Raw genomic sequence first — 115,343 nt, forward strand, 5'->3', positions numbered from 1 at the left:
AGTAAATACCTTCAGCTTCTTTTTCACCTATTTCAATATTGATCTGCTGTTGTAAGTTATTGTTTTCTTCGTTTGCCATATTAAAATGTTAGTTATATTAAAAAAGCCCTTAAACGGGCTTTTTTTTGCTCCGAAGGCAGGACTTGAACCTGCGACCCTCTGATTAACAGTCAGATGCTCTAACCAACTGAGCTACTTCGGAATGAAAATTTTACAGAATACAAATATATTTAAATCATAAAATAAAATCAATGAAAATCGGGGGAATTTCCACTATTTTAATGAATATTTTTAGTTAATTTTACACACTTCATTAAAATTATAGAATATGGTAAAAACTTTAGGAAAACTGCATCATGTTGAAATTTACGTTTCAAACCTGAACCGTTCTGCAGAGTTTTGGGGGTGGTTTTTAGGAAAGCTTGGTTATGAGATCTATTCTGAGTGGAATTCAGGTATCAGTTTTATTCTTGAAGATACTTACATTTGTTTCGTGCAAACAGAAACGAAATATTTTGATGAACCATATCACAGATGCAGAACCGGGCTTAACCACCTTGCATTTCATGCAGATTCCAAAGATCAAGTTGATGAATTAACAACTGAACTGAGAAGCAAAGGAATTAAAATACTATATGAAGAAAAACATCCTTATGCAGGGGGTAATGATTATTACGCAGTATTTTTTGAAGATCCTGACAGGATAAAGGTCGAATTTGTTGCGCCTTAGAAATTTTTAATAATTTTTGTAATACAAATTAATCATTCCAAAACCGGCAAATGCAATATTTGCTAGCCATGCTGTGAGAAGCGGGTCGAGATCGCCGTTATATCCGAAAGACTGGGAAATTTTTATGAATCCAAGATAAATAAAGCTGACCAGTATACTTATACCGAACTGCAATGCAAGCCCGCGCCTGCGCTTTGAACCTGTGGAAATAGATATACCGAATATCACTATGATGAGGCTTGCAAAAGAAAACGAGATCTTCGAATAAAAATCCACCATCTGCCTGTCTGTATCCTGTCCGCCTTTTTTAAGGCTTACAATAAACTCTTCAAGCTCACCGTAATTCATCTCATCAGGCTTTAACTGTTTACGTGTTATTTGGCTGGGAACCAGGTTTAGTTTGTTGATACCTGTGATATTTGAAATAGTGATTTCCGGGTAAATTGTCAGAACTTCATTTTCGCCGCTGAAGTCTCTTTCTGCGGCATTTATCATGAGCCATTTGCTGCCGTCCCATTTCATTTGCTCAGCATCAATTCGCTTTACAAGCTGAGTTAATGTATCTGGATCGTAAAGCTGCACGGAAACCCTTAAGGCAGTCATATCAGTTTCGCGGAACTGGTCTATAAGTATCAGCTGGTTTTTGGAATCCTGGAAATACAGCTTATTAAGTCCGACTGTATTTTTATTTTTTCCAAGATAGTTTCGTTCAATAAAAAATTTTTTCTTGTTCGCTTCCGGTACAACCCAGTTGTTGAAATATAAAGAAACTGATGTTACCAGCATTCCCATTGCCAAAAAAGGCATCATAAACCTTACAAGGCTGATGCCCGCATTTTTTACTGCAACAGTTTCATTAAAGTTAACCATTCTGCCCGCTGTAAAAAGCGTAGCAAGCAGTACAGCAATTGGTGTTATGAGCCTGATTATTTCAGGAATGAAATACAGGTAGTAGTTAAGTATCATCCCGAAATTCAGCTTATTGTCGATGAATTTATCCAGATTTTCGAAAAGGTCGACAAGAATAAAAATGAGAATAAAACACAAAAGGGCAAACAGGAAATTCTTTACAAACTGAAAAATTATATACCTGTCAATTTGTTTGATCAACCTGTTTGCCCGGATATGATATGTTTAAAATTATTTTTTCTTTGTTGTTTTGCTTGATGAAGGCTTATCCAGATAGATATTGGCTGCAACATATATCGTGCCCCAGTTAATATCTTTTTTCTGGCTTCTAACTTCACGCCTGGTTGAGCTCAGAACCGGTCCGTAGATAGTGGAATAAAAAGTTCCTTCTTCATCATTTAAAGATCCGTTTGACTTACCCCATTCAATACCATCAGCTATTCCGCTATTGGTATTTTTAAGCAGCAGGTTGCCAAGGTCATATTTTACTCCAAGCGCAACACCAAACTGTTTGTTGATCTTGAATTCAATACCGGCATCAAAATTTACACCGATCCTGAATTCTGAAAAGCTGGTTGTAACACTATCAACCCTGTTCTCAGTTCTGGAAAGTTTACCGTTCATCAGGTTAAATGACATGTTTGCGCCGAAATAGGGGCTTACCATTTTGGTGAATGATGTTGGAGCCAGCTCTATACCGAGACCAAATGAAAAAGAATTGAAAGTGTAAGAATAGTTAACGCTGGTTAATACAGTATCTACCTGGTTGTTAATGTTTATTACTTCAACGCCAATGTTACCTGATTTTGACGGTTCAAATGTATTGAAAGTATTGAAAGCGGCAAATAAAACGCCGCGTGTAATTGCGTATTTATCAAAATTAAATTTACCTTTACCAAAAATTGTAATACCGGTTTTTAAGCCGTAATTATTTCTCATGAAATTAGTATCAATACCAAGTACTGTAGAGCTTCCAAGTGAATAATTTTGGTAATATGTTCCTTTTGCAGTCGAGCCCATTGGTTCGATAATACCGATACCAACCTGTAAAATAGTTTTATCGAATTGTGAATATGAAACAGAAGTGAAAATTAAAACAAGTAATAAGTATTTCAGTATTTTCATAAATTTAATATTAATTAATTGTATTATTATTTACCTTCCAAAATAAAACGCCATACCGCCGTAGAGGTGCAGGTATTGTATATTCTTTGAGGGGTAAGAAGAACCGTTATAATCATGAGCGGCATCACCCAGATTATACTTTGTGCCAAAATCTTCCTGGAATGATTTACCGACCAGGTTTGCAAACGCATATTTTGCTCCAAGCACAAACCCGATATTATGATGAACTACAAAATCAACTCCTGCGCCAAACTGCAATCCTAAACGGATCGTTGAATTCATTGTGAAATCTTTAGTTTCAGTTGGGAAAATAATAGTAAGCTTGCCGCCAATTACGTTTACCATAGCTTCAGCCCCTATGAAAGGGTTAATTTTTGATTTTGCAGTGGCAAAGTTATATTCGCTGCCAAGCACAATTGCCAGGTGGCTCTGGGTCAGAGATATATCTGCAGCACCGGAGTTATCATTATAAACTTGCGAATTGCTGAACACATTAAAACCAATGCCTCCCGTCACTTGCAGGGGGCTTTTTCTTTTTACCGGGAATTTAACATAAATTCCGTAACTTATGCCGGATTTCATGAAATATGTATTTGTATCAGGGTTACCGTTGCCGGTCCATGTATCAAATGTATTGCCAAATTCACCTTTTAAATCACCTAAAGGAGCGGAATAACCGCCATAAAATATAACTGTTCCTGTGGGCTGAGAAATGGATCTTTGACCGAAAAAACAAACCATAATTATTATTGCTGACAAAATATATTTCATTTATCTGTTGGTATTTTTACTTAAGCTATTCGGAAGTGTTCCCTTATTAACAAATATTTACAAATTTAGGTTTTATATTTATAAAAAAATATCTAAAAAATTGTGTAAATAATAAAAAAGAGCTTATTTCATCATACTAATATATTGAAATAAGCTCTAAAAAACTGAAAATAATTGTAAATTTATTATTTTAAAACCTGCCCGAAGTAAAAGGATAGTCCAGCATAAAATTGAATGTAAACCAAAGTTTTAGCCCTGTTATTAGAGCTTTCTTCATCATTTATACCAATTTCACGAAGTGAACCTGTACCTGTTTCTTCATCGTCTGTTAATGTATTTGTAGAAGTAGTTGTAATATCGGTTTTTTTCCCGATCAGATTGGTTAAAGCGTACTTAACGCCGATGACAGCACCGATACTTTTGTTAAGCTTTATATCAACGCCTGCATTTGCAATTATACCAAAACGGGATTCACTTTTTCTTTGTAAATTATATGTAGTATCACCTGAAGCTTCAATTTTTCCGCTGTAAAAGTTCATAGCAAGGTCAAGCCCTGCAAAAGGGTTTATTTTTTTCTTTGGAAAAAAGCTGTATTCTGCCCCGAGGGAAATAGTAAATATATTAACTTTATTTTTATAAGTTAATGTTGCACCGCTTCGGGGATAATCTTTTGACCCTGAAAACGAATTGTAATTAAAGCCTGCGGTTAATCTGGCTTTACCTAAAGTATCAACAGCATACTTCCCTATAGCGCCGATATTAAATCCGCTTTTTGTAAGCAGTGTGCTCGACTTATCAAAATTAAGCATTTCAGTACCTAAAGTATCAGGGAAATCACCTTTCAGATCTGCAGCAGGCAGAGTGTATCCTCCATACACTGTCAGATTCATTTTAGTTTGAGCGAAATCAGAAACTGTTGAAATTAAAAAGAGGGCTGAGAGAAGTATTAATCTGAATATCATAATTAGCTGAAATTAAATTACAAATTTTATTTCTGTAAGTTAAATTTAACAATTTAAAAGCCTTTTTACAATTGTATAATTACAAATAATTAATACAAAAAAAGCCGGGGATAGAGCCCGGCTAAAACTGTAAAGCTGTTTTTTAATTATTTGCTTTTTTTCTGCTGGTTAAAATAAAATGTTATGCCAAGATATATCTGGAAATACATAATATTTTTTGCTTTGATCGAGCCGTTTTCCTTATCATTCAGGTTATACTCACCTGCAGAAGATGAAGCCAAGTATTCTTTGCCTATTAAATTTGCAAAGTGATATTTAGCTCCGAAAACCGCGCCGATGCTTTTATTAAATGCTACATCAACACCTCCGCCAACAGCTAAGCCAAACCTTGAAGCTGATTTCAGTGTGTAAGATACGGTACCAATATCATTATGATCTGCAGTTGATGCTGCAGTAACGGTTTCTTCGGTTTTGCCGCTGAAGAAATTTCCTGTTAGGTCTAAACCTATGAAAGGAGCAGTTTTTTCGCGGGGTGTAAATGAATATTCTGCACCCAGATTAGCGGATATAATGCTCATGCTGGTATGGAAATCAACTGTGTTGGTATGAGAGTAGGTTTCATTTCCAGTGAATTTATTATAGCTGCCGCCAAAAGTTAGTCTTATCTTTCCCTTTTTATCAACGGCATATTTACCGGCGAGCCCGAGATTAAAACCGGTTTTTACAAAATATGATTCGCCGGATCCACTGTTAACGGAATCAATAGTGCCTTTGAGCTGCGGAAGCGGTAGGTTATAGCCTCCGGTTACTGCAATAACAAACCTGGGCTGTGAATACAGACTGCCTGCTATAGTTAATATAAGTACTGCCGTTAATACAAATGCTTTTTTCATTTATTATAATATAAGTTAGAAATACCAGTTTTTTCCTTTGTGATTTTTATAAAATACCGAAAATCAGCTTTCGCTCAGCTTATAGCCTGCATTAACTATTGCCAGTTTTACCTGCTCAAGTGTGACTTTTTTATCATCATACTTAACTGTTACTGTTTTGTTAACATGATCAGCTTTTACAGACTTTATACCTTCGAGCTTCATTATCTCATTGGTAACTGTTTCTTCGCAGCCTGAGCAGTGCATACCGAAAGTTGGAATTACCTTCGTCCTGATCTTTTCTGCAGCATTGTTTCCTGCAAAAGCAGTAATTGATAAAAACAGGGCTAATAAAATTGTTGCTATTTTCATAGTATTGCAAAAATCATTAAAATTATACAAATAAAAAAGGGAGTCTGTTTAGACTCCCTTATAAACAATTTTGTTAATTACTTATTTTTTTCTTGCTTTTGGATGATTAAATGAGAATGTTACACCAGCATAAATCTGTAAATATGATAGATTTTTTGATTTTGTTACTGATGTTTCTTTATCGATGAGTGTATATTCATTATTTACTGTTGAGGTAACTGAATCTTTACCAATCAGGTTAGCCATGTTGTATTTTACACCAACAACTGCACCAATGCTTTTGTTGAATGTAAAATCAAGACCGCCGCCAACACCGATACCGAATCTTGAAGCTGATTTCATTGTTGCTTCAGTTTCTGTTCCGCCAGTAGGCATTGTTTTGTAATTACCACTGAAGAAATTACCTGTAAATTCAGCGCCTAAGAATGGATTGGTTTTGCCTTTAGGCATAAATGAATATTCAACACCTAAGCCTATAGCAATAATGTTAACTTTTGTAATAAATGAACCGCCAGTTACAGAAATATCACCTGATGAAAATGAGTTATATGCACCGCTTAATGTGATACCAACATTTCTTTTTTTACCAAGATAGTATTTTACATCAGCGCCAGCATTAAAACCGCTTTTCTGCAACATTGAATTTGTATCTGCCGGATATTCACCTTTTAAATCAGGTAATGGTAAATTATAACCACCGGTTACATGAACTTTTACCTGCGGCTGTGAAAAAGTTGTACTGTTATTTAAACTTAAAAAAGCTGCTAAAATTACAAATAATGCAACTAATTTTTTCAATTTATTATTCTCCTTTAAATATTTTTAAATGTGAATCGTTTTCTTAGTTTGTTATGTTATGTTATTACAGGCAATCCTTGTTTTTTTTAATCCGGTGGCTAGGCAGGCCCATAAGTTTGCCCTATTTCGTCTCCTTTTTAAAATTAAACCTGTAATCAATAACGTAAATATAAACAAGTTTTATTTCAGATTGTTCCCTAAAATTTGTATATACTTGTAAATATAGCTATAAATTACTTGATTTTCAAGTACTTAAGGCGCATTGAATTCAGCAAAACTGTTACTACATCACTCATTGCCATTATCATTGATGCCATTACGGGAGATACTGTTATTCCAATTCCAGCAAAAACACCTGCTGCTACCGGAATTGCAGCAGCATTATAAAAAAATGCCCAAAATATGTTCTGTTTGATAACAGAGATGGTTTTCCGGGAAATTTTAAATAAAGCCAGTATGTTTTCCAGGTCACCTTTTACCAGAATAACATCTGCAGATTGTATTGCGATATCCTGCCCGGTGCCGATAGCAATTCCAAGATCACTTTTCGATAGGGCGGGGGCGTCGTTAATGCCGTCACCGATCATAGCTACTTTTGCGCCTTTATTCTGAAGCTCACTTACATATTCCTGTTTTTTATCAGGCAATACCTGAGATTTAAATTCGGTTATGCCAAGCTGACCGGCAATTTCACCGGCAGTTACGGAACTGTCACCGGTTATCATTGCTATTTTATAATCATCCGCTTTCAGCTTACTTAAAACTTCGGCTGCATTATCCTTAATTTTGTCACTTAAAGAAATTTCACCAATTAATATATCATTTTCATACAGGAATATATTTTGCGATGAAGACTTTTCTGCGCCGGCAAGCTTTTCTTTTTCAGAAAGATTAGCTCCTCCGATCTTATATTTATTTCCGTTGATCATTCCGGTTACACCTATACCAGATGTAATTGAAAAATCAGTTACAGGGAGAAGATCATTGTGATCTTTTTTATATTCTGCTGTTATCGCTTTGGCTATAGGGTGTTCCGAGAAATTTTCGATAGATGCCGCTATTTTGAGTATTTCTTCCGCCTGCCTGTTTTGATGAGGAATAATCTGTTTAACATCAAATTTACCCAGGGTTAGTGTTCCGGTTTTATCAAACAGAATGGTATCGATCCTGTTCACATTTTCTATAGCTTCGGCGTTATTAAAAAGTATTTTGTTCTCTGCAGCTTTACCAACCCCCAGAACAATTGCAATTGGTGTTGCAAGTCCTAAAGCACAAGGACAGGCAATAATAAGCACAGCCACTGATTTGAGCAGTGAATAACTTAAAGACTGCCCGATATAACTGAACCACACAAAAAATGTAACAACGGCGATAACAATTACTATTGGAACAAAAATCTGAGAAACCCTGTCAGCTATTCGCTGGATTTTAGGCTTTGAACGCTGGGCATCTTTTACCATTAAAATGATCTTAGAGAGCAATGAATCGTTAACAGCCTTTTCAGCGGTAATTTTAAGATAGCTGTTCTGGTTTAAAGTGCCGCCAAGAACTGTATCGCCGGTTTTTTTATCCAGGGGTAAAGATTCTCCGGTCATCATTGATTCATCTATACTTGATGTGCCTTCAATGATCTTTCCGTCAACAGGTATTCTTTCTCCCGGCTTAACTAAAACAATATCTCCAACCTTAACTTTTTTAACAGGTATTTCAAGCTCTTCATTATTCCTGAGAACAACAGCTTTTTTAGCCTGCAGCTCTGTTAAAGCTTTTATGGCGTAATGTGTCTTATTTTTCAGATTGAATTCAAGATAATTACCAAGGAGAATAAATGTAATTATCATCGCAGCAGATTCAAAATAAACTGTATGATGATGTTCTCCGGAAATTTCAGGGAGGAGCAGGATAACAATACTGTAAAAATATGCTGAAAGTGTGCCGATAGCAATAAGTGAATCCATACCGGCTGAACGAGCACGGATATCAGCTAAAAATCCTTTCATGAATTTTGAGCCGCACCAGAAAACCACTATAGTAGAAAGCGGCAGCGCAGCCCAATTGGCAATATCAGCTGAAATGAATGAAAGAAAATCCAGATGATCCTTCATTCCGAGCAGTACTATTATTACAGAAAGAGTGATAGAAGTGAATATTTTTTTTCTGAATAGCGACCGCGCTTTGAGTTTTTCTTCTTCGGCTGCGGTTTCTTCTTCATCTGATTGCTGCTCAATAGCTTTATAGCCCAGCTTATCAATTTCACTTTTGATAAATGCGAGATCAGGACCTCCGTTATTAACGGCAAAGCTGGCAGTTTCACTGCCGAGATCCACTTTAGCAAACCTGATGCCATCGAGCTTATTAAGCCTGCGTTCAATTTTCATTGCGCAGGAAGGGCAATCCATGCCTTCTATATCAAGCTCAATTAACCTGCAGTCTTTATCAATTATGTCTGATTCTTTTTCTATTGTATCTTTCACACTTAATTATGAATTCGAATTGTTCGTTTAAATTAGATCTTTGAAATCAGTTTCTGTGCACTACCTGTCCTGAAGCCTGTTTATTCGGAACGATAATCATTTCAGCTATTACTACATTTTCGGGTCTGCTTGCGGCATAAATAACCGCATCTGCAATATCAGCAGGTGTTAATGGCTCTATACCGGTATAAACACTTTTAGCTTTATTAACATTTCCCCTGAACCGAACAATGCTGAACTCAGTTTCAGCAAGTCCCGGGTCAATGGTTGTTACCCTGATATTTGTATCAACCAGGTCGAGCCGCATACCGCTGGTAAGCGCATTAACTGCATGTTTAGTTGCGCAGTAAACATTGCCTTTTGGATAAACTTCATGGCCTGCTATTGAGCCTATATTGATCACATGACCCCGGTTATTTTTAACCATAAGCGGAATAACAGCCCTTGAAACATACAGCAATCCTTTGACATTTGTGTCTATCATTTCATCCCAATCCTTAAGGCTGCCTTCATGCAGCTTATCAAGGCCACGGCTTAAACCGGCATTGTTCACCAGGATATCGATATTTTTCCATTTTGCAGGAAGCGCTTTTACTGCTTTATTTACTTCTGCTTTTTTTCTAACATCCAGGGTTAATATATACACATTTGTATTGTAATTTTTCTTAATTAAAGAGGCAAGCTCTTTCAATTTTTGAGTTCTGCGTGCTGCAATTATCAGCTTTGAACCTTTTTTAGCAAATTCTATGGCTGTTTGCCATCCAAAGCCGCTTGCTGCGCCGGTAATAAATACTGTTTTATCCTTTAATTTCATCATCCTTAAAAATACTTATTAATTTAATTTGATTTCATTCATTTATTTATTCTATAAAAATATACTAATATGCTCAATTTAGAAGCTTTTCTATGGTTTTTATATTAGATATTCACAAAATTTTCCAAGTAAGTATTAATACTTAATTTTAACTAAAAATTTAATTATATTAGTGAACTGTTATATTCAATCCTATGATTTAAATCATTAATATTTATGAGCAGTATCATTCACTGAAATTTACTTAATAATTATATTTACATTAAGAAAAATCATTTCAGAGAGGATTTTCATTTGGAACAGATGATGATTTCGGAGCTTGTCAGGCAAAAGGATAAACTGCGTGAAAAGATCCGCAAGAATACCGGTTTGCAGTATAACCAGATCGAAAAAATTCTGGGCGATGTAGATATATGCCTTGGTTCCATGATGAAGCATATGAAAGACGGCAAAAGCGCCCATGAAAAGTTCTTTGCAGATATTATTCTGAATTCAATTGACGCTATAATTGGCCTGGATAATAATTACAGGGTATTTCTCTGGAATAACGGTGCTGAAAGCCTGTTCGGTTATAAGAAAGAAGAAGTAATGGGCAGGGAATTTGATTTCCTGATCCCGGAAAATCTGCTTGCAAAAGGTGAAAAGAAATTTTTAATTGATGAAGTAAGCCGGAATGGTTTTTTAGCGAACTATGAAAGTGAACGTATTACTAAAACCGGGGAAATTGTTAATGTCAGTATTTCGAGATTCGCAATTTACGATGAAAATAATTCCAATACCATTGGTTCGGTTGGGATACTGCGTGATATTACGACCGTTAAAATGCTGCAAAAAGAGCTTCGTGAAAAAGAAAACCTGGCTCTTATCGGGGAGGTTGTTTCCAGTATAGCACACAGCTTATCGAATCCGCTGAATATTATTTCAGGTAATGCTGATTATTTGCTGCTCAATAAAAAAAGCGGTGAGCCTGACTATGAAGAGCTAAAGACCATAGTTGATGAAACTACAAGGATCACAAAATCACTGAGAGGATTGCTGAATTTTTCGAGACCGCTTACTGTTGAAAAATCCAAAACCGGCATTAATGAGCTTGTTGAAGAGGTAATTTCCAAAACCAAATACGCATTAGGCAGTAAAGATATTACGGTTAAAAAATCGCTTGATAAAGATATTCCCTTAATTCCCGCTGATAAAGCACAGATAGAAGAAGTAATAACCAATCTTGTGATAAATTCAATTCAGGCTTTCAGTGAAAAAGGGGAAATTACAATAAAAACAAAATTGAACCAAACATTCGTATCAATAGAAGTGAGCGATAACGGACCCGGAATACCGAAGGAGAACCAGGAAAAGGTCTTCAGGCCGTTTTATTCATCCAAAGGATACGGCAAAGGCACAGGTTTGGGGCTTTCAATAGTAAAAAGAATAATAACTGAACATAATGGAACGGTAAAACTGCGCTCTCAAACCGGTAAAGGAACAGTCTTTACAATAACTTTGCCGTTAAAATAAAAATTAAACTCCTGTATTAAAGAAAAAGCCATCAGTTAACCTGATGGCTTTTTTATTTACAATAGTAAAATAAAAAACCTGCGGTATTACCGCAGGTTTGGGTCAATCAAAAACAAAGAACAATTGAAACTATAATTTTATTTTACCAGTATCATTTTTCTTGTTTCGTAATTACCGCCGGCGTTTATTTTCATGAAATAAATTCCGCTGTTTACCTTAGACCCGCTGTTATTTAATGCATGCCAGGTAAATTTATGATCTCCGGGTTTGAGTATATTATTGAACATTGAGCAGATCTCAGCGCCGTTTACATCGTAGATCTTTATATCTACATTTGTTTCTTTGATCAAAGAGATGTTAATGCTGGTAGAAGGATTAAAGGGATTCGGGTAATTTTCACTAATACTGTAATCTGCGGGTGAAATGTTAGGTTCAATTCCAACTGTGCTGCGCACAATTATTCTTTTGCTGAGCGCATTATTCCAGGCGTCGCCGCCGGTATTGCTTTGTGAATTGCCTGCTAAACCAACTGCCCATATTGTATCTGTACCACCGGTGCCCGGAGCAGTATAATTGAATGAAACAGTAACAGAGCCGTTTGTCATTGGTATATTATTATTATGAGTAAGCTCACCATTTGAAATACGCAAACCTGAAGTTACAACACCTAATGCACCAAGCCTGGTTGCGACATCAAGACCCATACCAGTTTTACCGGCATTGGATATGGTTATACTGTATTGCTGGGTTTGTCCTGTGTTTACCGTATCAGGTCCTGTGATAGTTACTGTTACGCCTGTGTTAATTGAACCGTGGCAAGAGCAGCCTGATGTGCTGGTTTTTAATGTTCTTCCTGTTCTTCCGTCTATATCGCCGTATAATAAAACTGATGATGCAATAAAAATAATAATAAAAGCTGCAAAAAATTTTTTACTTAATAAAATGCTTTTCATAGTCTTTACCCCTTTCGAAAAGATAAATAAATTAGAAATATTTATCCTCTGATATCCATTACAAAATTAAATAATTTTTAAAGGCTTTACTATGATTTGGCTTAGGTAAAATACTGAAAATATAAGATATTAGTCGCTGATAATTTGCTAACAGCAACAATATATCTTCTTATAAAATTTCTAGCCATAACAGGGTATAAAATATCTGCTATTGTAAATAAAAACCCCCGCTTCATCAGCGGGGGTTTTTCAAGTCATCCGGGATCTTTATCTCAATTAACTATTTTTCAACAAACCAGATGCTCAAAGTAAGAGACCTGTATTTGCAAGGATTATTTAAGTAATACCATTTTCTTAATTGCAGTATTATTACCTGCAACTATTCTGTAGAAATATACACCGCTTGCAACTTTTGAGTTCATATCATTTGTTGCATCCCAGTCAACTTCATATGTACCTGCGGTGAATTTATCTTTGGTAACAACTTTTACAACACGGCCAAGTATATCAAATATAGCAATAGTTACATCTGATTCTTTTGGCAGCGAGAATTTGAACTTTGTTGTGGGGTTAAACGGGTTCGGATAATTCTGCGTGAGTTCAAATCTCTGCGGAACTTCATTTGAAAGATTTACTATACCTACTATTGCATTTCTTGATGCAACCAAAGCATCGATACAGTATTTAGCATTATGCATACCATATTCACTTCCGTCTCTGATAGAGAGGTAATTGAGGTATGCTTTTTTCATATTAAGATGATTTGGATTAAGTGTATCAGCTGCTATTAACTGCCATGCTACTGAATCAACACCGTACGGTGGTAATGCCATAGCCAGTTTTGTTAAACTGCCGGCTACTTCACCACGCCATGGCTCTATATTTCCGTCACCGTCATAATCTGCGTCAGATATAAAGTCATCAAATTTGGTTTTTCCAAAGTGACAGCTCTGGCAGGCTTTCATATGATCATAGTTAGTAGCTTCGTTATGCAGGAATAATGCATGTCCGCCGACTTTATCTCTGTTAGCTGAAGCTGTATCTGTTGGAGCCATATGGCAGGTAACGCAGGCATTCTGTAAAAATGTGAAATGCTGAGTTGACCTGTATGGTGCGCCGCCAAATGTAGCTAAGTTCTGTCCTAAGTAGATATCAGCCTGTGAATTATGATGCGGTCCCCAGTTACCGCTGGTAATTCTAGTGTTAGCATATGTCATTGTATTTCTTCTGGATTTATGGCAATCCATACAAGTTGCGCCGTTTCCAACATTCGTATAATGATAACCGTTTGCAAGTGTATCACTGCCTGCAGGTCTTGATCTTAAGTATGCATTATTACTGTTACCGTGCGGGTCATGGCAGGTTGCGCATGATACCATTTCATGGCTTGCAACGGTTTTACCGTTGGTATTTGTTCCGATACCTTTGGTAAAGTTTACATAACCCTGTCCATCATGACATCTGATACAGTTATCGAGATTATTCGTTCCGTTATTATTCTGGGCGAATGAATTGCTCCATATAACACTTGAGTGTTTTGCATTTTTCCACTGTGTGAATATCGGTGCTTGTGGCGGTGAATCATGGCACTGTCCGCAAACACCTGCGTTAACAGACTTCATGATCTTATTTGTATCTCCGCCGCCGAATACGTGTTCACTTCCGGGTCCGTGGCAGCTTTCGCATCCAACACCTGCAAAAGGCGCGAGAGTGGGGAAGCGGTTTTTAATTGTATCCCAGTTACCGGGTTTTGGAGGAGCATACGATGACCAGTTCCATCCCAGATCAACTGCTTTATCATCAAAACCATTGTTGCTTGCAACTATGTTATGATCATAACCCATTGTATGGCATTTGAAGCAGCTTGGACCGAAACCTGAATTCAATGTTGATATCCCTGTTTTGAATGATGTTGCATGTCCTGTAACTTTCCACCTGTTAAAAATATCAGTGAAAGTAGGCTGGCCGTTATGGCAGCTCATACAGTTGGGGAATGCAGCGGGAATGTTATCAAATCCGCCGGTACCAACGTAAGTTGCAGCGTATAATGTTACTGTTGTATCTTTTGAACCTGTTGATGTAACAACAGAAACCTGTACCTGGTATGTACCGGTTAAGTCAGCTTTAAATTTCTGCCAGGTCGGTAAGCCTGTTAATCCTGCAAGTGATGCAGCAGAACCTGATGGTTTTACCAGCATTGTCCATGTAGCGCTTTGGATAGCAGCAGTATCGCCGAAATTCCATGCTCTTAAATAAACATATGTACCTTTGGCAACAGATCTTAATCCGCTGGCAACAGTTGAATCTTGAGTGTAAGCAGAATTCGTAGCAAGCATTTGAGGAGTTACATATTCTGTAACTATTTTAACCCTCGGAGCTCCAATTACCAATCCGGCGCATAGAACCATAAAAAGTAAGAAAGTCCCTGTCCGTTTCATTATAATTCCTCCTGATTTATTGGTGTTTAACATTTTTGTTTTATATACAGTTGACTATTATATCATCAAATAGCGTGCCAAAAAAAGTGCCGATAAATTACATATTTTTGATTGGTTTTTTATGATGTGGGGTTTATTTACACACACTTTTGAAAATTTTGCTGAAAATGAGGTTATTTATGATTAACATCAATATGAAATATGATTTTTATCATAATTTGATATGACAAACATATTTATATTTGTATGTATAGTAACACAATAATCAAATATGATGAGTAACGAAGATATAAAAATACTGGTAGTAGATGATGAGGTTAATTCCACAATACTTTTAAAAAAAGTACTGGAAAAAAAAGGGTATGATGCTTTAACCGAAAATGATTCAAAAGCCGCAATGCAGCTGGTGGAAAATGGCGATTTTGATATTATTATATCAGATCTGCAGATGCCGGATGTAAGCGGGTTAGACCTGCTGCGCGCTAAAAAAGATGATACCCTGTTCATAATGATCACCGGATTCGGCTCAATTGACTCCGCAGTCGAAGCAATGAAGCTTGGAGCGTTTGATTATATCGGCAAGCCGTTTAACCTTGATGAATTTATACTGAAATTCGATAAGGCTGTAGAAAATATCAGGCTTAATTCACAGGTTGAAACATTACGCTCTCAGCTGGATGAAAATTCATCATTCAGCAGCATAATCGGCAAAAGCAGAAAGATGCTTCATGTGTTTGATATGATAAAAAATGTTGCAAGAACAGATGCCAATGTGCTGATTGAAGGTCAAAGCGGAACAGGTAAGGAGCTTGTTGCCAAAGCAATACATTATAACAGCAGCCGTGCAGCAGGACCGTTTATAGCAATCAACTGTTCTGCAATTCCGGATAATCTTCTTGAGAGTGAACTTTTCGGTCATACAAAAGGAGCTTATACCGGTGCGGTTGAAGCTCAAAAAGGCGTTTTTGAGCTTGCTCACGGGGGAACCCTGCTGCTTGATGAAATTGCGGAAATGCCTTTTAACCTGCAGTCAAAACTTCTCAGGGTGATTGAAACATGGGAAATTAAACCTCTTGGAAGTGATAAGGTAAAAAAAGTTGATGTAAGGCTCTTAAGCGCTACAAACCGTGTGATCAAAGAAATGATCGATGAAAAGAAATTCCGCGAGGATCTGTTTTACAGGATCGCTACAGTATCAATTTCTCTTCCATCATTAAATGAAAGAAAAGATGATATCCCTATTTTAGCAGATCATTTTATCAAAAAGATATCAGCTAAAATGAATAAGAATGCCGCTTTAAAAGGCGATGCCATTGAGGTCTTAACAAATCATAACTGGCCGGGAAATGTAAGGGAGCTTGAAAATGTAATTGAGCGCGCTGTAATTTCCAGTGATACAGATATGCTTGGCAGACATAATTTTAAATTCCTGGTTTCAAACGGTAATGAAATCGAAAATATTACTCCCGGGGGAAACCTAGAATTGAAAGACCTGGAAAAAGTTCACATCCGTAAAGTGCTTGAAGAGAACGGCTGGAACAAGCTGCAGGCAGCAAAGATATTAGGCATAGACCGCAAAACCCTTTACAAGAAGATAAAAGAGTATGAACTGGAGTGATGTATAATGTCAAACGTGAAATGTGAATCGTCAAACGTGAAGTGATAAATGGGAAACCATTACCGTTGTTGATTTTGACACCAACAACAAAATTCATTCTTCTGCCGTCATTGGTTGTTGAAAGACGCATTAACCCGGTATGCTTTTCGTGGAGTGCACTGACTATGTCAGTGCATACATCAACTCAGTTGATGCACTCCAACGAGAAGCTTTTTATGCAGCCGAATCCTTTTACTTTCTCAGATCAACACCATACATTACCCATGCTTTCATGCTTAAGAGCATATCTTTCCATCCGGCATTGTTCATTAGTGAACTGTTGATGCCTGCTTCATCATCTTTCCAGCCTTCTTCAGTAACAACTACTCTTGTTTTACCGTCAACTGTTTCAAATTCAAATGTACAGTTCAGGTCATAATCAACTTTATAAGCAGGCCACGTAAAAGATACTTTTTTATTTTCTTCGAATTCAGTAACTGTAATATCTGTTTTATGCTCACCCCATGACCACGTTATTTTATCTCCAACAGCTTTTATTGGTGCACTTGCCGCAGTTACAAAGTAACTGCTTAGGATCTCATTATCCGTAAAAGCTTTAAATACTTCTTCAATAGGTTTTGCTATCCTGACTGCTACTGTGAACTTGATCTTTTCCATTTTTGGTTTCTCCATTTTATTTTTGAAATCTATTAAATAGCTGCTCCATCCCGCTTCGTATTTTTTTACCCAGCGTTCGTAAATTTCTCTTATGGGAAGCGGGTTAATGTAATTCCACCTGTTTTTCCCTTCCCGTTTAATAATTATCAGGTTAGCTTTATGCAGAATATTGAGATGTTTCATTACACCATACCGGGTGAGTTTTTTAAAATGTTTGCACAGCTCACCGGTGGTTCTTTCCTTTTCTCTCAGCAGGTCCAGGATCTTCCTGCGTGTTTTATCAGATAAAGCTTTCCAGACAATTTCCATATATTTATATGTGACTATTTAGTCACATATAAATATAATATACCAACAATGAATTGTCAAGGTTAAAGTGGTAAGAAAATTTATTCAAAAAATGGAGATAATTCGGAAAATTTTATCCCCATCAATTCCCCTAAAAATCTGCATTTTTTGTAGAATTTTTCCACAATAAAATGTAAATAATACTAAAATTGGCTGGAAATCAACAAATTTGTGGCACGTTATTTGTATGATATATAGACAAGGTATATAAATATATGAATAATTTTAATGTACATATACTAAGCTTAAAATCGGAGATATGCTCGCTTATCAGGAAAACGCTTGATTCGGAGCATTATAAGATCACCTGTACCAGCGGTGAAATGATAAATGAAAGTTTTATTGATCGTTTTAACAATGAGGTAAACTGCCTAATTTTGGATAAAGATATTGACCCTAAATTAAGCAAACAAATTAAACTGAAATTCAGCGAGATACCAATAATCTGCCTTCCTTCACTTGGTTCAGATATCAGTGAATCGGTTAATGTAAAATATATGTCAGAACCATTTAAGCTGAGCGAGCTGAAAAAAGCAGTTGAGGAAATAGCGGAAAGGGTACAGTAAATTTTATAAATGAACAGCTATCTGAAAAATATATTTAAAATTTTCCTGCCAGTTATACTTATCAGCGGGTTGTTGATATTTGCGGACAGCTATTCAGGCTTAAAAAAATCCAGTACAGATGTTTGCCTTTCATGCCATGAAGATAAAGAACTAACCATGGAAAAGAACGGGAAGAAAATATCCCTGTTCGTAAACGGTGAAGGCTATAAAAAATCAGTTCATAACGTTGCAGAATGTGAAGATTGCCATGAGAATTATAACCCTGATGAGCTTCCTCATTCAAAAAATCCGGCTGAGGTTAACTGTATCAGCTGCCATAAAGAAGCGAAAAATATTGAAACTAATGTTCACGCCAAAGTTAAGTGTTATGACTGCCATACAAAACATGATATAAAGCCGGCAAAAGAATTTGCCAATGAACAGACTAAATCATGCTTAAGCTGCCACAAACAGAAGAACATACAGCATTACTCTGAAAGTATTCATGCAAAGAACAATGTAACATGTGAAAGCTGTCACGGCGGAGGACATACTGTTAAGAAAATCGCCAAACATGAAGTTACCGCAACATGCGGAAAGTGTCATGGCGACCATGAAAAGAATTTTAAGAACAGCATTCACATGACTGTTTTGAACAAAGGCAACCAGAATGCGCCAACCTGTACTGACTGCCATGGTTCACATAAGATAATACGCGGCAAAATATCGGTGGAATCACAGGCATGCTTAGAGTGCCATCTTGATGAGAAAAAATTCCCGGGCGAAGAAAAAGGCTCAGCGAAATTCGTTCAGCATTACAAAACCAGCATTCATGCAGCAGTTGAAAAAGACGGATTGCTTGAAGCTGCCGGTTGTGTTGACTGCCACGGAAACCATATGATACAGGAGCCTAATAATCCGAAAGCTTCCACAAACCGGGCTAAGCTGATGGAAACCTGCGGAAAGTGCCACAAAGAAACAGTTGAGCATTTCAAAAAATCAAAACACGGGCAGGAACTTTTAAAAGGAAGCGATAAAGCCCCCACATGTACTGATTGCCACGGTGAGCATGATATACAGTCAACACTGCTTTCCAACGATTTTTCGAAGATAAATCTAACAGATAAATGTTTAAGCTGCCATAAGGATGGCAAGATACCGCATAAGAATTATAAAGGCGAAGAAGAGTTAATAACCGGATACCAGAACAGTATTCATTACCTGGCGTTAAAGGATGGAAATTTTGATGCACCGACCTGTTACCAGTGCCATGGTGCACATGAAATGGAAAGCGCAAATGATCCCAACAGCAGGATAAGCAAGAAAAATATAGCTAAAACATGCGGTCAGTCTGGATGTCATACAAACCAGCTTGCGGATTTTAACGGAAGCATTCATGAAATAGGGGTAAGCAAAGATAATAAAGACGCTCCAACCTGTAATAACTGCCATGGAAATCACGGAATTATTACAAAGAATGTTGATAACAAGCTTCAGAAATCCAGGGATATTATTACGCTCTGTTCAAACTGCCACAGCTCTGTTGAGCTTGTTGAAAGAAATGACCTTCCAACACAGGTATCAGAGACATTCAGTGAAAGCTTTCACGGGCTGGCTATCAGGGGCGGAGGTAAGGAAGCTGCGAACTGCGAAAGCTGCCATGGTAATCATAACGTAAGGCCTTCAACTGATTCTTTATCAACAATTCATAAAAAGTATTTGCCGCAAACTTGTGGTAAATGTCATCCCGGAGCAACCGAGGTATTGTTTAGTAAAAAGATACATTTGACAAATCTTGAAGAAGATTCACCTGCTGTGTTCTGGATCACAAGAATTTACATGTTCATGATATTCGGATTGATAGGTTTTATGGTGTTCCATAATATTCTTGACTACAGAAGAAAATGGCAGCACAGGAAACAGCACGGGAAAAAGAAAAAATGAGCGGGAAAGATAAAATAAAGGTACAGGAAAGTTTTGAAGATATAAAATATCTCAGAATGAGCTTTAATGAAAGGGTTCAGCATTTCCTTTTATTTACAAGCTTTATTACTCTGATCCTAACCGGTTTCGGACTTAAATTTCCTGAAGCCTTCTGGGTAAAATGGATAGTATATATAATTGGCGATAATGCATTTGAAGCAAGGGGAATAGTTCACAGAATAGCATCCCTGGTAATGATAGGTGCATCTGTTTATCATTTATACTATATATTATTTGTTCCGCGCGGTAAACAGCTGGTCAGGGACTTTCTGCCATGCAAACAGGACCTTATAGATTTTAAGGATTCCATGCTTTACCTGATAGGGAGATCTGATGTAAAGCCAAGGCTCGGAAGGTTCAGCTACATAGAAAAAATGGAATACTGGGCTGTAGTGTGGGGTACTGTGATAATGAGCGCAACGGGTTTTATACTGTGGTTCGAAAATACATTTTTAAAGATAGTAGGCACCGAAGGAATGGAAGTTTCTACTGCTATTCATTATTACGAAGCTATACTTGCTTCGCTGGCAATTCTTGTTTGGCATTTTTACTTTATATTTATAAACCCGGATGTTGCACCAATGAATAAAGCCTGGTCAAAAGGGTATTTAACCCGTGAACAGATGGAGCATGAACATCCTTTAGAGCTTGAAGAGCTTGAAAGAAAAGCTGCTGACGAAAAAGCCGCAGCAGAAGCAGAAAAAGCTGCAGCGGAAGCTGAAAAAGAAAAAAAAGCAATTAAAGCAAACGAAGAAAAAGAGAACAAAGCGGAAGAAAATAATTCTGATTCAAAAAAATAAAATTACTAATCGCAGTAAAATCTGAAATTATGAGTGAAGAAACTAAAGCAGAAACACCATCAGAAAAGCCGAAAGAGCTAAAGCAAGTCAGGTTCTTTAAAAAGGTGAGAGGATTAAAAAGATTTTTCCTGTTTACCGGTATTTACCTCGGATTATTCCTGATACTTTTGGCAGGTTCTGCTGAATATACTTCCCGGCCGGCTTTTTGCCCGACCTGTCATTACATGGAGTCATTCTATCAAAGCTGGCGAACCTCAGCTCATAACAAAGTAGATTGCGTAGAATGTCATTTTGAACCGGGAATTTCAGGAACTGTTCGCGGTAAGCTGAACGGATTAGTGCAGATAGTGAGCTATGTATCACAATCATACAAAAAGCGCAAACCATGGGCAGAAATTCCGGATAACACATGCGCGCGTTCCGGCTGCCATGAAATGCAGAATATAAAAGATTCAACTTACAATTTTAAGGGTGTTCAGTTCAGCCATAAGAATCACCTGCAGGAACAGCGCAGGGGCAAAACACTTAAATGTACAAGCTGTCACTCACAGGTTGTGCAGGGTTCTCACATTGAAGTTACTGAAGCAACCTGTTTTACCTGTCACTTCAAGAAATCAGATGATCCGGAGCATAAATATGATAAGCTTGCTGACTGCAATACATGCCACAGCTGGGAAAATAAATCAAAAGAAGAAATGGCAAGCTTCAGGTATGACCATACATCAGTCCGGGATAACAAGTTTGCATGTTTGGATTGCCATTCAAACACAGTTTCAGGCAAAGGTGATGTTGGCAAGGAAAGGTGCTTCCAGTGTCATTTTGAAACCGAACGGCTTGAAAAGATGACAGATATTAAGCTGATGCATGAAACACACATCAAAAAGCACAGCATGAAATGTTTTACATGTCATAACCAGATAGACCATAAAGTTCAGAAGATGGATCCGACTGCACCGCCGGACTGCCAGAGCTGCCACACCAATGCTCACACACAAATGGTGAGTTTATACACAGGTGAGAACGGATTTAATGTGGAAAAATCACCCAGCGCAATGTTCATGAACGGTATCAACTGCCGCGGCTGTCATGTATTCCATGAAATGGACAGGATGGATATAAACACATCCAAATCAGGAGGTAAAGCCTGTGAAAAATGCCACGGCAAAGGTTATGATAAGCTTATAGAACAATGGAAAGCCGGAACAGTAAAAAGAGTGGCATCAATTAATTCGATCTATAAAAATGTGATGCCGATAATTTCAAAAAGCACAAGCGATAAAAAGCCGCAGGCTGAAGAAATGATGAGACAGGCTGAACATAATATTAAGATAGTAGAAATAGGAAAAAGCGTTCATAATATCCAGTTTGCTGATAAGCTGTTGATAGGCGCTTATGGTTTGATGAAAAATGCTCTTTCAACAATAGGGGCAGCAAATTCATTGCCGGTATTTACATCAGCTTCAGAATTTATACCGAATGAATGCTACAGCTGCCACTCAGGAATACAGGAAATAAATGTGAAGAAGTTCGATATGAATTTTTCACATAACAAGCATATAATAGATAATAAAATATCATGTAATAAGTGTCACTCAAATGAACAGAAGCACGGGACTACTATTATCACCGAACAGGGCTGTAATAACTGTCATCACTCAGCCAGCAAAACCAATGAAAGCTGTGTAAAATGTCATAAATTCCAGGAACAGGTATATAACGGAAATGTATTCGGAAAGAACCAGCCTGATTTTATGAAAACTGCGGGTGCAGGCTGCGGTGACTGTCACTTAAATGCTGATAAAGTTGTAAAACCCGATAAAATGATATGCTTAAAATGCCACGAAGCCGGTTATGACGACCAAATGGGAGAGTGGAAAGCGGATGTTAAGAAAATTTCTGCTGAGCTTGGAGAGCTAATTCAGAAAGCAAAAACTATGGAGCTGGGCAATGAAGAAAAAGCTGAAGTCGAAGATGCTAAAAAGATCCTGAACCAGATAACATCACATCCGAGCATTTACGTGCATAATTATGACCTGATAACCACAGTACTTAATGAAAAGAAAAAGAAGCTTAAGAACTTCGTTAAATAAAGAAATTTAAAAAATAAATAATTAAATTAACATAAATAAATCATTAACAATTAATTGTTGAAGAGGTAAATAAAATGAGAACAAAAATTTCAATAGCGGTATTGGCAGTTATTGTATTTGCTGCATACAGCTTTACATTTTTTGAGTATGCGCATAAAGCAGCAGCCGGAAAATATGTAGGCGTACAGACCTGTGTTGGCGCATGCCATAAAACAGATGCCCAGGGAAAACAGCTTGATATCTGGCAGAACAGCAAACACTCTAATGCTTTTAAAGTGCTGCAGACCCCTGAAGCTGACAAAATTGCAAAAGATAAAGGATTCACAACACCGGCAGCAGAAACCCCGGCTTGCTTAAAGTGCCATGTATTGGGCAAAGATATTGATCCAACAGAGCTTGAATCAACATTCAGCAAAGAAGACGGCGTTCAGTGTGAAACATGCCACGGTGCAGGTTCAGAATATAAAAAGCTTTCTATAATGAAAGATAAGGAAAAATCAAAAGAGAACGGTTTGATAGTTCACGATGATAAAGCAGCATTCTGCACAGGCTGTCATAATTCAGAAAGCCCGACATTCAAGAGCTTTAATTATGATGAAATGTGGCCGAAAATTCAGCACAGCAAACCTCAGTAAGCTGCTTAAAACGTATAATTAAAAGATAAATTACAGGAAAGATACAGAACGTTTCTATAAATAAAATATAAAATGAAACCTAAACTATTGCCGCTGATAGTCATTTTGATACTTGGAGGCAGTATCTATGCGCAATCAGTAAATTTCAGGTTCAATAATTATTTTTATGCATGGCAAAGGATAGACAGCCTTTCCAATGAGTCAAGCGCAAAAACAACCCACTTTCGCGGTTACCAGAATTATCTTCTGGAAGTAAAGGGCACGCAGTGGAGCTTTAACACTTTAGCCCAGACCGAAGAGGATATAATTGCCAAATCAGGAAGAGGATTTGCATACAGGTTTTATAACGCGTATGTAAAAGGATCGAACCTTTTTGGCGTGCTTGATGTAAAGCTTGGAAGGCAAAGCATCTTTGCCGGCACAGGCCGGGGAACACTTGACGGATTAAACCTGAAAGTTAAAGCCGGAAAGTTCAAAGAGTACCAGTTCACATTGTATGGAGGCGCCCTCGCTCCGTACACTTATGAATTCAATAATTACCCCGAGATAAAGAATAATTACCATTTCGGGGGAATGTTCAGCTATTACGGTGTTAAAGACCTGATGGCTTCAGTAAGCTATTCGCACAAAAAACGCACTCCTGAATCTTACACAACTTTCAGGGCTGACAGCGTTTACAATCTTGTAGAAAGGACCATTACATTTGAAGGTCCCGCCGAACAGCTAATTGGCCTAGATCTTAATTACACATACCTGGCTAAGCATAACTTCTTTGCAAAAGCTTATTTTGATCTGACCCAGAAAAAGCTTTACCGGGCAGAAGCTAATGTAAGGATACAGATAAACAATGAGCTTAGAGGCTTTATAGAATATATGTACAGGGAACCGCACTATAATTATAACAGTATTTTCTGGGTATTTAACTATAACCAGAACCAGGAAATAGCAGGCGGACTTGATTATACTTTAAAGAACGGGATAAACATTTACGGAAGAGCCGGTGTGGTATTATATAAAAAGAGTGAAATTAACCAAAGCAGTCCCGGTGAAACCAAGAATAATTCAATTAAAATTCAGGCAGGTTTCTCGCATCCGAACTACGGATTGAATTTTACAAGGTATATGGGTTATTCGGGTGAATCAGACGGAGTCTCTGCATATATCCAGAAAGATATATATAAAGATAAAGTATCCGGTTCAGCATCGGTTAATTATTCAAATTATAAGCTGGGTGACTACGAAGTGGATAAAGTAAACGCTTTCAGCGGTCAGCTTGGTATTACATACAGACCCATGCCGCAATTTTCTGTGGATGTGCAGGGGCAGTTCTTAATTAACAGGATCTATAAATCTGACGCAAGATGCCTGGTAGGTTTCAGCTACTGGCTGTTTAAGAAATTATAAGGAAAAAGTGAAATGAAAATAACTAAACTATATATATTTCTTATTGCAGGGCTTTTAATATTTTTAAGCTCAACAGCATATCTTGTTAAAGATTCCAAAAGCCTGAATAAGAATTCAGTATCAAAAGTATTTGCAGATTCAAAAAACGAAGCTGTAAGATATGATAACAGCAAAATCATCAAGTTCGATCATAAGCTGCATGTAAAAGATGCAGGCGTAAAATGTGAAGATTGCCATGCAGGCGCAGTTAACAGTATTTCTTCCAAAGATAACCTGAACCCGAAGAAAGAAAACTGCTCAGGCTGCCACGATGTGAAAGATGAGAAGACATGTAACCTCTGTCATTACGAGGGAGTTTACAAAAAGCTTAAAACAAATAAAACCGAGCTGATTTTTTCTCATAAGCAGCATATAGATACAGAAAAGAAACAGTGTATTGATTGCCACCAGGGACTTGATAACGTAAAATATTCAAAAGAAGTCACAGCTTCGGGAATGCCTTCAATGGAAAGCTGCTACAGCTGCCACAATACTCAAAAGGCTTCAAATAATTGTGAAAGCTGCCACAGCAATCTGACAAACTTAACGCCGGCAAATCACCGCAGTCCTAATTTTTTGAATGAACATAAGCTCAGCGATATTTCCAGCGGAAAGAACAACTGTATGATGTGCCACAGCGATAATCTTTGCCAGGCTTGTCATTCACCGGTTGGTTTCAATGGAAATAATACCAAACAGGGATTCTATGCGCCGTATTATACAAAAGAAACCGGTGTAAGAACTGACAGAACAGCGCTGCAAAAGCTTACAACAGCTCACTCATTGAATTATAAATTCATGCACGGACTTGACGCCAACCAGAAAAGCTTTGAATGCAAAACATGCCATGAACAAAGTACATTCTGTGCTGAGTGTCACCAGAACGGCGGGGAGCTGGTATCCGGTTTTGCACCCACATCGCACCAGGTTGCAGGATTTACCACATTCGGCGTAAATACCGGAGGCGGGCTGCATTCAGACCTGGCTAAAAAAGATATCGAGTCATGCGCATCATGCCATGATGTAGAAGGCAGAGACCCGGTATGCGTTAAATGCCATTTTGATAATGATGGTGTGAAGGGTACAAATCCGAAAACACATGAATCAGGATTTATGAGAGATGAAAAGGGCATTTGGCACGATACTGAAGGGGCTAACTGCTACAGCTGTCATACAGATGCGAATGCAAAACCTAACGGTATTGCAGGCAGGGGATTCTGCGGCTACTGTCATGAAAGCACGGGTTCTGATAAGTTCAAGTTAAGATAAAAGTTACAAAAAATATAAATTTCACCTGAAATGAAAAAGATAATATTGTTTTACGGATTATTCATTACTTTTCTTGCATCCGTATTATTATACCAGGGATGCAGTGAGCTTGATAATAGCGTAACACTTGCCCCGGAAATAAGAACGCACGGGGAAGGATGGAGTAATCCGGGTTCCGGTAATTTTCACGGAAGCTATATAGCTTCCACTAAATGGAACCTTGGGCAATGCAAAACCTGCCATGGGGGCGACTATTCCGGCGGAACTTCAGGCTCTACCTGTTTAGGCTGCCATACAGGCAGCGGCGGACCTGAAAACTGCAGGCTATGCCATGGCAACAGCGATCATGCAAATCCGCCCAGCGCGCTTAACGGTGATACTTCTGTGAGCTCTATTGGTGTAGGTGTTCATATGAGCCACAGGTATTCTGTTTACGGCGCTGCACTAAGCTGTGAAGACTGCCACAGGGATATTAACGGTTTTGATGACCCGAATCATATCGGACCGGATGCAGATGGTATTGCTGAAATAGTATTTGGCACAAGGGCCTACGATACTTTAGGCGGACCGATCAGACCGGACCCGACATGGAACAGAAGCACTGCAACATGTTCCAATGTTTACTGCCACGGTACATTTAAAGAAGGCAATGTAAATGCAGTTGGTGTGTGGACAAATCCGGGAAGTGTTGTATGCGGAACTTGTCACGGGGATCCTAACACAGGGAATCCGACGCCGCAGGTAAACGGTGTAATTACACCGCCGCACTATTCATTTATGAATAGTACAACCTGTTATATTTGTCATAGTTCCGTGATGAATCCTTCGGGACAGATAATTGATAAGGAACTTCATATTAACGGAGAAGTAAATTATTAAGTAAGTTGAATTATGTCACCCTTTGTTTATTTCAAAGGGTGACAATAATTTTTCTTACAACTGAACTTGCATTCATCACAGGTGCAAATTCACAGGCTGTACCAGTTGAATGCATAACTTGCTATAATCTCAAAATAAAAACGGGGTGATTCCTGATTAGGAGTCACCCTGTTTAATTATAGTTCAGTTTATTGAATGTATATTTTAGTTTTGATAAGGTTTATCATTAGATTAATAAATATAATTTACCTCCTCCATGAATTGTTAGGGCAATTGTTGTTTCTGTAGTTATTATTAGGGCAATCTCCATTATAGTATCTGCCGTTACCTTTTCCGTTTCCTCTTCCTTTACCTTTGCCGTCACACTTTCCGCAGCAGTTGTTATTATTTGAATTCTTGGCAAGTATGATTTTGTCAAAATCTTCTTTTGCCAAAACCAGCGGCGAATATTCAACACCGTTAGCACTTAAATTCCTTACAAAAGCCCTGAGATGGTTTTCAGAGCCAAATCTTAAATAATCATAGGTCTCTTTTATATCTTTATTTTCTGTAATTTTAAGCTGTTTATCAAGATCTGCAATATCGGTTTCTTCAATCAATGCACCGGCTTTTAATGCATCAACCAGTGATAAATTACCCTGTTCAATAAGTTTTGTGTAAAGTGATTTCAGCTCTGAATTAGTAAAACTACCGGTTTCATCTGAAATTACCGGGTCATCAATGCTGTATTTTGCCAGCAGGTCTTTCATAAGGTCCATATGAGTTTGTTCAGCCTGCTTTATATTCCTGAAAGGTTTTATGCTGTATTTAGAATACATCATTGTATAAACATCACGGGCCAGCTTTTCTTCCTCACGCATATACTTTATACTTTCGCGCTCATCATCTGTAACTGAAGAGCCGTTAAATACTGCAGGAATAACTTTATTTATTGTATTTGGTTCTGCGGAAAAAAAGCTTAAGGCTGCGGATATGGATGAGATGAGTGCAAGAGCCATGATAATAATTATCTTATTTTTCATGACTTTGTATTTTGTTGTTGAATGTTTTAAATCACTCTTATACAAAAATAATACAGAAATTCCGGAATCATACCGGTTTAATTGTAAATGATTGTAACATAAGAGATCTTATTATTTAAAAATAATGTCGAAATTAATAGTTGAAATAAAAAAGGAGATATCATTTCTGATATCTCCTGAATAATTCCTTATTTGTTTATTTAACTAAACTTCCTCTTCTTCTTCTTTGTGCTGATGTTTTTTACTGTGATGAGCTTTGCCGTTCCCGTTAGTGTGGCTGCCGTTTGAATTCAAATGCTCCGCTTTGCGTGTTTCAGATTTTATTCTTCTGTGCCTGGCTAATAGTGAGAGGTAAAATCCTAATACCATCACAATAGTACCGCCCCATACAAGGTTAATAAACGGCTTAACGCTTGCTGTTAATATCAGGGTTTCAGGGGCGCCCTGTTCTTCCTGCATCTTGTGGCTATCAATAACCGCAATATCTACAGTGGATTCAGTTTCGACGCTCATTTTTGTGAAGTAGAAAGTATAATGATCATTGCCGGGAAGCTGTACCGGTATAGGATTGCTGCCGTTCTGTGACATTTCCTGTTCTGCAATTATCTTTTCAGTTTTACCGTTCACAGTTACTTCCAGCTCAGCTCCCATTATATTCATCTTGCCGGCTTCCATTTCTTCACGGTTGAATTTAGAGCGGTCAAAATCAACGAACCTGATCTTCATCCCGTTGATTTCTTTTTCTTCACCTTTTTTGAATGAGTGAATATCATTCGGTGTGAACTGGCCGGGCTCTTCGAGAGCCATTGGCGAGAGATACAGATCTTTGGTAACTAAATTGGCAATATCCGGATTTTTCATAATGCCTTCTGAGTATTCACTGTAATACATTACCGGCTGAAGCAGAAATGCATTATCATCTTTCTGCACTATAACATTAAAATGATATTTTTCTTTGTCACCCGGAATTTCTGTAGCTCCTTTATAGGTCAATACATATCCATCAAGCACCTGTTTTGGCTCTCCCAGCGGAAGAGAGACGTTCTCTTCAACTGAATACCTTGCTGAACCAATAACACCTAGGAATAAAAGCATCAAGCCCATATGCGCAATATATGCGCCGGCTTTGGTTTTGTTCTTTTTAAATATTGTATATGCAATTTCTCCGTTAATAAACACTGCGAAAAATGAAGCTGCGGCAAGCAGCGCCATGAGGAAATCTCTAACCCCAAGAATTACAAGAGTAATTGTTACAGCCGCTGTAAAACCAAGCGGTAAATATAAACTTTTAAAGAAGGATTTTTCATCAGAATGTTTCCATCTGAGTAAGATACTGATACCGTTTATTGCCGCTATCAGAATTGCGAGTGGGAGGTTCATTCTGTTGTAAAAATCAGGTTCAACAGTACCTTTACTGATTATCGGCCAGCTTGTACCTACTGCAATAACAAGCGCTGTAGCGCATATTGTGATCGCGCCTACAAATAAAGCTGACTCTCTTGAAAGCAGGTTGACCTGTCCTTCGGATTTTTCTGTTTTTAAGCTTTTAAACCTGAAGCCAATAAGTGCTAGTCCGCCGCCTGCGAATAAGCCCAGAAATACGATAAGGAATAAATATACTTCCTGACCCGGGTCAACAAATGAATGTACTGAGGCATCTCCTAAAACTCCGCTTCTGGTTAAGAATGTGGAATAGAGTACCATTCCAAATGCCAGAACACATAGAATAAGGCTTGTTCTTTTATATTTGCCGACTTTTTCTTCGGCTACCATAGTATGAATTGCGCCTATAATTAACAGCCAGGGAACAAAAGATGAATTCTCAACAGGATCCCATGCCCAGTAACCGCCCCAGCCTAAAACACCGTATGCCCAGTAACCGCCAAGCATAATGCCCAGCCCAAGTATCATACCGCCGAAAAGCGTCCATGGAAGAGCAAGCTTCATCCATTTATCATAGCGGTTCTTTATGAGTGCAGCTATTGCGAAGCTGAATGGTATTGCCAGTGAAGTGAATCCCAAAAACAGTATCGGCGGATGAATTGACATCCAGAAATTCTGCAGCAGGGGATTTAAGCCTCTGCCATCTTCCGGTATAAAACCGACCTGAACATCGGCAGGGAAAGATTGCCATACAAATAAATAAGGTGATTTTATTATCATAATAAACAGCAGAAAAGCTGAAACCAGAGTGAATGTACCCATTGTAAGAGGCTCGTATTTATCATTGGGCATATTGTCCTGCAGCTTCTCTGAATCTCTGTTTGCCAGGTATGGAAGCAGGAACACTCCCAAAATCGCCATTAGGAACGCCCACAAATGGAAGCTGCCTTCCTGTCCGGCATAGAATGTTGCTATCAGCAGGTTCCATGGCAGGTCACGGGAAGAATAATTCCAGACGTATGTGTACTGGAACTGGTGCGTCATAATAAGATAGAGCAGGAACGCAGTTGATGAAATTGTTAAAACGGCAGAAACATGAAACAGCATCCTTGCCTGTTTAATGTATTTTGCAGTGCCTCCTGCGGAAAGGAAGTAAAGAATTGATGATAATAAGGCACCTGCAAATGCACCGTAGATTAAATATGGTCCCATTGTGTTATAATTTTGTTTGAATCATTAAATTGTGAAAATTAATTTTCTTTTTGTAATTTGTTTACTTTACTGCCTAAATTTTTGAGGTAAAGAAAAATTCCAGCCCAAATGATGAGGATTATCGCAAGTAACCCGTAAAACTGGTAAGTATTTAAAAAATTATATAATCCGTCCATAAAAAATAAAATTTAACATTAAAAATTTTTAATTTGGTATCGGCATTCCCATAGACTGGTAAATATCTTCGATCTGCTTTTTGTTTTCCATAGCTTCAGCATTTTTGGGGTCTATTTCAAGCACCTTGTTATAACGCTGCAGAGCCGGTTTATATTTTTTCTTGGGCGAAAGATTTGCTTCGAACATCAGGTAATTAGCCGCACCCATTTGTTTTGTTATATATTCTTTCTTATCCGCATCCGATTTTGACTTCAAATATTTCGCTTCAGCATCATCGGCAGCTTTCATCATTTCTACAGCTTTAGTATCACCCTGGGTATCGTTTTGCGAATCAGTGTTATTTTTACCAAGATTTCTGTGTATTGAATCATCAGGCATTTGATTTTTATCAACCTGCTGCTGCTGATTCTGCTGTGGTTTCTGGTTGTTCAGTAGCTCCTTAGGTACCTCTTTGGTGCAGGAAGCTAAAAGAACTGTCATTAAAGCAAAAGCTGATAATTTTATTATTGTATGGAACATTTTAAAATAAGTTAATTTGAAATTTTTATAATATAATGTAATTAAAAACTTTTAAAAATGCTTAAATAATGCAAAAATTCTCAAAATTATCCAAAACTGTGGATAAAAATCATATACAAACATAATATATAGTGGAGTTAACTAAAATGATTTAAATCATATAATGAATTTATAACAGGAATGATTTTTCAGAGAAAATTTACTGATAAACAGTTATGTATTTGTAAACAATTTTTCAGCATATTAGTTCAGAAAATATTTAGCATTGTAAACACTCAAAAATCAGTTTATTTTGCTGTGAAATAGTTATTTAAAAAGATTACCCTTGAGCAATTTCATCCATCCGCAGGAGCATATACATAATCTTTTTCTTAAGATATAAAATGTATTATGCACACCCATGAAAAAAAGACCATTTTACTGGTCGAAGATGAAGCCATAATTTCCCTTTCAACTTCTAAAATATTGAAAAATAACGGTTATGAAGTTTTTGTATCACACAAAGGTGAAAAAGCTGTCAGTAAAATTAAGGAAGAGCCATCTATAGACCTTGTGTTAATGGATATAAACCTGGGCAACGGTATTGACGGAGTTGAAGCAGCCAGCAAAATTCTGAAAATAAAAAATCTGCCTATTATTTTCCTTACATCACATTCAGAAAAACAAATAGTAGATAAAGTAAAATCGATAACAAGCTATGGGTATGTAATAAAAAGCTCTGGTGAGTTTGTATTGCTTGAATCAATTTCCATGGCTTTAAAATTATTTGAAGTTAACAACAGCCTGCTGGATGATATTAAGAAAAGAGAACAAACTGAACTTAAGCTGAAGCACAGCGAAAAAAGGCTTTCTACTGTATTTCATTCCAGCCCGGCAGGAATTTGTATCAACAATATTACTGATGGATTGTTTGTTGATGTAAATGAGGCATTCTGTATTATGACAGGGTACTCAAAGGATGAATTGCTTGGCAACGACCCTATAGTACTAAACCTGTGGTATAATAACGAAGATTCGCGTTTTACTGAAGAATTGATCATAAAAAAAGGAAAAATTTCCAATGTTGAAGTAAGGTTCAGAAAAAAGAACGGTTCAACAGGACATGCAATGATATCCTGTGAAGTAATTGAGCTTGATTCTTTAACCTGTATTTTAACACTGGTAAATGATATTTCTGAAATTAAAAATTATTCTCTTGCGCTGACTGCGAGCCAAACAAAATTTAAAAGTTTTTTTGATAATGTAGAAAGTATCGTTTGGATCAAAGACCTGGAAGGCAGATTTATAGATATTAATTTATATACTGAAAAAGTACTTAAATTAAAAAGAGCAGAAGTAATAGGCAAAACAGTTATTGAGCTGTTCCCCCAATACAATGCTGATCTTTATACAGAAAACGATAAGCTGGTAATTGATACCGGCAAACTGCAGGTATTTGAAGAGAATGCTAAAATCAATAACCGGGATCATATATTCATTTCAGCCAAATTTCCGTTATATGACTCCGAAGGTAATTTCAGCTCTATCGGGGCAATCTGTACAGATATAACAAATATCAAAAATATAGAAAATGAAAAAGATGCTTTTTTTAAAGCAATTCCTGATCTTATGTTCAAATTGAATAAAGAGGGGGTTCTGCTTGATTACAAGTGTGCCGATAGTTCGGAGCTTTATATTTCACCGGAAGGTTTTCTCGGGAGAAATCTCCGAGATGTAATGCCGGAGAATATATCAAACAAGGCAATTTCATTAATAAAAAAAGCGGCTAGCGATAACACAATTGAAACTTTTGAATTTTCACTGGAAATTAACGGAAAAATAAAAACATATGAAGACAGGTTAGTGCCGGTAAATAATGATACTATACTTTCTATCGTAAGGGATATCACAGAAAAGAAACAGACAGAGTATGACTTAAGGCACAGGGAAGCAATACTTTCAGTCATTACAGATTTTGCAGAAAGAATCCTGATAGGCGGAACAAATGAAAGCAATATGAATCTTGTACTTGCAGAGCTTGGAAAAATTTTCAGCTTAAGCAGAACATATATTTTCAGAAAAGAAAAAGAAACCGAAAGCAGTATTTGTTTTAAACAGATCTATGAATGGTGTGATTCTGGTATTTTCAGCTCTTCATCAGTTCTTGATACTGATAATTTTGAAATTGATAAAACTTCTGATTTTTACAAAAAGCTTCACCGGTTCAATAAAGAAGGATATTTAACGGGCTACCTTGAGGAGATGGAAAGTGATTTTGAAAAATATATAATGAATGTTCAGGACCTGCGTTCTTATCTTTTCATAGCGATATTTGTTAAAGGTAAATTATGGGGCATGATAGGTTTTGATGAATGCAGGTATGACAGGAAGTGGCAGGAGTTTGAAGTCCAGACCCTGCAAACCGCCGGTAAGATAATTGGAGGGGCTTTGAATAAGGAGCTTACAGAAATTGAGCTTGCAAACAGCAGGGAATTGTATTACAAATTAATAGATTCAGCGCCGGATTCGGTTTCTGTAACTGATCTCAATGGCACTCTGATTTTTTCTTCAAAAAAAGCTATGGAGCTATTCGGTTATTCTGCCCAGGAAAGTACTGACGGAATGAGTGTCTTTGGCTTTGTTTCCGAAAATTACAGAAACATGGCTATGCAAAAATTCGGAAATATTATTAACACAGGAAAACCTGATTCAGAGACATTTAAATTAAGAAAAAAAGACGGAAGTGAATTTACAGCAGAATTGACTGCAAGCAGATATGATGATGCCGGCGGAAATCCCAAAGGCCTGATAATAATTACACGCGATATTACCGAAAAGCTAAAAACGCAGCAGCAAATGGCGGAAGACCTGGTGAGGAGAAAGCTGCTTATAGATGAATCAGGCGACGGAATTGTTGTGCTTGATGAAAATGGAAAAGTTTTTGAATCAAATAAGAAATTCGCAGAAATGCTTGGTTTCAGTCATAATGAAATTATGTCGAAATTTGTTTGGGACTGGGATAAGAATTTTACGACAGATGAAATAAAAAATATGATTCAAAATGTCAATGAATCAGGTGAGCATTTCGAAACCATTCATACCAGAAAAGACGGCAGCTTAATAAACGTAGAGCTTAGCAATAACGGTGCGGTTGTTAACGGAAAAAAATTGGTATTTTGTGTATGCAGGGATATAACCAGGAGAAAAGCTATTCAGCAAAAAATTATAGAAAATGAAATAAAGTTTTCGAAAATTTTTAATAATTCGCCTATAGGCATCAGTATTATCAGGGTAAAGGATATGAAATACGCTGATGTGAATGAAGCCTTAATAATGCTTTCAGGTTTCAGCAGGGAAGAATTTATAGGTAAAACTCCTTTTGAACTGAACTTATATAATGAAACGATAAATGAGGCTATTCTTGCTGCAATGAAAAATGATAAGCTGAGAGGTGCGGAATTCGAACTGAGACGAAAGAATGGTTCTCCGCTGAATGTTATAATGCTGCGGGAAATAATTGAGCTGGATAGTGAAGAATATTACATTACAATTATTAACGATATCACAGAGATTAAGAAAATCGAAAAGAAAGTGAGAGAAAGTGAGGAAAAATTCAGCAAAATTTTCCATTCCAGCCCTGTAGGTATAGCAATTACCAAAGCATCTACAGGGGAGTTTATTGATGTAAATAAAGCGCTGCTTGATATCACGCAATTAAAATATGAAGATATTATTGGCAAGTCAACTCTTGATTTTAAATTATTTACAGCAGGACAAAGGGAAGAATTGGTAAGTACTATATTAAGAAATGATAAAAAAACTTATACTGAAATAGATTATACAGGACAGGACGGTACAAAATATAACGCAGCGTTTTTTATGGATAAATTTGAGCTCGATGGCGAGCTTTATATACTAACTTCGGTATTTGATATAACTGAAAAAATAACCCAGGAAATTGCAATTAAAAAATCCCTGAAAGATAAAGAGATTCTTTTAAAAGAGCTTCAGCACAGGGTAAAAAATAATTTAACGGTTATTTCCAGCCTGTTAAATCTGGAATTAGGAAATCTTAAGGATTCTCATACCCGCAATATATTCCAGAACTCAATATCACGGATCAATTCTCTTTCAGCAATTTATGAGCAGCTTTACGCTACAGACGATATAAGCAGGATCGATCTTAATATTTACCTTTCCAGGCTGATCGAATCACTTGATAAAACGTATAAAATAAACGAGAATGTTATTCTGGTAACCAGCTTCGAAACGGGTACTTCAATTGATCTGAAAAGAGCGGTGCTTATTGGGTTAATTTTTAATGAACTTCTTACGAATTCCCTTAAATATGCTTTCCCGTTTAATAAAAAGGGAACAATAAACTCCGGGTACTGTATTAATAACGGGTTAGTGAATTTATATGTTAAAGATAACGGGGCGGGTTTACCGGAAAATTTTGATGTGAATAAAACTGAAAGCTTAGGTCTTAAGCTAGTAAAAATGCTGACTGAACAAATTGACGGTACCTTTAAAATTGAAAGAAATAACGGAACTTACGTAGAAATTGAGTTTAAGATATAAGTTATTTAATATAGAGCATTTTCAGTGATTTTGTAAATTGCCCGGAGCGGAACCTGCAGAAATATATACCTGAACTATATGCTGCAAAATTAATTCTTATTGAATAACTTCCAGCTTCCAGAACACTTTTTACAGGAATGATTATAATCTGGCCCACTGAATTGAATATTTCTATTACAGTATATCCTTTAACCGGAATACTGAATGTAAGCTGTGTTTACAGGCTAATAAAACATACAGAGAGCAATGATGCTTATATGACCAAATTGTTTTGTAAGAGTTGATTTCAATTGAAATAACAGAAGATCGAAACTGGATTTGAAAGAAAATTACGTAAATAATGAGGGAAATAAAATAATACCAAGTGGAATTAATAAATTATTAATATTGTTTTAAATGTAAAAATAACCACGATTTATTAAATTTAACTTTGTAAAAATGAAAAATATACTTGTACCGTTTGATTTTTCAAAAACCGCAGAATATGCATTAAATTTGGCAGTATCATTAGCCGAAAAACAAAATACAAATATTAACCTTTTATACATTGTAATAGATCCGTTTACAATTAAATCTTCAGGTTTAAAGTCACAAGATTACCGCAGCTTAAATATTCGGAAATTTCTGGATGCGATAAAAAAGGAATCATTTTCAAATTTGAAAAAAGTAATTGAAAAATTAAATAATAAAAGGGTTAAAATTACACCTTATATTTTTGTAGATTCCAATGTTTATAAAGGAATTTTAAACTTTATTGATACTAAAAAGACTGGGCTGATAGTGATGGGTACTCATGGAGTTTCTGATTTGAAGAAAAGATACCTTGGAACAAACTCTGAGCGTATATTTAGATTGACCCAAAAGCCAGTTTTGATTGTTAGGGAAGAGGTTAAACAGTATAATTTCAGAAAAATTGTATTCGCGACCGATCTTGAGCATAAAGCTCGGAAGGTTATTAATCAAGCCTGGGAACAGTTAAAACATTTTAACGCTAAAATTGACATCCTCAGAATTAATACCCCGCAAGATTCTATCAGAAGTACTTATGCAATAGGACAGATGCGTAATTTATCAAAAAAGTACAATGCAGAATTTGATTTTATTATTAAAGATTCAATAACTCCGGAAGCTGGAATTAGTGAATATTGCAGAAAATCAAAAGCTGATCTTCTCGTGATTGGAGTTCACAGGAAAAAAGGGTTTAAAAGGCTGTTTACTGACAGGATCTCAGAATCAATTACAAGAACTTCGAATATACCCGTTTTAACAGTGGATATTTGATCTGTAATCGAATCTGAATACCTGGAAAAAATAAAAACCCCGCTAAAAAGCGGGGTTTTTACTACCTTAAAACAGCTTATTCTTATTTAATAAGAACCATTTTTTTGCTGTCGGTAAATTCACCTGTTGTTATTTTGTAAATATATACACCGCTTGAAAGTGATGAAGCATCAAACGGAACAACGTGTGTACCTGCGTTTGTAAATGAATTTACAAGTGATGCAACTTCTTTACCCAGCACATCATATACCTTTAATGTTACTACGCCTGATTTCGGCAGAGCGAAAGTTATATTTGTTGTCGGGTTGAACGGGTTCGGATAGTTCTGTTCAAGCATATATACAGAAGGAATCTGTGTTGAAGGTTCATTGACTGCAACCGGAACGCCTGTCATTTTTGCGATTGTTCCTGATGCACCGCATGACCAGCCTGTCATACAGCCGCTTCCATCTGTAACTAATGAAATATCATTCTGAGTACCGGTATGAGTATGAACCTGGGTCCATGTTGTACCGTTATCTGTGCTTCTGAATATGCCTGTTCCGCGGGTATACCAGAAATCATTTCCTGAACCCTGTATGCCTGATATATTTCCGGTTCCGGATGCGGGCAGTAATGCATATGAAGTGCCGCCATCGGTTGATTTAACCATTGTAGCGCCGCCTCCAAGTCCTGTTGTTGTATTGTTAAACCTTATACCAAGAACCTGTCCTGCCAGGCCTGTGGTAGCAACACTTGTCCAGTTTAAACCTGAATTTGTCGATTTCCATATTGTTCCCTGGCCTGAACCAAACCACATGTTAGGCAGTGATACCTGTACACAGTTGTTTCTGCCGTCACCGGTGCCTGCGATAGTTGCAAGTGAAGTCCAGTTATTGCCGCCATCGGTAGTTTGAAGCAGCAGCCAGTTTCCTGCTAATGGGTCTCCGAACGCATACCCGTTTGTTGCTGAAACCATTTTGATAGCGTTTATGAATCCACCGGCTACAGTATAAACCTGTGTCCAGTTGGTTCCCCCATTGGTAGTTTTATAAATAAATGTAGCGCCGGGTGAAGTGGTTACCCATGCTGTGTTAGCATCAAGTGCTTCTACATTGTAAATATCGCCGGTTATAACTCCGGGGTTCGGGTTACCATTTGTCCATGTAGTTCCCCCATCAGTTGTTCTGCGAACAGTACCAGCTGCGCCAACAGCCCAGCCTATCAAATTGCTTACAGTTTTTACAGAATATAATAATGATGTAGTTCCTGATGTTTGGTTTGCCCAGGTGTAGCTGCATGTTACTGAAGCAGGGGCAACATTAATACCCATATGCGGTGTAGTTCCGCTCTGCTGTCCCCATACAAACGGGCAGGCTGATGTAGTTAATGAGGTATTTCTTCTGAATCCTGTTAATGTTGTTGTACCTGTACTGAAACCGGTAGCGCCGGCTGCTGAGCACTGCTGAATATCAACTATTAAACTTTGTGAATTATCATAAGGAAATGGTGTATCCAGTGTTATAGTCATCCATTCGTTTGCATTGCCTCCAAGCTGAACAGATGCTCTTGTGTACACAGTTGTCATAGCTCCTGCATACCACTGGCTGGCTGCAAAGGTAGTTAAGCCTGCAGCCTGTCCCATTTTAATAACTACATTTGTATATGTATAAGGTCCAAGTGTAGCAGCAAGTCTGAATGATACGCTTGTAATATTTCCGTTTGGTGCCGGAGTAGGCTGATTAAAATCGCCCGGTAAGAATAATACCTGAATTTGTTTTCCGCCGGCTATATTCCATGGAAATGAGTTTGTTGAGCCTGTTGTGTTGTAATTATAATATTGAGGCTGGGTAAATAAATTGGCGGTAAGAGCCAAAAGCAAAACAAAGAATGCAGCAGCATTCCTGAAGAAATGAGGACATCTTGTTTTCATAGCTTATTTTATTTTTAGTTTAGGGATATAACCCCTGAAATTAGAAATTATGAATCTGAATTTCCTAAAAAAAATGGATATTGATGGATGAAAGCAACTACTCTTAAAGGGTAAAACCCAAATATCATTGCTATGAATAAATGTGTTTTATACTATTAACTTGGTAAAAAAGGATTAAATAATCAAGGATTTAATCAGTAAAATGATTTTTATCGCTGAGAGTTAAAAAATGGAAAACCCCGCTTATAGCGGGGTTTTGTATAATTTTTGTATAAGAATCAGTTCATATTTTCAAGAACTTTGGCAGGGAACCAGCCATTTTGAAGTGATGTAACAAATATTTTTGATGAAACTATTTTTACCGGAACCATTGGCACAAATGTCTGGTACCACGGCATCTTTTCAACGAGCATTGCTCTTACGTTTGCTTCCTCTTCCTCCGGCAGAATTTCAACTACAGCTTTACCCTGAAGGAAATCTTTTGTAGCATCATTTTGTGAAATTGAATATGCAACATTCTTATTCTGCGCAATATTGGCAAAGCTTTTACCGCCTTTTTCTACCAGCAGGTAGATATCCAGCCCTTTGCTTACATAGTAAGCGCCAAGTATCCATGGTGAGTAATCTGTGCCGGTTGTAGCCAGCATTATTGCATTGTTGCCTTCAAGGATCTCTTGGATCTTTGCTTCTACTTCATTGTTAAGTGTTTCAACCATTGGTTTTGCTCCTATATATATTAATTTTTCAGATGGATAGAATGCAAATATATGGATTTTAAAAACTAACCTCAATTATTTAAATAGTAAATAACTGCAAAATTAATATATAAAGAAGAATTATTCCGATTATTTAACTAATATCATTTTACGGGTATCAGTATATTTTCCTGATATCAATTGATAAAAATAAATACCACTTGAAATCTCTTTTCCGTCAATCACTAAAGTATGAGACCCTTTACTCAAAAACCCAGAAAAACAATGTTTAATTAATGACCCTTTAATATCGTATATAATTATAGAAGTTACTGCAGGTTCAATAAGAGAGAATTTAACTGTAGTTTGCGGATTAAATGGATTAGGATAGTTCTGTTCTAATTTAAAACTCACTGGTTCATTTTCAGTTGAATTAATCCCAGTAGGATCAGGCGGGTAAATATATTTATATCCGCGATAGGTATTTACTCCCGGAGGATACGAAGCATCAAACACTACAGTTCCCCCGGGTGTAACTTCTGTTAGAGTATTATAGCTGCCTCCCCATGCAATTAAAGTATTTCCATTAGGCAGCCGCTGAACATTTCCACCCCAAGGAGCAATTGCCTGGGGATATCTTTGAAACTGCCAGACCAAATCAGCTGTCAGGTTCACTTCATTTATGTTATATTCAACTGCCCGGGCAAAATCAGGTGATCTGAATGTACCATTATCAAAAAAAGTAATATTGCCATTGCTTATTCTCCTGATATCATGCTGATGCCTGAACTGCATTGAGTCATTATAAATAGTGAACATATTGTTTTTACCGCCGAATCTCCACATGATATTTCCGGTGGAGCGGTTTATTTTAGTAATTTCATCAAGATGCCTGGAAGATATCAATATGTTATTATCGTTATCAATTTCAATTGCATTCCCGTGTACGTAATCAATTACAGAATCCAGCAGGTTTTCTCTTACAGCATCAGTTATCTGCATATGATCCCAGCTTCTCCACTGGAAAAGTACATTGTTCTGAAGGTCTACTTCCTGAATGATCAAGCCAATTACAGTCGCATTAGGATTACCTCCGCGAACAATTTGACTCATATCAACATGCTGCGGATCGTAAGCCATCAGGTAAGCATTGCCATTCGGCTGAATTTGGATATCGTGCATATCTGTTGTATACCCATTTCCACTGGTATACGTATGAACAAAATTATAATTACGGTCCATTTCAATAAATCGCGGAGGGTTACTTGCAAAATATGTTAAATTACCATTAGGATGCATTTTAAAATCATATGTAAAAACTGAATACTGCTGATACCAAAATGAACTTCCGTTATTATTAATAATTGAATTGTATGAGTAACCGGCTAAAGGTGCCAGAAAAAATTTGCCCGGGTAAGGATTATTGTTAACAGAAATTATCAATTCCGGCGGTGCTGCCTGCATAACCTGGGTATTTAAAATCATTCCTGTTTCCCTTTCCATAGTTTTTACAGGATCGCAAATAATTTTTTTATCAGCTATTTTAAAAGAATAACTGTAAGTTTCAGTCCCGGTCTTATTTCTTTTACTCAAATATGCAGTTAATTCAATGTTTACTTTTTCTCCGGGTAAAAATGGATTATTTGGCTTAAAAATTATTTTTTTGTTTGTTTCTGTAATTAAAATTGAGCCATTATAAATTCCGCCTATAGAGCCTTCTACTTTGATACATTTAAGTATTTCGTCAATATTTGTAACTAGTAAAGGATCTTTATAGCCAATTGAAATATTATTTTCAGGCTGAACCATAATACTTCCTTTTACAGGGTCAGTATAAATTATCTCGTTTGGAAACAACTTTACTGCAATAAGCAAATATAGTAGAATGAATTTCATATAGTATTTTTAAATTTTATTTTCACTTCAAATTAGTGAATTTATAATTTTTTTTACAAGGATTTTTAATTTATAAAAAGTAATTGATTTCATTAATCTAAGCTATTACAATAACATCGTTTTATCAGTTAGAGTGATGTAGGAATTTATGTACATTTATGTAAGAAAAATTTAATTTTTAAAACTAACTATTCAACATTTATCATGTTAATTCTTGATGAAAATCATATTATTACCTATAACCCTTATATTATATTTACCAAATTTTAAATTCCGAATATTTTTGATTTTTAAGGAGGGTATTATGAACAGGTTAAATCACCTGGATTATTACCGCCTGCCGTGGAATCTTTCTGATAATATCATTTCATGGCTGGAGCCGACCGCAAAATGCAATCTTGCCTGTCTTGGCTGTTACCGCAAAAATGAAGTGAACAGCCATAAAACTTTACATGAAATTAAGGAAGAGCTGAATGTTTTTAAACATTACAGGAAATCCGACAGTATTTCAATTGCAGGCGGTGAACCGCTGCTGCATCCGCAGATAGTTGATATAGTGAAGATGATTGCAGAGCTTGGCTATAAGCCAATAGTAAACACAAACGGGATAGCGTTAACCCCCGAGCTGCTGCATGAGCTGAAGCTTGCCGGAGTATATGGATTTACTTTTCATATAGATAGTAAACAAAACCGTCCCGGCTGGAAAAATGCTGATGAAGTTGAGCTCAACGAACTGCGTTATAAGTACGCAAAAATGCTTGCAGCCGAAGGCGGAATTTCATGTTCATTCAATTCAACAATTTACGAAGATACGCTTATTGATATTCCGGATATGCTTAAATGGGCGCATAAAAATATTGATATAGTTAATGTAATGGTATTTATCATTTACCGAGCAGTTGATAACAGGGATGTTGACTGGTATCTCGGGCCAAAGAAGATAGACATGAGCTCTCTGGTTTATAATGAAGATGTACCTGACAGAGTTGATATTATGGCTGATGAAGTTGTTGAGGTTATTCGTAAATCGTATCCTGATTTTGATCCATGCGCATATCTTAACGGTTCAGAAAAGGCTGATTCTTTTAAATGGCTGTTAAGCGGAAGGCTTGGAAATAAGAAAAGAATTTTCGGGTATATGGGCAGCAAGGCAATGGAAATTGTGCAGACAGCATATCACCTGATGTACGGGAAATATCTATCTTATACCCGTCCCCAAATGAACAAAAAGGGGAGATCGATGCTGCTAATGGGATTGTTCGATAAAAAACTGAGAAAAACATTTTTTAAATACATCAAAAATCCATTCAGAATATTCAGTAAGCTTTATTACCAGTCAATAATGATAATCCAGCCGGTGGATTTCCTGGAGGACGGCAGGCAAAGCATGTGTGACGGTTGTCCTGATATGACTGTTTGGAACGGTCAGCTGGTCTATTCATGCAGAATGGAAGAACAATTGAAGTACGGATATAATATCAGGACATATCCGAAAGATCTGGCCCGGAAACTTGAAGCCAGCACTGTAAAATAACTTTTTATATTATTTTTTCAAGAGCTGTGTAACCCCGTAATACAGCTTGTCGCCTTCTTCCTTTAAAGAGCGGGAAGTATTGGTTTCTTTTTCTGATCTATCCTGAATAAGCTTTTGTATGAATTCTATCCGCTTATTCATCCAGGCAGTTGCTCTTTTTCTAAGCTCAAGAACCGAAGGATCTTTTTCCTTGGCATTATAGCTTAAGGCATTAAGTCTTTCTGAAATTGACCTCATATCATCCAGATATTTCTTTTTGGAATCGTTTGAAGCTGAATATGCATTGGCATAAGCAGACTGGAAATTTTTTATCAGCGATCTTTGCTGCTGAGAGAATTTTTTTGTGATATCAATATCAGTTTCTGTTTCAACCTTAACTTTATCCTGTGTTTTTTCTTCTCCTTTGGACCCGGTCTCTTCTTCTCTGACTATCAACGTATCAGTTTTCGGGATTAGTGTGCTTAATTTCCGCTTGTTTATCTTATCGAGCATAAGCTGAGATTCATGGTAAAACTCATCATCGCCAGCGACCCTTACAAGCTGAACTTCAGCAGCGCTGAAGAGGCTGTCATTAAATGACTGCAATCCCTGTAAATATGCTATTTTTGACTGTGCAAGCCTGAAATCCCTTTCGCCGGCATCAATTTTCTGAAACTCAGAAATAGCTTCAACATATTTTTTTTCAGAAAGCAGCTCCATTCCTTTTTCATAATGCCCGGTTTTACTGCAGCCTGTAAAAAAAGAAATTGCTAATACTGAAAAAATAATTATTGATAGATCTTTATTTAGATTCATATCCTAATTTTAATTATTTAAAAATATTACCACTTACTAATTAACATTATAAAGGATTCAAAGGTTTTGACTAATAATTTAAAGATCACAAAAATAATTATCATTAACAATTATGATATTAATCGCAGGCATTTTTTGAACATTTTATTATGGATTGAATGAGCAAATGCTGAAAATTAATTTGCAATCGTTCACAAAATGATTTTTATATACTGATCCATATGATCATGTGAAAGTATGATTAAATGAGCTGCTTTATTTTCCCTTCAGAATATTTATTCATCCGTCAAATTACCACTATCCGCGAAATTTTATTTCCCGAAAGAATTCCGCGCTGTAATCTTATTATATATTTCACACCGGAACATTTTAATAATAAAAAATATAACAGACGTCACTTTTTTATTTTTTCTTTTCTAATAAACTCTATCTGAAAAATTAAACAACCAAAAAAATGGCAAAAAAACTGCAAACAATTACTGTTTTATTCAGTTTAATACTGCTTGTTGGTTTCGGGTTATATCAATCAAAAGAGCCTGAGCCGCAGAATACAAATGCAGTAAGCATACCTGCTTCAATGGAAGTACTTAAATACCAGGCACCTTCCAATCATGACAGGGTACCATCAGGATTAACACCGCCGTTATGGTCAGAAAGCTTTGACGGGACTACATTCCCGCCGACAGGCTGGCTGAACCTGCAGGAAAGCGGAACAGGATTGTGGACAAGAGCCACTACAAGCGCTCACCCGACCGGTTTTACCCCGCACAGCGGAGCCGGAATGGCAGAATTTGTAAGCTGGACTTATTCCACAGGCACCATTGCTACACTTGTTTCATCAGTATTCAGCTTAACCTCAGGTCAGGCAAAGCTTGGTTTCTGGATGCTTAGAGATGATGGCTACAATACGACTGCTGATAAAGTTGATTTTATGATCAATACTGCACCTAATTCCACAGGCGCAACTCTTCTGCTTTCAATTAACAGGGCAAGAGGACTTGCCCCGGTTGAAACGGGTCCGAACGGATGGTATTACTATGAATTTACCATTCCCGCATCATTTAATACAGCAACGAACTATATTATAATGAAAGCTACAAGCCAGTATGGCAATGATATGTATGTTGATGATGTAGCAGTTACACCGCTTCTGGCACATGATGTTGGTACAATTTCAGTTGATGTGAACACACCGCAGCTTCCGGGAACAATTGCACCCAAAGCAACAGTGAAGAACTTCGGTTCAAGTGCTGAGACATTTCCTGTAACAATGTCAATCACACCGGGTTCTTATACATCAACAATTAATGTTACATCACTGGCAGCCGGTACAACAAGCCAGGTAACATTTGCAAACTGGACACCTGCTGTAGGAACTTATTCTGTAAAAGTTATTACACAATCATCAGGTGATCTTGACAGGTCAAATGATACATTAATAAAATCTGTTACTATTACTGCCGCAACCTGGACTTCAGGAAATGTTATTACAGCAGGTTCATATTTAGGCAGCGGTGTTGGGTACAACAAACCAGGCAATGATACTGCATGGCTGTTTGCATTAGGCGGAAACGCTCCAAACACAACTGCTTTGTATAAGTATAATGTAAAAACAAATACGTGGAGCTCAGGTGCCCCGCTGCCGCTTGCAAGAGTGGTGTTAGGTACAGCAATTGTTAAAGATACATTATATGCAATTGCCGGCAGCAACGGAACAACCTACAGTAACACACTTTATAAGTACAATATTAACGCCAACACCTGGTCAACAGGCACAGTACTTCCGGTTGCAACACTAGGATGGTGCAAAGCTGCCGGTTACCAGGATAGCTTGATATACGTTGCAGCAGGTAACGATGGAACTAACCCGGTTGCTACAATACACGTTTATAATGCAATTTCAGGAACGTGGAGAACCGGAACACCTATGCCTGGTGCATGCTTTGGCGGAGGATTTGCTATAACAGGCAATACAATGGTTTATTCAGGCGGAATTCAGGGCGCAGTTCCGGGCTCGGTTACTTACGAAGGCGCTATCAGCCAGTCAGACAGAAGCACTATTACATGGACAACGGGTGCGGTGAATCCGATTGGTACAGTTTGGAAAACCGATATGGCACCGTGGTTCGCAAGTGAAGTCATAATGACAACCGGAACCACTTCAGCATCATCAACAACCTGGTGGATTCCTGATACACCGAATAAATGTTATTCATATAATCCTGCAACAAATACATGGAGCGTTAAACCCAATTTAACTACACCGGTACTTGGCGCATATTTAGGAAGTGTAAGTTCAGGTCAATATGGATATAAGTTAATAGTAGCATCAGGATACAATGGTACTGCCGCTGTTACAAATACACAGGTATATACTGAAGATTTCACACCTGTAAATAATGGTAATCCAAATGTTCCTGATAATTATTTACTCGGACAGAATTATCCGAACCCGTTCAACCCTGTTACAACAATTAATTATGACATAAAAACAAACGGGTTTGTTTCAATAAAGATATACACTATACTTGGCGAAGAAGTTGCAACAGTTGTTGACGCTTTTAAAACAGCAGGCAGCTATTCAGTCGATTTCAACGCATCAGCACTTTCAAGCGGTGTTTATATTTACAGGATAAATACCGGCAGCTTTACAGATGCAAAAAAGATGGTTCTCGTTAAATAGTTAATTACATCTTTTTTAATTCAATAGGGCAGCCAATTGAAAAATTGGCTGCCTTTTTTATTATTTTTCAAATTAACCCTGTTTTTATATATATACCTTAAATTATGATTTGTAAAATTTCTGAATTTTGCTTAAATTTGTAGATAATCAGATTTTGGAGCCGTAGTTCAGTTTGGTTAGAACGCCTGACTGTCACTCAGGAGGTCGCGAGTTCGAGTCTCGTCGGTTCCGCAAAACAATAAAAACCGTCAATTTTGGCGGTTTTTTTGCGTATATTATTTGTTGATTGATGCATTTAAATATTTAAAATTCAAATTTTTGATTTATGCAGTTTCTTATAATTAAACGACCCAGAGAAAATTTCATTGAAACAATGACAGAGGCGGAATCTGAAATAATGAGCAGACATTTTGAGTATCTTAAACAAAAATTAAAAGAAGGAAAGCTGGTTATGGCGGGTCCTGTTACAACGGGTGAATTTGGGTTATCTGTGGTTGAAACCGAAAGCGAAGAAGAAGCCCGTGATATCATGAATAACGATCCCGCAGTTATTGCCGGAATTATGAAACCTGAAATTTTCCCTTACAGGGTGAGCCTGCTAAGGGGAAGAGATGATTGATATTCACCACTGCTACTTTGCCATAGCCGAAATCCCTATCAGCTTTTCAAGAACTTTAATATCAATATCAGCAAGCTTGTTTATGTATAGACAGCCCGCACCGGTTTTATGCTTGCCAAGCTTCTTAAGCTCACCTGAATATTTTTTCATATCAATTATAAGATGAAGAGACAGATTAGCTTTTCTGGGTGAGAATCCCATTTTAAACCACTCAACTTCGCGGCCTGTTGCGGGACTCTTGTATATTTTCTTACCGAAACCTATCATTGATCTTCCCCATATCTTTGGCTTTTCCTTAGTAGCTTTTTTCATCAGCTTTAAAAGAACTAAACTGTCTTTTCGCTGCTCCTCACTTTTTAAAGAATTAATAAAATCCTCGACGCTTAACTCAGTTTGTTTGGTCTTTATTTCGGCGAGCTTTCCCATAATATTATTTTTTATTTATTTTTTAGTTTATATTTTTCGGGCATTCAAATGTTATTATCAATATTACTGATCTCTATCTTTACATTCTCATCGGTATAAAATAAATATAAATTTTCCCCTGAAAATTCATTTTTCAGAAACTTTATTGTGGAAAGCTCTTTATAAGGCAGGCTTATCTTTTGGAGAGATAAAGTATCTATCAAAAATCCGCCGCCTTCGGCGGGTATAAATACAAATTTGCCGTCCGGCGAATCCATTACATAATTATCCAGATTTTCGTTCAGCCTGTTCCAGCTTCCAAAGTATTTTTCTGTTACATCAACATTATTAACAAATAAATCTGCTACCCAAAGCATTCTGCCGTTATTAGGCTCATCTGTACCGGTAATAATAAGTTTTATATCGTGAAATTCAGAAGAATAAATCTTAAGCATTCTCAGCTGAATATAGAAGAATTCTTTTCGTTGCCGCGTTTAAAATTGCCTGTTACTTTTGCAAGGATCAATTGTGTTTGTTTGCCTTCTGAATTTTCAAGTCTTTTTAATAGTTTAAGCGCTTCAGCTCCTTTTAGGAGCATAACAGGCTTATTATTCCAGTATATCTGAACTTTGTTATCCTTTAGCTCTTTGTAATCAAAGGGCTCTTCATCAAGCATATTACGTTGATCTATTGGAGGCATATCAATATCTATAAATAATTTACATTTTATTGTTTTAAAAATTTTTTTTATTTCTTCTTTTTCTTTGGGTTATAATTCTTCTCATACATCTCTATCCAGTCTTTAACACTCATCTTTTTCATCAGTTCACCGATCAGCTTGTAGGGGATATCATCCAGCTTCTTGAATCGTACGCAGCTTTTGCCCATATCAAGTTTCTGTTTGCTGTGCTTGGGATACTCACTGACAAACCATTTTAACAATCTCGGGTCAGCGTAAACACCCATGTGGTAAAAATTAATAGAATCCTTTTGCGAAGCTATGCCCGCAAACGGAAGCGGCTCACTGGGTTTGCAGTGGTAACCTGCGGGGTAGATCTTATGCGGAACCACGTAACCAAGCCCGCCATAGCTGATTGCCGCTTCAAATCCTTTTGGCAGATTCTTAACAATTACATTATGCAGCTTATTAAAAGCTTCATGCCTTTCTTCAGGCACGTTAGCCAATATTTCCTTAACTGTTTTTCCCGGTGCTTTCATATTTAGATTTTTAGTTATATATATTCTTTGTTTCTTTTTCACCTTTGTTGGTCTTGTAAACATCTCCCCCTTACTAAGGGGGAGTGTCCGCCTCAGGCGGACGAGGGGGTCATATCAGCCGGCTCATAATATAGTATCACCCCGCCAAAATCAAACTGCTTTGTTTTTGTGAGCTTTAGGGTGATCTTATCCGTTATATTCTTAAACAGCGGCAAGCCGCTGCCTGCAATTACGGGGTGAATGCATAGCTGGTACTCATCAATTAAGCCTAGCTGTGTAAACTGCCATATTAAGCTTGGACTAGATACATAAATATCTTTACCCGGCTGCTGCTTAAGCTCATTTACTTCTTCGGCAAGTCCGCGGGCGGCAAGCCTTGCGCTTGCCCAGTCAACACTATTCAGCGTACGCGAAAAAACCAGCTTAGGGACCCTATCAATTGCCGCGGCAAAATCATCCATATGCTTTTCACCTGTGGGATTCTTTAATATATCCCTCCAGTACTCCATAAGCTGGTATGTAGTTCTGCCATAGAGTATAACTCCCGCTTCATCCAGCAAACGGGCATAGTGGTAATGTATCTCATCAGCCGGTATGCCAGAAGTATGGTCGCAATATCCGTCAAGTGTCATATTGAATGCGGCGATTACTTTTCTCATGATTGCTGTTTAATTTTTAGTCCTGTGTTTAATTGTATTAGTATCCGGCAATGAGGGCAAATATACTAATTAGGGTAATATTTTTGTAGTCATTAGGTTGAAAGTTTGGTCAACAAAAAAGCACCTGAATTTTCATCCAGGTGCTTTTTTTCACTTACTCAATTATTATATCTTACTTCACATCAAATCTGTCATTATTCATTACCTTTGCCCATGCTGCGGCAAAGTCATTAACGAATTTTTCCTTTGCGTCATCGCTTGCGTAGACTTCAGCGAGAGCGCGAAGCTCGCTGTTTGAGCCGAAGATAAGATCAGCCCTTGTGGCTGTCCATTTCAGCTCGCCGGTTTTACGGTCCTTGCCTTCAAATATTTCGTTTGTTTCATCGGTAGCTTTCCATACCGTTGTCATATCAAGCAGGTTAGTAAAGAAATCATTGGTAAGCTGCTCAGCGCGTTTGGTAAACACACCGTGTTTGCTGCCATCCCAGTTTGTGCCCATAGCGCGCATACCGCCAACAAGCGCGGTCATTTCAGGGGCAGTTAAGTTCAGCAATTGAGCCTTATCTACCAGCAATTCTTCTGTTGAAACTGTGAACTTCGTCCTTAAGTAATTACGGAAGCCATCAGCAGCAGGCTCAAGGAATTTAAATGAATCAACATCAGTCTCTTCCTGTGAAGCGTCCATTCTGCCGGGGGTGAAATCAACCTTAACACTGTAGCCCGCATCTTTAGCTGCCTTTTCAACAGCAGCAGTTCCTGCAAGCACAATCATATCGGCAAGTGAAACCTTTTTGCCGCCTTTTTGCGAAGCGTTAAATTCTTTCTGCAATCCTTCAAGCACATCAAGCACTTTTTTAAGCTGAGCGGGATTGTTTACAGCCCAATCCTTCTGCGGTGCCAATCTGATACGCGCACCGTTGGCGCCGCCGCGCTTATCTGAGCCGCGGAAGGTTGATGCCGATGCCCATGCTGTAAGCACAAGCTGCGATACTGAAAGTCCTGAAGCTAATATTTTTGCCTTAAGCGCTGCAATATCATTTTCATCTATTAATACATGGTCACAAGCGGGGATAGGATCCTGCCAGATGAGAACTTCTTCCGGTACTTCGGGTCCTAAATAACGCGCGCGCGGACCCATATCGCGGTGAGTAAGCTTGAACCAAGCGCGTGCAAATGCATCTGCGAACTGATCCGGATTTTCCATAAAGCGGCGTGAGATCTTTTCATATTCAGGATCAAACCTTAATGCAAGATCGGTGGTAAGCATTCTGGGTTCCTGGCGTTTATCGGGGTCAAATGCATCGGGAACTGTGTTCGCACCCATTCCGCCTTTTGGCTTCCATTGGTTCGCACCGGCGGGACTCTTAGTTAGCTCCCACTCATACCCGAAGAGATTCCAGAAGAAATTATTGCTCCATTTTGTGGGAGTTGTTGTCCAAGTTACTTCAAGTCCGCTGGTAATAGTATCACATCCTATGCCTGTGTTAAAATCACATTTCCAGCCCAGTCCCTGCTCGGTGATATCGCCTGCTTCAGGCTCAACGCCAACATGAGTTGCCTCGCCTGCGCCGTGGGTTTTGCCAAATGTATGTCCGCCTGCAATAAGCGCAACGGTTTCTTCATCGTTCATGGCCATGCGCGCGAAAGTTTCGCGGATATCTTTTGCTGCAGCAACGGGGTCGGGGTTACCGTTGGGACCCTCAGGGTTAACATAGATCAAACCCATCTGTACAGCGGCTAAAGGATTTTCAAGATCGCGCTCGCCTGAATAGCGTTTATCGCCTTCAAGCCATTTGGCTTCACTGCCCCAGTAAACATCCTGGTCGGGTTCCCATACATCTTCTCTGCCGCCGGCAAAACCGAAGGTTTTGAATCCCATTGATTCCAGCGCAACGTTGCCTGTTAATATCATCAGGTCAGCCCATGAAATTTTCTGTCCGTATTTCTGTTTAACAGGCCAAAGCAGCCTGCGCGCTTTATCAAGATTGGCGTTATCAGGCCAGCTGTTAAGCGGTGCAAAACGCTGCTGTCCCTGCCCGGCTCCGCCGCGGCCATCACCCACGCGGTATGTGCCTGCTGAGTGCCATGCCATTCTGATAAACAGGGGACCGTAATGACCGAAATCTGCCGGCCACCAGTCCTGTGAATCTGTCATAAGCTTTTTCAGGTCCTCTTTTATTGCCTGGTAATCAAGGCTCTTAAAAGCTTCGGGGTAGTTGAAATCCTTACCCATTGGGTCAGAGAGCTCTGAGTGCTGGCGCAGAATATTCAGCTTTAGCTGGTTTGGCCACCAGTCGCTGTTTTTGGTTCCGCCGCCGGCGAAACCATGCCCTGCAACAGGGCATTTGCCGTTTCCATTATTGTTACTCATAATATAGAATAGATTATAGTTTAGAGATATTAGTTCTGAGAAAAATTGTACAAAACGGCAAACGTATGCCGTAAATTATACAGGCTAAAATGTTAGTGAAATATGATTAAAATTAATTGATTAAATAAAAATATTAAAGGTAAAAATTATAACGGGTTACCGGTGATTATTGTTTCAGATGAGGATATATAGGAAAATAAAAACCACTAATTACACAAATTACCCGAATTGGTACTAATTTTTGGCGGAGTCTTTTACTGGAGACTTTGCGATATCAGGGAATACTCTGTGAGGCGTTTTTTGCCGAAGCAGTCTTATAAAAACGTGTTTAATAACGATTCCCAAACCGGAGTTTGGGAATCAGAAGTAAATTAATTTACTTCAACCGAACAAGCTTACCTTTTCGTTTAACTATATTTTTGTAATCCCATTGAATATCGCGCGCTTTTTTCAGCCATCGTTTAAGATGAGTAACCTTAATTTCATCAGGGGATGTGTACCTGATCTCAGCAGCTTTAAATGAGCCTTCATTTTTTAATATGGGCTCTTCAAATGACTGGCCGCTCCAGAATAAAAGCCTGACGCTGTCTTTCAGCTTGTGGTAACCAACCACGGGATTTCCTCCTATGAACCAAACCGGATGTGCATGCCAGATTTTACTTTCCGTGTCTTTTAGATTTTTATCGATTTGAGCAGCGAGTAAATTACAGATCTTTTTATCTGTGGATTTTTGTAAGTTATTGTAAGCCTTAATATCTTTATTTATCATGGTATTTGCATTGATTTATCCGGCATTATCATATGCTTTTTTAAGCCATTCAAAAACTTCTTTATCAATATCCTTGATATCAGATATATTGATCTTATGGCTGCACATTGAGCTTGTGCTTTTAATTTCTTCAAGCTTTCCTTTTGCAGGCTGACCTTTAAGGTTTATTCCGACTTCAAATCTGGTTTTAGTGGCCGGTTGAAGAATTGCAAACTGTTTTTTACGCCGCAGGCTGACGTAGGCATTCTTAGGAGCAATTTCAATATCTTTCCCGAATTTATTTATCTGTTCCATCAGTTTTTCGTAAACCGGAATAAAATGCTCTTTGCCTTTGTATTGGGCATCGATAAGTGAATCCTTATTTTCGGCAGAGCCTGCATCTGATCCTTTTGATTTGTGAGCAATAAGATTAGCATAACCATGTGTCAACTTATGCTTCTCTTTTAGGAATTTGATCATTTCACCGTGTTTTTCAATTTTTTCTTTCTGGACTATTTTCACCCATTCATCCAGGGATCTGCCGGTATTCTTTTGCAGATTTTCTATCATTGTTAATGTTGCTTTATCTACATCCATAGACTATTACTTAAATTGGTTAGTAATTCTGACAATTTACCAACTAATATTTATTAAATAAATATATTGATAATTCTTTATGAAAAATTTTAATAAATCTTTAAAAATATTTTAAATTTTGGGAACTATTACCATAGATATGTGTTACAACACATAACAATAAACTAATTTTTGTTCAACTAATCATTATAACCATGAAAAAAATCTCTCAAATTATTGTTTTATTGGCATTTGTTTTCACAGTTAACCTCTCAGCGCAGACGGTTTGGAAGCAGGATCCAAATCATTCTAAGCTCGGATTCACAGTTACGCATCTTTCCATTGCGGATGTTACAGGATATTTCACAAAGTTTGATGTCAATGTAACATCAAGCCAGGCTGATTTCAGTGATGCGGTTATTGAACTAACCGCGGATATCAATTCAGTTAATACCGGTATAGAAGCGCGCGATAATCATTTAAGAACCGCTGATTTTTTTGATGCATCTACATATCCGACAATGACTTTCAAAAGCACATCGATAGAAAAAACAGGGGATAAACAGTACAAGCTGAAAGGAAACCTGACAATGCACGGAGTTACAAAGGAAATTACCGTTGATCTTATTCACCGCGGAACAATTCAGAACCCGATGGCGAACAATGCTGATGTTGCCGGGCTGCAGATATTAGGCACACTTAAAAGATCTGATTTTAACATCGGCCCCAACTTCCCTGAATTTGCAATAAGCGATGAAGTAAGGATAAAAGCTGATGGCGAGTTTTCAAAAAAATAAGCCGTTGCCGAACAAATAAGTATAAAACTATAAGATATTCAAATAACCCGCTTTACAGCGGGTTTTTTTATTGACTTAAATCAAATGTATTTACCTGAATGTTAGTTATTTTTGTATATAAATAAATACAAATTATATGAGTGAACTTAACAAAAATTCTGAAAAGATAAATTTATTTTCAACTGCACAATACCAGCAAGGGGCAGTAGTAAGCAAAGTATTGCTTAAGAAAAGATCAGGCAACATAACGCTGTTTGCATTTGATAAAGGCGAAGGTCTAAGCGAACATACAGCGCCTTTTGACGCTTATGTTCATGTATTAGATGGCGAAGTGGAAGTGATAATTTCAGGTAACCAAAATATTCTTCAGGCTGGTGATGCGATAATTATGCCGGCAGGGGAACCGCATTCGCTAAAAGCTATCACGGCATTTAAAATGGTGCTTGTTATGATTAAATCAGAATGATAAAAAAATTTAACTACGAATTTCACAAATTTCCCGAATTTGATTAGTTAGTTTTGGAGTCAATTAAAATAGTAGTTGGAAAAACGGGATTCCACAATTAAACTAATAATGAGGTAAATAAAAAAACCTGTATTTTATACAGGTTTTTTTGTTGTAAAGTATATGATGAATGCTATGCTGTTTAGTTCTGTGATGCGTTATTTTCATTGCTTTCAGTTTTTTTCTTAGGCGGCAATGCAAGTAATATTCCCGATGCAAACCCGTAGCCTGTTGTAATATACCAGTTAGAGCTCAGCGGGCAGCCGTTTGAACATCCTACATAATAGTAATATGCATATCCAATCAATGCGCCAGATAGCGCGTATAAACCGAGCTTTAAATATTTATTTTTTATCATAATTTCCTGCAATTTAATATTTCACCGGTAAAGATCCAAAGTGTTAATTCACTTTCAGGACTTCGCTAATAGCCTGAACAAAGCTTTCCTTCGGCAGTGCGCCCATAGTCATTTGGGGCTTACCATCCATAGGTATGAATAATATTGAAGGAATGCTGCGAATGCCGAATACCTGTGCGAGCTCCTGCTCTTCTTCGGTATCTACTTTATATATCTGTACCTTACCGTCATATTCCTTTGATAACTCTTCTAAAACAGGTGCAACCATTTTGCAAGGACCGCACCAGTCAGCATAAAAATCTATTATTACGGGCTTATCACCTGTGAATTTCCATTCTTTTTCTGTTTCGTAGTTAAATACCTTTTGTTTGAATTCTGCTGCTGTTAAATGTACCATTTTAGTGCTTCCTTTTTTATTATTTTCTGTATTGTTATTTCTGCTTCCGGTTGTGTTACTATTATTAACATTATTATTTGGTGATTGTTCCGTTTTTACCGGTTTTTGCTGCAAATTGCTGTTATTATAAACTGAACTGTTATCTTTTTTTCCGCATGAAACCAGCAGGGCAGCGAAGATTCCGCTTAAAACTAAAAGACTGATAATATTTTTTCTTATTTTCATAATAGAATCGGTTAAATTCCTGATCTTTTATAGTTGCTAATAGCAACTTAATACAAAAAGTTCCCAAAGTCAAGCCAGCAGAATAAGGATAGTAAGTTGCCATAGGCAACAAAATGACAAAAATCATATTTTATGGTGAAGTAAATCATATTTTATCGCCGTTAACTGTTGTTATTTTTGTATAGTTGCTAATGGCAATTAAATGAAAAATAATAAAAGATCGAAAATTATGAAGAAAATTACAGGTTTATTACTTTTATCCGTCATACTTATATCAGGAATTTACTCGCAAAACGGCACAAGGCTCATTGGTTTTGATGCCAAAACAACAGGCAGGGGAGGCGTATCAACCGGTTTTTTTGATAACACAAGCCTTCTTATGACAAATCCCGCAGGTATTTCTTTTCTAAAAGAAAACATGCTGGAAGCGGATTTTTCTATGATGATGCCGAAGCTGAAGTTTACAAATACAATTAATACCGCTGAAGGAAATTCCAACACTTACCCGCTTCCTTCATTGGGCGTTACTTTTACTCCAAAAAAATCGAAATTAACTCTAGGGCTTGGTTTCTTCACGAACGGAGGTATGGGTTCAGATTTTAAATTAAATCACCAGTTATTCAAAGACCAGGCAGGGAATTATGTGCAGCAGGAATATTATTCCAAATACGCAGTAATGCAGGGCGGACCCTCTGTATCATATAAATTGAGCAAAAATTTCTCAGCAGGTATATCAGCTCATATGTATTACAGCATGATGGATTTCCGTATGCCTTACAGCCTTTCACCTAACGAGCTTAAAGGTGTTGTTAATCCACAAACCGGTATGACATTCGGTCAGATGTTCTCTGCTCCGCAGAGCCAGGGCGGACTTGGTTACAGCGAAGTAACCGCTTACGCAAAAATGAGCGATCTGACAGCGATAGGGTTCGGCGGTAAAATTGGACTCGCATATAAAGTAAACGATATGTTCTCGCTCGGTTTAAGCTATACACTTCCGGTCGATCTTACTTACAAGAACGGCAAAGCTGATATGGATATGACTTACCAGATGAATGATGCATTCGGAAGGGTTGTAACAGGATATATGACCAATTACCCCGGTATAACACAGCAGCAGGCAATGGATTCAGCAATGAACGCTTTTTCACAGATGGGAATTGATCTTTCACTGGGTGCAAAAGCAACATATGATCTTGAGAACAAGCTTTCAATGCCTCAGCAGATATCGTTCGGATTTTCCTATGCAGCCCCGAACAAAAAATTCCGCTTTGGTATGGACTTTGAATGGCTTAACTGGAAAAAAGCATTTGAGAAAATGGAGCTAAGCATGACAGGCGGCCAGAATGCTAATATCAACAGAATGATGGGCAATACGGGTTCATTTTCACTTAACTTCCCGCTGGAATGGAAGGATTCATACATTATCCACGCAGGCGGAGAATATGATATATCCAAAATGTTCACAATGCGTTTAGGCTATACATACGGCACCAACCCGGTTCCTGAATCAACAGTGTTCCCGGTTTTCCCGGCAATTGTAGAAAACCATATAATGGCAGGCGGAACACTTAACTTTTCACCTAAGTTCGCTGTGAACTTTGCATATGAAATGGCTCTGAAAAAAGAGCTTACAGCTTCAAATCCGAGTACAGTGGCATCTGAATACAGCAGCAGCACTTCATCGCTTGAAACAATGCTGTTCCATTTATCACTGACCTGGAAGTATTAAAAAAAAGAAGCATTAGCGAACGGAAAATTATCAGAGTATTAATTGATCAGTTAAATTTCACTTTGAATATATTATGACAAAATTTAAAACTACAGGCTATTTATTAATATATTTCGGACTGGCTTTGATATTGCTGGTAACGGCAAGCTCATGCAATAAAGATTCCCGTTCAGATTATAACCCGGTTCCAAAAAAGGTAAATCCCCTTGAGGGCCGGGTAATTCCTCATTTGGATCACAGCGCATATTTTAAGGATTCAATTGATTCCCCCCAAAAAGTGACACGCAGATGCCTTGAGTGCCATCCCAACAGCGGAAGCGAAGTTATGAAAACCGCTCACTGGACCTGGATCAGCGGTGATGTTGAAAGGAACGGAAAAAATATTCCGCTTGGAAAAAAGAACCAGGTTAATAATTTCTGCATCAGCGTTGTAGGTAACTGGGGTTCATGCGTTACCTGCCATGCGGGATATGGGTGGAGTGATGCAAATTATGATTTCACCAAAGAAGAAAATGTTGACTGTTTGGTATGCCATGACGGCTCAGGTACATATTCAAAAACAAAGCTTGGCATGCCGAATAAAAATGTTGATCTGCGATTGGTTGCAGGAAGCGTTCACCGTCCAACACGCGAAAACTGCGGTATATGCCATTTCAGCGGCGGCGGCGGTATGGGTGTAAAACACGGCGACCTTGATGAATCACTTTTAAACGCAAATAAAGAGCTTGATTTCCATATGGGCAAGCTAAACTTCCAGTGTGTTGATTGCCATACTACCCAAAACCATGTGATATCAGGCAAAGTAAATACAACATATACAGAAAAAACCAATGCATCACGTTTCAACTGTGAAAAATGCCATACAGAGCAGCCGCATAAAGACCCAAGGCTGAATAAACATACTGCAAGGGTTGCATGCCAGACTTGCCATATACCGGAGTTTGCAAAAAAGCTGCCAACAAAGATGATATGGGACTGGTCAAAAGCGGGTGACTCAACCAGGGTAGATAGTCCGCATGAATATCTTAAAATTAAAGGTGAATTTGTGTATGAAGAGGGCGTAATACCTACTTATACATGGTTCAACGGAAAAATGGACAGGTACGTAATTGGTGATAAGCTGGATGGAGAAGAAGAGCATAATATGAATCACCCATTGGGATCACGTGAAGATAAAAATGCCAAGATATGGCCGTTCAAAGTTCACCACGCAACACAGCCTTATGATGAAGTTAATAATATTATAATCCCCCCGATTACCAGCGGAGAAGGCGGCTACTGGACAAAATTTGACTGGGCATATGCAATTTCAACGGGAGCCAAATTAAACAATCTGCCATACAGCGGAAAGTACGGTTTTACAAAAACAAAAATGTACTGGCCTATCACACATATGGTAACGACTGGTAAGAACGCATTAACCTGTACAGATTGCCATTCCAAAGGCGGCCGTTTGAACTGGGCAGAGCTTGGATATAAAAATGACCCGCTTCAGGGACCCGGTAAATAAACTTTTCAATTTATTACAGCTATGAAAAATAAACCAAAGCCATATAAAAATCCATATTTTGCAGGCGCAATTTTGGGTGTGGTATTATTCAGCGCTTATGCTTTAACGCACAGCGGCCTGGGCGCATCAGGTGCGATAAGCCGCATACATGTTGCCATTACAAAATTATTTTCACAGGCACATGTTGATATGGTAAGCACGTTCGCTTTAATGGGAGCGGGTGATACAAATGCGCTTGACCATCCAAGTGTATTTCTTTTAATAGGCACATTTGCCGGTGGAATGATATCCGCGCTGATAAACGGCAGGTTTAAGCCTGAAATTTTCAAAGGCCCGCAGATCTCCAACTTGCAGCGCCTTATCTTCGCTCTGATAGGCGGCATTATAATGGGCTACGGCGCAAGATTTGCACGCGGCTGCACTTCAGGGCAGGCACTCTCAGGCGGCGCAGTACTATCGCTGGGCAGCTGGGCTTTTATGTTCAGTGTTTTTATAGGCGGCTATGCCGTAGCTTACTTTGTCCGCAGGCTGTGGACTGAACCAAATAAATCAATATAACAAAGATAATCATGTTACCAATAGATGTAATTGCTTTACTGGGAAAATTCTGGGGATACGCCGTTTTTGTTCTGATAGGCATAGGGTTTGGTGTATCACTTGAGCTTGCCGGATTCGGAGATTCAAGGCGGCTTGCGGCACAGTTCTATTTAAAGGATATGACAGTACTGAAAACTATGTTTACCGGAATTGTTGTTGCTGCAGTTTTAATTTTTATGTCTTCAGCAATCGGTATTCTTGATTTTTCCCAAATATCAGTAACCCAGACATTTTTATGGCCGGGTATTGTTGGGGGATTAATCATGGGTGTTGGATTTATAGTTGGTGGTTACTGCCCGGGCACATCAGTAGTTTCAGCAGCCAGCCTTAAGATAGATGGAATGTTTTTCCTGACGGGAACTATACTTGGTGCAGGAATTTTCGGTGAGTCACTTCCTGCATTCAGTGATTTCTGGAACTCTTCTTTTACCGAAAGATACCTGCTTTCTGACTGGCTTGGATGGTCAATAGGCGCAACTTTGTTTGCTGTTGTTCTGATGGCAATAATGATGTTTTACGGCGCAGAAAAAACAGAAGAATTTTTCAGGAATAAAAACTCCGGAAAGAAATGGTCATGGAAAATTTCAAAACGCTCCTATACTGCCGGCGCTGCTGCCATGGTTGCTGCAGCAGCAATTATATGGCTGATAGGCCAGCCTGACCCTGTGAGAAAATGGAGCCTGATGGAAGGCAAATACGGTAGCCAGCTTGCATCACGAGATGTCTTTATTCACCCGCTGGAATATGTAAAAACGTATAATGAAGCTGCTATAAAGCTGGTTACGCTAGATCTTCGTACACCGGAGGAATTCGGTAAATTCCACCTTTCTGGAGCTGAGAGTGTTAAGCCTGAAGATATGCTGAAACCAGATTTTATAGCTCCATTGGCGCAACTTCCGGCGCAGGGTGTAGTTGTGCTGATTGCAGATGAAGATTCCGTTTCAGTGCAGGCATGGAAGTATTTGAAGGTTCAGGGTGTGAACAATGTTTACATCCTCGAAAACGGGTTAAGGGACTGGAATAAATTATTTGACGGAAAATCCATTTCAGGAAAATCAATAAACATTTCATCACCTCCGGCAGAAGTCCTAAAGCTTTTTCCGAAGGATGCATATACACCAAAAATCAAGATCAGCACTAAAAAACGTTCAGGCGGACTTTGCAGCTAAACAAAAAAATTATTGATACTATGAAAATTTTATTTACGTTACTAAATTAACTCTTTTACCGGTAATTTTCAGCTTAGCTGCAAATTACACTTTTGGGCAGAATAATAATGGCAGCACATTTACCAATAATGAATGTATGCAATGCCACCAGAAGAATATATCCGCTGATCTTTATAATAAGTCCGTTCACAGTTCCTTAATGTGTACAGCATGCCATCAAAAGGATGAAACAAAACCCGTTGATAAGCTTACAGCCGGTAAAAATACATGTATTGTATCGTTTAAGCCTTCAAACTGTACAAGCTGCCACAGCTCTGTTGCAAAGGAGCACGAAACAAGCGTGCATAATTCCGCAAGGCTGCCTGTAACATGTTCCAAATGCCATTCCGATATTCATAAGATAACTTCGATAAAGAATAATAAGATCGCATCTTCAAAACTTTGCAGCAGCTGCCATGAAAATGAATCGGTTTTTTTCAAATCGGTACACTTCATAGCGTTAGAAAGCGGAAGCAAAGATGCTCCCGGCTGCACTGACTGCCACAATAAACATGCAATCAGCCGAATTGATAATGTTTCGCAGGGCAGGACTTTCCACACGCAGACTTGCATGAAATGCCATGCAGATGCAGAAATGATGAAACGCAGCAATGTTACAACCATTGCCCCGAAATCTTATTTTGAAAGCTACCACGGAAAAAATATCAGGCTCGGCTACCCTGAAAAAGTTGCCGGATGCGCTGATTGCCACAGCTCTCACAGCATACTTCCGGCAAATGATTCAAACTCGACAGTTAATGCAGTTAATTTAACCAATACCTGCAAACAGTGTCATGTTAATGCCGGTGACGGTTTTTCAAAATTCATTGCTCATGCTGATACAGGTAACAGTGAAAAATATCCTTTGCTGTACTGGGTAACAATATTTATGAACTCACTGCTCGCCGGCACATTTCTTTTCTTCTGGGTTCATTCATTACTTTGGGTTATAAGGGGCTATATAGAAAAGAAACGAAACAGGAACGCGGAAGATTTTTCAGGCGGGAATGATATTGCAGATCGCAGAATAAAACATAAAGTTTACAGGCGTTTCAGGCCGGTTCACATTACTTTGCACCTGTTTGTAGTAACAAGCTTTCTTGCTCTTGCCTTAACAGGTTTGCCTTTAAAGTTCAATTATACCGGCTGGGGTAAAACACTTATGGATTACCTGGGAGGTATAAGCAGTGCAGGGATAATTCACAGGATTGCAGCTATTGTTACTTTCGTGTATTTCTTTGTAACACTGTTTATGAGCATACGCTTTTTGTTCTCAAAAAAGCATTCCAAAGCTTCGTTTTTAAAGAGACTTTTCGGACCAGATTCACTTTTTATTAACCGAAAAGATATCAATGATATAAAAGCAATGTTCCGCTGGTTCTTCTTCCGCGGTCCCAAGCCATCATTTGAACGATGGACATACTGGGAAAAATTTGACTTCCTGGCAGTGTTCTGGGGCGTTGCAATTATCGGCTCAAGCGGTTTAGTTCTCTGGTTCCCTGAATTTTTCAGCTCGTTTTTGCCCGGCTGGATATTTAACCTTGCAACAATAATACACTCAGATGAAGCTCTGCTTGCTGTTGGATTCATTTTTACGGTACACTTTTTTAATACACATTTGAGAGTGGAAAAATTTCCAATGGATTTTGTGATATTCAACGGCCAGGTTACAGAAAGGGAAATGGTACATGAAAGAGGAGAGCAGTGGAAACGGTATAATGAAGAGAAAACCGCAGAAAAATATGAAGTTAAAAAACCAACACCGCTGTATCTTGATATTGCATTAAGGGTATTCGGGCTATTGGCTGTGTTAACCGGTACTGTTCTGGCAGTACTGATATTTTATTCTATATTAGGGCAGGGTTTCCACTGATAAATAAGGCAGTGTTAAGATTATTAAGGGATGAGATTATTGAAAATGTAAATAATTTTAGTTAAGTTGCCTGTAACAACATATAAATATATGAATAAAGGTATTGTAGAGCTGATATTTGAGCTTAAATTCACCTGCCAGGCAAAGGAAGAAAGTATCCGTGAAGAGCTTAAGCTTTCTCCTTCTGAGTATCGCGGGCTGCTCTCGATAAATCCGGGAGAAGTTAAATCATGCATGCAGATGTCAAACATGATGGGTCTTTCAAAATCACGCGGAAGCAGAGTAATTGATAAGCTGATTGAGCACGGTTATTTAACTGAAGCTAAAGGTGAAGATGATAAAAGGATATATAATGTAAAGCTTACTTCTAAAGGCCAAAACGCAATAAAACGTATCAACGCTGTTATGAGCGAATGCGAAAGAGCCATCTTAAAGAACGTCCCTGCTGATGAGCTTCATAATTTTACAAAAACACTTCATAAGATCTCTGAAATAATTACGCCAAACTGATTAGCCTGTTATAAAACAGCAGTAATATATGTCGGAGTGATTTTATAATATAGTTGCTAATGACAACTAAATTTATTATATTTGTATTATAAGTATCAGGAATTAATCTGAATAAATTTAATAAAGGTAATAAATATGAAAATGGAAATTTTTTTTGAAGACGGGAAAAAAGTAAATGCCCGTTATAACGGAATAACTATTAAAACCGATCAGCCCGTTGAAGCCGGCGGAAAAGGTTCTGCCCCGGCGCCATTTGACCTGTTCCTTGCTTCAATTGGTACCTGCGCAGGAATTTATGTAAAATCATTCTGCAGCCAGCGCGGAATCCCCACTGAGGATATCCGGATTATTCAGTCTATGGAATATGATTTTGAGAAAGGGCTCATTGGTAAAATTAAGCTGGATATCGAGCTTCCTGAATCTTTCCCCGTTAAATATAAAGATGCAGTTATAAATGTTGCTAATTTATGCGCAGTTAAAAAACATTTATTGAATCCCCCCGAAATTGAAGTTAAAGCAAATATTAGCGAATTAGTTTAATAAGATAATAAAACCAAAATAACCGCCGGTAAAGGGCGGTTTTTTTATAACTCTTTTAAGTTAGTAATTGAATTATAAATTAAGTTTTAAATTTAAAAATAATGTGTTATAATTACTAAATTTAACAATACATTAATAAATCAAAAGCCATGAAGAAACTATTTACAGCTTTAACTATCCTATTATTGTTTACTTCATTTATTTATTCGTCAGGTACTGTATATATGCTTGCTGATTTTGAGAACACATCATTTCCGCCGGCAGGATGGACAGTAGCGAACACATCGAATTATAATTTTATCAGGACAACATACGCAAGCGGCTATGGCAGCGGGCTTTCTTGCGCAATGGCAGATTTTTATGATTACCAGTCCGGAAATTTTGACCTGATATCAAGAACTTTTCCTGCAACTACTTCAGGAGATTCACTGTTATTTGATCATGCATACACATGCGGCGCAGCTGAAAATGACAGGCTGGATATATATTATTCAACCAATAATGGTTCAACATGGACACTGCTTATAAGTTACCTTGGCGGAAATGCTGGACCTTTAAAAACGGCTAACCCTACATATGATCTGTTTGTGCCAACAGCAGGGCAATGGGCAACAAAAAGAAACGCTTTGCCGGTGGGTACCAACAAAGTTAAGTTTACAGGTGTTACAGCTTACGGAAATAACCTGTACCTGGATAATATAAGGGTTGGCGTTCCGTATTCAAATGATGCCGGATTAAGCAGCATAATAAGTCCAAAATGGGGAATCACCCCGCAGAATGCGGCACCGCAGGTTTCAGTAAGGAATTACGGAAGCACAACCCAGTCATTTAGCGTTACTATAACAATTAATCCCGGCGGTTATACAAATACACAAAGTGTTACAAATCTTGCAGCCGGACAGGTTCAGACAGTAAATTTTACGGGGTTTAATTTTGCTTCAGTCGGTAATTACACAATGACGTGTTATACAACACTGGGATCAGACCAGAATACTTCAAATGATACGATTTCAAATACACTTGTAGTTACTACGGCGCCAAGAAATGTAGTACTGGAGTTCTGCACAGGCACATGGTGCCAGTGGTGTCCCTGCGGCGATGATGAAGCTCACCATCTTTCAGTTACATATCCAAACAGCGTAATATTGGCATATCACGGTTCGGGATCTGATCCTTGGAAGAACTTTAACGGCAACGGAATAATCGGTCTATTGGGATTTGCAGGTTATCCTTCAGGACTGGTAGACAGGCGTTTAGGAGCAAATAACGGCTGGGGCTCAATGTTCACAGATTCAGAAAACCGTTTGGCGCAAAATCCCGGAGCAACAGTAAATATTACCGTAACAAGCTCTAATTATAATGTTGGTACAAGGCAGCTTACAGTAAATGCAACAGCAACCGCTTTAACAACTTTAAGCGGACAGTATAAGGTTAATTATGTTATCAAAGAAAATAACCTGGTGTGGCCGCAGACGGGCAACAGTTACTGCGCGGGAAATTCTACAGCAGTGCATTATGATGTTGTAAGGAATATGATAAACAATGCAAACGGTGAGAATGTAAATACCGGTACATGGAACCAGAACCAGGTTTATCCTTTAACATTTACAACCACACTCGATGCAGCATGGATCCCTGGTAACTGTGAATTTGATATATTTATCTATAAAGATAACGGCTCATTAAATGTATCAGAGGTTCAGCAGGGAATTTCTTCAACATTTACTGTAACCGGTATAAATCAGCAGGGGACAAATATTCCCGATAAATATGAGCTTTCGCAGAATTACCCCAACCCGTTCAATCCTGTTACCAATGTGCATTTTTCAATTCCCAAAAGTACTCATGCTACTTTCAAGGTTTATAATGCCGTTGGACAGTTAATGGGAACCTATCTTGATGCATTTGTAAATGCCGGAATGTATAATGCTGATATAGACGCTTCTAACTTTGCAAGCGGCGTATATTATTATACGTTAAGCACACCTGATTTTACACAAACAAAGAAGATGATTCTGGTGAAATAATATAAGAATTGTGCTAAACTTAAAGCCTCTGAATTAGTTTTTAGAGGCTTTTTTATTTATACTATTTACATTTAATTTGATATATATGTATGTTATTATTGCCATTCAATTAAATTAAACAGTTTGAAGAGAATATTTTTTATATTACTGTTACTTTTAACAGTATCCGGTTTATGCCAGGATAATGCTAGAATAATGACCTATAATCTGCTGAACTACCCGGATATAGATTCAGCGATCAGGAATCCCTATTTCAGAACAGTAATTAAAACTTCGAATCCCGATATACTGGTTGTACAGGAAATGACAAGCGCCTCTGGAATGAGCGGTTTTTTGAATAATGTTATGAATGCGTACGGCAGTGTATATTCGATGGGAACCTTCATTGACGGCACTGATACTGATAACGGTATTTTTTACCGGACTTCAAAGTTCCGTTTCATCAGCAATACCCGCATCAGAACTGCATTACGCGATATAAATGAGTTCAGGATAGTTCATATCAGTTACCCTGCGGATACACTTCGAATATTCTCTGTTCACCTGAAATCCAGCAGCGGAGTTACAAATGAAAATCTCAGAGCTGCTGAAGTTGACAGCCTTCGGAAATTTACTGCTTCAATTCTAGCAAATTCATTTTACATGGTTGCAGGTGATTTTAATATTTATGGGGATTATGAACCTGCATATATAAAACTGAAACAGGTGACCAGCGGAAACGGACATTTTATGGATGCTGTTAATATGACCGGTTCATGGAACCAATTCGTTTACAGGCAGAATCATACACAGTCACCACGCACCAGGGGATTTGGCGGCGGCTCTACAGGAGGAATGGATGACCGCTTCGATATGATATTGATGTCACCAGGTATTTTTAATGCGGGCAGGATAGCTTATGTGCCCGGCACTATGACCGCTTACGGCAACGACGGTAATCATTACAACGATTCCATAAACCGAAGGCCCAATACTGCTGTGGCTGATTCAGTAGCCGATGCTATTCATTATTCCAGTGATCATATTCCTGTTTACGCAACATTCACTTTTGGCAACGTAATAGGTATATCAGGCAACCAGGGCACAATCCCTGAAAATTTTTCTCTCGGTCAGAATTATCCGAATCCATTTAACCCAGCCACAAAAATAAACTATCAAATTCCCCTTTTAAAAGGGGTGTCCGCCGGAAGCGGACAGGGTGTGTTGGTTAAACTGACTATCTATGATCTTCTCGGCAGGGAAGCAGCAACTCTTGTTAACGCGCAGCTCCAGCCCGGCAGTTACGAAGCTGTTTGGAATGCAGCGAACCAGCCAAGCGGTGTTTACTTATATACATTAACTGCAGGGGAATTCAGAGAAACCAAAAAGATGATATTATTGAAATAAAACAGTCAAAAATAAAAAAGCAAAAAGCAAAAATGTGTTTTTTATCGTTTCAAATTTAACATCATTTTTGCTTTTTTACTTTTGCTTTTTCAGTTATTTATAATATTCATAAACATACTTTACCAGCTTATCTTTTTTATCATTTATATCATACCTGATAATTTCGGTTAATATACCCTTATCGTTATAAGTAAATGTACTGTGATTTTCTTTTTCACTCTCGCCCCTGTACTTGATCTCTTGCTTAAGCTGTGAGCCTTCATATACATAAACATACTTTCCGTTAATTTCGCCAAACCTGTTATACCATATCTTTTCCTTCACATTGCCGTTTTCATCATAGCTCATGCTAAGCCTGCCGGTTATACTTCCGCCCGGCTCTACACCTGCTGATTCTATCAGCCTGCCGGAGCCGTCATAGCTGTATGTTTCCATACTTACAGGCTTATCATTTTCATTATACTTTGTATATGAAATTTTCCTGCCTGCTGCATCATATTTGTATGATTCCTTTTCTATCATATTTCCTGAAGTATTGTAAACTTCGCGTTTGGTAAGATTGCCGGATTTATCATAACTGAACTTAACTTCATTTATGAACTTACTTACGTACTCATGCTCTTTTCTGTTGGGTCCCTGGTATGCAAGCAGCTCTTTTTGTGTAGCCATGCTTAACTGGCTCCACCAGTAACGGGGACTCGAAGGGTCGTTTTGATCTCCAATTACAATATACTGGTTCTGTTCTTCAGGATCTGTAATATTAACTATAATAGTATAACTCTCAAGCCTGGGCTCGATTGCAAGCTCATCCTGTACTCTGCCGAAGAGCTCGTTTTCCATCACACTTGCTAAAATTGTAAAATATACTCCAACCCTTACTGAATTATAATAAGCTTCATGAAGCTCGCTTTTTAGCTGCCCGTTCTTTTTATTATACTTATAGCTTATCATTTCAATAATATCATTTTTGGAATTGTAACGGTTTGTCTGAACTATCCTGTCATTTTTGCCGTATTGATAAAATTCCTTAACTGTAAGATCAGTGAACACATGGTATTTGGAATATTCAGTCATATTGCCTCTGTCATCATAAGCAAAATAAAAGGATTTATACCCGCTATCGGCAAGAACTCCATCAAGCTCTTTTGAATAACGGTATTCAATGACACTTTTTGATTTTATCCTGTTTTGTGAAATTACTGATCTTTCAGAATTTTTAAGCAGTATATCATTTTGGGGCTGTGCATTCAATGAAATGCCCAGGGTTAAGATCAAAACCGCAAAGCTGAACTTAAATAGTGAGTTTATCATAATATTAGTATAACCAATTTTGTTCGGATATGTTCCAGACAGCATAAGTTTAAACGAATAATCCAAATAAATCAAGTATTGTTTTAATATTTATTATAGGGTTTAAAGGTAGTTTAAAGATTGTATAAAAAAAACAGGTTCCGGGAATGATTAAAAAATCCCGAAACCTGCATAAAATAATTATTTACTTTACAAGCAGCATTCTTTTGGTTTGAATAAAATTACCTGAGCTTAAAGTATAAAAATATACACCTGCAGCTTTGCTGCTGAGATCAATATTTACAGAATAATTTCCCGCTTTCAGCTGCTGCATTACGGGTGCTGAAATTTCATTTCCCAAAATATCGTAAACTTTTAATTCAGTATAAGCGCCGGCAGGGAGTGAAAAATCTATTATTGTTCCGGGATTGAACGGGTTGGGATAGTTCTGGCTGAGACTGTAATTTACAGGCGTTTCATTGTTCAGAATATTAATACCGGTAACTGAAGATATCAGCTTGCTGATAACTCCGCCGTATCCAACAGCCCAGCCTGTCTGGCACCCGGTTTGCCCGTCGGGGAAATCCATGTGGACCAATGTTTGTGCGGCAGTATGCTCCAGCTGCCATGAGCTACCTGAATTGGTTGAGCTGTAAATTCCAGTTCCGCGAATGAACCAGAAGTTTTCACCTTCTCCCTGTATTGCTTCGATATTACCAGCACCGGGAGCGGGGAGAGCGGTGTAATTCATACCTCCATTGGTTGATTTGGACATTGTTGTACTTGCAGAGATACCAATACCGTTTTGATTGTAATGCAGTGCAAGAATATAGATACCTGTTACATTAGCTTCATGGGAAGTAAAATTTAAGCCGCTGTTGGTTGAGCGGTAAACTGTTGTTATGCTGGTGCCCCACCAAATATTTGGCAGTGATACCTGGAAGCTGTTTGGAAGGCATGTTTCAATGTTACTTAATCTTTGCGGCGCATTCGGTGAAAGTGACCAGTTTACTCCTCCGTTGGTTGTGGTAAGCATTTGCCAGATGTTTGAAACCGGGTCACCGAAAGCAAACCCGTTCTGGGCATCGGTCATTTTTAACCCGAAAAATACTGTTTGTGCTGCATGCACATTAACCCAGTTCATACCGCCGTTTGTAGTTCTGTATATAAAGCTGTTGCCGCCTGTTGTTGTGGAAATTATAGCGGTATTTCCATCAATCGCATCTATGCAGTTTACCATACCGTTTACCACACCTGTATTGGGATTTGCATTTACCCATGTATTGCCGCCATCAGTTGTTCGGCGCACAATTGCGCTTGCGCCGCCTACCCATGCTATCATATTATTAACAGCTTTTACGCATATTAGCTGGTTAGAAACTCCCGAGCTTTGTACCTGCCAGGAGTAATTGCAGTTCTGGCTATATGTTTCGGCTGTTACAAGCAGCAGAATTGCTGCTAAAAGAAATGAAATAAACGGATGAAGTTTTTTCATGGCTTGATGGTTTATGGTTGCCTTAATTTGATAATTACAGCGGAAAAATTCAAGGGGAAAGGAACCAAAATGTAGTTACTATTATAAACTACAACATAGTTTTTATGTAATATTGCAGTGGAAATTATCAGGATTTATTTTTATATCAAATTCACTCCCACTCCAGCAAATCATAAAACTTCATTGCATACCCGGCTATTAAATTAGCTTTATCAAGGCCGTTTATCATTTTCCGCGCTGAGCGCCAATTGGCTTTATTGCTTCCCAAAGGGAAAAACTGCTCAAGCCTGTAACCGGTGAACCATCCTTCAAGTATTCCACGGAAAGTTACAGCCAGATCGCATGCTGCATCTCTGATAATCATATCAGGCTCCCGGAATAACCTCTCATCCTTATAAATCTTCAGTGATGCCAGCCTGTAGTTAAAATCATGCGTCAGCTGAACCACCCTGCCTCTGCCATAATATGCAGTGCCTGATCTGCCGTTAGGGAAAATTGTCTTCAAAGCAGCGGGATTATTCTTTCTGTAATAATTATAAAGTGCCGTTATCCTTTTGCTTTCCGGTTTTATCCAGTAGCCTTCGGATACAGGCGCAAATGTATCATTGGATTCATGCATGGCAGTTGCTAAAATATATGCCAGCCATCTCAGACTTTTCATGTTTTCATCCAAAGCAAATGCATCTGTTATGATAAATATATTATTCTTCCTTGCTTCAGTCAGTTTTTTCCCGAAATGCCTGTGGTAATTATTTATAAAGTGTTCTTTGTTGATCCGGCTCATATGCTAAAACCCCCGTCTGAGAATTTATAAAATGATGTTTCCAGTACAATTGTTGTAAAATAAATATCCGCCTTTGGGCTTAAATGAAGTTATAGATATGTTCATGTAAGTTAATTTGGTGTGTGCCTGTTTTAAATAAAAACAGGGGTCCAAAATATAATTACTGCTGTAATTTAATATTTGTAAGGACTGTGAGATCTTTCTGCTAAAGAAAGATTTTTCGGCAGCCCAAAGGCAGAATATATACATTGTCACTCTGAGCGGAATCGAAGAGTGACACAGCTTTTACGCAGCTTTATCACGCGCAGCTGCAGCAAATTTTATCCCTGATGCAACTACTAGCAAACCTGAAATTCCTCTTATCCATACTTCGGCACTATCGGGCAGAAAATTTATTATTGTGGGAGCTTGGTTAATTGCCAGAGCTAATGTCATAATGCCACCCCAGAGGGTTGTTCTCCAGTTAGCTCCGAATATTTCTTCCATTATTTTTATCATAAGTGTTTTTTATAAAATTAGAATATTATTAATTAGTTTAATTTATTTTTCATTATTTTAAATTTGTTATCAGGTTAATAATGCTTCTGATAGTTTCAACCACACCTGAGATCCAGCTTAAAAATCCAATTGGATCTTTTATCTTTTCAAATTCCTTTACATGTTTTTCGATCCTTTCTTTGTATTTTTCAGCCTGTTTCAGCCAGTAAATAAAACGGTCCTCAGCATATACAGGCGTAAGCCCGGCAGGCAGGGGAAGCTCGCCTTTAGTTACCCGCTGCCAGTAGCTTTTTTTCTTCTCAGCCCTGGCTAAGCCAAGTACATCTGTTTCCCTGTGAATGTTTATTGATACCGCTGATGTTGTTAATTCCATTTTAACCTCCTTTAAATTTATATTTCGCTCTTTACTTATTAATAAAGCTGTCAGTTTTAAGCAGTTCTCTTAGTTTTGCGTCACGGTGAATTTCATACCCGTTCTTAAAGCTCTTTTCGAGGGCGTAATCCGCGGCATGGAGCTTATACTCAACAAGCGTAAGCCGCTTTAAAATCCTGCGAAGCTGCTGCAGGATCATTCCCGCCGAAAGCAGCAGCAGCCATTTCAGAATTTCAGCTACGTAAGTGTTATTAAAAATTTCCATTTTATTTCCTTATTTGAATTTAAATTAATTATCATCAGTAACGATTAACAATTGCTGTTTCACATTCTGCGCTTTCTGCAGTCCCGCGTTTCTGCTTTGCGGGATCACCTTTGATATTTAACGTTTCACGTTTCACATTTCACGTTTGACGTATATCATCTCACCAGCATATAAGTTATCTGCGGCTTCGTTACAGCAATGTTTATTAAACCTGAATTCAGCACGCCTTTAACCTGTAAATAATATTTTGTGCCGGGCAAAGGATTGAAAAGAGTAAATGTCCTGCTTTTAACATGTGATTCAGGGTAATACCTTGTGCCGTCGTAAAATTCCCTGAATTCTTCAAGATATGATGCGGGAATATCCACACTCAGCTCATTAACCATTCGCATTGTGATCGAATCCCTGGCAAAAATACCTGCCACTTCAGTGTAGGGGAATATCACATTGCAGTTATATGTAATATGATACAATCCCCGGATCGGCAGAGTTATTGTATCACAATCATTCCACAATGCATCTGCAAAGATCTCAAACGGCGTTTCATCATAGGTCATATCAGCATGATTCATAACAGTAAAGCTATCCTTTGCGGAAATTACTCCTGTTTCACTTACAGATGTATAATACCACTTCCAGTCAGGGTAGGGCAGTGGATTATTCCAGAAAGGCTTTCTGAGGCTTAATGTTCTGTATTTGCTGAGCGGTTCACCAAGTGAAAACCAGGTAGAATCCTTAAGCCCCGTAAAAATTTTAGCGGCAATGCTGTCCTGGTTCAATACTGCTGAATTCAGGTTCAGCCCGGTTACGGGTGACCAGGTAAATTGGGCGGGATTCATTTCAAACAGCTGGCCGTTCCCGCGTTTTGCAATTCTGAATGTCCCCAAAGTTCCAGGAGTGTTGAAGTAAAGCCTGTTCTCGCTTTCGCTGTAATAAACAAATTCACGCTTAAGGTATAATGAATCACCGGCGCTTCTGAAAAGCATTCCTGTTCCGGGTATCTGTGAGAGATCGCTGTACCAGGGAGAGGAATTTATGATATATGGCCTATAAAATGTGTTGGTAGTTCCGCTTCCGCTGTAAAGCCAGTTGCCTGTTGATGATGCGCTCCAGTTCCCTGTGGTGTTTTTGCTTCCTGTAATAGTTTGTGTAGTGCCAAGAGTTACATAATTGCTGTTTAGGTAACTAAAAATATTGCCTGTTAGTACGCTATCGAACCAGGTTTGTTCAATTCCCCCAAGCCACAGCTTAACATAACGGAATTCACTGAATCCTTTGGCAACGTAGTTGCCTGCTGTGCCAATTTCATTTACGGTAATACCGCTTATCTTATCCGCAGGGTAGTTATGCGGGTATTTTGTAAATTCTATATTACCAGCTTCGCCGGTTAACGGCGTGCCTGATGATGTGACAAGCCTTATCGGCAGGGATGTAAATTGAGCAGATAGCGGTATCTGCACAAGCATAATAATTGTAAGAATTAAAAGTAATTTTTTCATAAAGAGTGATTTAGTTGATAGTTTAAGTTTATAGTTGATAGTTGATAGTTTACAGTTGATAGTTTATAATTGATAGTTTAAAGTTTAAAGATGATAGTTCACGGTTTATAGGTGTAATTATTAATTATTATTCTCCACCTTCAATTGGTAAGATCGTACCGCCGCCCGGATTTTCATATTGCGGGGGGAACCATTTAAGATCGGGCTCAAGCCTTGCTGAGCGGAATATCAGCACCGGCAGCCTGTGCGACCGGGCAAAGGCTCCGCCTTTGTTCAGTCCAAGCTCAAGGGTTTCATTTGCAAGAATCACTTCAAACTCCCGCCACGGCGCATCATCACGCGGCTGAAGGATTATCTTCCATCCAGCTTTTGCCGCATCAAATATTTTTTTGAAGCTTTCATACAAAGTTCTGCCTGTTATCCAGCGGTTATAATTAAGCGTAAAAGTTATCATGTAGCCTATTATTCGTTGGGCGTTGATTATCTGCGGTTGAGCGGGATCAAGGCTTATCAGCTCATGGGATATCTTTTTTACTTCATAAGTTTCAGTTAATCCCTGTGAATTTGTAAGCGGCAAAGTTAATGTGATCTCAGTTTCAAGCTCCGGGTCCGCTGATACCAGCTTAACAACAGGCCGGCCGCAGCCGTTTATTATACTCATATTATTTTATATATAGGGTTTGTTAAAAGATTTATTTTAATTGAAAATTTTTAAGGTTATAGTTATTTTTGCGTTAACTAATTTATTACTTTATGAAATTTTTAATCATTTGTTTTACAGTTTCTTTCATTTATCTCTTCGGCTGCGGCAGCGATTCCACTACAAATAACGGTAATACAGGTAATGGCGAAACTGTGATCTTTTCAATGGATAGCTTGAGTATATATTTGAATAGTAGTATTGTTATTAATGATACATTATTTGATATATTAAATTCACCTTCAATAAAAATTGATTTTAATTGCCAAACCAATGCTGATTCCGTTAACAGTTTTGCATTATTTAGGATAATCGCTGGTGATAGCAATATAGTTTATAAAGATACTTCAAATAACAATATCTCTTCTTTGAATAATAATCATACAATTTATATATCAGCTTCAAATACATTTACACTTTCAATTTTAATTCAATTAAACCGAACTAATAATTTGCAATATTTCATGAAACTAAAGAATATTAAAGTAATTAAAATTTAGAGATTTCAATTTCCATTATATTATTTTCTAAATCCAGATTATAAATAGACGTAATCATATAGACTTGATTATTTTTTAAACTTATTGTCTTCCATAATTTTATAATATCATGATTATTTAATTTAATCCTTAATATATATATTGACCGTGAATGATAATTATACATCGAATAGTTTAAAATTGAATTTTCTTGTACAGCAACAAAATCGTAAAGGTCAGGAGCACCATTATGATATCTTGCACAATTTATTATCCTTGAATAAGCTAACCCTCCATTTAAGGCTTCAACTAAAGGAAATAATTTTCCAATCGGTATACTCGGTGTAAACTCATACCCATACAACTTCAATCCAAAATCTTTAAAATCAATATCCTTCATAACGGTTTTTTCTGTAACCTGGTTTGAATTAATGTAACTGAGCCGTTTACCGCTGAAGGTTAATGCGCAGGTGGGGAAAAGCGTTTCGCCATCACCGTGATTAGTATCACTCTGGTATACAGTATCTTTGTTAAAGAATATTCCGTCACTGTATTCGCCTTCGGGCAGTACAAAGCTTCTGTATTTCAGAAACAGCCATTCAAGCCTGGGAGCGCCTATTGATTCACTTATCTCAATGATCTCAGGCTCTACCGCTTCCTGCCCGGCAAGATCAGTAATAAAAAAAATGTTAAAAATGAATTCCGGTTCATTCAGTTCTTCAGTTCCGGGATTTATGAACATCTCAAAATTGAATCCCAACCCTTTGGCAAGTTCTTTAAAGGTTTCCCAGCGGCTGATATTATCCTGCCCTGTGATAAAATTCCTGTAATCACCGAGTGCGTAACACCACTGTATATTGCTGTATAATTCCCTAAGCCGCTCAAGATAAGTTTTTTGCGGCAGGCTTATAGTTACCGTTCCCGATGTAAGTCCCTCAAAATGCCTTAGGATATATTCTTCAAATGTAAGCTGCTCGCCGTTCGCAAAGTTTATAGTTGAATTAGCCGCTGCTTCGCAGCGTTTTGCCCACTCCATTAATATATCTTTGCACGTCAGCTTAACAAACCAGCGGTTTTGAGAGTACGTATAATCAGCCTGCACGTGTGACTGCTGTGATATACCGCAAAAGCTTTGCTGCCCGAACTGCAGTATAACAAGAAAGTAAAAATCACGCTCTTCCCCAAGAAAAAATTCCCTGATATTTTTACCTGCATTTGATCTTTCCTGCTGAAGCAGGGAAATATTCAGGTCAAAATCACCAGCCCTGAATGTCCCGGCTTCCGCCGGGTCTTCAGTTTCAAACCTGAATACCGGCAAACCATCTGTTGGAATATGTTCGAGCTTTAAGGAATCAATAAATTCCCTTTGAGCAAAGTAATTGCTGCCGCGGAATTTTTTTATATATACAGGCATTACAGGTCAATTCCTCCTCTAAGGCTCCGCGTTCTTACTTCAACATCGAATGCTTTTGTAAAGGTAACCGGATTTTTGATAATTACCTGGTTTATCATTTGGGGTGATTGCGGATGTAACTGCATCGATTGTGAGTTAACCCTACCTGAAGTACTGCCCAAAAGTGTCCCTATACCTGTTCCGGCAGCAGCGCCTAACGGACCCCCAAATATTCCTCCGATAACTCCAAGCAATCCGCCGAAGATTCCGCTTCCAGTACCTGAACCGGTTATTGAACCTAATAATTGAACAATAAGCTGAACGGTTTTTGCAAAACCGGAATCCATTACACCCATATTGGACATCATATTTTTTGTAAATCCCAGCATTTGTTCAAAATAACCCGTTATCTCATATACAGCATTAATCGGCTTATCGTTCACGGATAAAAACTTTCCAACGGAAATATTTTCATGATTAACAGGGTTTAAGCTTCCTGAAAATTTCCGGTTAAGGTCATTTATAAACCTGTTCAATCCTGAAGTAAGTTCATTTATTTCAGCTGATGTAAATTGCATTTTAATTTTTGTTAGTTTTCCTGTTTTAGTTTTAAGAAGAAAAGATTCTTAGCCTGCTCAAGCTCTTCAAATTTTAACGTATGCCAGAAATCAATTTCCCGCAGCTTTGCTGCTTTGCCCGGCGAAAGCCCGTAATATTTTGCAAGTGACCATATCATAAAATTATATAATTGTTCATCAGGTATTTCAAATTTTTCAGGCAAAGGAATTAATAATTCGTTTTGAAGCTTAAAGCTGTTTAAAAAATTATCTATTTCCCGTTTAGAGCCGGCAAGATCAAAAAAAAACTGCTGATCACCTTCCTTATAAATTCAAGGGCATCCCCGGCTTTAAGTTCTTCAGCCGTAAAATTTACCCTATCATCCGCCTCTGCAGGCAATAGCATCCTGTTAAACAGCTCAGCTATAAACACTGAATCAGTAATTATTTCATACAGGGCAAGTGCTTCCATATCTGATACATACTGCCTCAGTGTTTTAAATTGGGGAGTTTGAAGCTTCGCTTCAGCTTGATTATATCTTTCCTGAAGCTTGTTTTTTGCAGTTATATCAGTAGTTTTATTTTCATCCATTTCATCAATCGCTTCATTGATGATATTTAATTCATTTTCTGCTTCGTCAAGTGCTGTTGTATCAATATTGCATGTATATTTATGATGAAGCTCCCTGTATTTTATTAAAAGGGGAGAGGTTCTGTGAAGCAGGTCAAGATCAAAGTTCCTAAGCCTGTATTTCTTCCCGTTAAATTCAAAAATATTTTTCATATATGTAAATTTTTCAATTACTAAGTTTATTCATTGTTTTTTTTTAATCCGAAATCAACAATTCAAATTCTGATATTCCAAATCCTGCAGTCTGTAACCTGTCACTTTTAACCTACACCTCTGTTTCCACTATTACATGCTCCTGCTCAGGTGGAATAGTAACCGGTCCTGTTGTCCTGATGTTAACTCCCAGAGCTGCTTCTATTGCTGTTATATCAGCCGGTGAAATTATCACCGGTAAAGGCTGAATAACAGAAACTGATTCATATTTCATTGCTTTTGTACCGCCGGGAGTTTTAAAGCTCATTTGCGGTGTAACATCTGCAATCTTAAATATTTCCTGGTGCTTGCCGCCTTTGATGCCTTCGTATTTAATTTCAAGGTGAAGTTTACCTCTTGTGCCAAACGCCAGGTAATCTGCCAGCAGCTTTGATGTTTCCATCAGCACTCCGGTTGTTTTGCCTTCATACTCTTCATCCTGACCGTATGTTCTGCCGTCTTCAGCTTTGAATTTTTCTGTTTTGGTTTCAATATCAACTGCCGATTCGAATATTAATCCGCAGTTCAACGCGTTTACTCCGTTTGTAATTGTTCCGGGCAGGCCCAGCTCTTCATCATATTCAATTATTACAAGCTGGTTACCGCCTTTATCCCTTAATGCTCTTGACATGATTTTTTATAGTTAAAGTTTATAGTATTAATAATTATTTATTCATTTTCTTCAATCATCACTCATTGTTCATTGCTAATTGCTCATTGATCATTGCACATTGCCAAACACCTGCAAATCAAATACTGCCACTGGTAATAAATACTCGCCGCCTTTGTATGCTTTTTCTAGTCCGCTGAGTGATAAATTATGAATATTAGCAATTGTTATTCCGTCTGAAGTATGCTCAAGTCCGGATGCTGTATCATCAATTAAAATTCCGCAGAGCCTATAGAGCTTATCATCAATTATTTTCTGGTAAAATTCACCCGGTTTTTTATAAAGCCTGAAATGAAATTCGATATTAACTTTCACATTTATTTCTTCGGATTCATTATCTGTGAAAGTTACTTCCCGGAGTTTGATGAAATATGAGTTATCTTTAAGGTTCAGCGGCAGCATATCAGTATCAAAGTTTAAGCTTGATTCCGCCAGCTTTTCTGCTTCAGAAAGTGTTTCGTTTAATAAAGATATCTTACCGGTTACCCAGCTTTTTATTACATTATAAAGCATGTTTTTATTTTAAAATTCTGATATTTGTTACAGTATTGAATTCATTACTGCTTAAGCTTCCGCTGCCGTCTCTATCTGCCCAGATACGTATCCTGTTCAGCAGAGTTTCATATTCACCCCTGAAATATTTCATCTTCAGGTGGTAAGAGTCATTTTCTTCAGTGAAACGGTCAAGCAGGATAAGCTCAAGCCATTTGTACATAACCAGCCTTTCGATACCTGTATCACATAAAAATGCATCATAATCAATTGAACCGCCGGTTACTGATACATTAAGCCTGTAAAATAAATAAGAGGATCTCAGTAAAAAAGTAATTGTGCCGATGCTTTCAGCTTTCCTGGTATCAAGCTCTTTCCACAGAGTTTTATCATTGCTTCCAAGCAGAGTAAATGTTTTCAATCCGCCGGGTGTAAAAGATCTTACATCAAGTACATATCTCAGCCTGGCTGCTTCATCTTCGCTTTCGGTTTCTGAAGAATGGTCAGCTGTTTCTGTAATTCCTGAATGCCTTATATATTGCCTTGGCATAATTTCCGCCGGCTTAAAACCCCGGTTGATCAGCTCAGTTCTTACTTCGCTTATTGCCTGCTGTTTTTGCGGTGAGTAGTCAGCTTCTTCAGCCCAAAGGTACCGGGAAAGCTCAGGTATTATACTTTTAAGGTCAGCTTCAGTTATATATTCTTCCAGGGGCATATTGTTTAAGAGTTTTAATTATTGTTTAAGAGTTTATTTATTTTTTATTTGTTCTTTCAAATTGTGGTGCTGCTGAAGAAAAGAATTTTTTCCTGAAATCAGCTATCTGCCTGGTGTTAAGAACTACCACCCCCGCAATAACAAGCTGGTAAAGCTGCACATCACTCAGACCTTCGAATTTACCGGAAACAGTTCTTTGACCATTCACAAGAACAAAGCCTTCTTCTTTGATGATATTGATCCTTTCATTCCTGCGGTTAAAACCTTCACCGAATAAATGAGATACCACCATAAAATTATCACCATCTATCAGCGCGCTGTAACCGTTTGGCGAATTCAGTATCACCGGGTTAATTTCATAAATTTCTGTTTTGTTTGGGTTATCGCTCATAAGAATTTTAAAGTTTTATGTATTTTATTCCCTGCCCCTGTTTGAGAGGGCAGGGAACATAAGTTAATTGAAGTAAGAGTAAAACAGCATCATATTTGCAAGAGTAATATTACTGTGTCTTCAGTTCCGCTATCCTGATAAGCTTATCGGGTGCGACCTTCTGCCAGTTACTGCCGGTTGCAAGCTGGGCAAGTGTTGGATTTTCAGGCGCAGCGTCTTCCCATGCAACGCCGGGGGTGTGAACCATACAGGATATCCTTGTGATGATCTCATCAGTACCGCCAGCCTGTTTTGCATCACGCGTTAGTTCAAGATGTATTCCGCCGGTTTTAATGACGTTCCTGTTCGACATTGCGCTTCCCGGCCTGTTGCGGAGCTTATACACCATTGAACCTCTTCCGCCCAGGAATGTTGAATATACACCTGCAGTTGCAGTAAGGTCATCATCTGCAAAAGGCATTAAACCGAGTATTTGTCCGGGGTTGCCGGTAATAAATGTATTGCTGCCAACCGGTCCGGCAGGAAATGTGATAAGATTATTTGTTACTGCATCACCGTGAACTTTAGAATGCATAAGTATAAGGTTAAGCATCCTGTGCCAGTCTCCCAGCTTGTATTTAGCTGCAAGCACACCGGCATTTGTAATTGCAGCGCCTGAATAAGTATTGCCTGTTGAGTGGCTTGAAGCAAGGGCAGTGGCAAAGTTTCCTTTTAATACATTTATTGCGCGTTTTTGCAAAGCGTAAGCCCAGTACTCGCCAATATGAACTGCAATTTCTTCTATCATATCGCTGCCTCTTCCTGCAACGGTATTAACTAGCTCCTGCGCGCCCCAGCCTTTTTCCAGCTCCATCCAGGCAAATCGGTCTTTGTAAGCTGAAAGCTTGTTGATAGTTGTTGTAGATGAAGTTGTTATCTGGTCAGGGTCGCTTGTATCGGTGTTCCATTGCGGCAGGTTGCCGAATGTACCCGTCTGGTTCGGGTCAACAACTTCATCAGGCGCTTCCGTTAAAAATCCTGAGCCGAAAAAGCTTAACGCTTTGGTAAATGTTCCGCGCAGTGTGGCTTTAAATGTCTCACTCTGGAATTTACCCGCCAGGTCATCCAATGTTAATGATGCCATAGTTTTTCTTTCTGTTTAATTAAGTTTGTAAAAGTGTTGGTTTGTTAGGTGAATCGTTTTTAGCTATGTGGTTAATGAATTAATCGGTTATTAGGTTAATAAGTTAAAAGGTTAAACGGTTAAATGGCTCATCATTGCTCATTGTTCATTGTTAATTGTTAATTGTATGTTGTTAATCATTAAAACCAAATTTTTCCCTGTAGAGCTTTTTCCAAAGTTCCGGTCTTCGTTTTCTCAATTCTTCCTTTTCGTTATAGGTAAGCTCATCCCATTTTCCTGTAAAATTATCTCCTGTGCCTGCGCCGGGCCTTGCTGAATCGCTTCCGGCGGGCGGCTTTGCCGCGTTTAATTTCACATATTCTCTTAAGCCTTCAATTGTTGGTATCAGCTCAGCAATTTTTTTATGTTCATCAGGAAGCTGCCCGTAATATTCCTTTTTAACTTCACTTTCAAGCAAAGTAAATTTATTTTCTGTCTCAGCTTTTTGTTCCGTAAGGTTTTGTATGCTGCCTTCAAGCTCTTTTATTTTATTTTCAAATTCTGCTGAAGTTTCTTTTAGTTTCGAGAATTCACCTGATTCTTTCACAAGTTTTTCATGCTCAGCTTTTGTGATCGTAACATTTTCTTCTTCTGCGCCGCTGATGCCGGATGAACCTTCACCGGGGTAATAAAGTATTTTCATTTGTATTGATGTTTAATATTATTATTTAATTACTGTATGATCTGTTTTTGCGAATATTTAAGATCGCTTTTGCTTCCTCTTCGCTTATTTCAAGCTCTTCGGAGGTAATATCAATTTTATCTTTGTATCCGTATTCCAAAGCCATATCATAACGTTTCTTTTTGTCATCAGGTGTTTCAAACAGGTTGGATTCTGTAAAGCTTATTTCAAAATCTTTATCTTCCGGCAGTGCCTGTGATGGATTGTATGTGTTCCACACCATTCTGATAACTTCAAGCAGCTCTTTCATAAAGTGATACAGTATGGTTTTATATTCTTCACGGCGTTCTATAAGCTCAAGCTCATCAATTTTCTTCGCAGCGCCTGATTCAGCGGTAATTTCAGTTGATACAGAATTACCGCTTATGCCTTCGCTGTTCAAAACAAGCTTGTTATGCCAGTCAATATTATCCCTTACTGATGTATAATCTGCCTTTGCAATGATGCTTTCTATTTTCGGTTCCCTGTCATCTTCTTTCACATTATTTATCTGTTTGAAATCACCTGCTTTAAAGCTTTCGCCATCAGAAAAATTTGTGTTTATTCCCAGGTAGATCTGGTGCAGGGTTTTAAGCTCGGTTTCGTTAAGGTCTGTTAGCCTTATATCAAGGTTCTTCTGGTGAAGAAAAACATTCCAGTTTGGTTCGCCAAAGTAATCATCTCCTTCCTCAATTCTCAAAGCTGCAAAAGGCAGTGCAGATCTTCCCGAACCAGATTTTTTGTAAGGATTAACCATATCATTATTGCCGTTTGCCGGGATGATATTATCACCTTTTACAAGGTAATGGCTGCTTTCACTCCAAACAGACCAGTAAATTTCGCCGTGTTCATCAGCTTTTCTTACCGCAATTTTGGTTTTTTCAAGGTAGTCGTTGCCCGTTTCAACAGTATAGTTGTTCGGGGTTATAATATCTATTCTTAATTTATTTAATGCTGAATCCCAGATAACATTGGCTTCTACAACATTAAAATATACAGCTTTCCTGAATGCTTCCCTGACTTTTTGAGCAAACCTGCACTTTTCCAGCAGGCTGCTGAATAATTTTTGTTTTTCGCTGCTTAAGCCTGAAAGTGATAATATGGGGTCTTTTGTAAAGATACCGCTTGTTGTTCTGTTGATAATTTTTCTTATGATATTAAGATGCCTGAACTTCAGGTCTTTAAGGGTTTCTTCTGAAAAAGGATTGTTTAATGTTGCTTCTCTTAAATATGAACATATAGCTTCATAGTCATTATTATAAAATGCGGCAAATTCTTCATAAAGTGAAAGCCTGTGAATTTCACTTTTCCTGATGCTGCCTGCAAAAGCCTTGTTAAGTTCGTTAAAAATATTTCCTGTTAAGAGCATAATTGTTTTTAGTTAAAGTTTCAGATCGTTCTAAATGTACCTGTTACAGGTTTGCCGCGTATTGGATATTCATAATCATTGTAATAATCTACTGCCCTGCATAAATGTGTTCTCACGGGATCTCTGTCATCAAGCTCTCTTCCGTTATCTTTCCAGGAGCAGTATTCCCAGTCTTTAACCAGCCCGGGGCAGTTAAGCGGATCGATATACTGTCTTATCTCTCCCATTGAATTGCATAGCTGCGCATTTGTTGCACCAATTGAATCACGTATTGAAAGGCAGGGCTTTATTCGTTTTTCAATTCCTGTTTTGCTGCTGAAATAAGTTTCAATGATCTCCCAGTCATTATAGCTTGAATTGGAAGTATGTTTCCTGCCTGCATAATCACCGTAAAAAATTATTTGTTTAGGATATCCGCCTTTTAAGCTCTGGAAGAAATCTTTATCCAGTATCCTGCACATTGTAATTGTATTAGTAAATTGAAAGCTTAGCTCTTTATGCCAGCAGGTTATTTCTGCACTGCCCTGTTTGATCTTTTGACCTATAACCCAGCTCATTGGCTTATCACCAGCGTTGAAATCACATGCAACTATAATAGGTAAGTGAGGAAATATCTCCGTTTGTTTATTGTTTTTTTCTGTGTAACTGTAATACGGGCGCTGAACCGCTGTTTCAAATGATGCTTTGTATTCACGATCGTAATCAGGCTTCGCCAGGTTTGATCTTGCTTCTTCTATCTGTTCAGTACTTAGAATATCTTCACTAGTCCAGTGGTATGAATTCCACCCTCTTTTTTTATGTTTTCCTTTTAAGAAATCGTCAAAGAAATGATTTTTCCCGAACGGCCTGCCTTCTTTAATACACCATCCCCTTGTATCATTTATCATCGGTTCTATCGATTCATTATAAACCCCAGGGCTGCAATCCTGGTATTCTGATATCACAATTCCGTGCATTAACTGCCCCTGTACCCGTTTAAATTCCTTTAATCCAATTACCCTTAGGATACATCCGTTATTAAAATAAATTTTCAAAGCTGTTTCGCTTATCTTCATTACCAGATTGCTCTGGGCAAGCTTTTTAAGGTCATCCCAGAAGATCTCCTTAGCCTGTTGCCTGGTTGGAGCTCCGGCAAAATACATTTTGCGTTTGTTATATGGTTCCATGCATTCATTTATAATGTATCTCTTTGCAAATCTTTCTGTTTTGAATGACCTTCTACCGGCTGCTATTATATAATTCCTGTACCTGTTTGTCTTAAGGTCTTCAAGCAGTTTTTGCTGAACAGGGTGATTCATAGCCCTGTTATTAATTTCAAACCACCTATCGGAAAGCTCAAAGTCATTACCGGAATTAAATGATTGCATTTTCATTTTATATATTCGCTTTAGCCTTAGCTGAAAATTCTTTATGTTTTACAAGGAATTCTTCATAAGATAGGTTGTTTTCCTGTGTTTCCGGGTTTTTGCTCCATCTCTCAGGTCTTCTGTTGTTAAGTATATATACTGCCGCGGTATTATCCGGTGGAATATATTTTTTAACATGTCTTACTTCCTTCAGCTTTAGTTCTGGTATGCTATTTTCAGGTATATCTTCAGAATATACAGGCACGTAGACCTCTGTAATTTCTGTAGTATCATACCCTCTTGCCTTCCTTACAAGCGCTTTTTCTATCTCAATGCAGCATGTAAGCTCTGCATTTAAAAATCTTTTAGAAAAATCTGCAGATCTAATAGCAAGTTTTTTTAATGCTCCCTTTGCCAGCATTAAATACTCTTCAGCTTTTTCCATAGTGAGCCCCACGGAAGCAAGTTCGATTGCCGAATTTTTGATATCACTGCCTGAATCTTTTGAGCTTGGTTTTTTCTTCATAAGGAAACAAGTTTTAAAATCTCTAAACTATTTTAAGGAAAATATTGTTATATTTGCATAGCATTCAAACAACGTTACAAATATATATGCAATTAGCACATATGTCAAGAGCAATATATGGTAACAGCATATTTATTTTCATAAATAATTGATAAACATAGAATAAAAATGAAGAAAAAAAGTAAAAAAGACCGTTCGCTTACCCGCAGAATTAATGATAAGCTTTTCCCTATGCTTTCGGCAAAGGGTATCAATTCCATTTATGCGCTTGCGCTAAGCATTAATGAAAATGCAGGCTCTTTGAGCAAGATCAAAAGAGGACTGAGCGACTGGACCATAGACCAGCTTGAAAAAATCAGGGTAATTCACGGAATAACAGTGGATTCCATGTTCGGCGCTGAATCCAAAAGCAGGGCAGATGGTGAAAGCAAAAATGTTAAGTTCCGCCGTGTGCCTGTTCTTGGTTATGCGGAGTGCGGCTCGCCTTCGGCAACCTGGCTTGATAATGCTGTAAAAATCACTGATCTCTCTGATACAGGCTCTATGGTAAATCCATTCATACTTATCGCCAAAGGCGATTCCATGAAGCCTTATATTAACCCGGGCGATAAGCTGCTCTGCAGTGAGCATACTGAAAAGATAAAAGATAACACTGCTGTTGTTGCTGTATTCAAGTCGACCCCCGATACTTTTGAAGCCAATGCCAAGCTTATTAGCTGGGATAGAAAGAAAAAGCTGATAACGCTCTACAGCATTAATACAAAATATCCGCCTACGAACCATTTGGAAAGTGAATTTGTTAAGATATACAAGCTTAACAGGATAATAAGGGAAGTAAAGTAGGTAATATCATTCAAAAATTAATAATAGTATCGGCACTCATTGTGCTGCTGAGCGGTGTTTTATCATATTCGCAAACAGTTTGCGGATTGGATCTTTCTGACCCGAATGATACAACAGGTTTTAATTTCAATAACTCACTTGATGCTATCGGAACAGAATTTTATCTTAAAAATGACCCCGGGTTGTTTGACCGTGTATTATTAAACAAAGGCCTTGGTTATATCTGCACTGTTAACTATCCAAACGCAAACCGCTTTAATGAAATATACGATTGTGTTTTTAAAGAATTCGGTTACGAAGATCTGGTAAAAGATAATATCCCTCAATCAGCAGTGCAGGATGATTTGATCGAGATATCTTTACTCATCGCCGATGGTAAAGCTGAGATATTGAGATATTGGTACGGCAAAAAATTCAATATCAAACTGCAATACTCTCAAAAAAACCTGGAACTATACATATCATATTTTTAAATATATGTTAAATATAGATTAAACCCATATTTTTGGTTAACTAAAAATATGATTTTTGACGTAATTATGGCTTTATTTTAATGTTTATACCTTATATTATTGATGTAAATAATTACTGGATTTGAACTGAAAAGACAGTATTTAAAAGTAATTAAAATTTATGAAACCCCAGTTTGAACATCCTGTTTGTGATGAATGCCGCTCGAGGCTTGGAAACGTTTTTTGCGCTCTTACAACTGCTCAGGTATCCGAAATGGATTCCGAAAAGAACTGCAGTATATATAAAAAAGGACAGATAATTTTTAATGAAGGCAATAAGCCAGCAGGCGTTTATTGCGTGAACAAAGGTAAAATTAAAATTTACCAGACAGGTGAAGAAGGCAAAGAACAGATCTTAAGGCTGGCTAAAGAAGGCGATGTGCTAGGATACCGTTCACTTATCAGCGGCGAAGCTTATTCAGGTACAGCGGCTGTGATGGAAGATGCTACTGTTTGTTTTATTCCCAAAAGAACTTTCTTTGATTTTCTCCATACCAACTCAGATCTTTCAACTCAAATGATGCAGCTGCTTTCCCATGATCTGAAGGAAGCTGAAAGCAGGCTTACCGGACTTGCACAAAAACCAGTTCGCGAAAGAATGGCAGAAGCGCTTTTAATGCTGCTTGAATTTTACAGCACAGATAAAGACGGTGCTATTAATGCCGTTATTTCAAGGGAAGATATTGCTAATATCGTTGGTACTGCAACAGAAACCACTATCAGAATACTTTCTGATTTTAAGGGTGAAAAGCTTATTGACCTGATAGGAAAACGAATTAAAATTATTAATCACCAGGGACTTGTTAAAACTGCTCATATTTACGATTAAAAGATTCTTTTAAACTAAATTACTGTAATAACATAGTTTACTCCTAACCTTAACTATTCAAATCATATTTTCCGGCTACATTTATCATATTTTTATATGACTCAAATCATTGTAAAATGCATTGAAAACAAGCTAATTTTGTTATGAAATTGATAATTATAACAAAATGGCTACAAACACCGGTTTAGAAGAAATAATAAAAAATTACGGAGAACTTACACAGTTCATTTTTCATAAGAATGATGTGCTGTTTAAAGAAAATGATCAGCCTGCAGGATTATATTGCATTGAATCCGGCAGCGTCAAGATCTTTAAAGATGAACCCGCAGACCAGGAAAGAATTCTGCACCTTGCTACCGCAGGAGAAATTTTAGGGCTGCATTCAGTTGTAAATAATCATATTTACACAAACTCTGCTACGGCAATCAGTGAAACACGGGCAAGTTTTATTACGGCGCAGGATTTCATGAATTTGATAAATTCAAACAACACTTACAAGCTTCTTGTTATGAAAAGCCTGTGTTCAAGGATCGATTCAATGGAAGATCACATAGTAAGAATCAGCGAAAAAATGTCAGATGAACGCTTTGCAGATACTCTGCTGGTTCTGATAGATAAATACGGAATTAATAAAACCAAAGATCTGAATATTCATCTTTCAATTGATGAACTTGCCAGCTACACATGTACTTCAAAAAGCTACATGAAAAAGATAATTACAGAATTTACTCACCGCGGATTAATTACGTTCTCATCAGGAAATATTAAAATTCTTAATCTTCCGCTTTTACGAAGCACAGCATTATTAAATACTAAAGCTGTGATTCACTGAGTTTCATTTTATCAATTTTTTCTTTCTTTAAAAAACCGTGTATTAAAATACACGGTTTTTTTTGTGAACCACAATGATACAGTTATGGTTATATTTAATGGATAGTGTTTTTGAATGTTAATTGGTGTATGTATTTATTAATTTATATTTTAAAATTTCCAATCTATGAAAACACGAAAATTTACAGAAGAGGAAGCAAGATGGGCGGGTGACCAGCTTGGAATGAACTGGGATATCTTTGACCTTGAGCAGTTCAGAATGGGGCTTGAAGTTGAGCTTGAACACGGTTCTATTGACCCGGTTACCAATGTTACAAGTGACGACCTGACTGTTACTGCGAAGATTGCCCTGGCGCATTTGAAGGAAATTCCAGATTATTATACCCGCTTAGCCAAAATGGAAGCTGAGGCCGAACAGGAACTAAAAAATTTGAATAAATGATATTTTATAAAATATTTATAAAATTATGAAAAAAATTCTCGTACCTACCGATTTTTCTGAACCATCATATTACGGACTGGATACTGCCGCTGAAATTGCCAAAAAAACCCGCGCTGAGATCCATATATTCAATGCATGCGAAGTATCCAATTATTACTATGCAGCTGACCCGCTTGTGATCTCTCCTCCTGCTTCTATTATGATCGAAGGTATCAATGATAACCTGAAAAAAGCCGCAAATAAAAAGTTATCTGCCATTCGGGCAAGAAAATCCCTGGCAGGATTGAAAGTTACAACAAGCTGCGAAGTTACTTCAAATGTTCATAATTCAATAATTGAATACGGCAATAAAATAAAGACCGATATTGTGGTAATGGGCTCTCACGGTGCAGGCAACATTACTGAAGTTATTCTGGGCAGTACTGCGGAACGTGTCGTAAGATTTTCATTAAAGCCGGTACTGGTTATACCTGTTAAGCCTTCTAAAGGACTTTTTAAGCGTATTGTGTTTGCATCTGATTTCTCTGAAGAAGCATACGGAATGTTTCCGTTTGTAAAAGATATAGCGAAAATATCTTCTGCTGAGATCCACCTTCTTAAAATTAATACAATGGACCAGTTTTCAAAAACCAGGGATGATATGGAGCTAATAAATAAATTTAGCAAAAAGTTTGGCGGCAAATATATAACCGCATTGTACAATGATTATATGAAGGAAGAAGGTATCCTTAACTACACACGTGAAGTAAAAGCAGATCTTATTGCCATTGGCACTCATGGTAAAAAAGGTCTTAGAAGGTTTTTTTCAGAAGATGTATCTGAAGGAATAGTCAGGCTTTCACATATTCCTATACTGATAGTAAACTTAAAAAAATTCAAAAAATAATTTAACATTGTTCAACTGAAGATTTATGTTTCTTCATCAATTTGTCAAAACCCGTAAATTAAGATAATTTACGGGTTTTTTTTATATGATATATATCATATTGAAAATTGAGCAACATCATAGGAAACACATGCATTTAAATGCTATTTTTGAATAGAAAGAACAAGGATGCCTCAGGATAAGTGCATTCATTGAGTTGCATCATAGTTATTTACAGAAAAATTGCTGCATCCCTGTTCGGTTTAAATCATATTTATTCAGCAAAACAGCATAATAATGTCAGTAATAATAACAGATGATTGTATAAACTGCAGCGCTTGTGAAACCGAGTGCCCTGAACATGCAATTATGCCAAGGCTGAATAACCATTCTGAATTGTTCGGTAAAAGACCCAAATACCTGAATAATTTATATATGGCTAAATATTACCAGTCTTTTGATCATTATTATATTATTCCCGGAAAGTGCAGCGAGTGCAGTAATATTTACAGAGAGCCCAGGTGCAATTCTGTTTGTCCGGTTTCCTGCTGTATCACCCGGTCAGAACGGGAATTGCAGGAACACAGCGGAATAAAAATTAAAATTAATTCCTTAACCATATCAAAAATCAGTCTGAACTGACATGAAAAATAACCAAACATACAGTCTTAACGGAAAAAAATCTGAAAGTCCAACGATATTCTTTGAAAATGAATATAACAGGATGAATGAAATGTCAGCATCGCTTGATGAATTATACTGGGATATTGAAAAAGAAGGCATAAATACTCATGTAATTCGCTCGATCAATGAAACGGTGAATTTATTTTACGATGAGCTTAGCAATCTTTTTAGGCTTGAAGAGGACTATTTGTATAAAGAGCTGATAAAAATACTGCCTGAACGCTCGTTAGCGGAATCATTAATGAATGAGAATTCTAATATACTGCTTCTTTTTGAAGCATTAAAAAATATTTTTTCTGAAAATGATGAGATCAGAAAAGAAAAAGATCTGCTGCAGGCAGAAATGATCGCACTGGCTGACCTTTTGCAGCGGGATTCAGAAAAAAAGAAAAAGCTTTTGCTGCATGAAATTAATTCAGTTTTGCCAAAACAGAAACTGGATGAAATGAGGGAAAAAATCAAAGAAGGGAATTATATTCACGCTTAAAATTCAGCGGAACAATTATAATTTTTGCCGGGTATAATTAATGAATAATTAGAAAGTTTTTTAAAGAGAAAATATCATGATACAGGTTGTTAAATTTAGCAGCCTAAAGTTTTTAAAGCATCCAATGCTGAGGTAAAGGATGCTTTTTTATTTTTTTTATTCCATTTAATTATATACCATAAAGGAGGGCGTTATTATGGGCGCTATATTTGCTTTAAACAGTCTTCCTTCAAGCTTTACTGATGAGCTTAAGCTGCCTTACCGTAAATACCTGAAGAAAGGACTGATATATTCTATAATTCTTCATATCTGTGTAGTTGCTGCATACGGAGGTGTGCACTATTATACCAAGTATAAGCAGGATCAGGAATTGAAAAATATTCAGCAAAGGATAATTAATGTTTCTTTAACTGATCTTGAGCCGCCGCCATCGGCTTTAGATGAAGAAGTACCGCCGCCAAAAGTCGAGGAAATTACTACACCTGCAAAGGACCTTGAGGCTTTAACCCCAGAACCGGTGGCAAAAGAAAGAGCTGATGTGCAGACGATCAAGACTCAGCAGCAGCTTGAAGAAATTAAAACTCCCGTTTCTAATGTTGGCGATACAGGTAAATTTTCTTTTTCAGGAACCGTAAAAATAGAAGAAAGAAAAATTGAAGAGAAAATTACCAAAAAGGATGTTAACATAGAAGAAAAGGAAAAAACCGTTTACCAGTCTTTTGAAGTTGAAAAAGCGCCTGAGTGTGTAAACCTTCAGCAGGTGAGAGGTTCTATGGTTTACCCGCCGCTGGCTATTGAAGCAGGAATTGAAGGCAAAGTGACTGTTAAAGTCCTTGTAAACGGTGATGGCAGTGTCATAAAGGTTGGAAGTGTCAATGGCCCGGAAATTTTCAGGGATGAAGTTACCTCCAAAGCTATGAGCCTGCAGTTCACACCCGGTCTACAAAACGGAAAGCCGGTCAAAGTCTGGGTTACTGTTCCCTTTGTATTTAAGCTGAACTAGAAAAAACCTATTTTTTTTTGCTATTTTATTGCTTTTAGTTTATCCGGTAATTAAGTAAAGACGTCCCCCATGGACGTCTTTTATTTATTTACTTTCCTGCAATATCGACTCTAAATTTCACCTTAGAAGGGGGACGAACTCTTTTGGTTTTTGTATATCCGCTTGTCATACCGGCGAAAGCGGGTATCTAAAATAATATTTTCAATAGTGCTTTTTACAGCGGATACGGAAGCAATATAGTCGATATAATAAAAAAAAAGACGACCTTCACGATCGTTTTTTATAAATACAAATTATAATCCATATAAACACAAAGCGGAGTCCCCTCCGCCTTGTTTGAATGGCTCAATGCCACCTTCATCCATCCTTACCGAGGAGCAGCCCTCAATAAGTACCGTTACAAAGATAATATTTGCAGTTATCCCTAAAAATGACGGTCATCAAGCTAAAATATGATTTTTATCGTTTTACACCTTTTCACCGCTCTTGTGTTGATTTAAACGTATTGGTATATTAGTGTAAATATTATGATAAAATGCAGTATTTTCCGGATCAATTTTTAATATTTAAGCAAAACCGCTTTTTAAAATTAACATTTAATAATATATTTTATATATTATTATTGATAATTTACTCGTTTTTTTCTTATTTGCTCTTAAAAATTACCCTTCAGTACATTCCATACAATACAGATGTTGCTTTTCTGAGGATTAAACAGGATGTTATCGATATTCCTTTCTACAAGCTTGCATTTTTTACTCATGTATATACGGCAATGTTAGTTTTACCTGCCGGATTCACACAATTTTCTGTATATATCAGGCGAAGCTACCCTCAGGTTCATAAATATACCGGTTGGTTATACGCTGCTGTTTTAATACTGCTTGCAGGTCCATCAGGACTCTATATGGGTATTTATGCAAACGGCGGCTTGATCTCACAGGTATCTTTTGTGTTGCTTGCAATATTATGGATAGTATTCACAATTATAGCTGTAGTTAAAGCAATTCAGGGTGATTATAAAGCTCACCGTGAATTTTTGATCCGCTCATTTGCTCTTACACTTTCCGCTATAACACTCAGGGCATGGAAATACCTCCTCGTTTTCCTGTTTGAACCCAGACCAATGGATGTTTACCAGGTTGTAGCCTGGCTTGGCTGGATACCAAATCTGATTATTGCTGAATTGATAATACGAAAAATCATAAAACTAAAACGTAAATAACCAATGAAATTAATAACTTTAATATTGCTTTTATTTATCATGTCTTCCTGCGGTAAAAAACAGGATGTAAATAATGAGCAGAAAAATAACACCACTTCAGGCAATACATCTGAACAGCAAAAAACCACTTCTACAGAAAACAAGACTGAACAAAAGTCCGGTAAATTACCGGTGATCGGTTCTTACACCGGCGGCTTTGCTGCAAAGGAATTTGATGATACAAAAGATTATGTTTATGAGAACCGTATCACAATATTTATAGATTCACTTTCAGGTGATACAATGTACGGAAGAAGCGTAGTGGCAGGCAACAGCCGCCCGTTTAAAGGAAAGTTTACCAAAGAAGGCGAAAATTATAAAGCTGAAGTAATTGAACCCGGTGACGATAAGTATGACGGTAAGTTTAGCTTTACAACTGTTATTGACTCCAAAAACACCAATGAAATATACTTAAAAGGAACATGGTCAGCGAATGATAAAAAATTGCCGGTAAGGGTCAGGGAATATAATCTTGAAAAAAAGGATTTTGCTTATGACCCGCAGCACAACCTGCCTGAAAATATTCAGTGGGCTGAGCTGTATGGCTCTGACCCGAAATTTCCTGATAGAATTGAATCTTTAACTTCAGAAGTGACCAAGTATAACGGCTCTGTTTCAGAGCTGAAAAAAGAAGACCTGCAGAATCTGTATAAAGGTGACCTCGAAATTATAAGAAATGCAATCTATGCGCGCCATGGATATTCCTTTAAGAACCGCAGGGTTAGATTCATTTTTGACAGGTTCGTGCCCTGGTACATGCCGGTTTCAACTGATGTACGCAATGAGCTTACTGAGCTTGAAAAGAAAAATATTGACCTGATAAAACGCTTCGAAGAACATGCTGAAAAATATTACGATGAATACGGAAGATAAATGCAAATAACAATTATCAATTAATAATTTTAATAAATAAATTTGCGAGGGGCGAAAGCGACTAAGCAATCTCATCAAAATAATTTAAAATGAAAAAACTAATAATAATACCATTTATTGCTCTGGCATTTATAGGAGCGATCTGCTCTAAAAGCGAGAATTCAAACACTGATAACGATATTAAAAAAAAGGAGCTTGAACTCAAAGAAAAAGAGCTTCAGCTTAAGGAAAAAGAGCTTGAAATGAAGAAGCGCTCGGAAGGCTCATCAAATGCTACCGATGTGACGGGTGATAACTCATCTGCGGGTAATTCCAGCATCTATCCACAAGCCTCAGAGAGGCTGCTTACAGCCGATGACCTCAGCAATCTGACCGGATGGGAGCTTAAAATAATGCGCAATGAAATTTTTGCACGGCACGGCTATATCTTTAAAAAAGAAGAAATGCGGAATTATTTTATGTATGAAAAATGGTACGTTCCCAGGTTTGAAAATGTTGATGGTATGCTGAGTGATGTTGAAAAGAAGAATATCGAGCTTATTAAACGATATGAAAGCCGACTAGGTAATAACGATTACAGCAGGTAACATTTCTAAAATTCCCCCTTGCAAAGGGGGAGGATGAGTTCAATTAGCAGTGAGGTAAAGATAATTCAATTGCTGCTCGAATGCTTTAATCAACAATGGGGATTTTTGAGATGAACATCTTCAATGGCATATAACTTCGGTATCCGGCTTATGCTCAAGCTTCGGACTAATATAAGGAATTCCTAAATTTAACCCGCGAAGGATAAATATTATTGCAAGTACAACTGAAAATGCAGGAAGCAGTTTTGTCAGTTTCCGTCTTATACCGATATTAACAGCGCTTCCTATAAGTGATGTGCCCAGCATTACAGGCAAAGTGCCAAGCCCGAACATCGTCATAAATAACATTCCGTTCAGAGTGTTCCCGACGGCAATTGTGCCGGTTATTCCGATATAAACAAAACCGCATGGTAACAAACCGTTAAGCATCCCGATTACAAGCATAGAAGCCATTGTGTGGCTTTTCAGCATTCTGCCGAAATACATCTTAAGTATTCCTACAGGTTTGTAAATCCCAAGCCTGTTTGATAACTTAATTCTGTATGAAAGGGGAGTAAGTACAGTAATTATTATCAGGATACCCAAAGAAATGGATATTATTTGCTGCAAGCCAAACATTTCTAGTCTTGAGCCAAGCAGACCGAAAAGAAGGCCAAGCATTGAGTAAGTTATAATTCTGCCGAAATTATAAATTAGCCTTGAAATGAACGGGTTATTGGTTTTAGGCAATGCTATTGCAATTGGACCGCACATCCCGATACAATGGAAGCTTCCAAGCAAACCTACCAAAAAACCTGTTAATAATTCCATATCTATTATTTTTCAATTTAGTTTCCCAAACTCATGTTTGGGAAACTAAATAGAGTTACTGTATCATAATTTTTTCTTCACTGAAATAATCCTTACCGCTCATAGCCCAGTTTACCTGAACTTTCCATAAACCTTTAGGCAGTTTTTCAGTGCTCAATACCTGCTTATTATCAGCAGCCGGCTCAACATTCAATTTAAAATCTTCTTTAGCGTCAGAAGGTTTATAAAATGATATCTCGCCGGTTAATTTATCATTTGTTTGCGGATATGTTATAACTAAAACAGTCCCGTTATATTCAAACTTTACTTTTTCTGCCAGTGAGTTTGTATTGTTTATCTTATCTATCTGTTCCTGGTATTTCAGCTCTTTTTCATAATAATTTGATGTTACCAGGTCAATATTTTTTGTCATGGATTTGTAAACAAGTATTCCTATGCCAATCACAAAAACCACAAATACTGCAATTATTCCTTTTCCCCAGTTCATATTATTATTTATCCTTTCAATTCTGTTTTTGCGGAGCGGGTCCTAAAAAGTTAATTTTTACCAGCGCGAATCTTTCATTTTCTCTGTAAAGCCCTATTTCAAGAGGTATGTTCATGGTTGTCAGCTTTTCTTTCGGTAACAGAACAAGAAACTTCGTTTCTGATACGTCATTGGAGCCTACTTTTATATCATTACCTATTACTTTAAGCTCGCCTTCACGGTTTTCAAGCTTTAGGGTTACGGGTACTTCATTAAAGGTTTTATTCGTAAGCTTCATGGTATAAAGATTACTTATCTTGTTATCAGGCTGTTCCTGGAATATCATTCCCGGCGCTCTTAATATTGTTACATCTATAGGCTTCCTTGTGGATACCAGGTATGTTAGCACTCCCAATAAAATAACAAGAACAGCGGAGTAAGCAATAACCCTTGCAGTTACTTTGAATTTTGTCTTGTTCCTTATATTGTTCTCCGAAGCAAATCTAATCAAGCCTCTGGGTTTGCCGATCTTATCCATAATACTGTCACATGAATCGATACATGCAGTACAGTTAACACATTCAAGCTGAGTGCCGTTCCTTATATCTATTGCCGTAGGGCAAACTGCCATACATTCTTTGCAGTCTATACAGTCGCCGTTTGTTCTTTCTTCACCTTTATGTATCTTACCCCTGGGTTCACCCCTTACATAGTCATATGCAATTACGGTAGTGTTTTTATCAAGCAAAACCCCCTGCAGCCTGCCGTATGGGCAAACATAAATGCAGGCATATTCTCTGAAATAAACGAATATAAAATAAAATACTCCTGAAAATATCAGCATAGCTATAAAACCGCCAAGGTGCATAGAAACCGGTTCCGTAATGATCTTAACAAGGTCATCAAGCCCGATTATCCATGCCAGGAATGTATTAGCTATAAGTACAGAAAGCGCAAAAAATATTCCCCACTTTGTTACTTTCTTAAATATCTTGGAAGCAGACCACGGAGCAGCATTCAGGTTCTTCTGTTTGATATAATCGCCTTCAAAGAGGAATTCGATTTTCCTGAAGACCATTTCCAGGAAAACCGTCTGGGGACAAGCCCAGCCGCAAAATACCCTTCCGAAAACCGCTGTGAATAATATTATTGATACAACAATTGCAATAAACCCCAGGGCTAATATAAAAAAATCATGGGTGCCAAAAGCCTGCCCGAAAAGAATAAATTTACGGTCTACAATATTAAGCATCATGAACGGATGGCCATCAATTCTTATCAAAGGCATACCGAACAAAAATGCCAGCAGAATTATACTGAATATGGTGCGTGCATTATAAAATCTGCCCTTTGGCTTTTTGGGGTAAATGTTCTTTCGTTTACCGTCGTCTGTAATAATTCCTAGATGATCCCTGAAAGAGTCTGTATCTGTTATAGTATTTGAACTTATCTTATGCATAAAATTGAACCGCTGCCCTGGGTTAAATTTTCCCTGCTGCAGGATGAGATTGCAGCAGGGATTTTAAATAATATGTTACTTGATCGTATCTTTTTTAATTTTGCTGGTGTCTGTTTTCATCTTTACAGAATCAGTTTTAACCTTACTGCTGTCTGTGACCTTCTTTGAGTCATTACCTGTGGTTTTAACTGAATCCACCCATATATTGCCTTCGGGCGGCTTGCCGTTTGCCGGTTTTGTACCCTGGAGGCTCAATACATAACTGCTTACCTGCTGGATCTGTTTTGGTGTTAACAATGTTTTCCATGCTATCATACCTTTTGCCGGTACTCCGTTGGATACGGTTGTGAATACATTTTTTATACCGCCGCCGTGTATCCAGTTCTGGTCAGTCAGGTTCGGACCCACTGTTCCGCCGCCATCGGGTCCGTGGCATGGAGTGCAGTTAACTGTCCATATCTGTTTGCCTTTTTCAAGCTCAGCAGCATCAGTAACTAAAGTCACATTATCAGCATTAATAAATGCGCCTGTCCTGATAAGCTCTTCACGTTTATCATTGGCTATCTTAACTTCGTTCAAATATTCATCAACCATTACATTACCTGAGCCTAATACATGGTAATCAATCATATATACAATAGCGATCACAATTGTACCATAGAATAACAGGTTGAACCATGGCGGAACGGTATTGTTAAGCTCTTTGATACCGTCAAAATCATGGTCAAGCATGATATCTTTTTCTTTTTCTATTGGCACGCCGCGGTTAAGAACGGCTGATATTTTTGCAAGGAATGAATATCTTTCTTTTCTTCTTTCAGCGGAGTAATTGTATTTTGGGGCTGAAAGAATGAAGAACAGAATGAACAGGAAGGCAACAAGCAAAAATACCATTGCGCCGGCCAGCTTTGAATATTCATTCATTCCGTCATTGTGTCCTGTAGTTGCCTGTGCAAAAATTCCCGCATTAATAAACAGCATTGCGCAAATAGCGGATATTTTAATAAGGAAATTATTCATTTTACACCTCCTGCATTTAAATTATGCCCGTTTTCGGTATCTGTATCATCTTCAAGGGGAATATTTTCCATCCTGCTGATATATTTTTTACTTCTGGTAAAGCTCCATACTATTACTCCCAGGAAGAAAACAAAAAATATAATTAAAGATATTTCCGGGTATATTTCTATTCCTGAAATACTTTGAAGTACCTGTTTATACATTTTATTTAACCTCCTTCATATCGGCTGTATTGTTGCCTTTGATATCAGTTCCTAATCTTTGCAGGTAAGCAATTAAAGCGACTATTTCTTTTTCAGGCGTAACGGGAGCCCCGTTCTTCTGAAGGTCTGCAGTAATTTCCTGTGCCTGCTTCATCAGCTCATCGTTGGCAATTTTTTCATATCCGGCAGGGTAGGGCACACCGATTGATCTTAATGCGTTTATCTTATCTTCTGTTGTTGAAATATCAAGATCGTTATCAAGCAGCCAGTCATACACAGGCATTAATGAACCCGGTGATATCTGCTGCGGGTTCTGCATATGCAGGTAATGCCATATGTTTGGATATTTCTTTCCTTCCCTGTGGAGGTCGGGTCCTGTTCGTTTGGAGCCCCATAAGAACGGATGGTCATAAACATACTCGCCTGCTTTTGAATATTCGCCGTATCTTTCCGTTTCACTGCGGAATGGCCTAATCATCTGTGAATGGCAGTTATTGCAGCCTTCTCTGATATACAGATCACGACCCTGCAGCTCAAGCGGAGTGTAAGGCTTTACGCTTGATATGGTAGGAATGTTTGATTTTACAAGGAAAGTCGGTATTATTTCAATTAAACCGCCAATCAATACAAGAACAGTTGCTAATAATGCGAACTGAATGGGCTTTCTTTCAAGCCACCTGTGTTTGGTTTCACCGGGCTCAGCAGTGTTCAGCACTCTTGCCGGAGCTTCTGCAGGTTCTTCTGCGAATAATGTTCCTGTTTTAATTGTTTTAACCAGGTTGTATACGCCAATAATAACTCCAACAAAATACATTGTTCCGCCGACTGAACGGATAGCGTATAATGGTATTAAGTTTGTAACAGTTTCAAGGAAGTTAGGATACTGAAGAATGCCTTCCGGTGTGAACTGTTTCCACATTAATGACTGTGTGATACCTGACCAGTACATTGGTACTGCATAAAATACTATTCCAAGGGTTCCTATCCAGAAATGAATATTGGCAAGTTTTTTTGAGTACAGGTCAGTTTTATAGATCCTTGGTATGAGCCAGTATAAAATACCGAATGTTAAAAATCCGTTCCAGCCAAGTGCGCCAACGTGAACGTGTGCTACGATCCAGTCAGTATAATGAGCTATAGCGTTAACATTCTTAAGTGAAAGCATCGGTCCTTCAAATGTTGCCATACCGTAAGCTGTAACAGCAACCACCATGAATTTTAATATTGGGTCTTCACGTACTTTATCCCATGCACCTCTAAGTGTTAACAGACCGTTTATCATACCGCCCCATGAAGGTGCTATTAGCATAACTGAAAACACTGTGCCGAGTGATTGTGCCCAGTCAGGCAGGGCTGTATATAATAAATGATGCGGACCGGCCCAGATATAAATAAATATCAAAGACCAGAAATGAACTATGGAAAGCTTGTATGAATAAACCGGCCTTCCTGCTGCCTTTGGCAGGTAGTAATACATCAAGCCTAAGAACGGTGTTGTTAAAAAGAACGCAACTGCGTTATGTCCGTACCACCACTGTACTAAAGCGTCTTGGACTCCTGCATAAACCGAATAGCTTTTCAAAAAGTTTACAGGAATTTCTATAGAATTAACTATGTGCAGCACTGCGACGGTGACAATGGTCGCTATGTAGAACCAGATAGCAACATACATATGCTTCTCACGGCGTTTGGCAATTGTCCCGAACATGTTGATGGCAAAAACCACCCACACGAGTGCGATCAGGATATCAATTGGCCATTCCAGTTCAGCATATTCCTTGCTTGTGGTAATACCTAAAGGAAGTGTTAGTGCTGCACATAAAATTATCGATTGCCAGCCCCAGAAATGTATCTTGCTCAGCAGGTCGCTGAACATTCTGGCTTTGGTTATTCTTTGCATTGAATAATAAACGCCCATGAATATCGCGTTTCCTACGAAGGCGAATATCACTGCGTTTGTGTGTAACGGTCTTAAGCGGCTGAATGTTGTATATGGCAGGCCGAAGTTCAAGACCGGCAGATAGATCTGAAATGCTATCAGTAATCCTACAAGCATGCCAACTACGCCCCATACCATTGTGGCGAGCGCAAAATTGCGGACTATCCGATTATCATAACTGAACTTTTCCATTTCCATGATATGGAATCTCCTTTTTGAATTAAGTTTAGTTCGTTTATTAGGTTTTTATACTTATTAATATGAGACTCTCAAAGAGCTATCTCACAGGTGAAAATTATATAATGCCGATTTCTTTCATGCACTTTACTATTCTGTCATATGCAAGCTTAATATCGCCGTCAAGACCGATAGAAAACCTTACCAGCCCTTCCGAAAGCCCCATTTCTTTCTGCTCATCTTCCGGTATTTCTGATGATGTGCTGTGACCGGGTGAGCTGAAAAGGGTTTTAAAGTATCCAAGGCTTACTGCCAGATATCCAACTTTTTCCTGCTGCATTTTTTCCAGCAAAGCTGATGCATTCTCATAGGTTCCTACATCAACAGCTATCATTCCGCTGTAACCAAATCCTTCATTTCTTATCTGTTCAATCAGATTAAAATGCCTGCTGTTTTTTAAACCGGGGTAATAGACCTTCAGTCCCAGCTTTTCAAATTCTTCAGCAAGAAATAAAGCATTCTCACCGTGTTTTTTCATCCTGATATGCAGTGTATGAAGGTTTTTTAAAATACTTGCAGCTCGCAGGCTATCAAGAACCGGACCAAGCAGCATAGTTGCGCCTGAATTCACGTCAGTTAAGCTGTTTATAAACTCAGCACTGGAACAAATACATCCTGCAACACAGTCGCTTGACCCGTTTATATATTTGGTCATACTGTGTATCACAATATCCGCCCCAAGGTGCAGGGGAGATATTACCATCGGGCTGAAAGTGTTATCAACTACCAGCTTTATATTGTGTTCTTTGGCTATTTTGCTGATTGCAGGTATATCTGTTATTTCAAGTAAAGGATTGCTGATTGATTCAGCATATATCATTTTGGTCTTTTCGGTAACAGCAAGCTCAACCATTTCAGGTTTTTGCATATCTACAAACTTTACCGTAATGCCAAGTTTCGGCAAAAAATTCTTAAAGAACGCATATGTACCTCCGTAAATTGTTCTTTCAGATACAATTTCATCGCCGGAGCTGCATATCTGCAGCACTGTTGAGCTTATTGCAGCCATTCCTGAAGATGTTACCTGCGCAGCTTCGGCGTCTTCCAGCCTGGCAAGCGCATTTGAAAGGAATTTATTTATCGGGTTCCAGTGCCTTGAATAAAGGAAGCAGCCTTCCATTTCATGCTGGAAAGATTCTGCCATAGTTTTGGGGCTTAAGAACGTGAAAGTTGATGAATCAGTTATGCTCGGGTTCACATCGCCGAACTCTCCGAATACAAGGTAATCATGTATGCTGGTGCTTGGGTCGAATTTTTTCATTATTTGTTTACACCATCCGTTTCATCATCAAATAAAATACGTACTGAAGGAGTATACCTGTCTTCATATTGTCCTGATCTGACAGCCCATAAGAAAGCGATCAAAAATCCCCCGGCTACCAATACACTGAAAAATACAAGTATTACTATTACACTCATTATAAACCTCTCTTTTTAGCCATAAGGTTAGTTGAAAGTACTGTGAATAAAACTACTGTTATTGAGCTTGCCGGCATTAATATTGCAGCAAGCAGCGGTGAAATTTCTGACTGAAAAGCCAGAGTAACCCCCGCAATGTTATATATTACAGAAATTATAAAGCTTATAATTATTATCTTTTTTGTGGTTTTAGTGAAGCCTATGATTTTGTTCAGCCTGCTGAACTCACCTGCATCAAGAATAGCATCACATGCCGGCGAAAAATTCGTAATATCTTCCGAGATGGCAATGCCAACATCACTTTGCTTAAGGGCGCCGGCGTCATTTAAACCGTCGCCAATCATAAGAACCCTGTGACCTGAGTTTTGAAGATCTTTTATATACTCAAGCTTATCTGCAGGCGTTTGATTGAACCTTATTCTGCCTTCCTGTCCGAAATATTTCTGAAGATTTTCTTTCTCTCCTTCGTTATCTCCTGAAAGCACAGCAAGCCTGAATTTATCTTTCAGCGAAGTAATAATGTTTTCAAGCCCGGTTCTGTATATATTATTTATAGAGAAAAATCCTTTGATCGAACCGTTTATTGAAAGGAATATCCTTGAATCAAGTTTTGAAGCAGTATTATCATTGTTAAGCAGTATTTTATTGTTATCTGCTGCAAATAAAGCGCTGCCCAGCTTAACATTATTGCCTTCTATAACCGCTTCAATTCCTTTGCCTGAAAGCTCTTTAAATGTGCTGCAATAGGGAATATCATCAGCCTGAATTGCTGCATATATCCTGCTGCTTAATGGATGTGTTGAGTTCCTTACAAGAGATTTTACCAGTTTTTGTTCCTGTGCAGTCAGTACATTGCCGTTAAAAGTTATATCCGCATCACCAGTTTGAGTAATTGTACCTGTTTTATCGAAAACAATAGTATCAATTTTTGAAATGCGCTCAACCACAGAAGCATTCTTTGCGTAAAATTTATTTCTTCCAAGTATCCTTATTGCATTGCCAAGTGCGAACGGATTTGTAAGTGCAATCCCGCATGGACAGGCTATTATTAAAACAGCTGTAAATGCATTAATGGCTGTTCTTAAGCTCACAGGGTACCAGTACAAAAATGCAGCTGCTGCAACCAGTAAAATTATAACTGTAAAGAATTTGCCAACTATATTAACCAGTGAATTAAACTTATCCTCATCTTTTTTAACAAATGTATCTTTGTTCCAAAGCTGTGTAAGGTAGCTTTGCGAAACTGTCCTTATAACCTCAAGCTCAATAGCGCTTCCAATCTGCCTGCCGCCTGCATAAACAATTTCTCCGGCTACTTTTGGAACCGGAATTGATTCACCTGTTACAAAGCTGTAATCCAGGTTTGCATTGCCGTTGAACATAATCGCATCGGCGGGAATTAGCTCATTATTCCTGATGAGTATCCTGTCACCCTGTTTAAGTGCTGTTACAGGAATGCTTGTTTCTTTGCCTGATCTTCTAACTGTTACAGATACGGGAAAGTATGATTTGTAGTTTCTTTCAAAGTTAAGGGCATCATATGTTTTAGCCTGGAATATTTTTCCCAGCAAAAGGAAAAATATAAGGCCTGTCATTGAGTCAATAAACCCAACACCGGTATTTGTGATAATTTCAAAGGAGCTTCTGATGAATAAAACAACAAGTCCCAGAACTATCGGGAAATCAATATTTATACTTCGTTGTTTTATTCCGCTCCATGCTGATTTGAAGTAGTCGCTCGCAGAATAAAAAAGCACAGGTGCGCCTAATACCAGGTTCAGAAGCCCGAAAAACTGCCTGAATGTATGCTCGAGAGAACCTACAGGAGCCAGGTATTCAGGAAAGCTTAGTAACATTATGTTGCCGAAACAGAATCCGGCTACGCCAATTTTGTAATATAAACTCTTATTGGAACGGTATTTTATTTTATTTTCGATATCATCAAGGCTTATCTGAGGTTCGTATCCAATTGATACAAGTAGCTCAACTATCTGTCTGAGTGATACTTCGCTGTTTTTGAATTTTATTCTTACTGTTTTCTGGACAAAATTCACTTCAGAATGAAGAATCCCGCTGTTAAGCTTGTATAGCTTTTCAAGAAGCCAAATACAGGAAGAGCAGTGAACCTGGGGAATAGTAAATGTGCAGAGAGAAATATTTCCTTCTGTAAAATTGGTAAGCTGTTTAACTACGCCGGGGTCATCAAGATATGAGTACCTGGAGCCTGCCGCACTATCAAGCTTCTTTTGGGATATTCCGGGTGTTTTATCAAGGTCATAGTATTTGCACAGGTTGTTTTCATTCAGTATTTCATATACTGTTTTGCAACCCGTACAGCAAAAGATCTTGTCACCGCTTCGAATATCCAGACCCTTATTGCAAATATCACCGCAGTGATAGCAGAGAGTCCCTTCCTTTAGGTTTACTACTTCTGAAATCTGCATATTCTGTTACAAAATTAGGCTGAATAGTCATATATTAATATGATTTGTGTCAACGGAAAGTATGATTTTTATCATTTTTATAGAGAATTATTGCTGTTTAAATGATATTTTTGACTAAAGACAATTTATTTTTATGTTTTCACTGAATAATAGATTAAGATTTTGTTATATTTATTTATGAATTATAAACTTTTTAAGTATTCTTTAAGTGCAGTATTAACAACTGTTTTGGTTTTTGTTTTTTCTTCCTGCACAAGTAACCCTAAACTGCAGGGTAAGTGGTCTGCTTCCGGGAACATTGGTGACTCAACTGATATGCATTCATGGTTCCTTGAATATGAATTTAACGGCAGGAATTATACAATGAAAGGTTACCCTCCCATTTCAGAAGAAGGTACTTTTGAAGTTGTGCAGGAAAAAGGTGACAGCCTGCAAATTTATTTTAATGTGATCAAATCAAGTCCTGAAACTAAAAGCCATAAGGATTGGATCGTGGTAAATGATAGTGTGCTAATAACCGGGCAGCTCTCACTCCGTAGATATCCAAAATAAACCAGCCAATAATGATTTGTACTGCACTTTGCGAACTCAAATTATGTAGTGCTGAGCGCTTGACTGCCGAAGCCTTGGCGTAGGCAGTGAATCGAAGCACACAACAAACCCCTCCTACAAATAACAAAAAAAATGGCTATCCCAAAAGAATTTAACGTTTTGAGACAGCCATTAGATATAACTAAAAAACTTAAAGTAAATTAATCCTTAGCGCCCATAATCTTATACACAACACCTGCAAGAATTGCCCCTATAACAGGCGCTGCTACGAACATCCACAACTGTTCAATTGCCCAGCCGCCGACAAATAATGCCTGGCTAATACTTCTGGCTGGATTCACAGATGTATTTGTGACAGGAATACTTATTAGATGAACCAAAGTTAATCCCAGCCCAATTGCAATACCTGCAAAACCTTTTGGAGCGCGTTCATCCGTAGCGCCAAGTATGATGATAAGGAACATAAAAGTCATTACAACTTCGCATACAAATCCGCTCATCATATTATACTTTCCCGGAGAGTGCTCACCATATCCGTTTGCTGCAAAGCCGCCTATCTGGCTGCCATTACCGGTTGCAATTATGTACAAAACTCCGGCAGCAGCAATTGCTCCAAGGATCTGTACTAATATATAAGGTAACAGCTCCTTGGCGCTGAACCTTCCGCCGATCCATAGACCTATTGAAACCGCGGGATTCAAATGAGATCCTGAAATATGACCCAATGAATATGCTATTGTTAAAACTGTAAGCCCGAAAGCTAGTGAAACGCCGGCAAGGCCAATACCAACTTCAGGAAATGCAGCTGCCAATACAGCGCTTCCGCAGCCCCCAAGTACGAGCCAGAAAGTTCCGATAAATTCTGCTAAAAGTTTTTTCATGATATATAATATGTTTAACTTAACGCAAATTTATGGTTATTTATAACTTTATTCAATTTATTTCGATTCACTATGAAATATCACAATTAGTTCTTTGTCTTGAAATTTAACCATTCCACCATTTCACTATTTCGCTATTTCACTATTTCACTATTTCGCTTTTACTTTGAAACTCCTTCTAATTTTGGGTATATTTGCAGATTATAATAAAAACAGAGGCGTCATATCCGCTGGGAATGGCGCATTTTAATACTGGAAAGGCATATAATGCGTAAATATTTTATCCTGAACTTTATTCTTGCTGCTTTATTTATTTATGTTTACGGATGCGGTGAAAAAAAAGACGATAAAAAAACTGACGGAAATAATAATACAGAATTTGTAAAAAAAGACAGTATTACCGGCAAAGATGTTGTTACACTTAAATATCTCGTTAAAAAGGGTGATAAATTCTATTATAAGTTAGAGCAGAAAAATACCAGCTCAGAAAAATCACCTGCTACCGAAGATAAAGAAGTGAATATAGAAAACTCCATCAATTATTATTATTCCAAAGAAGTTGATAACGTAGAGCAGAGCGGTATTATCAGCTATAAGATAAATTTTGATTCCATCAATATTTTATCAAAGATGGGTGACCAGAGCAGGATATATAACTCCAACATTAACGATAGCAACAAACAGAGCCCGGAAGTTATTCCATACAACTCAATTATCGGTACACCTTTCTATTTGAGAGTTAATAATTCAGGCAAAATTACAGAACTGTACGGAATGGAAACTGTTTACGGTAATATCTTTAAGGCACTTGGCGATACACTTAAAGAAGCCGAAAAAGAACAGCTTAAACAGTCATTCAGTGAAACCATTAAAGAGCTGCTGCAAAAAGAGATGGTGGAATTCCCAACACCAACGATGCCGATTGATTCAAGCTGGACCCGCACAAGCGATGTACCTATGATGGTGTTCGAAACAAAATCCAATGAAAAATACACACTCAAAGCCGTTGAAGACAGAAACGGTCAAAAAGTTGCAATTATTGACGGGCAGCTTGTAATAGAATTCAAGAACAAGGAAGTAAAAGAGCAGGGTATGACCGTTAAGATCGAAAAATCCGAAGCTTCCGGTTCAGGAAAGATAGAATTTAACTTAAGCAGGGGCTGTGTACAGAAAAAAGAATCAACTGTTAATGTTAAAATAGATATGAAGCTTTCTGCCCAGGGACAATCAGCAAATTCATCACAGGGCATAAGCACTACGTTTATTGTAACATTGATGAATTAAAAAACCCATGGCTTATAAAAACCTAATTGAGCTTTCTCACCCGCTTGTTAAGAGTTATATAACTAAAATAAGAGATAAAAATACTTCTTATTTTGAGTTCAGACAATATGTTGATAAACTCTCAGTACTGCTTGCCTACGAAGCAGGTAAAGAGCTTGGCTTAAAATCGCGAAAGATAAAAACACCGCTTGCGCCGTATAACGGCTCTGTGATAAAAGATGAGATCGTGCTAATGCCCATCTTAAGGGCGGGTTTAGGATTAATGACCGGCTTCTCGTCAATTTTCCCGGAAGCCAGGATAAGCCACCTCGGCGTTTTCCGTAACGAAGTTACGCTGCAGCCTATAAGGTATTATTTTAAATTTCCCCGCCTAAGAGATAAAAAGAATTCTATTATATATATATTAGACCCCATGCTGGCAACAGGCGGAAGTATGTGTAGCGCAATTGATGAAGCAAAAAAAACCGGTGCCGGAAAGATCGTTGCAGCATGCCTGGTAGCTGCTCCTGAAGGTATAAAAGAAGTGCAGAAGTATCACAAGGATATTAAAATTTTCACCTGCGCAATTGATAAGAGGCTCAATAATAAAGGCTACATCGTACCCGGACTCGGTGATGCCGGCGATAGATTATTCGGAACGCTGTGATATTTAACCGGAATTTATTATTCCGCTATACCGTTTCAGATTCAAACGGCAGGAGCCGGAAAATTCTAAGGGGCTCTATAGCCCCTGTTTTTTTGAAAATTTTATTGTAATCCTGCATTATTAAATCACGATTTCTAATATTAAATTGATTTGTTAAGCACACTATATAAAAAAAAGCTCGATGATCTGCTGGCATTATGCAGGAGGAATATTGGCGAATTTAACGAAAAGCTCATAACTGATGCTTTTAAGTTCAGCCTTAACGCGCATAAACAGGATAAACGCGCCTCAGGCGAGCCTTTTATTATTCATCCCTACGAAGTTGCCTCAATTGTAGCAAAAGAAATTCCACTCGATGATATAACGGTCGCCTCAGCACTTCTGCATGATGTGGTAGAAGATACCAAGTTCACTTATGAAGATGTTAAAGCAGAGTTCGGCGAAACTATCGCTGATATTGTTGACGGCGCTACCAAGATTGAAGGTATGTTCGAAAATTACGAAGCCAAGCAGGTGGAGAATTACCGAAAGATGCTGCTTTCCATGTCAAATGATATCCGTGTAATTCTTGTTAAGTTCGCTGATAGGCTCCACAACATGAAGACACTTGAATACTTGAATCCCGAGCGCCAGGTTAGAATGGCGCGTGAGACTATGGAGATCTATGCGCCGCTGGCGCACAGGCTTGGTTTAAGCAGGGTTAAAACGGAATTTGAAGATATGGCGTTTAAATATCTTGACCGCCAGTTCTATAAGGAAATCTCAAAAAAAGTAATTGCAAAAAAACGTGAACGCGAGAACTATGTAAATAAGTTCATACAGCCTATAAAAGCTGAGCTTGATAAAGAAGGTTTTAAGTATGAAATATCAGGCAGGGCTAAACATCTTTACAGCATAGCTAAAAAAATGATATCCCGCGGCAAATCATTTGAAGAAATATATGACCTCTTTGCGGTCAGGATTATACTGGATACCGAGGAAAGAAATGACTGCTTTACTGCCTACGGCATCGCTAGCGAAATTTACATTCCCGTGCCGGAAAGATTTAAAGATTATATCTCGCTTCCCAAACAGAACGGCTACCAGTCAATTCATACAACGCTTATCGGACCCGAAGGTAAAATGGTTGAGGTGCAGATCCGCACACGTGATATGCACGAAGTTGCTGAAAAAGGTGTTGCAGCCCACTGGAAGTATAAGGAAAATATCAGCACCAATGACAGACAGATGGAAGACTGGATAACCTGGATAAGAGAGCTCTTTGATACTACTTCCAAGGAATCCACACCAAAACAGATTATGGAAGGCTTAAAGCTGAACCTTTACCAGGATGAAATATATGTATTCACTCCTAAAGGCGATCTGAAAATTTTGCCGGTCAATTCAACACCGGTGGATTTTGCATTCGATATCCACAGTGAAGTCGGCTATAAATGCATCGGTGCTAAAGTTAACGGAAAAATTGTACCGCTTGATTCAAAGCTTAAAAGCGGAGACCAGATCGAGGTGATTACCTCGAAAATTAAAAAACCTCACCAGGACTGGGAAAAATTCGTAGTTACTCATAAGGCAAAATCTGATATTCATAAATATTTTAATAATGAGCGCAGGCTGAAAATTGAAGAAGGCAGGGAACAATGGCTTAAGAAGCTAAAGAAAATGAAGCTTAGCCTTTCTGAGGATGAAATGATAAAGCTGCTGCAAAGGCTTAAGTTCGAAAGCCTGCAGCATATGTATCTAAGCCTAGCAGAGAACAGGCTTACGACCGATGAGCTTTATGAGCTTGTTAAAGACCGTAATAAATTAATCAGCGGTGAAATAGTTTCACCTTGGGTTAAGCCTGTTGAAAAAGCAACAGCCCTTAAAGTAAAAGAAAATGAGCAAAGCCTGTTTGAAACATATATCAAAACGGCGCGCGGCGCTAAGAATAAGATTATTGCCGGTGGCGATGTAAAAGATCTGCTCTTCAGCTACGCTAACTGCTGCAATCCAATTCCCGGTGAAGATATAATAGGATTTATATCTAAAACAGAAGGTATTAAGATTCACAAAAAATCATGTAAAAATCTTTCTAACCTGTTCCTTTCCGATCCGCAAAGAATAATTGACGTGCAGTGGCCCGAAGAGGTTGAAGATGAGTTCTTTGTAGGTATAAAGATCAGCGGTGAAGACAGGCCCGGCATGCTGAATGAAATTACGAATGTAATTTCCGTTTACAGCAACACCAATATCAAAAGCGTAAGCATTGCTTCCAAAGGTTCGCTTTTTGACGGAACAGTTATCCTTATGGTTAAAAATATCACACATTTGAACGAGCTTATCGAAAAGATCAAAAATATTGAAGGTGTTTTTGAAGTAAAACGTTTTGAAGAGTAAGTTTAATTATATAGATATAAGACTAAATAAGTCTTATATTGTATTTTAATTATTCTAAATTCCTGATTATGATTTTTATCATAAAAGGTAACTACTATTATTAATATATTTGCAATTATGAAAACAAAAATTACAATTTTATCTTTATTTTTCATCATTTTAAGCTTAGTGATATTGAGCTTTAATGATTCAAATGCTTTTAATGGCAATTATTCCGGTTCAGATACACTTATCTATCCGCAGGAAAAGCATTTTAAGAACATGCAGATGCTGACCAACGGCGGAGAAAATGCCGAAGCGTATTTTTCCTTCGATGGCTCGAAGATTATCTTCCAGTCAACAGGTGAGTATGAGTGCGACCAGATCTTCATAATGAATACAGACGGCTCCGGGAAACATCTCGTAAGCACAGGTAAGGGCAGAACCACCTGTTCATACTTTTACCCGGATGGTAAAAGTATATTATACGCTTCCACGCATTTAGGCGGCGATATGTGTCCCCAGAAACCGGATCATTCCAAAGGCTATGTGTGGGCGCTTTATTCAGATTATGAAATTTTTAAAGCAGGTGTTGATGGCTCTAACCCGGTTAAGCTTACCGATGTAAAAGGATATGATGCCGAAGCTACAATTTCACCCAAAGGTGATAAAATAATTTTTACATCAACCCGTAACGGTGATATTGACCTGTATTCAATGAATCTTGACGGTTCAAATGTGAAACAGCTTACAAATATAGCCGGATACGATGGAGGTGCATATTATTCCTATGACGGTACAATGATAGTTTTCCGCGCATCAAGATTCGATGATCCTGCAAAATTAAAGGAATATCAGGACCTGCTGGCTGAAGGTCTTATAAGACCCGGGCAGCTTGAAATTTATGTAATGAATGCCGATGGTTCAAATATCCGCCAGGTAACAAACAATGGTGCGGCAAATTTCGGACCGTATTTTTTCCCTGATGGCAAAAGGATAATTTACTGCTCTAACCAGGGTGATCCCAAAGGCAGGAATTTTGATCTTTATATGATTAATGTGGACGGTACCGGAAATGAAAGAATAACATATAACGATACATTTGACGGCTTCCCAATGTTCTCACTTCACGATGGCGGTAAAAAATTCGTTTTCTGTTCTAACCGCTTCAACGCAAAACAGGGTGAAACAAATGTATTTATTTGTGATTGGGTAGAGTAAAATAATCCTGAGCGAAGCGAAGGATCTCAATCGGTTTGTAGTGCAATCTGTTTTTAAGTCCCCGCAGAGTCTCTTCGCAGAAGGACTCTGCGATAAATGTTGCTTTTCGTTGGAGTGCATTGACTGTGTCAATGCTATAACATGACCCCTTGGGGTCACATATTTATAGAAAAAATTAAAAGCCATAAACCGACTCCGAAGGAGTCGCACATTAAACAAGAATAGAACATCAAAATCCCGAAGGGATGAAATTATTGTAACAAATCGGCAAAACAAAAATCTAAAACCCCGAAGGGGTGATACTAAAATATGAACACAAAAATAAAATTACTTTCCGCATCATTATTGGTTATTCTGTTTGCGGCATTTGTAAATCCATCGGATAATGACCCGAAGATCACATCTGGCGAGATATCAGACCACATCAAATACCTCGCAAGCGATGAGCTTGCCGGCCGTTTCCCGGGTACTAATGGTGACAAACTTACAGTAGAATATATTACCAATGAATTTGAAGAATACGGTATAAAACCGGCCGGTGAAAAAGGATACCTGCAGCCATTTGATTATATCAGCGAAATTAAGCTCGGAACAGGGAACTCAGTATCCTTTGGTAACGGAGAAGTTTTAAAAGGAGCAGGTGAGGAATTCACACCGGTTTATCTAAGCTCAAACGGCTCCGCAGAAGGTAATATGGTTTTTGTGGGCTATGGCATAAACGCGCCGGAGCTGAATTACAATGATTATGCGGGAATTGATCTTAAAGGTAAAATTGCAGTTATGCTTATGTTCTCACCGGGATACAACAATCCCCACGATAACCCGTTCAGCAAGTATGAACGCCTGCGCGTTAAATGCGCTGCAGCAAAAGAGCAGGGTGCTGCAGGAATAATAGTTATTAAAGGCCCCGAAACAGGGGAAGAGGACCTGATAAAACTCAGAATGTCCGGACCCGGCGAAAATATAGAGCTGCCTGTTATGAACATGAAGCGGGTTTATATTGAATCATTTTTAAAGGATAAAAAACTTTCTCAAATACAAAAAGAAATTGACAGTCTGCGTACACCTCAGTCATTTGAGCTTGGCCAAACCGCCCGGATAAAAACAGACCTCACAAGGATCAAAGCCGAAACAAATAATGTTATCGGTATGATTGAAGGCGGCGACCCGGCATTAAAAAATGAATATATCCTGATAGGCGCGCATATGGATCATCTGGGTGACGGATTAAAATACGGTTCATTGCATGATAGCCATGCGGCTGAAATTCACAACGGCGCTGATGACAACGCCTCCGGCGTAGCCGGCATTTTGGAGCTGGCTGAATACTATGCTAATAATAAAAAGAGCCTGAAACGCAGCGTTATATTTATGACCTTCAGCGGCGAAGAAGCCGGCTTGATAGGCTCCGCTTACTTTACCAAAAGCGAGCTGATGAAGAAATACAACATTGTTTCAATGATAAATCTTGATATGGTAGGCAGGCTTACCGATAAAAAGCTTACCATAGGCGGTACCGGCACATCATCTATCTGGCAGGGTCTTCTTGATTCATTAAACAAAACATATAATTTTACCGCAGCTTATAATAAAGATGGATTCGGACCCAGTGACCATGCCAGCTTTTATGCAAAGGATATTCCGGTATTGTTTTTCTTCACCGGCTTGCATAAGGATTACCACAAACCTAGCGATGATTGGGAACACATTAATTCCGCAGGCGAAGCCGATATACTTAATATGGTCGTTTCAATCGTAAATTATATTAATGCGCAGCCGGTAAAACCGGATTTCATAAAGGTTGCCGAAGAGAAGAAAGAAACCAATATGGGTTTCCGTGTTACTTTAGGGGTTATCCCTGATTACTCCAGCACCAAAGAAGGCCTGGAGCTTTCCGGTGTGAAAGCCGGCGGCATTGCTGAAAAAGCGGGTTTAATGGCTGGGGATATCATTACAAAACTCGGTCAGTATGAAATAAAAAATATATATGATTACACCGATGCTCTCACTAAATTCAAGCCCGGGGAAGAAGCTGATGTAACCTATCTCCGCGGAACTGAATCTAAAACCGTGAGGATCACTTTCGCTAAGTAAAATATAATAAATATTGTTTTTGTAGAGACGATCCGTCTTGCCAATTCAACGGCATAACGGGTCGTCTTTTTTTAATGCGAATAATTCTCACTTTTGTCATTCTGAGCGAACGAAGTGAGTGAAGAATCTAGACGAGAATTATAAATTTAACGATTGTTATGAGCTAACGATAAGTACAAATATATATATGCAGATTTATTGCTTTGCTTATTTATCAATTAAAGATTATTTCATTTCACAGATTCACTGTATATCCAAGATATTCCGTTGGATTCCCGCCTTTTCGGGAATGACAATGAAATCTTAGTCGGAGATTTATTATAACCCAACAAAAAAAGGAGCCTTTAAGCTCCTTTTCTTTTTTGCCTTTTTGCGTTCAAGAAATCCCGTAGGGATTTCGCAGTCCCGCCAAAGGCGGGATCACACTCATCGTTTATTTCAATATCTTTATCCCTGTCGCTAAGATCCTGTACATCTTCTGCGGACCCACTACTAAATTCGGGTCAGTACCTGCTTCTTCAGCAAAATGTTTTGCCTGGTCTTCGGTAATTTCCTTTACTGAAAATACGCCTTCAACTACTGCAACCTTGCCGGTAATATCCATTTCTTTCGGCATTATGAATTTATGCAGCGTCAAAGCGCGGATATTGTTTGTACCATCGCTCAAGACTGTCCAGCATCCGCCTGAACGGCACAGTTCAGACATATTACCTTTTAACACAACAGTTTTCCCCGAAAATCCAGCAGTATCAGCGTAAATATCAGCAATTGAAAGTATCCTGGCATCAGCGGTTATATCTGCGCCGTATAAAGTGCCGTCACTAAGCTCTTTGGCTTCAACTTTTTCGCCTTCCTTTTTGTTATCATCCTGTGCATTAACAGAAAGTGTAATAAATAATATTACAATTGGTAATATAAATTTTATGTATTTCATTGTATAAATTGAGTTAGTTTAAATGTACCTGCAAAAATACAGAGAAAACTGTGATTTTGGAATGGTAAAAATATGTCATCATCTTAATCCTCATCCTTAAAGAGGGAAAACTGGAAGGCACACATATCACACTCCCCCATTAAGTGGGAGCTGGAGGGGGTCACTTGTAAACACAAAATACTTTTACTTACGTATAATCTGCTGTATCTCAAAAAAACACCACACCTATCGTTGCAAACGGATTATGATAGTATTCATCATATCGGGCTTCACGTATTGCCGGCATCTGAATTCCCGCTGAGAGCGAAACATACTTGTTTAATCTGTACAAATAATTCAAACCCACAAACACTGAAACAATTCCTGCTCTTTTGTTTACTGCAAAAAAGCATAGTCCTAAATTTACACTTAAACTGTGTTGTTTAATTTTCAGAGGTAAAAAAGTTATACCCAACTGCAAATAAGGCGCTGTTCCCCCGAGATCATTATTTAGTTTTAAATTTCCGAAAGCTGCTCTGAGATATATTCTTTTATCATACAGATTTATATGACTGTAGATCCACCAGCCATGATAGAAATATTTCTTCTCCTTCAAAGGTATGGCGGGACCGAATTCCAGCCCAACCTGAAAGGGGAGGTCTGATAACGAATTATTGCCCTTCATTTCAGCGGACTTGTTGAAACTCACTATACTTTCCTGTGAATACACAGTAATAAACAGACCTGCGAGAATAAAATAAAATAACCCGGCAAATTTTATATTCATACTATTTACTTTAAGAGTACCATTTTCCTGGTTTCTGTCACCCTGAGCGTAGTCGAAGGGTCTACAGCTTCAATTCTGTAAAAATACACACCGCTTGGTATGTTTGATGCATCAAAATCTGTTTCATATACTCCAGCCTGCAGATTTTCATTCACAAGTGAACTTACCTCTTTGCCTAAAGCGTCGAAAATACTCAACTTCACATAACCTTGGTGAGGCAGGCTGAATCTTATCTTTGTAACCGGATTAAACGGGTTAGGATAATTCTGGCTCAGTGAATATGACTTAGGTATTTCTGTAGAAATAGGAGTTATGCCGATTGGAAAAATAGATTCCGTTAACTTAAAGATCCGCCCTCTAAAAGTGCCAATGTATCCGTAATATTTATTCCCGCGCTTTACTAAGTCCATTGTGTTTATGCGTTCATCACTTTCAAGTGGAATAGCCATCAAACTCCAGTTTACTCCGTCATTGGTTGTCTTCAATACCTTGTTGTTTGCTGCACATATCCAAATAGGTGTACTATCAATGTTTATCAACTTCTCAACATAAGTTGTACCGCCTGTAAAGTACAAGGCTGGCGAAGACCAGTTGCTACCACCATTGGAAGTTGAGTAAATATAGTAATTAAAGCCGGGAGAAAATGTTAATCCAAACATGTTATCCTTTTTGAAAATAGGCGAAGTTATTTCATGATTATTTGAAATTAACGGAAAGGATCTTGTATACCATGTTGTACCGCCGTTTGTAGAATAGATATACCGCATATCTGTGCAATTAACATTGCAGTTAATCCCGATGTAAATATGATTGTTGTCTGTTATTGCTAAAGAATAAGCTTCATTATCTATAGTAAAGTTCAATATTTGAGATTGCCAGCTTGAGCCTCCATTTGTTGATCTGTAAAATATGCTTTCAACTGAATCCTGGTATTGAGTTCTAATTGCAGCAATGAAATTAGGGTTATTATTTGATATG

The 115,343-nt window shown here is 38.0% G+C and carries 112 protein-coding genes and 2 tRNA genes (2 of these 114 only partly in view); 47 read left to right on the forward strand and 67 right to left on the reverse strand.

Features of this window, described 5'->3' with window-relative positions; all coding sequences use genetic code 11:
* Window positions 1-79: the start of a DUF3467 domain-containing protein gene (locus J0M37_08215; GenBank protein ID MBN8585067.1), read on the reverse strand. The gene continues 260 nt to the left of window position 1, outside the view; only the first 79 of its 339 coding nucleotides appear in the window; its start codon is at window positions 77-79; the stop codon falls past the left edge of the window.
* Between the two features lie 49 nt (window positions 80-128).
* Window positions 129-202: transfer RNA gene (locus J0M37_08220), tRNA-Asn, on the reverse strand.
* Window positions 203-328: 126 nt separating this feature from the next.
* Between J0M37_08220 and J0M37_08225 the strand changes: the two genes are divergently transcribed.
* The gene (locus tag J0M37_08225; GenBank protein MBN8585068.1) at window positions 329-730 is read left to right on the forward strand and encodes a VOC family protein; all 402 of its coding nucleotides are present in this window, start codon (window positions 329-331) and stop codon (window positions 728-730) included.
* 6 nt (window positions 731-736) lie between these two features.
* Here J0M37_08225 and J0M37_08230 read toward each other — a convergent pair whose 3' ends face one another.
* The 9 genes from J0M37_08230 to J0M37_08270 all read right to left on the reverse strand — a co-directional run bounded on the left by J0M37_08230 (window position 737) and on the right by J0M37_08270 (window position 9,830).
* Complete coding sequence (locus J0M37_08230) at window positions 737-1,840, reverse strand: LptF/LptG family permease (protein MBN8585069.1); 1,104 nt, start codon at window positions 1,838-1,840, stop codon at window positions 737-739.
* A 30-nt stretch (window positions 1,841-1,870) separates the two neighbouring features.
* Window positions 1,871-2,764, reverse strand: a complete 894-nt coding sequence (locus J0M37_08235; protein MBN8585070.1) for a hypothetical protein — start codon at window positions 2,762-2,764, stop codon at window positions 1,871-1,873.
* 30 nt (window positions 2,765-2,794) lie between these two features.
* Window positions 2,795-3,535, reverse strand: a complete 741-nt coding sequence (locus tag J0M37_08240) for a hypothetical protein (GenBank protein ID MBN8585071.1) — start codon at window positions 3,533-3,535, stop codon at window positions 2,795-2,797.
* Window positions 3,536-3,720: 185 nt separating this feature from the next.
* Window positions 3,721-4,497: an outer membrane beta-barrel protein gene (locus J0M37_08245; protein ID MBN8585072.1), complete on the reverse strand. Its 777-nt coding sequence runs from the start codon at window positions 4,495-4,497 to the stop codon at window positions 3,721-3,723.
* Between the two features lie 146 nt (window positions 4,498-4,643).
* Window positions 4,644-5,390, reverse strand: a complete 747-nt coding sequence (locus J0M37_08250; GenBank protein ID MBN8585073.1) for a hypothetical protein — start codon at window positions 5,388-5,390, stop codon at window positions 4,644-4,646.
* 63 nt (window positions 5,391-5,453) lie between these two features.
* Window positions 5,454-5,741 carry a heavy-metal-associated domain-containing protein gene (locus tag J0M37_08255; GenBank protein MBN8585074.1) on the reverse strand — a complete coding sequence of 96 codons (288 nt, stop codon included), beginning with the start codon at window positions 5,739-5,741 and terminating at the stop codon, window positions 5,454-5,456.
* Between the two features lie 81 nt (window positions 5,742-5,822).
* On the reverse strand, window positions 5,823-6,539 hold the full coding sequence (locus tag J0M37_08260) for an outer membrane beta-barrel protein (GenBank protein ID MBN8585075.1): 717 nt from the start codon (window positions 6,537-6,539) through the stop codon (window positions 5,823-5,825).
* 233 nt (window positions 6,540-6,772) lie between these two features.
* Window positions 6,773-9,013, reverse strand: coding sequence for a cadmium-translocating P-type ATPase (gene cadA, locus J0M37_08265; GenBank protein ID MBN8585076.1), 2,241 nt, complete (start codon window positions 9,011-9,013; stop codon window positions 6,773-6,775).
* Between the two features lie 46 nt (window positions 9,014-9,059).
* The gene (locus J0M37_08270; GenBank protein ID MBN8585077.1) at window positions 9,060-9,830 is read right to left on the reverse strand and encodes an SDR family NAD(P)-dependent oxidoreductase; all 771 of its coding nucleotides are present in this window, start codon (window positions 9,828-9,830) and stop codon (window positions 9,060-9,062) included.
* A 291-nt stretch (window positions 9,831-10,121) separates the two neighbouring features.
* On the opposite strand from J0M37_08270, the gene J0M37_08275 reads away from it, so the two are divergent.
* The gene (locus J0M37_08275) at window positions 10,122-11,339 is read left to right on the forward strand and encodes a PAS domain S-box protein (GenBank protein ID MBN8585078.1); all 1,218 of its coding nucleotides are present in this window, start codon (window positions 10,122-10,124) and stop codon (window positions 11,337-11,339) included.
* 137 nt (window positions 11,340-11,476) lie between these two features.
* On the opposite strand, the gene J0M37_08280 is transcribed toward J0M37_08275, so the two are convergent.
* Both J0M37_08280 and J0M37_08285 read right to left on the reverse strand, forming a co-directional pair.
* Window positions 11,477-12,292, reverse strand: a complete 816-nt coding sequence (locus tag J0M37_08280) for a T9SS type A sorting domain-containing protein (protein MBN8585079.1) — start codon at window positions 12,290-12,292, stop codon at window positions 11,477-11,479.
* Between the two features lie 332 nt (window positions 12,293-12,624).
* Complete coding sequence (locus tag J0M37_08285) at window positions 12,625-14,730, reverse strand: T9SS type A sorting domain-containing protein (GenBank protein ID MBN8585080.1); 2,106 nt, start codon at window positions 14,728-14,730, stop codon at window positions 12,625-12,627.
* Between the two features lie 271 nt (window positions 14,731-15,001).
* Here J0M37_08285 and J0M37_08290 point away from each other — a divergent pair, with 271 nt between their 5' ends.
* Entirely contained in the window at window positions 15,002-16,348 is a 1,347-nt protein-coding gene (locus J0M37_08290; protein ID MBN8585081.1) for a sigma-54-dependent Fis family transcriptional regulator, read from the forward strand.
* 231 nt (window positions 16,349-16,579) lie between these two features.
* Here the strand turns inward: J0M37_08290 and J0M37_08295 are convergent, their stop codons facing one another.
* Entirely contained in the window at window positions 16,580-17,314 is a 735-nt protein-coding gene (locus J0M37_08295; protein MBN8585082.1) for an SRPBCC domain-containing protein, read from the reverse strand.
* A gap of 254 nt (window positions 17,315-17,568) precedes the next feature.
* Between J0M37_08295 and J0M37_08300 the strand changes: the two genes are divergently transcribed.
* From J0M37_08300 to J0M37_08335, 8 genes are all read left to right on the forward strand, one after another.
* On the forward strand, window positions 17,569-17,919 hold the full coding sequence (locus J0M37_08300) for a hypothetical protein (protein ID MBN8585083.1): 351 nt from the start codon (window positions 17,569-17,571) through the stop codon (window positions 17,917-17,919).
* 9 nt (window positions 17,920-17,928) lie between these two features.
* Entirely contained in the window at window positions 17,929-19,842 is a 1,914-nt protein-coding gene (locus J0M37_08305; GenBank protein ID MBN8585084.1) for a cytochrome c3 family protein, read from the forward strand.
* Window positions 19,803-20,681, forward strand: a complete 879-nt coding sequence (locus tag J0M37_08310) for a cytochrome b/b6 domain-containing protein (GenBank protein MBN8585085.1) — start codon at window positions 19,803-19,805, stop codon at window positions 20,679-20,681. The genes J0M37_08305 and J0M37_08310 overlap by 40 nt, the downstream gene beginning before the upstream one ends.
* A gap of 29 nt (window positions 20,682-20,710) precedes the next feature.
* Complete coding sequence (locus J0M37_08315; protein ID MBN8585086.1) at window positions 20,711-22,771, forward strand: cytochrome c3 family protein; 2,061 nt, start codon at window positions 20,711-20,713, stop codon at window positions 22,769-22,771.
* A 74-nt stretch (window positions 22,772-22,845) separates the two neighbouring features.
* Complete coding sequence (locus tag J0M37_08320; GenBank protein ID MBN8585087.1) at window positions 22,846-23,406, forward strand: cytochrome C554; 561 nt, start codon at window positions 22,846-22,848, stop codon at window positions 23,404-23,406.
* Window positions 23,407-23,478: 72 nt separating this feature from the next.
* Window positions 23,479-24,810 carry a hypothetical protein gene (locus J0M37_08325; protein MBN8585088.1) on the forward strand — a complete coding sequence of 444 codons (1,332 nt, stop codon included), beginning with the start codon at window positions 23,479-23,481 and terminating at the stop codon, window positions 24,808-24,810.
* A 12-nt stretch (window positions 24,811-24,822) separates the two neighbouring features.
* Window positions 24,823-26,118, forward strand: a complete 1,296-nt coding sequence (locus J0M37_08330) for a cytochrome C (GenBank protein MBN8585089.1) — start codon at window positions 24,823-24,825, stop codon at window positions 26,116-26,118.
* A gap of 30 nt (window positions 26,119-26,148) precedes the next feature.
* Window positions 26,149-26,997 (forward strand): CxxxxCH/CxxCH domain-containing protein, encoded by an 849-nt coding sequence (locus J0M37_08335; protein ID MBN8585090.1) that lies wholly within the window; start codon window positions 26,149-26,151, stop codon window positions 26,995-26,997.
* Between the two features lie 245 nt (window positions 26,998-27,242).
* Here the strand turns inward: J0M37_08335 and J0M37_08340 are convergent, their stop codons facing one another.
* The 4 genes from J0M37_08340 to J0M37_08355 form a co-directional block, all read right to left on the reverse strand.
* A complete protein-coding gene (locus J0M37_08340; GenBank protein ID MBN8585091.1) occupies window positions 27,243-27,995 on the reverse strand; it encodes a DUF2202 domain-containing protein in 753 nt (250 codons plus the stop codon).
* A gap of 228 nt (window positions 27,996-28,223) precedes the next feature.
* Window positions 28,224-30,614, reverse strand: coding sequence for a cytochrome c biogenesis protein CcsA (gene ccsA, locus J0M37_08345; GenBank protein MBN8585092.1), 2,391 nt, complete (start codon window positions 30,612-30,614; stop codon window positions 28,224-28,226).
* Window positions 30,615-30,652: 38 nt separating this feature from the next.
* Complete coding sequence (locus J0M37_08350) at window positions 30,653-30,790, reverse strand: CcmD family protein (protein ID MBN8585093.1); 138 nt, start codon at window positions 30,788-30,790, stop codon at window positions 30,653-30,655.
* A gap of 28 nt (window positions 30,791-30,818) precedes the next feature.
* Window positions 30,819-31,310 carry a hypothetical protein gene (locus J0M37_08355; protein ID MBN8585094.1) on the reverse strand — a complete coding sequence of 164 codons (492 nt, stop codon included), beginning with the start codon at window positions 31,308-31,310 and terminating at the stop codon, window positions 30,819-30,821.
* Between the two features lie 390 nt (window positions 31,311-31,700).
* On the opposite strand from J0M37_08355, the gene J0M37_08360 reads away from it, so the two are divergent.
* Window positions 31,701-35,870 (forward strand): PAS domain S-box protein, encoded by a 4,170-nt coding sequence (locus J0M37_08360; protein ID MBN8585095.1) that lies wholly within the window; start codon window positions 31,701-31,703, stop codon window positions 35,868-35,870.
* A gap of 1 nt (window position 35,871) precedes the next feature.
* On the opposite strand, the gene J0M37_08365 is transcribed toward J0M37_08360, so the two are convergent.
* Window positions 35,872-36,069, reverse strand: coding sequence for a T9SS type A sorting domain-containing protein (locus tag J0M37_08365; GenBank protein ID MBN8585096.1), 198 nt, complete (start codon window positions 36,067-36,069; stop codon window positions 35,872-35,874).
* 239 nt (window positions 36,070-36,308) lie between these two features.
* Between J0M37_08365 and J0M37_08370 the strand changes: the two genes are divergently transcribed.
* Window positions 36,309-37,151 carry a universal stress protein gene (locus J0M37_08370; GenBank protein ID MBN8585097.1) on the forward strand — a complete coding sequence of 281 codons (843 nt, stop codon included), beginning with the start codon at window positions 36,309-36,311 and terminating at the stop codon, window positions 37,149-37,151.
* An 82-nt stretch (window positions 37,152-37,233) separates the two neighbouring features.
* On the opposite strand, the gene J0M37_08375 is transcribed toward J0M37_08370, so the two are convergent.
* The 3 genes from J0M37_08375 to J0M37_08385 form a co-directional block, all read right to left on the reverse strand.
* Entirely contained in the window at window positions 37,234-39,063 is a 1,830-nt protein-coding gene (locus J0M37_08375) for a T9SS type A sorting domain-containing protein (GenBank protein MBN8585098.1), read from the reverse strand.
* A gap of 278 nt (window positions 39,064-39,341) precedes the next feature.
* The gene (locus tag J0M37_08380) at window positions 39,342-39,779 is read right to left on the reverse strand and encodes a pyridoxamine 5'-phosphate oxidase family protein (protein ID MBN8585099.1); all 438 of its coding nucleotides are present in this window, start codon (window positions 39,777-39,779) and stop codon (window positions 39,342-39,344) included.
* A gap of 129 nt (window positions 39,780-39,908) precedes the next feature.
* Window positions 39,909-41,654 carry an aryl-sulfate sulfotransferase gene (locus J0M37_08385; protein MBN8585100.1) on the reverse strand — a complete coding sequence of 582 codons (1,746 nt, stop codon included), beginning with the start codon at window positions 41,652-41,654 and terminating at the stop codon, window positions 39,909-39,911.
* A gap of 304 nt (window positions 41,655-41,958) precedes the next feature.
* Here J0M37_08385 and J0M37_08390 point away from each other — a divergent pair, with 304 nt between their 5' ends.
* Window positions 41,959-43,188, forward strand: a complete 1,230-nt coding sequence (locus tag J0M37_08390) for a radical SAM protein (GenBank protein ID MBN8585101.1) — start codon at window positions 41,959-41,961, stop codon at window positions 43,186-43,188.
* Between the two features lie 9 nt (window positions 43,189-43,197).
* Here the strand turns inward: J0M37_08390 and J0M37_08395 are convergent, their stop codons facing one another.
* On the reverse strand, window positions 43,198-43,983 hold the full coding sequence (locus J0M37_08395; protein MBN8585102.1) for a hypothetical protein: 786 nt from the start codon (window positions 43,981-43,983) through the stop codon (window positions 43,198-43,200).
* A 454-nt stretch (window positions 43,984-44,437) separates the two neighbouring features.
* Here J0M37_08395 and J0M37_08400 point away from each other — a divergent pair, with 454 nt between their 5' ends.
* The 3 genes from J0M37_08400 to J0M37_08410 all read left to right on the forward strand — a co-directional run bounded on the left by J0M37_08400 (window position 44,438) and on the right by J0M37_08410 (window position 47,285).
* The gene (locus tag J0M37_08400) at window positions 44,438-46,666 is read left to right on the forward strand and encodes a T9SS type A sorting domain-containing protein (protein ID MBN8585103.1); all 2,229 of its coding nucleotides are present in this window, start codon (window positions 44,438-44,440) and stop codon (window positions 46,664-46,666) included.
* A 156-nt stretch (window positions 46,667-46,822) separates the two neighbouring features.
* Window positions 46,823-46,897, forward strand: a tRNA-Asp gene (locus J0M37_08405).
* A gap of 94 nt (window positions 46,898-46,991) precedes the next feature.
* Window positions 46,992-47,285, forward strand: coding sequence for a hypothetical protein (locus tag J0M37_08410; protein ID MBN8585104.1), 294 nt, complete (start codon window positions 46,992-46,994; stop codon window positions 47,283-47,285).
* 12 nt (window positions 47,286-47,297) lie between these two features.
* Here the strand turns inward: J0M37_08410 and J0M37_08415 are convergent, their stop codons facing one another.
* The 8 genes from J0M37_08415 to J0M37_08450 all read right to left on the reverse strand — a co-directional run bounded on the left by J0M37_08415 (window position 47,298) and on the right by J0M37_08450 (window position 53,283).
* Window positions 47,298-47,711 (reverse strand): DUF1801 domain-containing protein, encoded by a 414-nt coding sequence (locus J0M37_08415; protein MBN8585105.1) that lies wholly within the window; start codon window positions 47,709-47,711, stop codon window positions 47,298-47,300.
* Window positions 47,712-47,755: 44 nt separating this feature from the next.
* Entirely contained in the window at window positions 47,756-48,145 is a 390-nt protein-coding gene (locus J0M37_08420) for a hypothetical protein (protein ID MBN8585106.1), read from the reverse strand.
* 2 nt (window positions 48,146-48,147) lie between these two features.
* On the reverse strand, window positions 48,148-48,390 hold the full coding sequence (locus J0M37_08425) for a hypothetical protein (GenBank protein MBN8585107.1): 243 nt from the start codon (window positions 48,388-48,390) through the stop codon (window positions 48,148-48,150).
* Between the two features lie 47 nt (window positions 48,391-48,437).
* Window positions 48,438-48,908 (reverse strand): DUF1801 domain-containing protein, encoded by a 471-nt coding sequence (locus J0M37_08430; GenBank protein ID MBN8585108.1) that lies wholly within the window; start codon window positions 48,906-48,908, stop codon window positions 48,438-48,440.
* Window positions 48,909-49,000: 92 nt separating this feature from the next.
* Complete coding sequence (locus J0M37_08435) at window positions 49,001-49,567, reverse strand: dihydrofolate reductase family protein (GenBank protein MBN8585109.1); 567 nt, start codon at window positions 49,565-49,567, stop codon at window positions 49,001-49,003.
* A gap of 172 nt (window positions 49,568-49,739) precedes the next feature.
* Window positions 49,740-51,938 (reverse strand): catalase/peroxidase HPI, encoded by a 2,199-nt coding sequence (katG, locus tag J0M37_08440; GenBank protein MBN8585110.1) that lies wholly within the window; start codon window positions 51,936-51,938, stop codon window positions 49,740-49,742.
* A gap of 376 nt (window positions 51,939-52,314) precedes the next feature.
* Entirely contained in the window at window positions 52,315-52,704 is a 390-nt protein-coding gene (locus tag J0M37_08445) for a DUF1801 domain-containing protein (protein MBN8585111.1), read from the reverse strand.
* An 18-nt stretch (window positions 52,705-52,722) separates the two neighbouring features.
* A complete protein-coding gene (locus tag J0M37_08450) occupies window positions 52,723-53,283 on the reverse strand; it encodes a DUF4287 domain-containing protein (GenBank protein MBN8585112.1) in 561 nt (186 codons plus the stop codon).
* Between the two features lie 194 nt (window positions 53,284-53,477).
* On the opposite strand from J0M37_08450, the gene J0M37_08455 reads away from it, so the two are divergent.
* Both J0M37_08455 and J0M37_08460 read left to right on the forward strand, forming a co-directional pair.
* Window positions 53,478-54,059, forward strand: coding sequence for a YceI family protein (locus J0M37_08455; protein ID MBN8585113.1), 582 nt, complete (start codon window positions 53,478-53,480; stop codon window positions 54,057-54,059).
* Window positions 54,060-54,195: 136 nt separating this feature from the next.
* The gene (locus J0M37_08460) at window positions 54,196-54,525 is read left to right on the forward strand and encodes a cupin domain-containing protein (GenBank protein MBN8585114.1); all 330 of its coding nucleotides are present in this window, start codon (window positions 54,196-54,198) and stop codon (window positions 54,523-54,525) included.
* A gap of 181 nt (window positions 54,526-54,706) precedes the next feature.
* Here the strand turns inward: J0M37_08460 and J0M37_08465 are convergent, their stop codons facing one another.
* Both J0M37_08465 and trxA read right to left on the reverse strand, forming a co-directional pair.
* Complete coding sequence (locus J0M37_08465) at window positions 54,707-54,922, reverse strand: hypothetical protein (protein MBN8585115.1); 216 nt, start codon at window positions 54,920-54,922, stop codon at window positions 54,707-54,709.
* A gap of 43 nt (window positions 54,923-54,965) precedes the next feature.
* Window positions 54,966-55,319 carry a thioredoxin gene (trxA, locus tag J0M37_08470; GenBank protein MBN8585116.1) on the reverse strand — a complete coding sequence of 118 codons (354 nt, stop codon included), beginning with the start codon at window positions 55,317-55,319 and terminating at the stop codon, window positions 54,966-54,968.
* 454 nt (window positions 55,320-55,773) lie between these two features.
* Between trxA and J0M37_08475 the strand changes: the two genes are divergently transcribed.
* From J0M37_08475 to J0M37_08515, 9 genes are all read left to right on the forward strand, one after another.
* Window positions 55,774-57,276: an outer membrane protein transport protein gene (locus J0M37_08475; GenBank protein ID MBN8585117.1), complete on the forward strand. Its 1,503-nt coding sequence runs from the start codon at window positions 55,774-55,776 to the stop codon at window positions 57,274-57,276.
* 73 nt (window positions 57,277-57,349) lie between these two features.
* A complete protein-coding gene (locus tag J0M37_08480; protein ID MBN8585118.1) occupies window positions 57,350-58,786 on the forward strand; it encodes a tetrathionate reductase family octaheme c-type cytochrome in 1,437 nt (478 codons plus the stop codon).
* A 21-nt stretch (window positions 58,787-58,807) separates the two neighbouring features.
* Window positions 58,808-59,344 (forward strand): YeeE/YedE family protein, encoded by a 537-nt coding sequence (locus J0M37_08485; protein MBN8585119.1) that lies wholly within the window; start codon window positions 58,808-58,810, stop codon window positions 59,342-59,344.
* A gap of 11 nt (window positions 59,345-59,355) precedes the next feature.
* Entirely contained in the window at window positions 59,356-60,552 is a 1,197-nt protein-coding gene (locus tag J0M37_08490) for a YeeE/YedE family protein (GenBank protein MBN8585120.1), read from the forward strand.
* Window positions 60,553-60,751: 199 nt separating this feature from the next.
* Window positions 60,752-62,464, forward strand: a complete 1,713-nt coding sequence (locus J0M37_08495; GenBank protein ID MBN8585121.1) for a cytochrome c3 family protein — start codon at window positions 60,752-60,754, stop codon at window positions 62,462-62,464.
* 90 nt (window positions 62,465-62,554) lie between these two features.
* Window positions 62,555-62,974, forward strand: a complete 420-nt coding sequence (locus J0M37_08500; GenBank protein MBN8585122.1) for a winged helix DNA-binding protein — start codon at window positions 62,555-62,557, stop codon at window positions 62,972-62,974.
* A 135-nt stretch (window positions 62,975-63,109) separates the two neighbouring features.
* A complete protein-coding gene (locus J0M37_08505; protein ID MBN8585123.1) occupies window positions 63,110-63,514 on the forward strand; it encodes an OsmC family protein in 405 nt (134 codons plus the stop codon).
* A 149-nt stretch (window positions 63,515-63,663) separates the two neighbouring features.
* On the forward strand, window positions 63,664-65,541 hold the full coding sequence (locus J0M37_08510) for an Omp28-related outer membrane protein (protein ID MBN8585124.1): 1,878 nt from the start codon (window positions 63,664-63,666) through the stop codon (window positions 65,539-65,541).
* Window positions 65,542-65,736: 195 nt separating this feature from the next.
* A complete protein-coding gene (locus tag J0M37_08515; GenBank protein MBN8585125.1) occupies window positions 65,737-66,927 on the forward strand; it encodes a T9SS type A sorting domain-containing protein in 1,191 nt (396 codons plus the stop codon).
* A 93-nt stretch (window positions 66,928-67,020) separates the two neighbouring features.
* On the opposite strand, the gene J0M37_08520 is transcribed toward J0M37_08515, so the two are convergent.
* From J0M37_08520 to J0M37_08555, 8 genes are all read right to left on the reverse strand, one after another.
* Entirely contained in the window at window positions 67,021-68,238 is a 1,218-nt protein-coding gene (locus J0M37_08520) for a hypothetical protein (protein MBN8585126.1), read from the reverse strand.
* A gap of 184 nt (window positions 68,239-68,422) precedes the next feature.
* Entirely contained in the window at window positions 68,423-69,712 is a 1,290-nt protein-coding gene (locus J0M37_08525) for a T9SS type A sorting domain-containing protein (GenBank protein MBN8585127.1), read from the reverse strand.
* Between the two features lie 151 nt (window positions 69,713-69,863).
* Window positions 69,864-70,496, reverse strand: coding sequence for a hypothetical protein (locus tag J0M37_08530; protein MBN8585128.1), 633 nt, complete (start codon window positions 70,494-70,496; stop codon window positions 69,864-69,866).
* 285 nt (window positions 70,497-70,781) lie between these two features.
* A complete protein-coding gene (locus J0M37_08535; protein ID MBN8585129.1) occupies window positions 70,782-70,994 on the reverse strand; it encodes a hypothetical protein in 213 nt (70 codons plus the stop codon).
* A gap of 52 nt (window positions 70,995-71,046) precedes the next feature.
* On the reverse strand, window positions 71,047-71,367 hold the full coding sequence (locus J0M37_08540) for a hypothetical protein (protein ID MBN8585130.1): 321 nt from the start codon (window positions 71,365-71,367) through the stop codon (window positions 71,047-71,049).
* Window positions 71,368-71,398: 31 nt separating this feature from the next.
* Window positions 71,399-71,632: a hypothetical protein gene (locus J0M37_08545; GenBank protein MBN8585131.1), complete on the reverse strand. Its 234-nt coding sequence runs from the start codon at window positions 71,630-71,632 to the stop codon at window positions 71,399-71,401.
* 155 nt (window positions 71,633-71,787) lie between these two features.
* Entirely contained in the window at window positions 71,788-73,131 is a 1,344-nt protein-coding gene (locus J0M37_08550) for a hypothetical protein (protein MBN8585132.1), read from the reverse strand.
* Window positions 73,132-73,258: 127 nt separating this feature from the next.
* Window positions 73,259-73,792 (reverse strand): hypothetical protein, encoded by a 534-nt coding sequence (locus J0M37_08555; protein ID MBN8585133.1) that lies wholly within the window; start codon window positions 73,790-73,792, stop codon window positions 73,259-73,261.
* Between the two features lie 92 nt (window positions 73,793-73,884).
* On the opposite strand from J0M37_08555, the gene J0M37_08560 reads away from it, so the two are divergent.
* Complete coding sequence (locus tag J0M37_08560; GenBank protein ID MBN8585134.1) at window positions 73,885-74,331, forward strand: hypothetical protein; 447 nt, start codon at window positions 73,885-73,887, stop codon at window positions 74,329-74,331.
* Here the strand turns inward: J0M37_08560 and J0M37_08565 are convergent.
* The 13 genes from J0M37_08565 to J0M37_08625 form a co-directional block, all read right to left on the reverse strand.
* Window positions 74,321-75,724 (reverse strand): hypothetical protein, encoded by a 1,404-nt coding sequence (locus tag J0M37_08565; GenBank protein ID MBN8585135.1) that lies wholly within the window; start codon window positions 75,722-75,724, stop codon window positions 74,321-74,323. The two genes, J0M37_08560 and J0M37_08565, sit on opposite strands and share 11 nt — an antisense overlap.
* The gene (locus tag J0M37_08570) at window positions 75,724-76,281 is read right to left on the reverse strand and encodes a hypothetical protein (GenBank protein MBN8585136.1); all 558 of its coding nucleotides are present in this window, start codon (window positions 76,279-76,281) and stop codon (window positions 75,724-75,726) included. Before J0M37_08570 ends, J0M37_08565 begins: the two co-directional genes overlap by 1 nt.
* An 11-nt stretch (window positions 76,282-76,292) precedes the next feature.
* A complete protein-coding gene (locus tag J0M37_08575) occupies window positions 76,293-76,484 on the reverse strand; it encodes a hypothetical protein (protein MBN8585137.1) in 192 nt (63 codons plus the stop codon).
* Between the two features lie 47 nt (window positions 76,485-76,531).
* A complete protein-coding gene (locus tag J0M37_08580) occupies window positions 76,532-77,044 on the reverse strand; it encodes a hypothetical protein (GenBank protein ID MBN8585138.1) in 513 nt (170 codons plus the stop codon).
* Window positions 77,045-77,156: 112 nt separating this feature from the next.
* Window positions 77,157-77,714 (reverse strand): hypothetical protein, encoded by a 558-nt coding sequence (locus J0M37_08585; GenBank protein MBN8585139.1) that lies wholly within the window; start codon window positions 77,712-77,714, stop codon window positions 77,157-77,159.
* A gap of 90 nt (window positions 77,715-77,804) precedes the next feature.
* Window positions 77,805-78,266, reverse strand: a complete 462-nt coding sequence (locus tag J0M37_08590; protein ID MBN8585140.1) for a hypothetical protein — start codon at window positions 78,264-78,266, stop codon at window positions 77,805-77,807.
* 4 nt (window positions 78,267-78,270) lie between these two features.
* Window positions 78,271-78,960 carry a hypothetical protein gene (locus tag J0M37_08595; GenBank protein ID MBN8585141.1) on the reverse strand — a complete coding sequence of 230 codons (690 nt, stop codon included), beginning with the start codon at window positions 78,958-78,960 and terminating at the stop codon, window positions 78,271-78,273.
* Between the two features lie 37 nt (window positions 78,961-78,997).
* Window positions 78,998-79,351: a hypothetical protein gene (locus J0M37_08600; GenBank protein MBN8585142.1), complete on the reverse strand. Its 354-nt coding sequence runs from the start codon at window positions 79,349-79,351 to the stop codon at window positions 78,998-79,000.
* Window positions 79,352-79,460: 109 nt separating this feature from the next.
* On the reverse strand, window positions 79,461-80,474 hold the full coding sequence (locus J0M37_08605) for a hypothetical protein (GenBank protein MBN8585143.1): 1,014 nt from the start codon (window positions 80,472-80,474) through the stop codon (window positions 79,461-79,463).
* Window positions 80,475-80,646: 172 nt separating this feature from the next.
* Window positions 80,647-81,156: a hypothetical protein gene (locus J0M37_08610; GenBank protein MBN8585144.1), complete on the reverse strand. Its 510-nt coding sequence runs from the start codon at window positions 81,154-81,156 to the stop codon at window positions 80,647-80,649.
* Between the two features lie 25 nt (window positions 81,157-81,181).
* Window positions 81,182-82,543 (reverse strand): hypothetical protein, encoded by a 1,362-nt coding sequence (locus J0M37_08615; GenBank protein MBN8585145.1) that lies wholly within the window; start codon window positions 82,541-82,543, stop codon window positions 81,182-81,184.
* Between the two features lie 20 nt (window positions 82,544-82,563).
* Window positions 82,564-83,916, reverse strand: a complete 1,353-nt coding sequence (locus J0M37_08620; GenBank protein MBN8585146.1) for a hypothetical protein — start codon at window positions 83,914-83,916, stop codon at window positions 82,564-82,566.
* Between the two features lies 1 nt (window position 83,917).
* Entirely contained in the window at window positions 83,918-84,415 is a 498-nt protein-coding gene (locus tag J0M37_08625) for a hypothetical protein (protein MBN8585147.1), read from the reverse strand.
* A 168-nt stretch (window positions 84,416-84,583) separates the two neighbouring features.
* On the opposite strand from J0M37_08625, the gene J0M37_08630 reads away from it, so the two are divergent.
* The 12 genes from J0M37_08630 to J0M37_08685 all read left to right on the forward strand — a co-directional run bounded on the left by J0M37_08630 (window position 84,584) and on the right by J0M37_08685 (window position 93,635).
* On the forward strand, window positions 84,584-85,258 hold the full coding sequence (locus tag J0M37_08630) for a S24 family peptidase (protein ID MBN8585148.1): 675 nt from the start codon (window positions 84,584-84,586) through the stop codon (window positions 85,256-85,258).
* A gap of 41 nt (window positions 85,259-85,299) precedes the next feature.
* Complete coding sequence (locus J0M37_08635; protein MBN8585149.1) at window positions 85,300-85,731, forward strand: hypothetical protein; 432 nt, start codon at window positions 85,300-85,302, stop codon at window positions 85,729-85,731.
* Between the two features lie 160 nt (window positions 85,732-85,891).
* Window positions 85,892-86,599, forward strand: coding sequence for a Crp/Fnr family transcriptional regulator (locus tag J0M37_08640; GenBank protein MBN8585150.1), 708 nt, complete (start codon window positions 85,892-85,894; stop codon window positions 86,597-86,599).
* 166 nt (window positions 86,600-86,765) lie between these two features.
* Window positions 86,766-87,431: a Crp/Fnr family transcriptional regulator gene (locus J0M37_08645; protein MBN8585151.1), complete on the forward strand. Its 666-nt coding sequence runs from the start codon at window positions 86,766-86,768 to the stop codon at window positions 87,429-87,431.
* A 165-nt stretch (window positions 87,432-87,596) separates the two neighbouring features.
* Complete coding sequence (locus tag J0M37_08650) at window positions 87,597-87,872, forward strand: hypothetical protein (GenBank protein ID MBN8585152.1); 276 nt, start codon at window positions 87,597-87,599, stop codon at window positions 87,870-87,872.
* Between the two features lie 25 nt (window positions 87,873-87,897).
* Window positions 87,898-88,758, forward strand: coding sequence for a universal stress protein (locus tag J0M37_08655; protein MBN8585153.1), 861 nt, complete (start codon window positions 87,898-87,900; stop codon window positions 88,756-88,758).
* Between the two features lie 276 nt (window positions 88,759-89,034).
* Window positions 89,035-89,379, forward strand: a complete 345-nt coding sequence (locus tag J0M37_08660; GenBank protein ID MBN8585154.1) for a 4Fe-4S dicluster domain-containing protein — start codon at window positions 89,035-89,037, stop codon at window positions 89,377-89,379.
* Window position 89,380: 1 nt separating this feature from the next.
* Window positions 89,381-89,908, forward strand: a complete 528-nt coding sequence (locus J0M37_08665; protein ID MBN8585155.1) for a hypothetical protein — start codon at window positions 89,381-89,383, stop codon at window positions 89,906-89,908.
* Between the two features lie 196 nt (window positions 89,909-90,104).
* Complete coding sequence (locus J0M37_08670) at window positions 90,105-90,911, forward strand: energy transducer TonB (GenBank protein MBN8585156.1); 807 nt, start codon at window positions 90,105-90,107, stop codon at window positions 90,909-90,911.
* A gap of 535 nt (window positions 90,912-91,446) precedes the next feature.
* Window positions 91,447-92,136, forward strand: coding sequence for a DUF2306 domain-containing protein (locus tag J0M37_08675; GenBank protein MBN8585157.1), 690 nt, complete (start codon window positions 91,447-91,449; stop codon window positions 92,134-92,136).
* Window positions 92,137-92,139: 3 nt separating this feature from the next.
* A complete protein-coding gene (locus J0M37_08680) occupies window positions 92,140-93,048 on the forward strand; it encodes a YARHG domain-containing protein (GenBank protein ID MBN8585158.1) in 909 nt (302 codons plus the stop codon).
* An 89-nt stretch (window positions 93,049-93,137) separates the two neighbouring features.
* On the forward strand, window positions 93,138-93,635 hold the full coding sequence (locus J0M37_08685) for a YARHG domain-containing protein (GenBank protein ID MBN8585159.1): 498 nt from the start codon (window positions 93,138-93,140) through the stop codon (window positions 93,633-93,635).
* Between the two features lie 120 nt (window positions 93,636-93,755).
* On the opposite strand, the gene J0M37_08690 is transcribed toward J0M37_08685, so the two are convergent.
* The 9 genes from J0M37_08690 to J0M37_08730 all read right to left on the reverse strand — a co-directional run bounded on the left by J0M37_08690 (window position 93,756) and on the right by J0M37_08730 (window position 103,632).
* Complete coding sequence (locus J0M37_08690; GenBank protein ID MBN8585160.1) at window positions 93,756-94,451, reverse strand: sulfite exporter TauE/SafE family protein; 696 nt, start codon at window positions 94,449-94,451, stop codon at window positions 93,756-93,758.
* 49 nt (window positions 94,452-94,500) lie between these two features.
* Window positions 94,501-94,932, reverse strand: a complete 432-nt coding sequence (locus J0M37_08695) for a FixH family protein (protein ID MBN8585161.1) — start codon at window positions 94,930-94,932, stop codon at window positions 94,501-94,503.
* A 16-nt stretch (window positions 94,933-94,948) separates the two neighbouring features.
* Window positions 94,949-96,370, reverse strand: coding sequence for a cytochrome c oxidase accessory protein CcoG (ccoG, locus tag J0M37_08700; protein MBN8585162.1), 1,422 nt, complete (start codon window positions 96,368-96,370; stop codon window positions 94,949-94,951).
* Window positions 96,371-96,445: 75 nt separating this feature from the next.
* Window positions 96,446-97,390, reverse strand: coding sequence for a c-type cytochrome (locus J0M37_08705; GenBank protein ID MBN8585163.1), 945 nt, complete (start codon window positions 97,388-97,390; stop codon window positions 96,446-96,448).
* Window positions 97,387-97,593, reverse strand: coding sequence for a hypothetical protein (locus tag J0M37_08710; protein ID MBN8585164.1), 207 nt, complete (start codon window positions 97,591-97,593; stop codon window positions 97,387-97,389). The genes J0M37_08705 and J0M37_08710 overlap by 4 nt, the downstream gene beginning before the upstream one ends.
* Before the next feature lies 1 nt (window position 97,594).
* The gene (ccoN, locus tag J0M37_08715) at window positions 97,595-99,730 is read right to left on the reverse strand and encodes a cytochrome-c oxidase, cbb3-type subunit I (protein ID MBN8585165.1); all 2,136 of its coding nucleotides are present in this window, start codon (window positions 99,728-99,730) and stop codon (window positions 97,595-97,597) included.
* A 97-nt stretch (window positions 99,731-99,827) separates the two neighbouring features.
* Complete coding sequence (locus J0M37_08720; GenBank protein ID MBN8585166.1) at window positions 99,828-101,030, reverse strand: aminotransferase class I/II-fold pyridoxal phosphate-dependent enzyme; 1,203 nt, start codon at window positions 101,028-101,030, stop codon at window positions 99,828-99,830.
* On the reverse strand, window positions 101,030-101,188 hold the full coding sequence (ccoS, locus tag J0M37_08725) for a cbb3-type cytochrome oxidase assembly protein CcoS (protein MBN8585167.1): 159 nt from the start codon (window positions 101,186-101,188) through the stop codon (window positions 101,030-101,032). The genes J0M37_08720 and ccoS overlap by 1 nt, the downstream gene beginning before the upstream one ends.
* Window positions 101,188-103,632, reverse strand: a complete 2,445-nt coding sequence (locus J0M37_08730; GenBank protein MBN8585168.1) for a heavy metal translocating P-type ATPase metal-binding domain-containing protein — start codon at window positions 103,630-103,632, stop codon at window positions 101,188-101,190. The genes ccoS and J0M37_08730 overlap by 1 nt, the downstream gene beginning before the upstream one ends.
* A 177-nt stretch (window positions 103,633-103,809) precedes the next feature.
* Between J0M37_08730 and J0M37_08735 the strand changes: the two genes are divergently transcribed.
* Entirely contained in the window at window positions 103,810-104,184 is a 375-nt protein-coding gene (locus J0M37_08735) for a hypothetical protein (protein MBN8585169.1), read from the forward strand.
* Between the two features lie 200 nt (window positions 104,185-104,384).
* Here the strand turns inward: J0M37_08735 and aqpZ are convergent, their stop codons facing one another.
* On the reverse strand, window positions 104,385-105,065 hold the full coding sequence (gene aqpZ, locus J0M37_08740; GenBank protein ID MBN8585170.1) for an aquaporin Z: 681 nt from the start codon (window positions 105,063-105,065) through the stop codon (window positions 104,385-104,387).
* A 267-nt stretch (window positions 105,066-105,332) separates the two neighbouring features.
* Here aqpZ and J0M37_08745 point away from each other — a divergent pair, with 267 nt between their 5' ends.
* From J0M37_08745 to J0M37_08765, 5 genes are all read left to right on the forward strand, one after another.
* Entirely contained in the window at window positions 105,333-106,349 is a 1,017-nt protein-coding gene (locus J0M37_08745; protein MBN8585171.1) for a hypothetical protein, read from the forward strand.
* 7 nt (window positions 106,350-106,356) lie between these two features.
* Complete coding sequence (gene upp / locus J0M37_08750) at window positions 106,357-106,995, forward strand: uracil phosphoribosyltransferase (protein MBN8585172.1); 639 nt, start codon at window positions 106,357-106,359, stop codon at window positions 106,993-106,995.
* A 144-nt stretch (window positions 106,996-107,139) separates the two neighbouring features.
* Window positions 107,140-109,371 (forward strand): bifunctional (p)ppGpp synthetase/guanosine-3',5'-bis(diphosphate) 3'-pyrophosphohydrolase, encoded by a 2,232-nt coding sequence (locus tag J0M37_08755; GenBank protein MBN8585173.1) that lies wholly within the window; start codon window positions 107,140-107,142, stop codon window positions 109,369-109,371.
* Window positions 109,372-109,488: 117 nt separating this feature from the next.
* Window positions 109,489-110,571 (forward strand): PD40 domain-containing protein, encoded by a 1,083-nt coding sequence (locus tag J0M37_08760; GenBank protein MBN8585174.1) that lies wholly within the window; start codon window positions 109,489-109,491, stop codon window positions 110,569-110,571.
* Window positions 110,572-110,880: 309 nt separating this feature from the next.
* Window positions 110,881-112,665 (forward strand): M20/M25/M40 family metallo-hydrolase, encoded by a 1,785-nt coding sequence (locus J0M37_08765; protein ID MBN8585175.1) that lies wholly within the window; start codon window positions 110,881-110,883, stop codon window positions 112,663-112,665.
* Between the two features lie 433 nt (window positions 112,666-113,098).
* Here J0M37_08765 and J0M37_08770 read toward each other — a convergent pair whose 3' ends face one another.
* The 3 genes from J0M37_08770 to J0M37_08780 all read right to left on the reverse strand — a co-directional run.
* A complete protein-coding gene (locus J0M37_08770) occupies window positions 113,099-113,599 on the reverse strand; it encodes a DUF4920 domain-containing protein (GenBank protein MBN8585176.1) in 501 nt (166 codons plus the stop codon).
* Between the two features lie 208 nt (window positions 113,600-113,807).
* Complete coding sequence (locus J0M37_08775; protein MBN8585177.1) at window positions 113,808-114,365, reverse strand: hypothetical protein; 558 nt, start codon at window positions 114,363-114,365, stop codon at window positions 113,808-113,810.
* A 5-nt stretch (window positions 114,366-114,370) separates the two neighbouring features.
* A protein-coding gene (locus J0M37_08780; protein MBN8585178.1) for a T9SS type A sorting domain-containing protein crosses the window boundary here: on the reverse strand, window positions 114,371-115,343 show its 3' portion. It continues 371 nt past the right edge of the window; only the last 973 of its 1,344 coding nucleotides appear in the window; the start codon falls outside the window, past its right edge; its stop codon occupies window positions 114,371-114,373.

This window comes from Ignavibacteria bacterium (assembly GCA_017303675.1).
Classification (GTDB): domain Bacteria; phylum Bacteroidota; class Ignavibacteria; order Tepidaquicellales; family OLB5; genus OLB5.

Excerpts from the sequence above, each read along its gene's own strand:
- J0M37_08455 (MBN8585113.1), top strand. The coding sequence starts at position 53,478 with ATGAAAAAAATCTCTCAAATTATTGTTTTATTGGCATTTGTTTTCACA.
- J0M37_08250 (MBN8585073.1), bottom strand. The coding sequence starts at position 5,390 with ATGAAAAAAGCATTTGTATTAACGGCAGTACTTATATTAACTATAGCA.
- J0M37_08400 (MBN8585103.1), top strand. The coding sequence starts at position 44,438 with ATGGCAAAAAAACTGCAAACAATTACTGTTTTATTCAGTTTAATACTG.
- J0M37_08300 (MBN8585083.1), top strand. The coding sequence starts at position 17,569 with ATGAATAATTTTAATGTACATATACTAAGCTTAAAATCGGAGATATGC.
- J0M37_08530 (MBN8585128.1), bottom strand. The coding sequence starts at position 70,496 with ATGAGCCGGATCAACAAAGAACACTTTATAAATAATTACCACAGGCAT.
- J0M37_08375 (MBN8585098.1), bottom strand. The coding sequence starts at position 39,063 with ATGAAAACAAGATGTCCTCATTTCTTCAGGAATGCTGCTGCATTCTTT.
- J0M37_08620 (MBN8585146.1), bottom strand. The coding sequence starts at position 83,916 with ATGAAAATGCAATCATTTAATTCCGGTAATGACTTTGAGCTTTCCGAT.
- J0M37_08670 (MBN8585156.1), top strand. The coding sequence starts at position 90,105 with ATGGGCGCTATATTTGCTTTAAACAGTCTTCCTTCAAGCTTTACTGAT.
- J0M37_08560 (MBN8585134.1), top strand. The coding sequence starts at position 73,885 with ATGAAATTTTTAATCATTTGTTTTACAGTTTCTTTCATTTATCTCTTC.
- J0M37_08305 (MBN8585084.1), top strand. The coding sequence starts at position 17,929 with ATGAACAGCTATCTGAAAAATATATTTAAAATTTTCCTGCCAGTTATA.
- J0M37_08570 (MBN8585136.1), bottom strand. The coding sequence starts at position 76,281 with ATGCAATTTACATCAGCTGAAATAAATGAACTTACTTCAGGATTGAAC.
- ccsA (MBN8585092.1), bottom strand. The coding sequence starts at position 30,614 with ATGGGACCATATTTAATCTACGGTGCATTTGCAGGTGCCTTATTATCA.
- J0M37_08650 (MBN8585152.1), top strand. The coding sequence starts at position 87,597 with ATGAAAACACGAAAATTTACAGAAGAGGAAGCAAGATGGGCGGGTGAC.
- J0M37_08585 (MBN8585139.1), bottom strand. The coding sequence starts at position 77,714 with ATGTCAAGAGCATTAAGGGATAAAGGCGGTAACCAGCTTGTAATAATT.
- J0M37_08285 (MBN8585080.1), bottom strand. The coding sequence starts at position 14,730 with ATGAAACGGACAGGGACTTTCTTACTTTTTATGGTTCTATGCGCCGGA.
- J0M37_08360 (MBN8585095.1), top strand. The coding sequence starts at position 31,701 with ATGCACACCCATGAAAAAAAGACCATTTTACTGGTCGAAGATGAAGCC.
- J0M37_08380 (MBN8585099.1), bottom strand. The coding sequence starts at position 39,779 with ATGGTTGAAACACTTAACAATGAAGTAGAAGCAAAGATCCAAGAGATC.
- J0M37_08720 (MBN8585166.1), bottom strand. The coding sequence starts at position 101,030 with ATGAAAAAATTCGACCCAAGCACCAGCATACATGATTACCTTGTATTC.
- J0M37_08430 (MBN8585108.1), bottom strand. The coding sequence starts at position 48,908 with ATGAAAGCACCGGGAAAAACAGTTAAGGAAATATTGGCTAACGTGCCT.
- J0M37_08435 (MBN8585109.1), bottom strand. The coding sequence starts at position 49,567 with ATGAGAAAAGTAATCGCCGCATTCAATATGACACTTGACGGATATTGC.
- J0M37_08225 (MBN8585068.1), top strand. The coding sequence starts at position 329 with ATGGTAAAAACTTTAGGAAAACTGCATCATGTTGAAATTTACGTTTCA.
- J0M37_08625 (MBN8585147.1), bottom strand. The coding sequence starts at position 84,415 with ATGAAGAAAAAACCAAGCTCAAAAGATTCAGGCAGTGATATCAAAAAT.
- J0M37_08325 (MBN8585088.1), top strand. The coding sequence starts at position 23,479 with ATGAAACCTAAACTATTGCCGCTGATAGTCATTTTGATACTTGGAGGC.
- J0M37_08335 (MBN8585090.1), top strand. The coding sequence starts at position 26,149 with ATGAAAAAGATAATATTGTTTTACGGATTATTCATTACTTTTCTTGCA.
- katG (MBN8585110.1), bottom strand. The coding sequence starts at position 51,938 with ATGAGTAACAATAATGGAAACGGCAAATGCCCTGTTGCAGGGCATGGT.
- J0M37_08765 (MBN8585175.1), top strand. The coding sequence starts at position 110,881 with ATGAACACAAAAATAAAATTACTTTCCGCATCATTATTGGTTATTCTG.
- J0M37_08310 (MBN8585085.1), top strand. The coding sequence starts at position 19,803 with ATGGCAGCACAGGAAACAGCACGGGAAAAAGAAAAAATGAGCGGGAAA.
- J0M37_08425 (MBN8585107.1), bottom strand. The coding sequence starts at position 48,390 with ATGCCTCCAATAGATCAACGTAATATGCTTGATGAAGAGCCCTTTGAT.
- J0M37_08640 (MBN8585150.1), top strand. The coding sequence starts at position 85,892 with ATGAAACCCCAGTTTGAACATCCTGTTTGTGATGAATGCCGCTCGAGG.
- J0M37_08520 (MBN8585126.1), bottom strand. The coding sequence starts at position 68,238 with ATGATAAACTCACTATTTAAGTTCAGCTTTGCGGTTTTGATCTTAACC.
- J0M37_08545 (MBN8585131.1), bottom strand. The coding sequence starts at position 71,632 with ATGGAAATTTTTAATAACACTTACGTAGCTGAAATTCTGAAATGGCTG.
- J0M37_08595 (MBN8585141.1), bottom strand. The coding sequence starts at position 78,960 with ATGCCCCTGGAAGAATATATAACTGAAGCTGACCTTAAAAGTATAATA.
- J0M37_08390 (MBN8585101.1), top strand. The coding sequence starts at position 41,959 with ATGAACAGGTTAAATCACCTGGATTATTACCGCCTGCCGTGGAATCTT.
- J0M37_08525 (MBN8585127.1), bottom strand. The coding sequence starts at position 69,712 with ATGAAAAAACTTCATCCGTTTATTTCATTTCTTTTAGCAGCAATTCTG.
- J0M37_08550 (MBN8585132.1), bottom strand. The coding sequence starts at position 73,131 with ATGAAAAAATTACTTTTAATTCTTACAATTATTATGCTTGTGCAGATA.
- ccoG (MBN8585162.1), bottom strand. The coding sequence starts at position 96,370 with ATGCATAAGATAAGTTCAAATACTATAACAGATACAGACTCTTTCAGG.
- J0M37_08450 (MBN8585112.1), bottom strand. The coding sequence starts at position 53,283 with ATGGATGTAGATAAAGCAACATTAACAATGATAGAAAATCTGCAAAAG.
- J0M37_08340 (MBN8585091.1), bottom strand. The coding sequence starts at position 27,995 with ATGGCTCTTGCACTCATCTCATCCATATCCGCAGCCTTAAGCTTTTTT.
- J0M37_08395 (MBN8585102.1), bottom strand. The coding sequence starts at position 43,983 with ATGAATCTAAATAAAGATCTATCAATAATTATTTTTTCAGTATTAGCA.
- J0M37_08660 (MBN8585154.1), top strand. The coding sequence starts at position 89,035 with ATGTCAGTAATAATAACAGATGATTGTATAAACTGCAGCGCTTGTGAA.
- J0M37_08370 (MBN8585097.1), top strand. The coding sequence starts at position 36,309 with ATGAAAAATATACTTGTACCGTTTGATTTTTCAAAAACCGCAGAATAT.
- J0M37_08645 (MBN8585151.1), top strand. The coding sequence starts at position 86,766 with ATGGCTACAAACACCGGTTTAGAAGAAATAATAAAAAATTACGGAGAA.
- J0M37_08770 (MBN8585176.1), bottom strand. The coding sequence starts at position 113,599 with ATGAAATACATAAAATTTATATTACCAATTGTAATATTATTTATTACA.
- J0M37_08760 (MBN8585174.1), top strand. The coding sequence starts at position 109,489 with ATGAAAACAAAAATTACAATTTTATCTTTATTTTTCATCATTTTAAGC.
- J0M37_08665 (MBN8585155.1), top strand. The coding sequence starts at position 89,381 with ATGAAAAATAACCAAACATACAGTCTTAACGGAAAAAAATCTGAAAGT.
- J0M37_08745 (MBN8585171.1), top strand. The coding sequence starts at position 105,333 with ATGCGTAAATATTTTATCCTGAACTTTATTCTTGCTGCTTTATTTATT.
- J0M37_08290 (MBN8585081.1), top strand. The coding sequence starts at position 15,002 with ATGATGAGTAACGAAGATATAAAAATACTGGTAGTAGATGATGAGGTT.
- J0M37_08320 (MBN8585087.1), top strand. The coding sequence starts at position 22,846 with ATGAGAACAAAAATTTCAATAGCGGTATTGGCAGTTATTGTATTTGCT.
- J0M37_08500 (MBN8585122.1), top strand. The coding sequence starts at position 62,555 with ATGAATAAAGGTATTGTAGAGCTGATATTTGAGCTTAAATTCACCTGC.
- J0M37_08580 (MBN8585138.1), bottom strand. The coding sequence starts at position 77,044 with ATGAAAAATATTTTTGAATTTAACGGGAAGAAATACAGGCTTAGGAAC.
- J0M37_08315 (MBN8585086.1), top strand. The coding sequence starts at position 20,711 with ATGAGTGAAGAAACTAAAGCAGAAACACCATCAGAAAAGCCGAAAGAG.
- J0M37_08555 (MBN8585133.1), bottom strand. The coding sequence starts at position 73,792 with ATGAGTATAATAAACGGCTGCGGCCGGCCTGTTGTTAAGCTGGTATCA.
- upp (MBN8585172.1), top strand. The coding sequence starts at position 106,357 with ATGGCTTATAAAAACCTAATTGAGCTTTCTCACCCGCTTGTTAAGAGT.
- J0M37_08540 (MBN8585130.1), bottom strand. The coding sequence starts at position 71,367 with ATGGAATTAACAACATCAGCGGTATCAATAAACATTCACAGGGAAACA.
- J0M37_08590 (MBN8585140.1), bottom strand. The coding sequence starts at position 78,266 with ATGCTTTATAATGTAATAAAAAGCTGGGTAACCGGTAAGATATCTTTA.
- J0M37_08735 (MBN8585169.1), top strand. The coding sequence starts at position 103,810 with ATGAATTATAAACTTTTTAAGTATTCTTTAAGTGCAGTATTAACAACT.
- J0M37_08280 (MBN8585079.1), bottom strand. The coding sequence starts at position 12,292 with ATGAAAAGCATTTTATTAAGTAAAAAATTTTTTGCAGCTTTTATTATT.
- J0M37_08330 (MBN8585089.1), top strand. The coding sequence starts at position 24,823 with ATGAAAATAACTAAACTATATATATTTCTTATTGCAGGGCTTTTAATA.
- J0M37_08605 (MBN8585143.1), bottom strand. The coding sequence starts at position 80,474 with ATGGCATCATTAACATTGGATGACCTGGCGGGTAAATTCCAGAGTGAG.
- J0M37_08730 (MBN8585168.1), bottom strand. The coding sequence starts at position 103,632 with ATGCAGATTTCAGAAGTAGTAAACCTAAAGGAAGGGACTCTCTGCTAT.
- J0M37_08655 (MBN8585153.1), top strand. The coding sequence starts at position 87,898 with ATGAAAAAAATTCTCGTACCTACCGATTTTTCTGAACCATCATATTAC.
- J0M37_08385 (MBN8585100.1), bottom strand. The coding sequence starts at position 41,654 with ATGAAATTCATTCTACTATATTTGCTTATTGCAGTAAAGTTGTTTCCA.
- J0M37_08490 (MBN8585120.1), top strand. The coding sequence starts at position 59,356 with ATGTTACCAATAGATGTAATTGCTTTACTGGGAAAATTCTGGGGATAC.
- J0M37_08355 (MBN8585094.1), bottom strand. The coding sequence starts at position 31,310 with ATGTTCCATACAATAATAAAATTATCAGCTTTTGCTTTAATGACAGTT.
- J0M37_08460 (MBN8585114.1), top strand. The coding sequence starts at position 54,196 with ATGAGTGAACTTAACAAAAATTCTGAAAAGATAAATTTATTTTCAACT.
- J0M37_08695 (MBN8585161.1), bottom strand. The coding sequence starts at position 94,932 with ATGAACTGGGGAAAAGGAATAATTGCAGTATTTGTGGTTTTTGTGATT.
- J0M37_08420 (MBN8585106.1), bottom strand. The coding sequence starts at position 48,145 with ATGCTTAAGATTTATTCTTCTGAATTTCACGATATAAAACTTATTATT.
- J0M37_08245 (MBN8585072.1), bottom strand. The coding sequence starts at position 4,497 with ATGATATTCAGATTAATACTTCTCTCAGCCCTCTTTTTAATTTCAACA.
- J0M37_08350 (MBN8585093.1), bottom strand. The coding sequence starts at position 30,790 with ATGGACGGATTATATAATTTTTTAAATACTTACCAGTTTTACGGGTTA.
- J0M37_08615 (MBN8585145.1), bottom strand. The coding sequence starts at position 82,543 with ATGCTCTTAACAGGAAATATTTTTAACGAACTTAACAAGGCTTTTGCA.
- J0M37_08505 (MBN8585123.1), top strand. The coding sequence starts at position 63,110 with ATGAAAATGGAAATTTTTTTTGAAGACGGGAAAAAAGTAAATGCCCGT.
- aqpZ (MBN8585170.1), bottom strand. The coding sequence starts at position 105,065 with ATGAAAAAACTTTTAGCAGAATTTATCGGAACTTTCTGGCTCGTACTT.
- J0M37_08235 (MBN8585070.1), bottom strand. The coding sequence starts at position 2,764 with ATGAAAATACTGAAATACTTATTACTTGTTTTAATTTTCACTTCTGTT.
- J0M37_08565 (MBN8585135.1), bottom strand. The coding sequence starts at position 75,724 with ATGCCTGTATATATAAAAAAATTCCGCGGCAGCAATTACTTTGCTCAA.
- J0M37_08610 (MBN8585144.1), bottom strand. The coding sequence starts at position 81,156 with ATGAAAATACTTTATTACCCCGGTGAAGGTTCATCCGGCATCAGCGGC.
- J0M37_08495 (MBN8585121.1), top strand. The coding sequence starts at position 60,752 with ATGTGTACAGCATGCCATCAAAAGGATGAAACAAAACCCGTTGATAAG.
- J0M37_08475 (MBN8585117.1), top strand. The coding sequence starts at position 55,774 with ATGAAGAAAATTACAGGTTTATTACTTTTATCCGTCATACTTATATCA.
- J0M37_08510 (MBN8585124.1), top strand. The coding sequence starts at position 63,664 with ATGAAGAAACTATTTACAGCTTTAACTATCCTATTATTGTTTACTTCA.
- J0M37_08775 (MBN8585177.1), bottom strand. The coding sequence starts at position 114,365 with ATGAATATAAAATTTGCCGGGTTATTTTATTTTATTCTCGCAGGTCTG.
- J0M37_08255 (MBN8585074.1), bottom strand. The coding sequence starts at position 5,741 with ATGAAAATAGCAACAATTTTATTAGCCCTGTTTTTATCAATTACTGCT.
- trxA (MBN8585116.1), bottom strand. The coding sequence starts at position 55,319 with ATGGTACATTTAACAGCAGCAGAATTCAAACAAAAGGTATTTAACTAC.
- J0M37_08600 (MBN8585142.1), bottom strand. The coding sequence starts at position 79,351 with ATGAGCGATAACCCAAACAAAACAGAAATTTATGAAATTAACCCGGTG.
- J0M37_08535 (MBN8585129.1), bottom strand. The coding sequence starts at position 70,994 with ATGATAAAAATAATGGAAGAAATATTCGGAGCTAACTGGAGAACAACC.
- J0M37_08710 (MBN8585164.1), bottom strand. The coding sequence starts at position 97,593 with ATGTATAAACAGGTACTTCAAAGTATTTCAGGAATAGAAATATACCCG.
- J0M37_08295 (MBN8585082.1), bottom strand. The coding sequence starts at position 17,314 with ATGGAAATTGTCTGGAAAGCTTTATCTGATAAAACACGCAGGAAGATC.
- J0M37_08415 (MBN8585105.1), bottom strand. The coding sequence starts at position 47,711 with ATGGGAAAGCTCGCCGAAATAAAGACCAAACAAACTGAGTTAAGCGTC.
- J0M37_08705 (MBN8585163.1), bottom strand. The coding sequence starts at position 97,390 with ATGAATAATTTCCTTATTAAAATATCCGCTATTTGCGCAATGCTGTTT.
- ccoN (MBN8585165.1), bottom strand. The coding sequence starts at position 99,730 with ATGGAAATGGAAAAGTTCAGTTATGATAATCGGATAGTCCGCAATTTT.
- J0M37_08410 (MBN8585104.1), top strand. The coding sequence starts at position 46,992 with ATGCAGTTTCTTATAATTAAACGACCCAGAGAAAATTTCATTGAAACA.
- J0M37_08680 (MBN8585158.1), top strand. The coding sequence starts at position 92,140 with ATGAAATTAATAACTTTAATATTGCTTTTATTTATCATGTCTTCCTGC.
- J0M37_08685 (MBN8585159.1), top strand. The coding sequence starts at position 93,138 with ATGAAAAAACTAATAATAATACCATTTATTGCTCTGGCATTTATAGGA.
- J0M37_08515 (MBN8585125.1), top strand. The coding sequence starts at position 65,737 with ATGACCTATAATCTGCTGAACTACCCGGATATAGATTCAGCGATCAGG.
- J0M37_08630 (MBN8585148.1), top strand. The coding sequence starts at position 84,584 with ATGAAGAAAAAAAGTAAAAAAGACCGTTCGCTTACCCGCAGAATTAAT.
- J0M37_08480 (MBN8585118.1), top strand. The coding sequence starts at position 57,350 with ATGACAAAATTTAAAACTACAGGCTATTTATTAATATATTTCGGACTG.
- J0M37_08240 (MBN8585071.1), bottom strand. The coding sequence starts at position 3,535 with ATGAAATATATTTTGTCAGCAATAATAATTATGGTTTGTTTTTTCGGT.
- J0M37_08270 (MBN8585077.1), bottom strand. The coding sequence starts at position 9,830 with ATGATGAAATTAAAGGATAAAACAGTATTTATTACCGGCGCAGCAAGC.
- ccoS (MBN8585167.1), bottom strand. The coding sequence starts at position 101,188 with ATGAGTGTAATAGTAATACTTGTATTTTTCAGTGTATTGGTAGCCGGG.
- J0M37_08465 (MBN8585115.1), bottom strand. The coding sequence starts at position 54,922 with ATGATAAAAAATAAATATTTAAAGCTCGGTTTATACGCGCTATCTGGC.
- J0M37_08485 (MBN8585119.1), top strand. The coding sequence starts at position 58,808 with ATGAAAAATAAACCAAAGCCATATAAAAATCCATATTTTGCAGGCGCA.
- J0M37_08675 (MBN8585157.1), top strand. The coding sequence starts at position 91,447 with ATGCAGTATTTTCCGGATCAATTTTTAATATTTAAGCAAAACCGCTTT.